111 protein-coding genes, 2 pseudogenes and 1 other annotated feature (2 of these 114 only partly in view) are annotated in these 112482 nt (G+C 59.1%); of the genes and pseudogenes, 54 read left to right on the plus strand and 59 right to left on the minus strand.

What is annotated here, in order from left to right; all coding sequences use genetic code 11:
* The 3 genes in view from oppC to oppF are tightly spaced (at most 11 nt apart) and all read left to right on the plus strand, a layout consistent with a single transcriptional unit that may run on beyond the window.
* Positions 1-278, plus strand: partial view of an oligopeptide ABC transporter permease OppC gene (gene oppC / locus ACUXAC_RS05700; protein ID WP_049199092.1) — the 3' portion only. Its footprint begins 631 nt before the window's first position; only the last 278 of its 909 coding nucleotides appear in the window; its start codon lies beyond the left edge, outside the window; it ends in the stop codon at positions 276-278.
* Between the two features lie 11 nt (positions 279-289).
* Entirely contained in the window at positions 290-1306 is a 1017-nt protein-coding gene (gene oppD / locus ACUXAC_RS05705) for an ABC transporter ATP-binding protein (protein ID WP_225528716.1), read from the plus strand.
* Positions 1303-2304 (plus strand): murein tripeptide/oligopeptide ABC transporter ATP binding protein OppF, encoded by a 1002-nt coding sequence (gene oppF / locus ACUXAC_RS05710; RefSeq protein ID WP_025303071.1) that lies wholly within the window; start codon positions 1303-1305, stop codon positions 2302-2304. The genes oppD and oppF overlap by 4 nt, the downstream gene beginning before the upstream one ends.
* A gap of 73 nt (positions 2305-2377) precedes the next feature.
* Here the strand turns inward: oppF and ACUXAC_RS05715 are convergent, their stop codons facing one another.
* Both ACUXAC_RS05715 and cls read right to left on the minus strand, forming a co-directional pair.
* Entirely contained in the window at positions 2378-2701 is a 324-nt protein-coding gene (locus tag ACUXAC_RS05715; RefSeq protein WP_004932139.1) for an HI1450 family dsDNA-mimic protein, read from the minus strand.
* 56 nt (positions 2702-2757) lie between these two features.
* Positions 2758-4218: a cardiolipin synthase gene (cls, locus tag ACUXAC_RS05720; RefSeq protein ID WP_038877257.1), complete on the minus strand. Its 1461-nt coding sequence runs from the start codon at positions 4216-4218 to the stop codon at positions 2758-2760.
* 242 nt (positions 4219-4460) lie between these two features.
* On the opposite strand from cls, the gene ACUXAC_RS05725 reads away from it, so the two are divergent.
* Positions 4461-4637, plus strand: a complete 177-nt coding sequence (locus ACUXAC_RS05725; RefSeq protein ID WP_025159792.1) for a YciY family protein — start codon at positions 4461-4463, stop codon at positions 4635-4637.
* Positions 4638-4682: 45 nt separating this feature from the next.
* On the opposite strand, the gene ACUXAC_RS05730 is transcribed toward ACUXAC_RS05725, so the two are convergent.
* Both ACUXAC_RS05730 and smfY read right to left on the minus strand, forming a co-directional pair.
* On the minus strand, positions 4683-5174 hold the full coding sequence (locus tag ACUXAC_RS05730; RefSeq protein WP_004932132.1) for a Dps family protein: 492 nt from the start codon (positions 5172-5174) through the stop codon (positions 4683-4685).
* A gap of 200 nt (positions 5175-5374) precedes the next feature.
* Entirely contained in the window at positions 5375-6847 is a 1473-nt protein-coding gene (gene smfY, locus ACUXAC_RS05735) for a multidrug efflux MFS transporter SmfY (RefSeq protein WP_193159170.1), read from the minus strand.
* 126 nt (positions 6848-6973) lie between these two features.
* Between smfY and ACUXAC_RS05740 the strand changes: the two genes are divergently transcribed.
* The gene (locus ACUXAC_RS05740; RefSeq protein WP_197811832.1) at positions 6974-7525 is read left to right on the plus strand and encodes a TetR/AcrR family transcriptional regulator; all 552 of its coding nucleotides are present in this window, start codon (positions 6974-6976) and stop codon (positions 7523-7525) included.
* A 47-nt stretch (positions 7526-7572) separates the two neighbouring features.
* On the opposite strand, the gene ACUXAC_RS05745 is transcribed toward ACUXAC_RS05740, so the two are convergent.
* The 6 genes from ACUXAC_RS05745 to ACUXAC_RS05770 all read right to left on the minus strand — a co-directional run bounded on the left by ACUXAC_RS05745 (position 7573) and on the right by ACUXAC_RS05770 (position 14264).
* On the minus strand, positions 7573-7836 hold the full coding sequence (locus tag ACUXAC_RS05745; protein WP_019452732.1) for a hypothetical protein: 264 nt from the start codon (positions 7834-7836) through the stop codon (positions 7573-7575).
* 274 nt (positions 7837-8110) lie between these two features.
* Positions 8111-9118, minus strand: a complete 1008-nt coding sequence (locus ACUXAC_RS05750; RefSeq protein WP_387441305.1) for a substrate-binding domain-containing protein — start codon at positions 9116-9118, stop codon at positions 8111-8113.
* A 33-nt stretch (positions 9119-9151) separates the two neighbouring features.
* Positions 9152-10129 carry an ABC transporter permease gene (locus ACUXAC_RS05755; RefSeq protein WP_387441897.1) on the minus strand — a complete coding sequence of 326 codons (978 nt, stop codon included), beginning with the start codon at positions 10127-10129 and terminating at the stop codon, positions 9152-9154.
* Between the two features lie 76 nt (positions 10130-10205).
* Entirely contained in the window at positions 10206-11711 is a 1506-nt protein-coding gene (locus tag ACUXAC_RS05760; protein WP_197795009.1) for an ATP-binding cassette domain-containing protein, read from the minus strand.
* On the minus strand, positions 11708-13225 hold the full coding sequence (gene xylB / locus ACUXAC_RS05765; protein ID WP_342121535.1) for a xylulokinase: 1518 nt from the start codon (positions 13223-13225) through the stop codon (positions 11708-11710). Before xylB ends, ACUXAC_RS05760 begins: the two co-directional genes overlap by 4 nt.
* 4 nt (positions 13226-13229) lie before the next feature.
* The gene (locus ACUXAC_RS05770; protein WP_089186057.1) at positions 13230-14264 is read right to left on the minus strand and encodes an NAD(P)-dependent alcohol dehydrogenase; all 1035 of its coding nucleotides are present in this window, start codon (positions 14262-14264) and stop codon (positions 13230-13232) included.
* A 229-nt stretch (positions 14265-14493) separates the two neighbouring features.
* Between ACUXAC_RS05770 and ACUXAC_RS05775 the strand changes: the two genes are divergently transcribed.
* Complete coding sequence (locus ACUXAC_RS05775) at positions 14494-15048, plus strand: D-lyxose/D-mannose family sugar isomerase (RefSeq protein ID WP_080432897.1); 555 nt, start codon at positions 14494-14496, stop codon at positions 15046-15048.
* 71 nt (positions 15049-15119) lie between these two features.
* The gene (locus tag ACUXAC_RS05780; RefSeq protein ID WP_060423786.1) at positions 15120-16121 is read left to right on the plus strand and encodes a LacI family DNA-binding transcriptional regulator; all 1002 of its coding nucleotides are present in this window, start codon (positions 15120-15122) and stop codon (positions 16119-16121) included.
* Between the two features lie 53 nt (positions 16122-16174).
* Here the strand turns inward: ACUXAC_RS05780 and ACUXAC_RS05785 are convergent, their stop codons facing one another.
* On the minus strand, positions 16175-17125 hold the full coding sequence (locus tag ACUXAC_RS05785) for an amidohydrolase family protein (protein WP_387441302.1): 951 nt from the start codon (positions 17123-17125) through the stop codon (positions 16175-16177).
* A gap of 373 nt (positions 17126-17498) precedes the next feature.
* On the opposite strand from ACUXAC_RS05785, the gene ACUXAC_RS05790 reads away from it, so the two are divergent.
* Positions 17499-18680 carry a tyrosine-type recombinase/integrase gene (locus ACUXAC_RS05790; protein WP_454266542.1) on the plus strand — a complete coding sequence of 394 codons (1182 nt, stop codon included), beginning with the start codon at positions 17499-17501 and terminating at the stop codon, positions 18678-18680.
* Between the two features lies 1 nt (position 18681).
* On the opposite strand, the gene ACUXAC_RS05795 is transcribed toward ACUXAC_RS05790, so the two are convergent.
* From ACUXAC_RS05795 to ACUXAC_RS05885, 19 genes are all read right to left on the minus strand, one after another.
* Complete coding sequence (locus ACUXAC_RS05795; RefSeq protein ID WP_046687211.1) at positions 18682-18885, minus strand: helix-turn-helix transcriptional regulator; 204 nt, start codon at positions 18883-18885, stop codon at positions 18682-18684.
* Complete coding sequence (locus ACUXAC_RS05800) at positions 18885-20279, minus strand: SNF2-related protein (protein ID WP_454266543.1); 1395 nt, start codon at positions 20277-20279, stop codon at positions 18885-18887. Before ACUXAC_RS05800 ends, ACUXAC_RS05795 begins: the two co-directional genes overlap by 1 nt.
* Positions 20276-20404, minus strand: a complete 129-nt coding sequence (locus ACUXAC_RS05805; protein ID WP_454266544.1) for a hypothetical protein — start codon at positions 20402-20404, stop codon at positions 20276-20278. Before ACUXAC_RS05805 ends, ACUXAC_RS05800 begins: the two co-directional genes overlap by 4 nt.
* Positions 20401-20670 carry a VRR-NUC domain-containing protein gene (locus ACUXAC_RS05810; RefSeq protein WP_454266545.1) on the minus strand — a complete coding sequence of 90 codons (270 nt, stop codon included), beginning with the start codon at positions 20668-20670 and terminating at the stop codon, positions 20401-20403. The genes ACUXAC_RS05805 and ACUXAC_RS05810 overlap by 4 nt, the downstream gene beginning before the upstream one ends.
* Positions 20667-22757 (minus strand): DNA cytosine methyltransferase, encoded by a 2091-nt coding sequence (locus ACUXAC_RS05815; RefSeq protein WP_454266546.1) that lies wholly within the window; start codon positions 22755-22757, stop codon positions 20667-20669. The genes ACUXAC_RS05810 and ACUXAC_RS05815 overlap by 4 nt, the downstream gene beginning before the upstream one ends.
* Positions 22754-23098: a hypothetical protein gene (locus ACUXAC_RS05820; protein WP_454266547.1), complete on the minus strand. Its 345-nt coding sequence runs from the start codon at positions 23096-23098 to the stop codon at positions 22754-22756. Before ACUXAC_RS05820 ends, ACUXAC_RS05815 begins: the two co-directional genes overlap by 4 nt.
* Positions 23099-23102: 4 nt before the next feature.
* Positions 23103-25208, minus strand: a complete 2106-nt coding sequence (locus ACUXAC_RS05825) for a DNA polymerase I (RefSeq protein ID WP_454266548.1) — start codon at positions 25206-25208, stop codon at positions 23103-23105.
* Positions 25193-25678, minus strand: a complete 486-nt coding sequence (locus tag ACUXAC_RS05830) for an NUMOD4 domain-containing protein (protein ID WP_454266549.1) — start codon at positions 25676-25678, stop codon at positions 25193-25195. The genes ACUXAC_RS05825 and ACUXAC_RS05830 overlap by 16 nt, the downstream gene beginning before the upstream one ends.
* Positions 25679-25758: 80 nt before the next feature.
* Positions 25759-26562, minus strand: coding sequence for an SPFH domain-containing protein (locus ACUXAC_RS05835; RefSeq protein WP_454266550.1), 804 nt, complete (start codon positions 26560-26562; stop codon positions 25759-25761).
* The gene (locus ACUXAC_RS05840; protein ID WP_319861142.1) at positions 26559-26759 is read right to left on the minus strand and encodes a hypothetical protein; all 201 of its coding nucleotides are present in this window, start codon (positions 26757-26759) and stop codon (positions 26559-26561) included. The genes ACUXAC_RS05835 and ACUXAC_RS05840 overlap by 4 nt, the downstream gene beginning before the upstream one ends.
* 44 nt (positions 26760-26803) lie before the next feature.
* On the minus strand, positions 26804-27352 hold the full coding sequence (locus ACUXAC_RS05845; RefSeq protein ID WP_346421123.1) for a DUF2815 family protein: 549 nt from the start codon (positions 27350-27352) through the stop codon (positions 26804-26806).
* Between the two features lie 12 nt (positions 27353-27364).
* Positions 27365-28678: a DUF2800 domain-containing protein gene (locus tag ACUXAC_RS05850; protein WP_454266551.1), complete on the minus strand. Its 1314-nt coding sequence runs from the start codon at positions 28676-28678 to the stop codon at positions 27365-27367.
* A gap of 3 nt (positions 28679-28681) precedes the next feature.
* Positions 28682-29590, minus strand: coding sequence for a hypothetical protein (locus tag ACUXAC_RS05855; protein ID WP_454266552.1), 909 nt, complete (start codon positions 29588-29590; stop codon positions 28682-28684).
* 3 nt (positions 29591-29593) lie between these two features.
* Entirely contained in the window at positions 29594-29728 is a 135-nt protein-coding gene (locus ACUXAC_RS05860) for a hypothetical protein (RefSeq protein ID WP_342184443.1), read from the minus strand.
* 68 nt (positions 29729-29796) lie between these two features.
* Entirely contained in the window at positions 29797-30165 is a 369-nt protein-coding gene (locus tag ACUXAC_RS05865) for a DUF2528 family protein (protein WP_454266553.1), read from the minus strand.
* Between the two features lie 84 nt (positions 30166-30249).
* A complete protein-coding gene (locus ACUXAC_RS05870; RefSeq protein WP_454266714.1) occupies positions 30250-30768 on the minus strand; it encodes a hypothetical protein in 519 nt (172 codons plus the stop codon).
* Positions 30769-30777: 9 nt separating this feature from the next.
* Positions 30778-30960 (minus strand): hypothetical protein, encoded by a 183-nt coding sequence (locus ACUXAC_RS05875; protein WP_049233412.1) that lies wholly within the window; start codon positions 30958-30960, stop codon positions 30778-30780.
* A gap of 44 nt (positions 30961-31004) precedes the next feature.
* Positions 31005-31184, minus strand: coding sequence for a hypothetical protein (locus ACUXAC_RS05880; protein WP_342123127.1), 180 nt, complete (start codon positions 31182-31184; stop codon positions 31005-31007).
* Positions 31185-31650: 466 nt separating this feature from the next.
* A complete protein-coding gene (locus ACUXAC_RS05885) occupies positions 31651-32319 on the minus strand; it encodes a S24 family peptidase (RefSeq protein WP_049233409.1) in 669 nt (222 codons plus the stop codon).
* Between the two features lie 134 nt (positions 32320-32453).
* On the opposite strand from ACUXAC_RS05885, the gene ACUXAC_RS05890 reads away from it, so the two are divergent.
* The 19 genes from ACUXAC_RS05890 to ACUXAC_RS05980 all read left to right on the plus strand — a co-directional run bounded on the left by ACUXAC_RS05890 (position 32454) and on the right by ACUXAC_RS05980 (position 52176).
* Complete coding sequence (locus ACUXAC_RS05890) at positions 32454-32654, plus strand: helix-turn-helix transcriptional regulator (RefSeq protein ID WP_049233407.1); 201 nt, start codon at positions 32454-32456, stop codon at positions 32652-32654.
* Between the two features lie 3 nt (positions 32655-32657).
* Positions 32658-34835, plus strand: a complete 2178-nt coding sequence (locus tag ACUXAC_RS05895) for a VapE domain-containing protein (RefSeq protein WP_454266554.1) — start codon at positions 32658-32660, stop codon at positions 34833-34835.
* 297 nt (positions 34836-35132) lie between these two features.
* The gene (locus tag ACUXAC_RS05900; protein WP_282389711.1) at positions 35133-35546 is read left to right on the plus strand and encodes an antiterminator Q family protein; all 414 of its coding nucleotides are present in this window, start codon (positions 35133-35135) and stop codon (positions 35544-35546) included.
* A gap of 552 nt (positions 35547-36098) precedes the next feature.
* The gene (locus ACUXAC_RS05905; RefSeq protein ID WP_013813177.1) at positions 36099-36443 is read left to right on the plus strand and encodes a phage holin, lambda family; all 345 of its coding nucleotides are present in this window, start codon (positions 36099-36101) and stop codon (positions 36441-36443) included.
* A gap of 5 nt (positions 36444-36448) precedes the next feature.
* Positions 36449-37060, plus strand: coding sequence for a glycoside hydrolase family 19 protein (locus ACUXAC_RS05910; RefSeq protein WP_454266555.1), 612 nt, complete (start codon positions 36449-36451; stop codon positions 37058-37060).
* The gene (locus ACUXAC_RS05915; protein WP_454266556.1) at positions 37057-37506 is read left to right on the plus strand and encodes a lysis protein; all 450 of its coding nucleotides are present in this window, start codon (positions 37057-37059) and stop codon (positions 37504-37506) included. Before ACUXAC_RS05910 ends, ACUXAC_RS05915 begins: the two co-directional genes overlap by 4 nt.
* Before the next feature lie 15 nt (positions 37507-37521).
* Positions 37522-38082 (plus strand): terminase small subunit, encoded by a 561-nt coding sequence (locus ACUXAC_RS05920; RefSeq protein ID WP_454266557.1) that lies wholly within the window; start codon positions 37522-37524, stop codon positions 38080-38082.
* Positions 38063-39568, plus strand: coding sequence for a terminase large subunit domain-containing protein (locus tag ACUXAC_RS05925; RefSeq protein WP_454266558.1), 1506 nt, complete (start codon positions 38063-38065; stop codon positions 39566-39568). The genes ACUXAC_RS05920 and ACUXAC_RS05925 overlap by 20 nt, the downstream gene beginning before the upstream one ends.
* 3 nt (positions 39569-39571) lie before the next feature.
* The gene (locus ACUXAC_RS05930) at positions 39572-41749 is read left to right on the plus strand and encodes a portal protein (RefSeq protein ID WP_454266559.1); all 2178 of its coding nucleotides are present in this window, start codon (positions 39572-39574) and stop codon (positions 41747-41749) included.
* A gap of 14 nt (positions 41750-41763) precedes the next feature.
* Complete coding sequence (locus ACUXAC_RS05935; RefSeq protein ID WP_454266560.1) at positions 41764-42675, plus strand: scaffolding protein; 912 nt, start codon at positions 41764-41766, stop codon at positions 42673-42675.
* The gene (locus tag ACUXAC_RS05940) at positions 42675-43964 is read left to right on the plus strand and encodes a P22 phage major capsid protein family protein (protein ID WP_454266561.1); all 1290 of its coding nucleotides are present in this window, start codon (positions 42675-42677) and stop codon (positions 43962-43964) included. Before ACUXAC_RS05935 ends, ACUXAC_RS05940 begins: the two co-directional genes overlap by 1 nt.
* 48 nt (positions 43965-44012) lie before the next feature.
* A complete protein-coding gene (locus ACUXAC_RS05945) occupies positions 44013-44300 on the plus strand; it encodes a hypothetical protein (RefSeq protein WP_454266562.1) in 288 nt (95 codons plus the stop codon).
* Between the two features lie 19 nt (positions 44301-44319).
* Entirely contained in the window at positions 44320-44823 is a 504-nt protein-coding gene (locus tag ACUXAC_RS05950; RefSeq protein ID WP_454266563.1) for a packaged DNA stabilization gp4 family protein, read from the plus strand.
* Positions 44801-46222 (plus strand): packaged DNA stabilization protein, encoded by a 1422-nt coding sequence (locus ACUXAC_RS05955; RefSeq protein WP_421115006.1) that lies wholly within the window; start codon positions 44801-44803, stop codon positions 46220-46222. The genes ACUXAC_RS05950 and ACUXAC_RS05955 overlap by 23 nt, the downstream gene beginning before the upstream one ends.
* On the plus strand, positions 46222-47028 hold the full coding sequence (locus tag ACUXAC_RS05960; RefSeq protein ID WP_421115007.1) for a phage tail protein: 807 nt from the start codon (positions 46222-46224) through the stop codon (positions 47026-47028). The genes ACUXAC_RS05955 and ACUXAC_RS05960 overlap by 1 nt, the downstream gene beginning before the upstream one ends.
* Positions 47028-47489 carry a DUF2824 family protein gene (locus ACUXAC_RS05965; RefSeq protein ID WP_049232926.1) on the plus strand — a complete coding sequence of 154 codons (462 nt, stop codon included), beginning with the start codon at positions 47028-47030 and terminating at the stop codon, positions 47487-47489. The genes ACUXAC_RS05960 and ACUXAC_RS05965 overlap by 1 nt, the downstream gene beginning before the upstream one ends.
* The gene (locus tag ACUXAC_RS05970) at positions 47483-48133 is read left to right on the plus strand and encodes a DNA transfer protein (protein ID WP_421115008.1); all 651 of its coding nucleotides are present in this window, start codon (positions 47483-47485) and stop codon (positions 48131-48133) included. Before ACUXAC_RS05965 ends, ACUXAC_RS05970 begins: the two co-directional genes overlap by 7 nt.
* A gap of 9 nt (positions 48134-48142) precedes the next feature.
* Positions 48143-49492 (plus strand): phage DNA ejection protein, encoded by a 1350-nt coding sequence (locus ACUXAC_RS05975; RefSeq protein ID WP_421115009.1) that lies wholly within the window; start codon positions 48143-48145, stop codon positions 49490-49492.
* Positions 49492-52176, plus strand: a complete 2685-nt coding sequence (locus ACUXAC_RS05980; RefSeq protein WP_454266564.1) for a lytic transglycosylase domain-containing protein — start codon at positions 49492-49494, stop codon at positions 52174-52176. The genes ACUXAC_RS05975 and ACUXAC_RS05980 overlap by 1 nt, the downstream gene beginning before the upstream one ends.
* 17 nt (positions 52177-52193) lie before the next feature.
* On the opposite strand, the gene ACUXAC_RS05985 is transcribed toward ACUXAC_RS05980, so the two are convergent.
* Both ACUXAC_RS05985 and ACUXAC_RS05990 read right to left on the minus strand, forming a co-directional pair.
* Positions 52194-52667 (minus strand): hypothetical protein, encoded by a 474-nt coding sequence (locus ACUXAC_RS05985; protein WP_374930241.1) that lies wholly within the window; start codon positions 52665-52667, stop codon positions 52194-52196.
* A 17-nt stretch (positions 52668-52684) separates the two neighbouring features.
* Positions 52685-52936: an Arc family DNA-binding protein gene (locus ACUXAC_RS05990; RefSeq protein WP_454266565.1), complete on the minus strand. Its 252-nt coding sequence runs from the start codon at positions 52934-52936 to the stop codon at positions 52685-52687.
* A gap of 142 nt (positions 52937-53078) precedes the next feature.
* On the opposite strand from ACUXAC_RS05990, the gene ACUXAC_RS05995 reads away from it, so the two are divergent.
* Positions 53079-55283 (plus strand): phage head-binding domain-containing protein, encoded by a 2205-nt coding sequence (locus tag ACUXAC_RS05995; protein ID WP_454266566.1) that lies wholly within the window; start codon positions 53079-53081, stop codon positions 55281-55283.
* 123 nt (positions 55284-55406) lie between these two features.
* Complete coding sequence (locus ACUXAC_RS06000; RefSeq protein WP_261126568.1) at positions 55407-55799, plus strand: HumD family translesion DNA polymerase; 393 nt, start codon at positions 55407-55409, stop codon at positions 55797-55799.
* 103 nt (positions 55800-55902) lie between these two features.
* Here the strand turns inward: ACUXAC_RS06000 and ACUXAC_RS06005 are convergent, their stop codons facing one another.
* Positions 55903-56199, minus strand: coding sequence for a YciI family protein (locus tag ACUXAC_RS06005; protein WP_033634770.1), 297 nt, complete (start codon positions 56197-56199; stop codon positions 55903-55905).
* A 175-nt stretch (positions 56200-56374) separates the two neighbouring features.
* Here ACUXAC_RS06005 and ACUXAC_RS06010 point away from each other — a divergent pair, with 175 nt between their 5' ends.
* Together ACUXAC_RS06010 and tonB are read left to right on the plus strand one after the other, a co-directional pair.
* The gene (locus ACUXAC_RS06010) at positions 56375-57028 is read left to right on the plus strand and encodes an epoxyqueuosine reductase QueH (protein WP_025303057.1); all 654 of its coding nucleotides are present in this window, start codon (positions 56375-56377) and stop codon (positions 57026-57028) included.
* Between the two features lie 236 nt (positions 57029-57264).
* Positions 57265-58008 (plus strand): TonB system transport protein TonB, encoded by a 744-nt coding sequence (tonB, locus tag ACUXAC_RS06015; RefSeq protein WP_049271333.1) that lies wholly within the window; start codon positions 57265-57267, stop codon positions 58006-58008.
* A gap of 70 nt (positions 58009-58078) precedes the next feature.
* Here tonB and yciA read toward each other — a convergent pair whose 3' ends face one another.
* Together yciA and ACUXAC_RS06025 are read right to left on the minus strand one after the other, a co-directional pair.
* Positions 58079-58507, minus strand: a complete 429-nt coding sequence (gene yciA / locus ACUXAC_RS06020) for an acyl-CoA thioester hydrolase YciA (protein WP_004932085.1) — start codon at positions 58505-58507, stop codon at positions 58079-58081.
* Between the two features lie 76 nt (positions 58508-58583).
* Positions 58584-59123 (minus strand): septation protein A, encoded by a 540-nt coding sequence (locus tag ACUXAC_RS06025; RefSeq protein ID WP_004932082.1) that lies wholly within the window; start codon positions 59121-59123, stop codon positions 58584-58586.
* 221 nt (positions 59124-59344) lie between these two features.
* Between ACUXAC_RS06025 and ACUXAC_RS06030 the strand changes: the two genes are divergently transcribed.
* On the plus strand, positions 59345-61048 hold the full coding sequence (locus tag ACUXAC_RS06030) for a SulP family inorganic anion transporter (RefSeq protein ID WP_387441297.1): 1704 nt from the start codon (positions 59345-59347) through the stop codon (positions 61046-61048).
* A 51-nt stretch (positions 61049-61099) separates the two neighbouring features.
* Here the strand turns inward: ACUXAC_RS06030 and ACUXAC_RS06035 are convergent, their stop codons facing one another.
* A complete protein-coding gene (locus ACUXAC_RS06035; protein ID WP_049232944.1) occupies positions 61100-61852 on the minus strand; it encodes a YciC family protein in 753 nt (250 codons plus the stop codon).
* A 34-nt stretch (positions 61853-61886) separates the two neighbouring features.
* The gene (locus ACUXAC_RS06040; protein WP_197657937.1) at positions 61887-62327 is read right to left on the minus strand and encodes a YkgJ family cysteine cluster protein; all 441 of its coding nucleotides are present in this window, start codon (positions 62325-62327) and stop codon (positions 61887-61889) included.
* A 286-nt stretch (positions 62328-62613) separates the two neighbouring features.
* Here ACUXAC_RS06040 and ompW point away from each other — a divergent pair, with 286 nt between their 5' ends.
* Positions 62614-63246 carry an outer membrane protein OmpW gene (gene ompW / locus ACUXAC_RS06045; RefSeq protein ID WP_019452715.1) on the plus strand — a complete coding sequence of 211 codons (633 nt, stop codon included), beginning with the start codon at positions 62614-62616 and terminating at the stop codon, positions 63244-63246.
* Between the two features lie 44 nt (positions 63247-63290).
* Here the strand turns inward: ompW and ACUXAC_RS06050 are convergent, their stop codons facing one another.
* The 6 genes and pseudogenes from ACUXAC_RS06050 to ACUXAC_RS06075 all read right to left on the minus strand — a co-directional run bounded on the left by ACUXAC_RS06050 (position 63291) and on the right by ACUXAC_RS06075 (position 70384).
* Entirely contained in the window at positions 63291-63605 is a 315-nt protein-coding gene (locus ACUXAC_RS06050; protein WP_016927515.1) for a BON domain-containing protein, read from the minus strand.
* A 217-nt stretch (positions 63606-63822) separates the two neighbouring features.
* Positions 63823-64629, minus strand: coding sequence for a tryptophan synthase subunit alpha (gene trpA / locus ACUXAC_RS06055; protein WP_197756993.1), 807 nt, complete (start codon positions 64627-64629; stop codon positions 63823-63825).
* The gene (gene trpB / locus ACUXAC_RS06060) at positions 64629-65819 is read right to left on the minus strand and encodes a tryptophan synthase subunit beta (protein ID WP_033634762.1); all 1191 of its coding nucleotides are present in this window, start codon (positions 65817-65819) and stop codon (positions 64629-64631) included. Before trpB ends, trpA begins: the two co-directional genes overlap by 1 nt.
* A 41-nt stretch (positions 65820-65860) precedes the next feature.
* Entirely contained in the window at positions 65861-67222 is a 1362-nt protein-coding gene (gene trpCF, locus ACUXAC_RS06065; protein ID WP_141960671.1) for a bifunctional indole-3-glycerol-phosphate synthase TrpC/phosphoribosylanthranilate isomerase TrpF, read from the minus strand.
* A 3-nt stretch (positions 67223-67225) separates the two neighbouring features.
* Positions 67226-68822, minus strand: a pseudogene (gene trpD, locus ACUXAC_RS06070) (bifunctional anthranilate synthase glutamate amidotransferase component TrpG/anthranilate phosphoribosyltransferase TrpD).
* Entirely contained in the window at positions 68822-70384 is a 1563-nt protein-coding gene (locus ACUXAC_RS06075) for an anthranilate synthase component 1 (RefSeq protein ID WP_387441291.1), read from the minus strand. Before ACUXAC_RS06075 ends, trpD begins: the two are co-directional and overlap by 1 nt.
* Positions 70385-70408: 24 nt before the next feature.
* Positions 70409-70512: a sequence feature (Trp leader region), on the minus strand.
* Positions 70513-70764: 252 nt separating this feature from the next.
* On the opposite strand from ACUXAC_RS06075, the gene rnm reads away from it, so the two are divergent.
* From rnm to rluB, 5 genes are all read left to right on the plus strand, one after another.
* A complete protein-coding gene (gene rnm, locus ACUXAC_RS06080; RefSeq protein WP_049232948.1) occupies positions 70765-71646 on the plus strand; it encodes an RNase RNM in 882 nt (293 codons plus the stop codon).
* A 47-nt stretch (positions 71647-71693) separates the two neighbouring features.
* A complete protein-coding gene (locus ACUXAC_RS06085; protein ID WP_049232951.1) occupies positions 71694-72314 on the plus strand; it encodes an L-threonylcarbamoyladenylate synthase in 621 nt (206 codons plus the stop codon).
* A 115-nt stretch (positions 72315-72429) separates the two neighbouring features.
* Complete coding sequence (locus ACUXAC_RS06090) at positions 72430-72789, plus strand: Rap1a/Tai family immunity protein (RefSeq protein WP_016927523.1); 360 nt, start codon at positions 72430-72432, stop codon at positions 72787-72789.
* Between the two features lie 148 nt (positions 72790-72937).
* Entirely contained in the window at positions 72938-73735 is a 798-nt protein-coding gene (locus ACUXAC_RS06095; RefSeq protein ID WP_387441287.1) for an alpha/beta hydrolase, read from the plus strand.
* A 162-nt stretch (positions 73736-73897) separates the two neighbouring features.
* The gene (rluB, locus tag ACUXAC_RS06100; protein ID WP_025303042.1) at positions 73898-74803 is read left to right on the plus strand and encodes a 23S rRNA pseudouridine(2605) synthase RluB; all 906 of its coding nucleotides are present in this window, start codon (positions 73898-73900) and stop codon (positions 74801-74803) included.
* Positions 74804-74841: 38 nt separating this feature from the next.
* Here rluB and cobO read toward each other — a convergent pair whose 3' ends face one another.
* Positions 74842-75432, minus strand: coding sequence for a cob(I)yrinic acid a,c-diamide adenosyltransferase (gene cobO, locus ACUXAC_RS06105; protein ID WP_049200634.1), 591 nt, complete (start codon positions 75430-75432; stop codon positions 74842-74844).
* Between the two features lie 13 nt (positions 75433-75445).
* Entirely contained in the window at positions 75446-76207 is a 762-nt protein-coding gene (locus ACUXAC_RS06110) for a YciK family oxidoreductase (RefSeq protein ID WP_060439818.1), read from the minus strand.
* A gap of 359 nt (positions 76208-76566) precedes the next feature.
* Between ACUXAC_RS06110 and sohB the strand changes: the two genes are divergently transcribed.
* The gene (sohB, locus tag ACUXAC_RS06115; protein ID WP_060423759.1) at positions 76567-77613 is read left to right on the plus strand and encodes a protease SohB; all 1047 of its coding nucleotides are present in this window, start codon (positions 76567-76569) and stop codon (positions 77611-77613) included.
* 51 nt (positions 77614-77664) lie between these two features.
* Here sohB and ACUXAC_RS06120 read toward each other — a convergent pair whose 3' ends face one another.
* Positions 77665-77916: a YciN family protein gene (locus ACUXAC_RS06120; protein WP_004930700.1), complete on the minus strand. Its 252-nt coding sequence runs from the start codon at positions 77914-77916 to the stop codon at positions 77665-77667.
* 427 nt (positions 77917-78343) lie between these two features.
* Here ACUXAC_RS06120 and topA point away from each other — a divergent pair, with 427 nt between their 5' ends.
* The 4 genes from topA to acnA all read left to right on the plus strand — a co-directional run bounded on the left by topA (position 78344) and on the right by acnA (position 85510).
* Entirely contained in the window at positions 78344-80941 is a 2598-nt protein-coding gene (gene topA, locus ACUXAC_RS06125; protein ID WP_038881773.1) for a type I DNA topoisomerase, read from the plus strand.
* Positions 80942-81302: 361 nt separating this feature from the next.
* Entirely contained in the window at positions 81303-82277 is a 975-nt protein-coding gene (gene cysB, locus ACUXAC_RS06130) for an HTH-type transcriptional regulator CysB (protein WP_004930690.1), read from the plus strand.
* A 100-nt stretch (positions 82278-82377) separates the two neighbouring features.
* On the plus strand, positions 82378-82614 hold the full coding sequence (locus ACUXAC_RS06135) for a hypothetical protein (protein WP_308342560.1): 237 nt from the start codon (positions 82378-82380) through the stop codon (positions 82612-82614).
* A 223-nt stretch (positions 82615-82837) separates the two neighbouring features.
* Positions 82838-85510, plus strand: a complete 2673-nt coding sequence (gene acnA / locus ACUXAC_RS06140; RefSeq protein WP_197756973.1) for an aconitate hydratase AcnA — start codon at positions 82838-82840, stop codon at positions 85508-85510.
* Positions 85511-85566: 56 nt separating this feature from the next.
* Here acnA and ribA read toward each other — a convergent pair whose 3' ends face one another.
* Entirely contained in the window at positions 85567-86160 is a 594-nt protein-coding gene (ribA, locus tag ACUXAC_RS06145) for a GTP cyclohydrolase II (RefSeq protein WP_019452695.1), read from the minus strand.
* A gap of 279 nt (positions 86161-86439) precedes the next feature.
* Between ribA and pgpB the strand changes: the two genes are divergently transcribed.
* The 3 genes from pgpB to lapB all read left to right on the plus strand — a co-directional run bounded on the left by pgpB (position 86440) and on the right by lapB (position 88983).
* A complete protein-coding gene (gene pgpB, locus ACUXAC_RS06150; protein WP_038874446.1) occupies positions 86440-87204 on the plus strand; it encodes a phosphatidylglycerophosphatase B in 765 nt (254 codons plus the stop codon).
* A gap of 297 nt (positions 87205-87501) precedes the next feature.
* Entirely contained in the window at positions 87502-87804 is a 303-nt protein-coding gene (locus ACUXAC_RS06155; protein ID WP_004930650.1) for a LapA family protein, read from the plus strand.
* 6 nt (positions 87805-87810) lie between these two features.
* Positions 87811-88983: a lipopolysaccharide assembly protein LapB gene (gene lapB / locus ACUXAC_RS06160; protein ID WP_025303023.1), complete on the plus strand. Its 1173-nt coding sequence runs from the start codon at positions 87811-87813 to the stop codon at positions 88981-88983.
* 69 nt (positions 88984-89052) lie between these two features.
* Here lapB and ACUXAC_RS06165 read toward each other — a convergent pair whose 3' ends face one another.
* Both ACUXAC_RS06165 and bhsA read right to left on the minus strand, forming a co-directional pair.
* A complete protein-coding gene (locus ACUXAC_RS06165; RefSeq protein WP_038876228.1) occupies positions 89053-89352 on the minus strand; it encodes an Arc family DNA-binding protein in 300 nt (99 codons plus the stop codon).
* Between the two features lie 172 nt (positions 89353-89524).
* Positions 89525-89785 (minus strand): multiple stress resistance protein BhsA, encoded by a 261-nt coding sequence (gene bhsA, locus ACUXAC_RS06170; RefSeq protein ID WP_149572564.1) that lies wholly within the window; start codon positions 89783-89785, stop codon positions 89525-89527.
* Positions 89786-90114: 329 nt separating this feature from the next.
* Here bhsA and pyrF point away from each other — a divergent pair, with 329 nt between their 5' ends.
* Complete coding sequence (gene pyrF / locus ACUXAC_RS06175; RefSeq protein ID WP_308342562.1) at positions 90115-90843, plus strand: orotidine-5'-phosphate decarboxylase; 729 nt, start codon at positions 90115-90117, stop codon at positions 90841-90843.
* Between the two features lie 10 nt (positions 90844-90853).
* Positions 90854-91180, plus strand: a complete 327-nt coding sequence (gene yciH / locus ACUXAC_RS06180; RefSeq protein ID WP_038876234.1) for a stress response translation initiation inhibitor YciH — start codon at positions 90854-90856, stop codon at positions 91178-91180.
* A gap of 190 nt (positions 91181-91370) precedes the next feature.
* Here yciH and osmB read toward each other — a convergent pair whose 3' ends face one another.
* The 4 genes and pseudogenes from osmB to ACUXAC_RS06200 form a co-directional block, all read right to left on the minus strand.
* A complete protein-coding gene (gene osmB, locus ACUXAC_RS06185; RefSeq protein ID WP_004945176.1) occupies positions 91371-91589 on the minus strand; it encodes an osmotically-inducible lipoprotein OsmB in 219 nt (72 codons plus the stop codon).
* Positions 91590-91869: 280 nt separating this feature from the next.
* The gene (locus ACUXAC_RS06190; protein ID WP_038876236.1) at positions 91870-92616 is read right to left on the minus strand and encodes a DeoR/GlpR family DNA-binding transcription regulator; all 747 of its coding nucleotides are present in this window, start codon (positions 92614-92616) and stop codon (positions 91870-91872) included.
* A 50-nt stretch (positions 92617-92666) separates the two neighbouring features.
* Positions 92667-95101, minus strand: a pseudogene (locus ACUXAC_RS06195) (formate C-acetyltransferase/glycerol dehydratase family glycyl radical enzyme).
* A 4-nt stretch (positions 95102-95105) separates the two neighbouring features.
* Positions 95106-96005 (minus strand): glycyl-radical enzyme activating protein, encoded by a 900-nt coding sequence (locus ACUXAC_RS06200; protein ID WP_387441268.1) that lies wholly within the window; start codon positions 96003-96005, stop codon positions 95106-95108.
* 149 nt (positions 96006-96154) lie between these two features.
* On the opposite strand from ACUXAC_RS06200, the gene fsa reads away from it, so the two are divergent.
* Positions 96155-96820 (plus strand): fructose-6-phosphate aldolase, encoded by a 666-nt coding sequence (gene fsa / locus ACUXAC_RS06205; protein WP_016927538.1) that lies wholly within the window; start codon positions 96155-96157, stop codon positions 96818-96820.
* A 53-nt stretch (positions 96821-96873) separates the two neighbouring features.
* On the opposite strand, the gene ACUXAC_RS06210 is transcribed toward fsa, so the two are convergent.
* Entirely contained in the window at positions 96874-98940 is a 2067-nt protein-coding gene (locus tag ACUXAC_RS06210) for a carbon starvation CstA family protein (RefSeq protein WP_047730578.1), read from the minus strand.
* A gap of 385 nt (positions 98941-99325) precedes the next feature.
* Here ACUXAC_RS06210 and ACUXAC_RS06215 point away from each other — a divergent pair, with 385 nt between their 5' ends.
* A complete protein-coding gene (locus ACUXAC_RS06215) occupies positions 99326-100489 on the plus strand; it encodes a M20 aminoacylase family protein (RefSeq protein WP_387441267.1) in 1164 nt (387 codons plus the stop codon).
* A 41-nt stretch (positions 100490-100530) separates the two neighbouring features.
* Complete coding sequence (locus ACUXAC_RS06220; protein ID WP_387441895.1) at positions 100531-101829, plus strand: MFS transporter; 1299 nt, start codon at positions 100531-100533, stop codon at positions 101827-101829.
* Positions 101830-101895: 66 nt separating this feature from the next.
* On the opposite strand, the gene ACUXAC_RS06225 is transcribed toward ACUXAC_RS06220, so the two are convergent.
* Both ACUXAC_RS06225 and gloA read right to left on the minus strand, forming a co-directional pair.
* Positions 101896-103830, minus strand: a complete 1935-nt coding sequence (locus ACUXAC_RS06225; protein ID WP_387441265.1) for an exoribonuclease II — start codon at positions 103828-103830, stop codon at positions 101896-101898.
* 187 nt (positions 103831-104017) lie between these two features.
* Positions 104018-104545 carry a lactoylglutathione lyase gene (gloA, locus tag ACUXAC_RS06230; protein ID WP_015378023.1) on the minus strand — a complete coding sequence of 176 codons (528 nt, stop codon included), beginning with the start codon at positions 104543-104545 and terminating at the stop codon, positions 104018-104020.
* 99 nt (positions 104546-104644) lie between these two features.
* On the opposite strand from gloA, the gene ACUXAC_RS06235 reads away from it, so the two are divergent.
* Entirely contained in the window at positions 104645-105499 is an 855-nt protein-coding gene (locus ACUXAC_RS06235) for a LysR family transcriptional regulator (RefSeq protein ID WP_060439833.1), read from the plus strand.
* Between the two features lie 15 nt (positions 105500-105514).
* Here the strand turns inward: ACUXAC_RS06235 and ACUXAC_RS06240 are convergent, their stop codons facing one another.
* Positions 105515-107821 (minus strand): FdhF/YdeP family oxidoreductase, encoded by a 2307-nt coding sequence (locus ACUXAC_RS06240; protein WP_060439834.1) that lies wholly within the window; start codon positions 107819-107821, stop codon positions 105515-105517.
* Between the two features lie 282 nt (positions 107822-108103).
* Between ACUXAC_RS06240 and dacD the strand changes: the two genes are divergently transcribed.
* Together dacD and ACUXAC_RS06250 are read left to right on the plus strand one after the other, a co-directional pair.
* Positions 108104-109273: a serine-type D-Ala-D-Ala carboxypeptidase DacD gene (gene dacD / locus ACUXAC_RS06245; RefSeq protein WP_060430144.1), complete on the plus strand. Its 1170-nt coding sequence runs from the start codon at positions 108104-108106 to the stop codon at positions 109271-109273.
* A 64-nt stretch (positions 109274-109337) separates the two neighbouring features.
* Positions 109338-110243: a LysR family transcriptional regulator gene (locus tag ACUXAC_RS06250; protein ID WP_025303008.1), complete on the plus strand. Its 906-nt coding sequence runs from the start codon at positions 109338-109340 to the stop codon at positions 110241-110243.
* Between the two features lie 43 nt (positions 110244-110286).
* Here the strand turns inward: ACUXAC_RS06250 and ACUXAC_RS06255 are convergent, their stop codons facing one another.
* A complete protein-coding gene (locus ACUXAC_RS06255) occupies positions 110287-111471 on the minus strand; it encodes a CMD domain-containing protein (protein ID WP_141959368.1) in 1185 nt (394 codons plus the stop codon).
* 421 nt (positions 111472-111892) lie between these two features.
* Positions 111893-112482, minus strand: the 3' portion of a protein-coding gene (sapF, locus tag ACUXAC_RS06260; RefSeq protein ID WP_033648455.1) for a putrescine export ABC transporter ATP-binding protein SapF. 223 nt of this gene lie beyond the right edge of the window; 590 of the gene's 813 nt are visible here — the last part of the coding sequence; its start codon lies off the right edge, out of view; its stop codon occupies positions 111893-111895.

Here is a 112482-nt window from a genome sequence, read left to right on the forward strand (position 1 = left end):
TGCGCCATATCGTGCCGAACGTGCTCGGCGTGGTGGTGGTGTATGCGTCGCTGCTGGTGCCGAGCATGATCCTGTTCGAATCCTTCCTCAGTTTCCTGGGGCTGGGCACGCAGGAGCCGCTCAGCAGTTGGGGCGCATTGCTCAGCGACGGCGCCAACTCAATGGAAGTTTCACCGTGGTTGCTGCTGTTCCCGGCGGGTTTCCTGGTTGTCACTCTGTTCTGTTTCAACTTTATCGGCGATGGCCTGCGTGACGCCCTCGACCCGAAAGATCGTTAAGGAGTGCAATCATGAGCACCATTGAACATCCTCAACTGCAAACCGGCGTCGGGGTCAAAACGTCGCCGCTGCTGGACGTGAAAGACCTGCGCGTCACGTTCTCCACTCCGGACGGCGACGTGACGGCGGTGAACGATCTGAACTTCGACCTGCGCGCCGGGGAAACGCTGGGCATCGTCGGTGAGTCCGGCTCCGGTAAATCGCAGACAGCGTTCGCTCTGATGGGCCTGCTGGCCAGCAATGGCCGCATCGGCGGTTCGGCCAAATTCAACGGCCGTGAAATCCTCAACCTGCCGGAAAATCAGCTCAACAAGCTGCGGGCAGAAGAGATCTCGATGATCTTCCAGGACCCGATGACCTCGCTCAACCCTTATATGCGCGTTGGCGAACAGCTGATGGAAGTGCTGATGCTGCATAAGAAAATGAGCAAAAGCGAAGCCTTTGAAGAGTCGGTACGCATGCTCGACGCGGTGAAAATGCCGGAAGCGCGCAAGCGCATGCGCATGTATCCGCATGAGTTTTCCGGCGGCATGCGCCAGCGCGTGATGATCGCCATGGCGCTGCTGTGTCGGCCAAAGCTGCTGATTGCCGACGAACCGACTACCGCGCTGGACGTGACCGTTCAGGCGCAGATCATGACGCTGCTCAACGAGCTGAAGCGCGAGTTCAACACCGCCATCATCATGATCACCCACGACCTGGGCGTGGTGGCCGGCATCTGCAACAAGGTGCTGGTGATGTACGCCGGCCGCACCATGGAATACGGCAGCGCGCGCGAGGTGTTCTACCAGCCGAGCCACCCGTACTCTATCGGTCTGTTGAATGCGGTGCCGCGTCTCGACGCCGAAGGCGAAGCGTTGCTGACCATTCCCGGCAACCCGCCAAACCTGCTGCGGTTGCCGAAAGGCTGCCCGTTCCAGCCGCGCTGTCCGTACGCCATGGAGCAGTGTGCGAGCGCTCCGCCGTTGGAGCAATTTGGGGAAGGGCGCCTGCGCGCCTGCTTTAAACCGGTGGAGGCGTTGGTATGACAGCGGTAACCGACAAGAAAGTGCTGCTCGAAGTGGCCGATCTGAAAGTGCACTTCGACATTCATGACGACAAACAGTGGTTCTGGCAGCCGCCGAAAACCCTGAAAGCGGTCGATGGCGTCACGCTGCGGCTGTTCGAGGGGGAAACCCTGGGCGTGGTCGGCGAATCCGGCTGCGGCAAATCCACCTTCGCGCGCGCCATCATCGGCCTGGTGAAAGCCACCAGCGGGCGCGTCGCCTGGCTGGGGAAAGATCTGCTGGGCATGAGCGACGCCGACTGGCGCAAAACCCGCAGCGATATCCAGATGATCTTCCAGGATCCGCTGGCGTCGCTCAACCCGCGCATGACCATCGGCGAGATCATCGCCGAGCCGCTGCGCACCTACTACCCGAAAATGCCGCGTCAGGAAGTGAAGGACAAGGTCAAGGCAATGATGCTGAAGGTCGGTCTGCTGCCTAACCTGATCAACCGCTACCCGCACGAGTTTTCCGGCGGCCAGTGCCAGCGTATCGGCATCGCACGCGCGCTGATCCTCGAGCCGAAGCTGGTGATCTGCGACGAGCCGGTCTCCGCGCTGGACGTATCGATTCAGGCGCAGGTGGTGAACCTGTTGCAGCAGCTGCAGCGCGAAATGGGCCTGTCACTGATCTTTATCGCCCACGACTTGGCGGTGGTGAAGCACATTTCCGATCGCGTGCTGGTGATGTATCTGGGCCATGCGGTGGAGCTGGGCACCTATGACGAGGTGTACCACAACCCGCAGCACCCTTACACCAAAGCGCTGATGTCTGCGGTGCCGATCCCGGATCCGGACAAGGAGAAGGAGAAGCAGATCCAGCTGTTGGAAGGGGAGCTGCCTTCGCCGATCAACCCGCCGACCGGCTGCGTGTTCCGCACCCGCTGCCCGATCGCCGGGCCGGAGTGCGCCAAGACGCGTCCGCTGCTGGAGGGCAGTTTCCGCCACGCGGTGTCCTGCCTGAAGGTCGATCCGCTGTAATGTGCCGCTAGTCGGCAACAAAAAGCCCCGCTGAATGAGCGGGGCTTTTTTTATCCGATGCGCTAACGGCGAATCACTCTTTCCACAGAATGTGGCACAGCTTGTGGTCTTTCTCACGGCAGATCAGCACGCGGGCGAACACGTCGTTGATCGGCTCGCCGTCGCTGTCCGCCAGACCGATCACCACCTCGGCGAAGAAGTCCGGGTTCAGGTCGTAATCCACGTGCTCGCTCCAGTCTTCGGAGGGATCGTACAGTTCGGCGCCGCCGCGCTCTTCAAACTGCAGGTTGAACAGCAGAATATCCGCCGGATCCAGATTGTCGCCGGCCAATTCGAGGAAGATGTCGTAGGCCTGTTCCAGCGTTTCGTCTTCGGTAAGGCGGTTATTCAAATCCATAAAAAAATCCTGATAACAAATGATTTGGCGCTATTAAAGCACGCTCGCCGCGGCTTTTACAGCAGCGGGCTGAAAAAGTAGAACAGGCGCTCGACCAGGCGATGCCAGAACGGCCGCTTCAGCCACTCTTTGGCGTTCAGCAGCTGGGAACGGGCGATGTAATCTTCCTGCACGCAGGCCAAATCGCTGCCGAAGCCGTCATCGTCGATCACCAGCGTGATTTCGAAATTCAGCCACAGGCTGCGCATGTCCAGATTGACGGTGCCGACCAGGCTGAGCTGGCCGTCCACCAGCACGCTCTTGGTATGCAGCAGGCCGCCTTCGAACTGATAGATCTTAACCCCGGCCTCCAGCAGCTCGGAGAAGAACGCGCGGCTGGCCCAGCGCACCATCATCGAATCGTTGTCGCGCGGCACGATGATGCTGACCTCGACGCCGCGCAGGGCGGCGGTGCAAATGGCGTGCAGCAGATCGTCACTTGGCACGAAGTACGGCGTGGTCATGATCAGCTGCTCGCGGGCGGAATAGACCGCGGTCAGCAACGCCTGGTGGATCATCTCCTCGGGGAAGCCGGGGCCGGAGGCGATCACCTGAATGGTATGGCCGCTTTCCTGCTCGAACGGCATGATGTTGACGTCCGGCGGTGGCGGCAGAATGCGCTTGCCGGTTTCAATCTCCCAGTCGCAGGCATAGACGATGCCCATGGTGGTGGCCACCGGGCCTTCCATGCGCGCCATCAGATCGATCCATTGGCCGACGCCCGCATCCTGCTTGAAGTAGCGCGGATCGACCATGTTCATGCTGCCGGTATAGGCGATGTAGTTGTCGATCAGCACCACCTTGCGGTGCTGGCGCAGGTCCATGCGGCGTAGAAATACGCGCAGCAGGTTGACTTTCAGCGCCTCGACCACTTCGATGCCGGCGTTGCGCATCATCGCCGGGTAGGGGCTGCGGAAAAATTGCAGGCTGCCGGCGGAGTCGAGCATCAGGCGGCAGTGTACGCCGCGTCGGGCGGCGGCCATCAGCGATTCGGCCACCTGATCGACCAGGCCGCCGGGCTGCCAGATATAGAACACCATTTCGATGTTGTGCCGCGCCAGTTCGATGTCGCGGATCAGCGCTTTCAGCGTGTCGTCGGTGGTGGTGAGCAGCTGCAGCTGGTTGCCCTTGACGCCGTCGATGCCCTGGCGGCGGTTGCACAGCTGGAACAGCGGTTCGGCGACCTCGCTGTACTCGGTGGCGAAGATGCGGCGACTCTCTTTCAGCTCCTTCAGCCAGCGGGCGGTTGACGGCCACATGGCCTTGGCGCGCTCGGCCCGGCGCTTGCCCAGATGCAGCTCGCCGAACGATAAATAGGCCACGATGCCGAACAGCGGCAGTATGTAGATAACCAGCAGCCAGGCCATGGCAGAGGGAACCGCACGGCGTTTCATCAAAATGCGCATCGTCACGCCGGCGATCAGCAGCCAGTAGCCGAACACCATGAGCCAACTGATTACGGTATAAAATGTTGTCATAAAGGCGAAAAATCCCGTTCGCAAACCACCAATGATGAGTGTACGCACAGATCGGTCAAGGCGAAACCTTTTATCGGCGCTTATGTTACATAAATATGATGAAGTTAAGGCACTTGCTGAAAATGAAAGGGCGGCTTTTACCCGCGTGGCGCCCGCTGTGCCGCCGATAACTGCGGCTTGGATCACGGGCGGAAAGGGCTATAATGCCCGCGGTTGGCATTAGACGAACGAGTGACGGAATTATGAGACGCAGTAGAAATGAAGTGGGCCGCTGGCGCATGTTGCGGCAGAGCCAACGCCGCCGGCATCGCTGGCTGGAACGCCAGTCGTGCAGCAATCGCCATATTATCCGGGTGCGGCGCCGCCTGGACGATCAGCATCGGCGCGCGCTGCTGTTTGCGGTATCCTGCGAGTGGTAAAACGAAAACAGTCCCGTGAGGGACTGTTTTGTTATGGCGCCTGGGTTATTTGCCCAGATAGGCGTTGAGCATCCAGACCTGTTTTTCCTGCTCTTTGATGTAATCGCTCATCAGCGACGCGGTGCCTTCGTCACCGGCGTCTGCCGCTACCGTCAGCAGTTCACGCTGCTGCTGCAGCAAGATTGAATACCCTTCCAACAGGCCGCGCAGCGTGCCTTTATCATCGGTCACGTTGGTGTGTTCCTTGATGTCGGCGGTTTTCAGATAGTCGCTGAAAGCGTGACGCGGCTGCGAGCCCAGCGTCAGAATACGTTCCGCCAGCTCATCCACCTTGGTCAGCAGATCGTTATATGTCTCTTCGAATTTCGCGTGCAGCTCAAAGAACTGCGGGCCGGTAATATTCCAGTGATAGCCGCGCACGTTCATATACAGCACCTGATAGTTCGCCAACAGCGCGTTCAGCGCCTCGGCGAGTTTTGCCGATTGTTTACTGTCGAGGCCGATATGGGTTTTCGCTGCTTTCTTTGCCGTTGCCATAATAATCTTCTCCTGATTATTTGTTCCGATAGTAGACAGAATCAATTTCCATAGCTGTTACAGTAACCGGATTTATCGCAGGGTTAAACACGATAACAGGCATTATTGCCATCGCTAAAACCGATGACGATAAATCCGTCGAGCAAATTGCCGAATCAGTTTACGCAGGATCCGCAGGCGAAAAAAGCCGCTTTTATCGGTTACTTGCGCAGCGCCAGTTTCACCGCGCCGGCGCCCAGCGCCATTAGCAATGCGGCGGCGATCAGCACCGTAATAAACGCGCGATCAAAGGCCAGACGCGCCAGCTGCGTCAGCTGCTGCGCGCGATCGGCCGCCAGCCCGGCCGCCAGCCGCAGGGCTTCGTCGATGCTGTCGTAGGCCAAATCGCTGACCGGCAGCTCCGCCGGCAGTGCCAGGCTGTGGCTGTAAACCGCCGTCATCAACCCGCCGAGCAGCGTCACGCCCAGCACGCCACCCAGTTCGTAGGAGACGTCTTCGATGGACGCCGCCATGCCGGACTTTTCCTCCGGCGCGTTCAGCATGATGGCGGTAGAAGCGGCGGTGATCACGCCGCCGAGGCCAAAGCCCACCAGCGCCAGGCTGACCAATTGCGGCGCCATGCCGCTCTGGTACCACACGGCAAGACCGGCGATGCCGAGGGTAGTCAGGACAAAGCCGCCGAGGATGATGCTGCGTTCGCCGTAGCGCGGCAACAGCAGGCCGGCTACGGGCCCCGCCAGCGCCGAGGCCAACGGGATCGGCAAAATAAACAGCGCCGCCTGCAGCGGGCTGAGGCCGAGCACCAGCTGTAGGCGTTGGCTGAGCACCAGCTCGACGCCGATCAGCGCCACCATCGACAGCAGGGCCACGCCGATGCCGCCTGCGAACAGCCGGTTGCGGAACAGGGAGAAATCGATCATCGGGTGGGCGCTGCGCTGCTGACGACGCACGAACAGCACCAGGAACAACACGCCGATCAGGGCTGCCACAAGCAAGGCGCTCACATCAGGCGTCGGCTTGCTCAGCTCCTTCAGCGCATAGATGGCGCCGACCAGACCTATCATGATCTGCACCGAACCGACGATGTCCGAAGGGCGCGGGTTATCGCCACCGCAGCGCGGGATCAGTTTCCACGCCAGCGGCCAGACCAGCAGCACGACCGGCACATTGATCAGGAACACCGACCCCCACCAGAAATACTCCAGCAGCAGGCCGCCGACCACCGGGCCGATGGCCGCGCCGCCGGAAGCCACCGAGGCCCAGATGCCGATCGCCAGCGCGCGTTCGCGTTCATCGGTAAAGACGTGGCGCACGATGGACAGCGTGGCGGGCATCATCATTGCCGCGCCAACGGCGAGGAACACGCGGGCGGCGATCAGCCACTCGGCGGTGGGCGAGAACGCGGCGCACAGCGACGCGACGGCAAACACCGGCAGCCCGGCGAGAAACAGCCGCTTATGGCCGATGCGGTCGCTCAGCATGCCGGCGCCGGGCAGCAGGCCGGCCACCACCAGCGGGTAGGCGTTGACGATCCAGAGTTTTTGCGAGGCGCTGGCGTCCAGCGCCTGGGTTAAGCGCGGCAGGGCGGTATATAACACCGTCATATCGATGACGATCAGGAAAAGGGCGCTGGCGACCATCGTCAGGATCAACCAGCGGTTCTTGGCGTACATAATTCATATCCAGTTAACGTGGGCGGCGCGGAGGCGCCGCCATTGGGGTAACCCACCGGCGATGCCGGGTGGTATACTGATGATAATATATATCCATACGTTCGTATTGAAAAGAAGGGTTTCTTAATGGGACGTCAACGCAGCATCGATCGCGACAAGGTTTTGGACACCGCCGAAGAGATCGTCGCCACCCAGGGCGCCGCCGGCTTGACCATCGACGCCGTCGCCAAAGCGATGGGGATCTCCAAGGGCGGGGTGCAGTATTGTTTCGGCAGCAAAGACGCCCTTATCGATGCCATGTTCGATCGCTGGGGCAGTGCCTATGAGACGCTGTTCACGGCGATTGCCGGCGACGAGCCTTCGCCGCCGACCGCCGTGCGGGCGCATATGCTGGCCACCCACAGTTCGGATCAGGCCTCCAGCGCCAAGGCCGCCGGGCTGATGGCAACGTTAATTCAAACGCCGGAGCATCTGGCGAGCACGCGCGAATGGTATCGCAGCCGCATCGCCGGTTTGGATTTGACGACCGAAGAAGGCAAGCGCGCGCGCCTGGCGTTTCTCGCCACCGAAGGCGCCTTTATGCTGCGTTACTTTGGTTTGATGGATATCGACCAGGCGGAATGGGAAACGATGTTCGCCGATATGCAGGCATTGATATTGACGGGCGGCGACAAGTAAACGCAGGGACAAGCGGCAGGAAGCAGCCTGCCGCGGGCTAAGCCTGATTATTTATAGGCTATCGCATTGATGGTTTCGAAGGTGGTTTTCCCCTCGCGACCGATAATGACGTAATACTTACCGCCTTTTTCATCTACCGCTTTCGACAGACGCGCATGGTCGATCCCCACGGTGTCGTCGCCGTCTTGTGAAATGGTCACCGGACCGATCTCGGTATGTTTCGCCGCCTCTTCCCGAGTGATTTCAATTGCCGCCAGGGAAGAGAATGAGGTGAACGCCAGCAGTGCCAAGAGATATTTAGTTGCTTTCATAATTATTCCTTTTGGAAGATAAAAACGACCCGTAACTGCATCTTGACTACGGCTCAAGTGTAGGTCAGCGGCGGCGCTTTACCATGCAACGGCAAAAAATAGTCTCAGACGGCGGCGCCTATCACACTGATAGTTAGTCAAGGGGGCGGCGAAAGGCGTATGTTTATCGAACAAGATATTCCCTCGAAGAACCTTTAAGCCAGCCACTCCGTGCTGGCTTTTTTTTTGCAGACAAGTGCCATAGCAGGGCCCCCTGGAACCAGGGGGCGGGGGATTATTTGCGTGCGTCCAACAGCGCTTTGGCGTTCTCTGCGGTAACGACGGTCCACGGAATGTAGTAATGCTTCTGCGTGCCGCCCTCCCATTTCAGATCCTTGGCGTACTGCTTCCAGATATCCGACTGAGGTTGATAGCTTTCACCTTTCACGGCGCGCAGCGCGACGTCGATGGACCCCTGCATCTGGCCTTTGGCATCTTGCAGGATAGAGACCATTTCACCGGCCTGCACCGCATGAATCGCGTCGGAAACGCCGTCAACGCCGGCAATCGCGAAGTCTTTCACATTCAGGCCGGCGCCTTTGATCGCCTCGATAGCACCCAGCGCCATCTCGTCGTTTTGGCCGATCACGCCGTTGATTTTACCCCGGTGTTTCTGCAGCCAGTTTTCCATCAGCGGCTGCGCTTCCGCGCGTGACCAGTTGGCCGTTTTGCGCTCAAGTACCGTGACCTGGCCGGCGCCGCACTCGGCAATCGCTTTATCGTTGCCCTTACCGCGCTGGATCTCGCCGCTGCCGCCTTTCGGGCCTTCGATAATCACCACGTTCACCTTGTGGTTCTTGCAGTCGAGTTTGTCCAGGACGGCTTTGGCTTCCAGATACCCCCCCAACTCGTCATTAGACACCACTTCAGACGTCATCGCGTCCGTGTTCAGGCGCGCGTTGGTGACCACCACCGGGATTTTGGCTTCGTTGGCATTAGTGACGATATCGATATTGGCCTCAAAATCCATAGGGTTGACGATAATGGCATCGGCGCGCGTCTGGATAGCGGTGGCGGCCTGATCGTTTTGCACCGATGCATCATAACGCCCATCGTAGAAGGTCAGCACGGCTTCGCCGCTTTTCACCGCCGGGTGTTCCTTGCCGAACCTTTCCATCAATTGCACGAACTCGGCTTTGTTGCCGTACATCAATACCGCGATTTTAACCGGGGCGGCCTGAGCTGCCGACAGGCTACCCAGCATCATGGCTGAGGCAAACAACGCTATCTTGGTCTTATTCATGGTTTTCTCCTGGTAGAGTTGGGTCTGATGTTATTAATCGCGCTGTTGCTTACGCGAGGGGTCGAGCAAGACGGCAAGAACGATCAATGCGCCTTTGATAATCTGTTGGTAATACGATTGCACGCCGAGCAGATCGAGGCCGTTATTCATCACCCCGATAATCAGCACGCCGAAGAAGGTGCCGACCAGCGTACCGACGCCGCCGGCCATGCTGGTGCCGCCGATCACCACCGCCGCGATGGCGTCCAGCTCATACCCAGCACCGGCGTTGGTCTGCGCCGAGCCGGTGCGCGCCGTGAGGATCAGGCCGGCGATGCCGGCCAGCGCGCCGCACAGCGTATACACCAGTATTTTGATGCGGGTGACGTTAATCCCCGAGGTGCGCGCGCTTTTCGGGTTGCCGCCGACGGCGTAGATGTAGCGCCCGAAGAGGGTTTTATTCAGCACGAGCCAGGCGAGGGCGAACAGCACGATGAAGATGATGACGGGCACCGGAACGCCGCTGACATAGCCATTGCCCAACCAGCGGAAATCGCTGTTCAATTGCGATACCGGATTGCCGTTGGTGGTCAACATGGTTAAACCGCGCGCCGCGGAGAGCATGCCCATGGTGACGATAAACGGCTGCAGGCGGTAGCGGGCTAACACGGTGCCGTTCACCAGGCCGCAAACGATGCCGATACCGAGCGCCACAATCAGCGGTGCCATGACGGCGGTCGCGGTATCGCCGATAGCCAATCCGCTGTTGTTGGTAGCGAAGCGGGCGGCGACGATCCCGCTTAGCGCCAGCACCGATCCCACGGAGAGATCAACCCCGGCCGTGATAATGACGAAGGTCATGCCGATGGCCAGAATGCCGTTGATCGAGACCTGGCGCAGGACGATCAGGGTGTTTTCATTGCTGAGAAAATAGTTGCTGCTCCAGGCCCCCTGAGCGACCTGATATTCGCCAATCAGCGCCACGGTCAGGCACAGGGCGAAAAAGGCGATGATAATGCCGTATTTGTGCATGCGGCGCTTATTGCGGGTGAAAAATGAAATTCCTGGTGATAAGGAGTGGGCGCTGCTCATTTTTTTTCTCTCTCTGTTAAACCGCAAGTTTCATCAGTGCTGCCTGGGTCGCATCGGCTGCCGAAAGCTCGCCGGTCAACTGCCCGTCACGAAACACCAATATGCGATCGCTCATGCCGATAATTTCCGAAAGCTCGGAGGAAACCATGATGATCCCTTTGTTTTGCAAGGCGAACTCCGACATAAATCGATAGATCTCTTTCTTGGCCCCGACGTCGATACCGCGCGTCGGCTCGTCGAGCAGCAAAACCTCCGGATCCAGCAGCGCCCAGCGGCCCAGCACGACCTTTTGCTGGTTGCCGCCGCTCAGGTTGCCCACCGGCTGTTCGCCGTCATGGGTTTTAACGTTGAAGCGCTGGATCATGTCGCGGGTCCGCGCCTGCTCCCGTTTCTCGCTGACAAACCCCATCCGGCTGATGGCGGCAAAAGAGGCGATATTGATGTTTTCACTGACGGAGCGGCACAGCACCAGACCGGTTTCCTTGCGATCTTCCGTCACGTAGGCAATACCGCTGTCGATGGCCTTGCGCGGAGAATGGCGGTTCAGCGTCTTGTCACCCAAGCGGATCGTGCCGCTGTCGGCATGCTGAATGCCGAAGATAAGATCGAGAAACTCGCTGCGCCCCGAGCCCACCAGCCCATAGATGCCCAGGATCTCACCGTGCTTAAGCTGCAGGCTGATATCTTTTATCTTGCTGCGCCAACACAGGTTGTTGACCTCCAGCAAGACCTCTTCGCCGGGCTGATTGAATTTGGCGAACTCGCTGTCGTACTCGCCGCCAATAATGTGTTCGATCAGCTGTTCACGGGTGATGTCGGCGATATAGCCTTCATGGATGTAGGCGCCGTCGCGGAAGATGGTGTAGCTGTCCGCGATTTGGAATATCTCTGACAAACGGTGAGAGACGTAGATAATGCCTTTACCTTTCGCCGCCAGCTGCTGAAGCGTCTGAAAGATTTTTTGCGCATCCTCTTCGCCAATCGCCGAGGTGGGTTCATCCATGATGATGATGTCGGCATTGGCATGCGACAGCGCCTTGGCGATCTCGACCAGCTGTTGCTCGGCGACGCTCAGGTTGCGCATTTTTTCTCGGGCGTCGATCTTGAAATCGAGTTCTTTGAGCAGGCGGGTCGTGCGCTGGTTGAGCGTTGCGAAGTCGACGAACCCCAAGCGTCTCGGCTCGCGGCCCAGCCAAATGTTTTCGGCCACCGTCAGATCCGGGATCGCGCTCAGTTCTTGCTGCACGATGGCGATGCCGGCGTTGAGGGCTTCCCGAGGGTGATGAAATTCACAGCGTTGGCCATTGATAAAAATGTCACCGCCATCGGGTTGAATAAAGCCCATCAGAATGCTGAGAAAGGTGGACTTACCCGCGCCGTTGCCGCCGCACAGGGCATGGATGGATCCGCGCCGCAGGCAAAACTCTGCATTCTTGAGCGCCACGACCGGGCCAAAGGCTTTTTTGACGCCGCTGACCTCCAGCAGGTAGGCGGGCGCTGGCGTATGGGGATCTTGCGTCACAGTTGCACCTCCGGGTAGGTCTGCTGCAAGCGTTGCAGGTACCGTTGATAAAGCGTCTCGTATTGCGCCTGTCTGCCGGCGTTTGGCCGTGTGCGCGTGGCCTCATCCAGCGCAACGAAGCGTTGGCACAGTTCGGCCAGCAACGCGCCGGCGTTCCGGCGCGGATCGTCAGCCAACATCGTCGCCCACATCGCCTGAATGGCGCCGCCCAGCGCGGCGGTCTCTTTGGCTTTCAGACAGACCACCGGGCACCCCATCACGTCCGCGACGATTTGTCGCCAGGCGGCGCTGCGGGCGCCGCCGCCGGTGAGGCGGATTTCGCGCGCTTCGATGCCCTGACGGCGAAACAGCTCGATGCCATAGCGCAACCCATACGTGGCGCTTTCGACTACCGCCAGGCAGAGATTGGCGCGGGTAAAGTTGTCGCTATCGAGGTTATGCAGGCTGGCGCGCGCGTGGGGCAGCGGCGGAACGCGTTCGCCATTGAAGAACGGCAGCATCTCGACACCGCCTGCGCCGGGCGAGGCCTGCGCCAACAACGCGTTAAAGCCGGCAAGGTCTTCGTCCAGCAGCGTTTGCACGGCGGTGGTGGCCGAGGTGACATTCATGGTGCAAATCAAGGGCAGCCACCCGTTGGTGCTGGAGCAGAAGCCGGCAATCATGTCCGATTCCGCCGCGACGGGGGCGGCAGACCAGGCGAACAGCGTGCCGGAGGTGCCCAGGCTCAGGGTGAGGGTGCCGGCCTCAATGTTGCCGGAACCGATGGCCGCCATCATGTTGTCGCCGCCGCCGGTCGATACCCGCACCGTTGGGCCGAGGCCGAGTTTTTCCGCCGCGGCGGGGCGCACCGTGCCGATGCAGCACTCCGCGCTTTTGAGCGACGGCAAAGCTTGCCACAGGCGGCCGCTGTCATCGATGAGCTCGACGGCGGTTTTGCTCCAGCTACGGGTGCGCACATCGAACAACCCGCTGCCGGAGGCGTCGCCATATTCCGCTACGCGCTCCCCGGTCAGCCAGAAGTTCAAGTAGTCATGGGGCAGCAGCACGGTGTGCAGTTTTGCCCACAGCGCCGGATGGTGCGTCTTGAACCAAAGGATTTTTGACGCGGTATAGCCGGTGGCGAGCCGCAAACCGAGTGTTTCCAGCGAGCCGTTGGCGCCGCCGAGCTGTTGCAGGAGCCGTGCGTTTTCTTCCGCGGTTTCGGTATCGCACCACAGCTTGACGCTGTGCAGCACGTTGCCGTCTGCGTCCAGCGGCACAAACCCATGTTGTTGGCCCGATACCCCCAGAGCATGAATCTCCCGCGCATCAACGCCGGCGTTAGTCACGGCTTGGCGAAAAGCGATGACTAACGCCTCAATCCACCAGTCGGCCTCCTGTTCGCGCCGGCCATTGGCTTGGCTGATGAGACGGTGAGGGGCATTGCCCTCACCGAGGATCGCGCCCTGTGTGCTGTCGACAATCACGACTTTCGTGCCTTGCGTACCGCAGTCTATGCCAGCATAGAGCGTCATAGGATTACTCCATCTCCAGCATGATTTTGATGTCCGAGGCATGTCCCGCCGCCGCGCGCTCGAAGGCGGCCACGCTGTCGGAGAACTTGTAGGTTTGGCTTATCAACGGCTGGACGCGCAACTTGCCGCTGCTCAACAGCCGCAGCGTGCGCGGGTACATGTTGGCGTAGCGGAAAATGGTCTTGAAGGTGATTTCCTTGGCCTGCGCGGCGACGATATCCAGTGGCGCGGCATCGATCGGCATGCCGACCAGCACCGCGGTCGCCCCTGGCGCCGCATGTTCGGCCAGCGTTGCGATAGCCGGTTTGGCGCCGCTGCATTCAAACACGACATCGGCGCCATTGCCGCTGGTGAGCGCGGCCACTTTCCCCGCCAGGTCGCCGGTTTTGATATTGACGGCGTGCAGCCCCTCGTAACTGGCCGCCACGGCGAGTTTCTCGTCAAACAGGTCGCAAATAATGACGTCCGAGCAGCCGCCCGCCAGCGCCGCGAGGGCGGTGACCACGCCGATCGGCCCGGCGCCGATCACCAGGGCGATATCGCCGGGTTTGATCCCGGCTTTGGTGGCCGCTTGCATGCCGATGGCTAAGGGTTCCACCATGGCGCCTTCAGCGAAACTGACGTTGTCCGGCAATTTGAACGTGAAGGCGGCAGGGTGGATGACGGTTTCGCGCAGGCAGCCGTGCACCGGCGGCGTCGCCCAGAAGCGAACGGCCGGGTCAAGGTTGTAAATACCGGCGCGCGTCTGGGCAGAGTTGAGATCGGGAATGCCGGGCTCCATGCAAACGCGATCGCCGACGCTGAGGTGAGTGACGTTTTTACCTGTCGCGAGCACCACCCCGGAGGCTTCATGGCCGAGCACCATCGGAGCATTAACCACGAACGGGCCAATGCGGCCATGCTGGTAATAGTGCACATCACTGCCGCAGATGCCTACGGAATGAATTTTTATCTGTACATCATCGGGCCCCAACGCCTCGGCAAGCTGGACGTCCTCGATAGCGATTTCTCCCGCCTTCGCCAACACTAATGCTTTCATATGGCCTCCTGGTGAATCATTTTTATGGTAACGGTATCATTTTAGTGAGGCGATATTGGGCCAAAGCGAGTGGTTAAACTGTGATCAATGTTGGAATTACTCGACGGGGGTTAATTTTGCTGGTGGGTTGTTATTCAATATGGGGATAGCGATCACAAAATCGGCGGGGCAATGACGGTTTTAATATCAGCGCGTTGATATCGATACCGTTACTTTGCAGGGGGAAATGATGAAGATACACCAAAGCGCCAGAGCCGCAACGCTGGGATATTTGCGCCAGGCGGACATTGTCCTGACCGATGAAGAGCAGCAACGTATTGAAATTGCAACATTTGGCCTGGCCGACTATCCCGTGTCAGGGCTGCAGCTGCTGACCTACGTCAACTCACCTCGGTATTGTGCGAAAGAGCTGGTGCTGTTTCCGGGGCAAACCTGCCCGGAACATTTGCATCCTCCTTTCGCCGGCACGCCCGGCAAGCAAGAGACTTTCCGCTGCCGTTGGGGCGCGGTGTTCCTGTTTGTCGATGATGAAAACCTGACGCTTAATGACGCCGGCGGCGAACCGGTATGCCGGGTACCCGAGGGCGCGGAGCCGTGGTATACCTGCAATCGCTATATCCTTTTGCGGCCCGGCGAGCAATATACCATCGCGCCCAATACCCGGCACTGGTTCCAGGCTGGCGAGCAGGGCGCCGTGGTGTCCGAGTTTTCTTCCGAGAGCCGTGATGAGCTGGATATTTTTACCGATCCCCGGATTAATCGTCTTGCCGGCGTAAACCATTAGCGCCATGAACCAAGTTCTGTCATGATGCTAAAAATGATACAAAATGATACATTAAGGCTAAGGAGCTGCATTTGGCAGGGGATCGAGGACGGAAAGCGACGCTGGCTAGCGTCGCCGCACAGGCAAACGTCAGTAAAATCACCGCGTCGCGGGCATTTTCACAGCCGGACAAGGTTCATCCGGAAACGCTGCGCCGCATTCGGGAGACCGCTGCCGAGCTCGGCTATGTGGTCAATGCCGCGGCGCGCAACCTGCGGGCAAAAAGCAGCAGAACCATCGGCATCGTCAACCCTGATATGGCCAACCCGTTCTTTGGCGGCCTGACGCGGCTGATGACGCTTGAAGCGCAAAAAATGGGATACGACACCCTGGTGTTCGACTCCTATGAGTCTCAGGAGAGCGAAGACAGAATCATTGACAAACTGATTGGCTACAACGTCGATGCGATCATTCTCTCGGTCATTTCCAACGATCATCTGTACCAGCCTTCCTACCTAAAACGGTTGGAAACATTGAATATTCCGGTGGTGCTGATCGACCGGGAGCTGGACAATCGCCACTGCAGCGGGGTGTATATCGATAACCTGGACTGCGGCCTCCAGGCGGGGCGCTGGCTGCTGGAACAGAAGGCGCAGCGGGTGGTGGTGGTCTCCGGGCCGGAAAACTCCAACGTGGCGCGTGACAGGGTCACTGGCTTGCAAGCGGCATTACAAGGCAAGGTAGCGTCGCTTGAAGTGCTGTATGCCGATTTCTTTATGGATGTCGCCTGGCAAGAGACGAGCCGTTGGCTGGCCAATAACCGCGCGCCGGACTTTTTCGTTGGCTGCAATAACCAGATCTCCCTGGGTATTATCAAGGCCTGTATCGAACATCGGCTGCCGTTGATGCAGGACGTGTCGCTGTTCAGCATCGATGAGGTTTCACATGCCGAGATCTACGGTTTTCATTTCCCCTGCGTGTCACACGATTTGCAAGAGATCGCCTGGCAAGCGTTGAATCTGGCGATCCGCCGCATTGCCGACCCCGAGATCAAGCCGGGCAAGGTGGTGGTGCGGGGAAAACTGGTCATATAACGCGGCGCACGACACCTGATGGGCGGCACAGGGGCTCACTGAGCCTTGACGTGTCAGTTTGTACCCAGCCCAAACAGCGCTGCCGCATTGCGATCCAAAATGGCGTTCACCTCTTCCTCCGGCAAACCCGCTCGCCGGATGTAGTTCACCGTGGTTTGAAACAGGTCGCCCGGTTGGAACGGAAAATCGGTGCCGAACAGCAACCGCTGTGCGCCGAACGTCGCTGCCGCCGCTTGCAGTGCGGGCACCTGATCGTGGCCTACCGTGTCGTACCACATGCGCAGGGCGGCGCGGCTTGGGGGTTCCGGCGTATTCGGCGCCTCCCACGCGACGGTCTGGTCGAGGCGTTCCAGCGTCATCGGCAGCAGGCCGCCCAGATGCGGCACAATGATTTTCATCTCCGGAAAGCGTTGAGGAATGCCGTTGAGGATAAAGTGCATGGCGGCGACCGTGTCTTCGATCGGCGCGCCGATCGACCAGGTCAAGGCGTAGTCGGCGATGAGCGGCGAGTGCGCGCCGCGGCCGGCGGGATGAATGGCCAACACGCTGCGGCGACGATTGAGTTCCTGATAGAGCGGCTCGAACAGCGGGTTGGCAATAGACAGCCCGAGCACTGAGGTGGTGATGCAGGCGCCCAGCATATTGAGCTGGGTAAAGGCCCTTTCAAGCTCGCGTAACGCAGCGTCGATATGCGGCAGCGGCAAGGAAGCGATAGCCCGGAAGCGGGTGGGATAACGCGCTACCAGCTCCGCATATTCATCATTGATCCGGCGCGCGGCATCAACGGCCGCCTGCTCGTCTTCCAGATGCGGCGACAGCGGCGTCGCCGACAGGATTTGCATGTCGATGCCGGCCTTATCCAGCAGGGCGAAACGCGCGTCGAGCTCGCGCTCGGTGCGGCCGGCGCCCAGGTGCCGATAGGCGGCAACTTCATGCACGCCATGCGCTTGCAAAAGATCCAGATACTCTGTGCTCCACAGGTGGGCGTGTACGTCGAGTCGCATCGGTCGATCTCCTGAGTTCGCGGCGATGCCGCGGGTTCAGAAGAGTATAGGCAGGCGACGCGACAGCCCCTGGAGGGAGGGCATTTTTTCTACCGACGGGTTAGGGTGAGAGCACGCATTGATCCGGGAACGGCGCGCGAACGGGCGTTCCCGGTATTGGGAGGGCTGGAGATCAGAACACCTGCTTGAAAAGCATTTTGGCAGGTTTACCCCTCAGTACCCACCTTTCACATCTTTACCTTTTAAGCCCCGTTTTATCTGGCTTGATAGGACAAATCATTACCTTTCATCTCTAAGTTTTTACCCTCGATTTATCTGCAAGGCTTTAATTTTGTGTACACTAATGCGTACATAAAAACACGAGCCAACCCCTATGTTGACAGACACGAAGCTGAAAAAATCGCTGGGTAAAAAACGCGATGCGATAGAGATCATTTCAGATAGCCACGGACTGAACGCCCGGATCAGCAAAGCCGGCAAAATTACGTTCTTCTACCGCTACCGGTGGGTGAAAGAGCCTGTGCAGCTATCGATCGGCGAATACCCTGCGATGACTATCTCACAGGCCCGCGAACGGCGCCAGGTGCTGCGCGGTTGGTTGACGGAGGGTTTCGATCCTCGCGAAAAAATTCGGTTAGAGCGCCTTTCCCGCAATGCGTCGCCGACGGTGGACGAGGCCTTCAACTACTGGATCGACAAATACTGCCGGCCGAATGGTTCGGTTAAGATCGACTATTACCTGCAGGTGTACCGCAAGCACATCAAACCCAAGCTGGGCGAACTGCGGATGGAATCAACCGCCCGGATGCACTGGCTTGAGGTGCTGGACGCTATCGAGAGCAGCGTCATGGCCAACTATATGACATCGCTGTGTAAACGCGCGTTCAAGTTTTGCGTTAATCGGGGGTATATCGCGGCGAATCCGCTGGAAGGGCTGGGCCCGCGTGACGTGGGCACAGCGCCGACGCGCAAAAAACGCTATCTCGCAGATCGAGAGATCCGGCAAACCTGGCAATGGTTGGATGACCACCAGACCGACGAGGCGCGCCTGATTATCCGTTTTATGCTGCTGACAGGGTGCCGCACCGCGGAGATCCGCCGGGCGTGCTGGGACTGGTTTGATTTTGAGGATGACACCTGGACAGTGCCGAAAGAGGAGTATAAGACCGGAGTGGCGGTGCGCCGCGCGCTGCCGCCGCTGGCAAAAGCGTTGCTGTTGGCCCATCGCGAAAAGGTGAATACCCGCCATGTGGTTACCTCACAGCGGGTCATGCCTGGGAAAGAATTTGATAGGCCTGTTCAGCCGCAGGTTGCCGCAAACTACACGCGGCGCGTGTTCGAAGGCACCGGAATGAAGCCGTGGTCGATGCATGATCTGCGAAGAACGCTGGCGACAAAGTTGTCGGAACAGGGCGCGCCGCCGCACGTAATCGAGAAGATTCTCGGCCACCTGATGACAGGGACGATGGCGCATTACAATCTGCACGACTACATGGACGATCAGCGGCATTGGTTGGGAGTGTGGGGGGATTATGTGAAAGGGGTTACAGGGTAACTTACTTTGCGCTGTTGGCGTCTTCCCAGGTCAGCACATCGGAAAGGCGCCAGCGGTTTGGACTGCCGGGGATCGTCGGCGCCGGAAAGGGCAACTTAAACCCCTTTGGGCATTGGTCTTTGTCTCGCCATTTCCACAGCGTCTTTTCTGAAATTTGATAGCGGGACAGAATATCCCGTGTGAATACGATCGGATTCTCGCCCATCACATGCCTCTCTTTTTCATGGCTTCCAGCAGGATGTCCTGCACTTCACGTTTAGAATTGCGCCGTTCCATCACCATCTCGTCGGTGGTGTCGGCGGCGATGATGTGGTGTATCCACACCGGCCGGCGGTGGCCGGCTTGCGCCTGGCGCGTCGGCCCGATGCGCTCGATGATTTGCTGGTACTGCTCCAGATCCCACCAGTGCGAGAAGAACACCAGAATGTTGCCGCCATCCTGCAGGTTCAGGCCGTGGCCGGCGCTGGCCGGGTGCGCGAACAGCACCGGTATCTTGCCGGCGTTCCAGTCGCGGATCGTCTGCGGGTCTGCGTCGAGCTGGCGGCCTTTGGGAAACGCCTTTAGCAGCCGCTCTAGGTCGTGTTTCCAGTGGTAGGCAACCAGCACCGGCATGCCACCGGCTTCGGCCACGATGCTGTCCAGCGCTTGCAGCTTGCCGTCGTGCACTTCGGCCCAGCTGCCTGCGTCGTCTGTGTAGATGGCGCCGCTGGCGATCTGCAAACACTTCACCGTTTTGGCCGCGGCATTCAGCGCTTCGATGTCGGTGCCGTTCAGCTCGAGGAACATTTCTTTTTCCATATCCTGGTATTGCTGGCGCGCCCTTGGCGGCAGTTCAACGCGGATCACGTTGTGAATGGGTGCGTCGATGTCGAACCAGTCAGCGGCATCAAGGGAAATCGTCACGTCGGCGAGCGCTGCCTGCATCTGCTCCTGCGCGTATGGCCACGGTTCCAGTTTCGACCACTGCTGCCCCGGAAACTGAATGCTGTTGAACCAGCGCGAGGTAAACGCGCCGAAGGTGCGTCCCAGTCGCTCGCCGCGGTCAACGAACCATGCCTGGCCCCATAGGTCGATCAGGCCGTTCGGCGCCGGCGTGCCGGTTAGATTTACCCAGCGGTGCACGTGCTTGTGCGCCACTTTAGCCAGCGCCGCGGCGCGCTTACCGCCTTGCCGCAGGCGAAACGACTTCAGCCGGGTGCTTTCGTCGGCGATCACCGTGCCGAATGGCCAGCGGCCGCCGAGCTGCTCAACCAGCCACACCAGGTTGTCGTAGTTGGTGGTGAACACGCTGGCGTTGCTGTTGAGCAGCGCCGCGGCACGCTCTTTGGCAGTGCCGACGATCGGCTGCATTTCTATGTTGCGCAGGTGACCCCATTTTGCGACCTCGTCCGGCCATGTGCTGGCCGCCACGCGCAGCGGCGCCAGAACGAGTGTGGGCTGCGTCTCTTCACCGGAGCAGTAGAGCGCCTCCAGGCTGCTGAGCGTGCCTATAGTTTTGCCCATACCCATACCCGCCCAGACGTTCGATCGGGGCACCTGGAGCGCATGGTCGATAATGAGGTTTTGGTAGGGGCGAGGGGTGAATACGCGGCCGCTCATTGCGCCCACTCAGCAATAGCGATCAGCACCAAGCCGAACACGCCAAGCCAGAAGCTGACGCAGAATGCAAAAACGGCGCACCAGGTGGCGCGCCGTGTCCAGTTGAGAATGTTCGAACCTTTCACAATATACCCTCAAGATTTTTACTGTCCAAAACCACGACCTTGAAGCCGAGTTTGCGTAATTTCTCATGCTCGCGCACCTGATCGGGCCGCGGCTGTTCGCCAGGCGCTTTGCACTCGACGAACACAGCCCGACCGCCAGGGAGTAACACCAGACGATCGGGCACACTGCGGCGCCCGGGTGAGGTAAATTTATAGGCGGTACCGCCGGCGGCTTTAACCTGTGCTACCAGGTGCCGCTCGATCGTTGATTCGCGGATATAGGTCATGCAGCCGCCTCCTGACCAGCGACAGTTGCGCATAGCTCCGGCTGGTTTGCCCGCACAAGGGCTTCGGCGAACGGCGGAGGTACTGCATTGCCACAACGCGCTACCTGCTTATCTTTCGCATATTTTACGCCGCGGTAGTCTTGGTCGATGATGTACCAACCCGGAAAACCCTGCGCAGCGTAGAGTTCATGGGGCTGGAGCATGCGCATACCAATATCGACGATCTGATAATCGACGCCGGCAACCGTCACCAAACCAAACCGGCCACGGCTTGTCACGGTGTGAAGCGGGTCTTCGATGTTCAGTCCCTCTCTCTCGTTTCCGTAATACTTCAGTAGAAATGCACGCACTTCGCCGATATGCAGGCCACCGGCCGTAATTGTCGGCATCGGTTCCGTCACAGCCTGGCCGTCCTTGCATGTTCCGCGCAGCTTTACAAGGTGCGAAGATACAAGCGCGTGGTGATTACCAGTTGTAACTGTATGCGCGGGGGCGTCGGCGGCTCCGCCTGGATGCCCCGTGTTGTTAACCAAAAGGTGTGCGGCGACAATGGCATGATGGTCTGTAGTCGTTACGGTGTGTGCCGGCTCATCTAGTCCCGCACCGGGGCCGGTATAATTACCACCGTAGTGCTTCGCCAAAAACGCTGATACCAGTTGGCTTTTACCGCCACCGCCAGCGGTGACTGTGCCGCTCGGTTCGTCAGCGCCATGACCAACGCTGGCGCCAAATTGACGGGCGATAACCGGCGCCACCAGCAAGTGTTCCGCTTTGCTTGTGACAGTAGTCAGCGGATCCTTCGCACCATACGACATGCGATCGCCGCCAAATCCAGTCTGCCCGATACGCGCGATGTATGGCGTAACCAAGGCCGCATGTGATTCTTTGAGAACCGTGTGCAGCGGCTGATCCGCAACGCGAGGTTTACCCTGATATTCTGAGCCTCCAGCACCGGCGATGAATGGCGTCAGCGTTGCCTCAACCATTCCCAGCGCATGACCATTACCACCAGGACGATCGGAGCTACCAGCCGTAATGGTAGAGATCGGTTCATCGCACTCCTGCCCAGTGGCACCGGTGCGGAATTTGGTGATATGGGGCGCCACCAAGGCATAACCGTGAGTTTTTGTTATGGTCTGAAGCGGTTCAGCCAGCGATTGACCTCGGAAACAATCGTAAATTGTCTTCGTGCTGGTGTGGTTGCACTTCACAATGAACGGTGCCGGAGAGTCCAGAACGAAGCGCTGTAGACCTCGCGCGATGCGGCGCAGTGTGTTTTCGGCCAGCGGGCGCTTGCGCTCAAAAATGCTCGGGCATGGGATAGACCAGTCAATGCACTCTGCGGCCGTGCGCCAGGGCTTCAACTTACCGCTTTGCACTTCCAGCGATTCCGGATCGCCATGTGTTGGCTCTGGCCACACGACAGGTTTACTATCGCAGCGCATCACCATGAAAAAACGCTTGCGGATAGTTGGTGCGCCGTAATCGCATGCCCGCAGCTCTCGAAAATCCACGGCATAGCCCAGCCCATGAATCAGGCGCTGATGGTCATCGCTACCTATCTCAATACCCAGGGTTTCGCAGCATTCAGACAGCGCCGGGTGATTTGCCCTGATGCCATTCGAAAGCATCGCGACGAATGCCTGAAACGTCTCCCCTGACCGCGCTGAGCACGGCCGTTCATTGCCGTCAGCATCGGCAACCAGTGGCCCCCAGGTCTTGAACTCTTCAACATTTTCGAGATAACCGCAGCGGAACCGGGTGCGCAGTGCCCAGCGAATGACTATCCAAGCCAGTCCGCGGATCTCTTTTTTAACCGGCGCGCTGCCCTTGGCTTTACTGAAATGCCGGCAATCGGGGCTGAACCACGCCAAACCTACCGGTCGGCCGGCGGTCGCGGTCACCGGGTCGATATCGAACACTGATTCGCAGTAATGCAGCGTTTCTGGGTGATTGGTGGTGTGCATCGCGATCGCGTTAACGTCATGGTTAATCGCGATGTCGACGCTGCGACCTGTCGCAAGCTCAATACCTGTGCTCGCACCGCCACCACCGGCGAAATTATCGATCATTAGTTCTCGGGTCATGAAACTGCCCTCATCGCTGCAGTTAACGTTTTTGCCGTCTGGATGATTGCCTGTTCCGGCGAACCTTCCAGCTTCAAGCGGTTTATATGGTGACGCAGTTTGTGCTGCAGATGATTTGGCAGTAGTTCAGCGTCACACTGGGAGAACAAAAACTCGACTTCAGCTGGCCACACTGTGCTTGCAGTTGGGATGGCACTGTCGGGGAGAAGTTGAGAAATAATCGCTGCTACATCAGAGGGAAGCTGTACTTTGGACGCTAACTCTCCCAAGCGAAAAACCAGCGCAGATTCTTCAATAGCTCCATCGGTAACGCGCAGGATTATGGCGAAACTTTCAGTCATCGAATTAGTCCTTCCGATAGTGATAGGCCTCAAACCCGCCGGCGTTAAGCGGCAGGTCTGGCGCCCATTCGGGATTAGTGGCGAGCAGCCGGCTTAGCTGGTCGTGGGAGTAGAAATCCCTGTCCGGCGCCTCGGTGATCACTTCATCGTGCACCGTCAGCACGATCTCATAGCCTCTAGCCTCGATCGCCGGCATGTTGCCGGCCAGTACATCACGCGCCCCGGCCTGGGTGACGTTTTCCACCAGTTTCCCACCGTAGGTTTTAAGGCGCTGCCATTTGCGCGAATAGGGGTTCACGCCCATGTAGGTAATATCGCCTTTGACGATCGCCGCGCCGGGGTAGCAGACTACGCGGCCGGAGGGGAGCGCGATGCGAAGCCATGAGCCGTCTTTGCGCACCTTCAACCGCCGGCAGTTGAACTGCTTACCAGGCTGCGCTATGGCACGGCGCACGGCGTTCTCGAGTTCTGACCACAGGCTGACCGTTTCAGGGTGTGCGTTGCGCCACAGGCGCTTCAGTGAGTCGCAGGTTATGAACACGCGCTCAGACAGACCGTAGGTTTTTTTCTGCTTAACCGACGCCTGCCACCAACTTTGCGCCTCTCGCTGGATGGCGATCGGGATGTTCGGCAGCGCGGCATCGGCCAGGTCTTCGAGGTCAAGCCCGTAGACCAGCGCGAACGTCACGAATGCCGCCACGCCGCCGCCGAATCCTAGCCCCAGTTCCATCACCTTGCCGATCTGACGCATTGCCTTATCGACGTCCTCGGGTGTCATATTGAACGCGCGGGCGTAGGCTAGTTTGTAGAGGTCGTGGCCGGCGCGTATTGGCTCGCCGTTCTCGTCGGTGCCGATAACGTTGTCGTAATCGCGGAACGCCTGCAGCTTCCATTCCTCACCGGCCAGCCAGGCCAGGAACCGGCCCTCGATGTTCGACAGGTCGCTGACGACCAGCTTTTTACCCGGCGGCGCCATGATGCAGCCGCGCAACGCTGAGCTGGTCAGTTCCATGATGTTGTCGAACACCAGATCGGCAACACCGAGTTTCAGTGCTTCGATGCCCTGATCGATTTGTTCCTGCTTCATCGTCGGGCGCGGGAGGTTGTCCGGCTGAAAAAGCCGACCGGCCCAGCGCCCGGTCCGGCTGGCGCCACAGAACTGTTTCGTGCCACGTAGACGACCGTCGCTGCTGACGGATTTGAGCAGGGCTTTATATTTGCTGGTGCTGGACGTGCATGATGCCAGACGAACCGCGAGCAACTCGCGCAGCGCCACGGGCAGATCGGGGTCGTTAATACGGCGTTCGAGCGTGCTTTTCTGCATATCCGGTAGAAATATGCCGAACGCCTCTGCAATATGGCGCAGCATGGCGTCGCGCTGCGTGGCCGCCTGTACTTCGCCGTCGGTCATTTCCTGCGTCAGCTCAGCCAAACGCATCTGCTCAGCGTCCACTGCCGCCAGTGCGTTTTCAGCCAGCACCATATCCATGCACATACCGCGGCGGTTGATGCGCTGATCCAGGCGCCATAGCGCAGTTTCAAAGGCGTTGAGATTCCAGCGCGGCATTTGTTTGTAAAGTAAGCGCATTGCGGCAATATCTGAACCGGCGTACTCGACAAAGCGCTGCCACTCTGCCGGGTGCGTATCTCGCGTTGCGCGCCTGAGCTTGCTGTTCTTCGGGCGCTCCTTGCAGAAGAGCTGAATCAACTGTTTACCGGCTTTATCTTTGGACTGGTCGGTCGGCACGTTGAATATTTCGCACAGTTGGCCGAGCGAACCGGGGAGCCCGTGCGCCAGCGCCTGCACCAACGTATCGTGCTGACGCTCCAGCGGGATGTCGACCCCCATAGCATGTTGCAGCACAACGGTGTCGAACATGCCGCCGTTGTGCCATACCGTCATGACTCGAGGGTCGTCCAACGCTTCGCGAAGGGCAGCCGGCATAAGGGCACCGGTGGTCAGGTCCCACACGTTGATCGGGCCATCGCCGATCGCCCAGGCGAATAGCATGACCTCGGCGTTTTCGGCGTAGCGATGCGTGCCACAGTTGATCGGCGTCGGGCTGAAGGTTTCCAAGTCCGCGAACAGCGGTTCTAAAGTCGTTTCCATGTTGCCGCCGTCCTATGGTTTACGCCACTGGCTTTCGCCGCTTGGCTAATTGATGGGTAAATCTCACCTGTGACTGGGTGTAATACCTGTATCGCCTGTCGGTTCAATCCTGTAGCGACAGCATGCTGATGATTTTCCTGATAGGTGGCCCATTCCAGGTTTATCAAACGGTTATCCAGCTTATTCCCGTTAATGTGGTTAACTGTTTCGCTGGCACCTTTCAGAAAGGCTTTCGCCACAAGACTGTGCACTGTTTTGGCTTCGCGGTGCCCGTTCAGATGCAGATGGACCAGTGCATAGCCGCTGTTGGTGGTCTGCTGCGCTATGATTTTTGGCTTTGTTTGGCGAAAAGCTTCAACGCCAGTGCGGAGTAAATAGCGTTGCATGAAAGCTATGCTGCGTACTCGGCCAAGATCGCTAACCTCGTAGCGCTCTTCGTAACCCTTAACGGGCTTCCAAATCTCGCTCATAATTTTCCCCTGTACGATGCTTTGGGCAGCAGGCGATCGCCCGCTCTCCAAAACACCCGGCGCGGGGCCGGGTTGGGGGCTTATTTAACCTGGATGAATGGCGCGCTGGCGCCGCTGGTCATGTACTGCGGCAGTTCGCCGTTCCACTTGCCGATTGCTTCCAGCTGCAGCACTTCAGGGTTTTTGCGAAGCGCCTCGGCGCGCAACACGTTGGATTCCGCTTCACCGCGCGCCGCCTCAATGGTTTTCTGCGCTTCGGCTTTGGTCTGGGCGATCTCGTTCTCGCGCAGCAGCGTTTTCTGTGTGGCCTCGATCTTGGCGTTGATGGAGTCGGTAACCTGCTGCGGATACTTCAGATCGTCGGTCCAGCTCAGCTTCACGATGATGATGCCGATCGGGTCGAGCTTGGCCTTAACGGCCTTGGTCACGTTATCCAGCAGCTGCGTGCGGCCTTCGCCTGCCAGGGTGCCGATGTCCATCGTGCCGGAGTCTTTGATCAGCGCGTCGGCGATGTTCTGCCGGATGTTAACGCTGGTGATCTCCTCAACCCCCTTGCGGTAGGTCTGGAACACCTTCGAGACCTTGCTCTGGTCAACGTAGTACTCGACGCCGACTTTTGCCGACACGCTCATCGAGTCTTTGGTCTGGAAGTTGAACGGCTGATCGTAGACATGCAGCTGGTTGAAGGTCGGGAACTGGTAAATTTCCTCGTTCCAGGTCAGCCAGTATTTACCGACGCCCACTTCCTGCTGCTGTACGCCTTTGGTGTCGCCGTACAGGTCCACTTTCACGCCGACATAGCCGGCCGGCACAGTGGCGCGCTCGCAGCCAGTGAGAGCCAGGGCGGACAGTGCCAGCGCAGCAGCCATAATGATTTTCTTCATCGCTTAAATTTCCTTGTGATGGGGAGGTACAAAAGCCGGTAGGCCACAAAGGCGACCACAGCGGGGAACAGGGCGCCGATCGCGAAACCGAGCAGCACCGCAAAAGAGAAACGCGCCGAAATCAGCGACGGCACGACGAAGCCGTAGACGGCCGCGGCCATTGCCACGATCAGCAATACCGATAGATAAATTCGCATTCGGGAGAACTCCGCCCCCGGCGCGCGGCCGGGGGAGTGAAGGGTTAAACGAACTCGCCCGCGTCGGTGCCTTCCTCGATGTTGTCGAAGTCGTCTTCGCCGGCTACACCTCCGCCCGCGAAGGCGTCGCCGTCACGCAGGAACTGCACACCGCCCAAGGAGGCGTTGATGCGTTTGCCGAAGTTGTTGTCCTGCGCCCAGATGTCGATCACTGCGTTGACATAGCAGCCGGCGTAAGGGCGGCCGTCGGCCTGCACCAGGATGGAGTTGTCGCGGTCTACCACGCGCGGCCGCGCTTTGTTGGAGGCTGAGACGAACTTGTTGCCCGGATAGCCTTCGTATTCGGCTTTTTCGTCTCCGTCGTGCAGGCAGACTTTCAGGGTAGAGCGCAACGTTTTCAGCACGCCGTCGGCCTTAGCACCCCATTTTTCCTTCGCCACGGCTTCGATTGCCTTCTCGATCTCGGCCACCGCAGGGTGTTTAGGGTCGAAGATGAATGCGGCGGAGAAGCGCGGTTCACCTTCACCATTAACGGCTTTTGGTTCGAACAGAGCAGGGAAGGCCAGGCGGACGTTGTTCAATTTCACTTTCATAGGGTGATCTCCTCAGATAAATTCCGCGGCTGCCTCTACGGCGTCCACGTTTTCAAAGTCGTTTTCGTGATTAATGACCAGCGCAGGGCGCGGATCGGATTCGGGGGCGACGGCGGGCTTGCCATCGGCGCGGGTGATCAGGGCTTCAACTTTCGTCCAGCGGCGTGGCTTCTCCTTCTTGATCAGCTTCTCGGCCTTGGTTGGGCTGATCAGCTTGAAGTCGAACACTTCCTCGTTCTTGTAGCGGAAGGTGTCTTTCAGCAATGCGCGTGCGGCCTCTTCATCACTCCAGGCGCGGTTACCTTGCTTGCCTTCCACCAATTTGAACCCCGGCACCGCGCGCCCGGCGGCAAGTTCGCTGTTGACGCGCCCGCGCAGACCTTTGCAGAAGCCTTCGATCGCGTCCACGTTTTGGTAGAGCGCGGCCAGTTCTTCTGGTGTCAGCACCGCGACGCGCTGCCCGGCGGTAGCCAGCTGCGGCGCCAGCGGCTGCGTGAGGTCTACGAAGTCGCCCGCCATCGTGTCGAGATGATGCTGCGCTTCGGCTTTGCACCGGCCGCCGGCCGCTTTGCACCAGCGGCATTGTTTTTCGCCCGGGTTGAATACGTCGGCCGGCAACGTGTCGATGCCTTCGCACTCGGCAATGTTCGCCGTGACGATGGCAGCGGCGGCGGCCTCGCGCGCCTGTTCGCCAAACGCGCGCAGTTCCTCGACGCTGATCGCCCATTCTGATTCGTTTCCGATCCGCGGCTGGTGAATGAACATGCGGACGGTTTCAAAGTCCTGCAGCATTCCGAACTGCTCCAGCGCGCCGAGAGCGTATAGCTGCAGCTGCTTGTTGTTCACCGCATCCACCTTCACGCCGCGGCCGAACTTCAGATCGTGCACCTGCAGCTCGGTAGGGGTGATAATGACGGCATCGGCGGTCCCGAATTGCTCCGGTACGCCGACCACCTCGGAGAAATCGACGCGCTGCTCAACCAGCAGACTATTGCCGTCGGCCAGTGCCCATACCGTATCGACATACCGCTGTACGAACTCGGCCATGTCGTCAGTGACCTGCGGCCCGGCGCTGCCTTCACCTTTTGCGAGCGGATAGGTACCGATGTAGTCGGTGGCGTTCTGGCCGCCCTGCAGCTCAATGCCTACCAGCGTCGGGTCCAGCCGGTTGCGCAGGACGATCTCCGCCAGCGCGTGCGCCGCGGTGCCCTCCAGCGCGAACTCGGAACCCTCGTCAACCAGCCCGGCTTCCATCGCCAGGCTGCCGGCGCAGTTCATCCATTTTTCAGCCCCTGAGGGGCTGAGTCGTGCATGTTGCTCAGGCATGGATCACGCCTCCAGGGATTCGGCCAGCTGCTCCAGCGCCGCAACAACGTCTGGCAGTTTTTCTTCCGGGCAGTCGGTGAGTTTCTTCAAGCCGAACAGATCCAGCGTTTTGCGCAGGTCCGCCGGTGCCTTCGGTGCAATTTTCTGGATGATTAGCTGTTTGCCTTTATCCAGCAGCGCGGCAGCGTCCGGCGCTTCGCCCCCGGCGGTAGCGGTTACCGTACCGGTGTTTTTGCCTTTGGCCGATGCCTTCGGCTTGGCAGGCTTCACGTCGGCGCGCTTCTCTTTCGGGGTATCCAGCAGCAGGTCGGCGTAGGCGCGGCGCTCGGTGATGCCCGGCAGCGCGTCCCAATGCTCAACCATCTGCAGGGCGAGGTCGAACACGCCGGCGCCGTGCAGTTTGGTCGCGCGGTCAACGCCTTTCAGCGCCATCGTCAGCGCGTCGATCTGCGCGTCACGTTCGTCGCCGTTGGTGGTTTCGGTGATGTTGATGGCATGGGCCATCATTTCAGGTGTCAGCGAAACGGCGGGTTTAGCGCCATAGATAACGGCCAGCGCCACAGCGACCGGCAGCGGCTGATCTTCCAGGGTAACCGGCTTGACCTGTGTTTTTTCGGCTTCTTCCTTCAGCTGCTGGAACTGCGCTTTGCCGATTTCGACATAACCATCGGAGAGCATGCTGTCGCGTGCCGACTCGGTGCCGACCTGATTCAACGCGCCGTCGGCGGTGCGTCGCAGGTAGAACGGCCCTGCGCTGTCTTTCTTATCGACAGGCGTTTCGGCTTTTGGCTGGTGCGGCGTATCCGCGGTGAAGGTTTTGCCGCCGGCCAGCGCCGCCAGCAGTTTGGTTAGCAGGCCGTTCTGTTCGGCGACCAGCTTGTTGTTTAACTCGAGATTTGATTCCAGGCTCATGGGTTACCTCGCTACAAGGAGAAGGAAAGTTGTCATTAAGAGCAGCGCCGCCAGAAAGCGCAGGCCGCCTGTTTTCGGGGTGTGAAAATCCGCACCAGTCACACGGTGACGGTGTTGCATCTGTTTCAAGGAATTCATGGGGTAGGCTCCTTTTGCTATCAGGGAACCGACCGGCGACGATCGGCTTTCAGATAGAAAAAAAGCCGCTATTTAGCGGCTGTTATGGTCATGTCGTCGGTATCGAATAAGTCGATTTGGCAGTCGATGATCTTGATACCTTCGGAGCCGTCCATAGGGGGCCAGCCTTCTTGCCCCTCGCCGTTCTCCCATGAGAATGCGCTGACCACGCCGTAGGTGTTGTAGTCGTTGCTGATTTGGATCAGGAATGCCGTTTGGGCGAGCATGGCCAGCACTGCGTTTAAAACGCTGCCCTGCTTCGTGATTCGGTAGGCGTTGTTGGACCAAAAGCCGTTAATTTCATGCAGTTTTTCGTCCGTCATTACATCGTGGTTGATTTCAACGATCAGAGAGCCTTTCCAGTCGTATTCGACTTCATAGCGCTTAAGGTTCGGCATGGTGCCTCCAGTTGGGGTCTGAAAAGAAAAAAGCCCCGGCGCGCGCGGGGCAAATGCTTCTCACAGCAATGGATGATTCAGGGGTTACACCCGGGCGGGCATTAACATTAGGTAGGCGCTTTCGCTATACGTGATGCGCGTTGCGCCTGTTACACCTTGGAATTCAAATTTGCAGGCTTTATGCGTGTTGAACAGTTTCGCAAGGGTAAGCGCGTCTTTGACATAATCTGCGTTAAAGCCGACAGAGTCGATTTTCGCGGTCTTGAATCCCTCCGCGACGCGTCGCCAATCAGGGTAGCGCCCGTCGACGATATTGCAGGGCAATAAGCCAACAATGTCGCCTTTGAGGTAACAAAGGGTGTGTCCGGCATCCGTATCGATCTCCGCGAAATCAAATCGAGCAGGGGGCTTGCCTTTGAACGACACGATCACGCTGTCCTTTACCCCGGAGTGCTCGCCAACAAACATTCGGTGGCCATCTGTTGCGACCAGTTTTTTATCTTTCGCATCGAAGAACATGCCATTCAGGTAATAGCGAACATCCTTTACTGCCATTGTTTTGAATGCCGCTAAAAAATGGGCAGCTTTAATCGTTATTTGCATCGTATAACCTCACGATCGGATTGTTTTCGGCAGCAGGCCAGCTTTTGCCAGCTCGGCCATGATCTTCTTGCGCAGGCCATCTTTGGCGGCCGACAGGTGGAAACCGGCGCCGGCGTAGCGCACAAATACGGTGGCGCCAGACACTTCGGCGCAGCCGCTGACGCCTGAATGGATGAAATGTAGGGATTTCATGGTGTGGTGGTCCTGTTGGTGCGCCCCGTAGGGCGCGGTGGGTGTTAGCTGGAAAATCCAGTCACTTCGATGCGGCAAATCGGATACGTGTACAGCTTGTTATCCGAGATAATTTTCTGCGCCGCCTCGAAGCTTTCGGCGCTGTTGCAATACTTGATGTTCTCGCAGTAGCGGCCATCGTCGTCATCTGGCTTTCCAGCCAAAACTGTGAATTCAAGCGTCATCGTGTAACCCTCTGCTGTAGTGGTTTTATGCCTACCGCCCCACACTGGCAGCGGCAGGGTAAATCCACTCGTCGTTTTAAGCTGCTTGTGCGTTCGCCGGGCGCTAACCGGTTACTTAGTGATGCTTTACGCCTCCTTTCCCTCACTGCGTCGCCGTGGGAACCCGACCTGTAACACCGTCGTCGCGTGGCTGACCTGTAGGCCATGAACCGATTTACTGCTTCATTGGCTTGATCTCCTTTGTTGATAAGTTCACTTTGCCCCGCATTGCCGGCTCCTTGCCCCGCCGCGGTTCCGACGCATGGTTTAAAGTCGCGCCGTTCGACTATCTGGTAAACGCTATGTTTATGCGTTTACGTATTTATATACATTAACGGATGACCTTGCAATCCGTTTTTGTATTTATTTGCAAATAAAAAAGCCGCCATAGAGGCGGCTTGCTATACGGTATTGATTTGGAGAGGTTTTATTCTTGGCACCACAGAGCAGATTTTGCGACACCTGCAACATAGTGAATTTTAGCAATTTTAGGCACTTCAAGTTTTATCGGGGGATGTGCTTCATTGATCGAGGACAGGTGCACGTAGCCATCTCTGGTATAAAGGAACGTTTTTACCATTGCCTCCTCTTGGTCTGTCACCAACAACACTTCATCCCCCGGGCTGTAGCTATGGTTAGGCTCGACTACTACGAACTCGCCTTCTTTTATGCGGGGGGTCATTGAGTCGCCGGCGCAGCGCAATGCATAGGCGTTCGGGTCCTTGGTAGGCCAGCGTAGAAAACCATCTCCCTGGCCTACAGGGTATTGTAGGTCGGCCCACACAACACCTTCACCTAGCTGTGCACCCCCTACGACAGGTACCTTTGCGAACGCTAATTCTATGGTGCCAGTGGTGGAGTATTCGCCCCCTGCTGGCATATCGGTTTCGACCAGGTCCTTTACCTCGATCTTAAAGAAATCAGCTATCTGTTTTAGGACTCCGTATTTCGGGTCTTTAACTTCACCTGACAGCAGTCTATGCAGGGTCGGCTGGTTCATCCGCAAACGTCTAGACAATTCGGTGGTGTTGGATATCCCCGCCTTATCCATTAAGTGCTTGATGTTCCTTTCTAAAATATCAGTTTCGTTATTCATTGGTATCGCGCCTTATGTATAAAATTCGCGCCAACTATACGCTAACGGATATTTTAACAGATCCAATTTAACGATTTCGTATTGCTTTATTTATACGGTTTCGTATAGTTAAGCAATCAAAGAGGAGCCTCAACATGGCACATAAAACACCCCAAGAAATCGTGAAATCCCTGGTCGACGCAGGTTTCACCCAAATGCAGATTCAAGAACATACTGGCGTGCGGCAAAGTATCCTGTCCCGTTTGCTATCCGGTAAGCATAAAGACCCGAGAATGTCTACTATTCGGGCACTTGAAGATTTTCACGCGAAACAAGTAGATAACGATAAGGCGTAACCCATGCCAAAACAACAAATATGGGGCGCCGCGCCGGATGATTGGTTCCACTTTTCGTTCGTGCTGGGGCTGACCCCCGATCTGCTGCCGGTTGTGTCGCGCCCTGATGCGCCGATCTCGCCGACCAGCAAGCTCAAGACCACCGGCAAGACGCCGAGCCATTACAACGGGCAGGGCATGGTTGCCGGCCTGAAGGACTGGACCGCGCGCACCAGCACCGATGACGACGTCGGCCGCTGGGCGAAGCAACCCGATTACGGCATCCTGCTGCAGACACGCACCGTCCGCGCGCTGGATGTGGACGTGTCCGACCCGGTTGTTGCCGACGCCATTCTCAGCGCGGTCACCACCATGATCGGCCCGCTGCCCAAACGCATGCGCGCCAACAGCCCGAAATTCTTGCTGGCGTTCCAGCTCGAAGGCCAGATGTCGAAACGCATCCTGCGCACCGAAGCCGGCAATGTCGAGTTCCTGGCCACCGGCCAGCAGTTCGTTGCGCTGGGCACGCACCCGAGCGGCGCCCGCTACGAGTGGGACGGCGGCCTGCCAGACGAGGTCCCCGTGCTGGGCGCCGACGACTTCGAAGCCGTGTGGTGCATGCTGGAGACCGTGTTCGGCGTTGGTGAGACCGTCGTCGAGAAAGAAGGGCGGCTGCGCGACCGCAGCGCGCGCGACGCTGGCGCCACGGACGAGACGGCCGACTACCTCGATGCGAACGACTGGACACTCGACTGGGGCGCCGGCGGTGAGCGTTATATTCGCTGCCCATTCGAGGACGGCCACAGCACCGAGAGCGCCGACAACACCGCTACCGCGTATTTCCCTGCGGGCACCGGCGGGTTTGAGCAGGGGCATTTCCGCTGCCTGCACGCCAGCTGTGCGCACCGCAACGACGGAGACTTCCTCAACGCGATCGGCATCCGCGACAACGATTTCGACGTGATACCCGTCGCGCCGACGGAAAAGCCGCCGCTGCCGGCGTTCATTCGCAACGAGAAGACGGGGCAGATCAAGGCCACCATCGACAACGTCGCCAAGGCGGTGATGCGCCCGGACTTCTGCGGCGTGCAGATCCGCTTTGACCAGTTCCGCGACGAAATCATGTTCGCGCCCGAGAACAGCGACCAGTGGCAGCCATTCGCCGACGCCGACTATTCGCGCCTACGCATCACCCTGGAGCGCCGCAGCTTCGAGGCGGTGGGCAAGGAGCTGATCCGCGACGTTGTCATGCTGGCGGCCGACGAACAGCCGTTCGACAGCGCCATGACCTGGCTCGAGTCGCTCAAATGGGACGGCGTGCCGCGCATCGACAGTTTCTTCCAGCACTATTTTGGCGTTGAGCCATCGGCATACTGCCGAGCGGTGTCGCTCTATACGTGGACGGCGCTCGCCGGCCGTGTACTGGCGCCCGGCTGCAAGGCAGACATGGTGCCGATCCTCGTCGGTCCGCAGGGCTGCGGGAAGTCCACCGGCGTGGCGGCGCTGTCGCCGGATCCGTCGTTCTTCACTGAAATATCTTTTGCCGAAAAAGACGACGACCTGGCGCGCAAGATGCGCGGGCGTCTGGTGGCGGAGATTGGCGAGCTGCGAGGCCTGCACACCAAAGAGCTGGAATCCATCAAGGCCTTTATCACCCGCACGCACGAGAACTGGATCCCCAAATACCGGGAGTTCGCCACGCAGTTCCCGCGCCGGCTGGTGTTCATCGGCACCACAAACCAGGACGAGTTCCTCGCGGACGACACCGGTAACCGCCGGTGGCTGCCGCTGCGCGTCGGCAGGGTGCTGGTCGAGCAGCTTAAAACAGACGTCCTGCAGCTTTGGGCAGAGGCGCGGGAGACGTTTAAACGCCTCGGCGGTGTCCAGTTCCACGAGGCCGAGGTGCTGGCGGCAGGGGAACATGAGCAGCACACGATTAAGGACGCGTGGCTCGAAATCGTCGAGAACTGGCTCGATGCTCCCGACAGCCTGACCGACGAAGTACCACGAACACGCGATTTTTTACGCGCTGCTGACGTTTTGCGGGACGCCATCGGGCTGGACCCGCGCAGCATTGGGAAACGTGAAGAAATGCGAATAAGTAATGTTTTGCAAAATTGCGGCTACAAACGTGCGGTACGGCGAGTGGAAGGCAAAAACTGCAAGCTATGGGTGAGGGCGGAACCACCTGCTACCGCCTGATTTTGTAGGTGGTAGCACACGTAACATTATGTTTTTAAAAGAGCGCTACCACCGCTACCACCGCTACCACCTTTCTACTAGAAACCCCATTTATATATATAAGGCGTTTTCAGGATAAGGATCAAAAAGAGCGGTAGCGGCGGTAGCAGGTGGTAGCAGGGGAGAATTTGTAATTTTTCGCAAGTTACAACGAACAAATAGCGGTTCGCGGCGCGTGCCACAACAACCGGCACAGCGCGGCGGGCGAAGTTGCAAAAAAGATTAAGTTTGATGAGGTCACAACGAATGCGCAGAAATATGCAAGAAGTTCTAGAGCGGTGGGGCCGCTGGGCAATCAGCGAGGAAAAATGCACGTCGGTGGACTGGCCGTCGATGTCCGTCACGCCAGCGCGCCTTCCGATGGCAGGGGGCGGCAAATCGTGCAGCGATGACGACGGACTGATGATCGACGGCTGCATCGCCAAGTTGAAGACCGTGCGCCAGGAGGATGAGATTTTGATGCTCGGCCTGCGCTACATAGCCCGCATGCCGCAGCGCGACATTGCCGACGCTACTGGCGCATCCCGGTTGTTCGTGCGGCAGCGCCTGCAGGCCGCAGAGGACTTTGTAGAAGGGTGCCTGGCGATGCTCGACCTGCCGCTGGATATGGATCCGGAAGTGGTTGAAACAAAAATACTTGCGGGCGCCCAGAATCCTATGCTATACAGATAACGTGCAAGAGTTGTATATGCACACCGACCTCGTGAAACACGGCCTCGCTTCGGCGGGGCCTTGTCGTTTCTGGCGCCCAAAACCAGAAAACCTCTCAAAATAGCCGTTTCAGCCATAAAGTCGGCTATGCAAAATGCACCCTGTTTTATGCACGATTTATGCAGTCCGTTTTCCGCCGTATTGCCCGGAAGATTGCACAAAACACGCAGCTCGCCACGAACGCGCGGTGAGTGCTGTTACGGCGGTGCGCGTAAGGTTCATTATGTTAAATAGGCCCCGAAATCGATAATTTTCAATGCCGAGCGCCATCCGAATAACTTCGTGTCCCGAAGCAACGTAGGGGTTGGTGTCGGCGCCTTGGTGGATGGCGCTCCGCATTGAAAATATTGGCAGGTTCACAAGGCGTGGCGTGTGCAAATTGGGGCTCACGCTTGACGGTTCGATTCCGTTACTTGCCGCCAACCCATTCACAGCCCTGGCTACCCGCCGGGGCTTTTTCGTTTCTGGAACCCGCCGAGCTGGCCGCGCGCCGGCAGGGGGAGGGGCATGAAAATGAACAACCCTCACAGCTGGCCCGACTGGATCGAGCTGCTGCAGTCCTGGTGGCGCGGAGAAACGCCTATCGGGGGTGTGCTTATGTCGATCACGATCACCATTCTGCGCGTTGCCTATACTGGCGGCGGCTGGCGCCAGATGCTGCTTGAAGGCGCGCTCTGCGGCGCGCTGACTTTGACAGCGGCGTCATGCATGGGGCTTATCGGCTTACCTCCGGCGGCGACTATCGCCCTGGGCGGCGCCATTGGCTTCATCGGCGTTGAGAAGGTGCGCGGCGTTCTGATCCGCGTGCTGAACCAGCGCTTCGGCGTCAGCGACGACAACAGCAAACCGCAGGCGTAATCACCATGACACAAGACCAATTCCAACAGGCGGCTGGTATTAGCGCCGAACTGGCAGCGCGCTGGTTCAAGCCGATCACCGCCGCTATGGCTGAGTTCGGCATCACAACACCGGTGCAGCAGGCGATGTTCATTGCCCAGACCGGTCACGAGTCGCAGGGCTTCACCCGTCTGGCCGAGTCGTTCAACTACACGCCGGCGGCGCTGCTGACAACGTTCGGTAACCGCATCAGCCATGACCAGGCCGCGATGCTCGGCCGTACAGCAGATCACCCGGCGCGGCAGGAGGCGATCGCCAACCTGGTTTACCAGGGGCGCTACGGCAACAAGCTACCGGGAGACGGCTGGAAATTCCGCGGCCACGGCCTGATCCAGGTCACCTTCCTTGACAACCACAAAGCATGCGGCAAAGCGCTGGGCCTTGACTTGGTCGCCAATCCCGATCTGCTGACGGTCGATGTGAACGCCGCTCGCTCGGCGGGCTGGTATTGGCAATCGCGCAATATCAACCAGGTGGCGGCCGATGTCCGCGAAGCCACCCGGCGCATCAACCCAGCGCTGCATGCTCTCGACCAGCGCACAGCGCGCTACAACCGCGCTATTGCGGTGCTCGCATGAAATGGCCGCTACCGCATTGGCAGGCCGCTATCGTGGCCGTGGTGCTCAGCCTGCTGGCGTATTTCGCGTATAGCAATCAGGCGCTGCGCCACGAGCGCGACAAATTGCAAACGGCCAACAGCCAGCTGGCCAGTCAGCTCGACTGGCAGAACGGCACACAGCGCGCAGTGGCTGCCATCGACGAACACCGCACCCAGGAACTGAACGATGCCAAGAATCAAATCGATGCTCTGCGGCGCGCTGTTGACGCTGGCGCTCGCAAGCTGCAGCTCGCCGCCACGTGCCCAACCACCGGCGCCGCCGGCGTGGCTAATGCAACCGGCCCCCGACTTACTGACGCCGCTGAGCGGGATTATTTCCGCCTCCGAGAGCGAATCGAAACCGCCCGCAGCCAAATAGCAGGCCTGCAGGACTACATCCGCAACGTGTGCCTGGCGGACCCCTAACCATAGGAAGGAATCATGGCAAAAAGACTCAACCCAAAAAAAGAGCTTTTTTGCCGCGAATACATCATCGATCTGAAAGCAGCACCGGCGGCTGAGCGGGCAGGGTATAGCGCCCGTTCGGCCTGCAATATCGGTCCGCGCCTGCTGAAAGAGCCAGAAGTCCTCGCACGCATCGACGAGCTGAAGCGCGAACGCATTTCGCAGCTGGGCATCGATGCCAATTACGTGCTGCTGCGCCTGGTGGAGATCGACCAGATGGACGCGGCGGACATCTTCAACAACGACGGCAGCATCAAGCCGATCGTGGACTGGCCGGCAGCCTGGCGCCGCTATCTCAGCGGCTTCGACCTGGCCGAAATGTTCGAGGGCCGCGGTGAAGACCGTGAAATGGTAGGTTTACTGAAGAAAATCAAGTGGCCTGACAAAGTGCGCAACCTTGAGCTGATCGGCAAACATATCAGCGTGCAGGCCTTCAAAGACAAGATCGAGACTGAGGACGTTACCCCGCCGGCTAATCGCGAGGTACGCCAGTCCCGCATTAAGGAGTTGCTAAGCCGTGGTAGACGCAGCGATTGACATCGACGACCTGACCGACGAGGAGCAGGCCGAACTGCTCGCATTGTTGGAAGAGGAAGACGAGTATCGCCGCACGCATCTGCTCTACGAGTACAGCCCATACACTAAGCAGCGCGAGTTTCTGGACGCTGGCGGCGACTACACCGAGCGCTGTTTCATGGCCGGCAACCAGTTGGGCAAATCCTTCACCGGTGGCGCCGAGGTGTCGTTCCATCTCACCGGACGATATCCGGGTAGTACGGGCTACCCCAAGGACGGCGCCTATGCCGGCAGCTGGCAAGGCCGCCGGTTCAACGAGCCGGTGGTGTTCTGGGTAGGTGGCGAGACCAACGAAACCGTCACCAAAACCACCCAGCGCATTCTCTGCGGCCGAATTGAAGAGAACGACGAGCCAGGCTATGGCCTGCTCCCGAAAGAAGACATCATCAGCTGGAAAAAATCGCCGTTCTACCCGAACCTGGTCGATCACCTGCTGGTACGCCACCACGCGCCGAACGGCGTCGAAGATGGCATGTCCATCTGCTACTTCAAACCGTACTCGCAAGGGCGCCAGCGCTGGCAAGGTGACACGGTGCACGGCGTCTGGTTCGACGAAGAACCGCCGTATGCGATTTATTCCGAAGGCCTGACCCGTACCAACAAATACGGGCAGTTCTCGCTGCTGACATTCACCCCGCTGATGGGTATGTCGCAGGTTGTTGAGAAATTCATCAAGAACCCGAGCAAGGCGCAGAAAGTGGTCACCATGACCATTCACGATGCCGAGCACTACACCGACGCCGAGCGCGAGCGGATCATCGAATCGTACCCGGAGCACGAGCGTGAAGCGCGAGCCAAGGGCATCCCGACGATGGGTAGCGGGCGAATATTCCAGATCCCTGAAGAAACCATCAAGTGCCAGCCGTTTGAATGCCCAGGGCACTTCTACGTCATCAACGGGCAGGACTTTGGTTGGGATCACCCGCAGGCGCATGTGCAGCTCTGGTGGGACAAAGACGAAGATGTCTTCTATCTGGCACGCGTGTGGAAGAAAAGCGAGAAGACGGCGACGGAAGCCTGGAGCGCCGTTAAATCGTGGTCAGCACGCATTCCTGTGGCGTGGCCGCACGACGGGCATCAGCACGAAAAAGGCGGCGGGGCACAGCTTAAAACGCAGTATGCCGACGCAGGTTTCCTGATGCTGAAGGAGCACGCAACCTTTGCCGAGGGCGGTAACTCTGTCGAATCCGGCCTTACTGAACTTCGAGATCTCATGCTGGAAGGCCGCTTCCGGGTATTCAACACCTGCGAGCCTTTCTTCGAAGAGTTCCGGCTCTACCACAGGGACGAGAACGGCAAGATCTCGAAGACAAACGACGACGTCATTGATGCTGTGCGTTACGCCTACATGATGCGCCGATTCGCGCGGATGATGCGCGATATCAGAACACCTAAAGAGAAAAAAATCCCAGCGCCAATTCGGCCGATCCAACGTCCCACGAGGTAGATGATGGCTGACAACGACAAGCAGCAGGACAGGCTGCAAACCATCCTGACGATCTTCGATCGGGATTGGATGTCAAGCGACGAAGCCAGAACCGAAGCGACCAACGACCTGTATTTTTCGCGAGTGTCGCAGTGGGATGACTGGCTGAGCCAATACACAACGCTGCAATACCGCGGGCAATTCGACGTTGTCCGCCCGGTAGTGCGCAAGCTGGTTGCAGAAATGCGCCAGAACCCGATCGATGTGCTTTACCGCCCTAAAGACAGCGCCGACCCGAACGCGGCCGACGTGCTGATGGGCATGTATCGCACCGACATGCGCCATAACACGGCAAAAATTGCCGTTAACGTGGCCGTGCGCGAACAGATCGAGGCGGGCGTCGGCGCCTGGCGCCTGGTCACCGATTACGAAGATCAGGACCCGACCAGCAATAACCAGATTATCCGCCGGCTGCCGATCCACGAGGCGTCCTCACACGTCATCTGGGACAGCAACGCCAAGCAGATGGATAAGAGCGACGCCAAGCACGTGACGGTTATCAACGCTATGAGCATGGACGGCTGGAAGAGCTACGCCGAGGAGAACGGTTTCGACCCCGACGATATTCCCGACTTCCAGAATCCTGACCAGACATGGCTTTTCCCGTGGCTGACTAAGGATGTGGTTTACGTCGGCGAGTATTACGAGGTCGAGGAAAAGAAGGAAACTGCGTTCATCTATCAGGATCCGCTGACAGGCGAACCGGTGAGCTACTTCAAGCGCGACATCGCGAATGTGATCGACGACCTCGCCGAGCGCGGCCTGCGGAAGATTGCAGAACGCAAGGTGAAGCGTCGCCGCGTATATAAAACCGTGATCACCTCCTCATGCATTTTGAAGGACCGCGAGCTGATCGCCGGTGAACATCTGCCGATCATCCCTGTTTACGGGGAGTGGGGGTTTGCGGGCGACAAAGAGGTTTACGAGGGCGTCGTCCGGCTGACAAAAGACGGTCAGCGCCTGCGCAACATGATCATGTCGTTCAACGCGGACATTGTCGCGCGGACTCCAAAGAAAAAACCATTCTTCTGGCCGGAGCAGATCGCCGGGTACGAGTACATGTACAGCGGGCAGGATGATTTCCCTTACTACCTGTTGAACCGAACCGATGAAAACGGCGGCGACATCCCGCCGCAGCCTCTCGGCTACATGGACAACCCGGAGGTGCCGCAGGCCAACGCGTATATGCTCGAGGCTGCGACCAACGCTGTGAAAGAGGTCGCGACGCTCGGCGTCGACACTGAGGCTGCCGGCGGTAACGTGGCCTTTGACACGGTCAACCAGTTGAACATGCGCGCTGATCTGGAAACCTACGTGTTCCAGGACAACCTCGCGACGGCGATGCGCCGCGATGGTGAGGTTTACGCCGCGATGGTCAATGACCTCTACGACGTGCCGCGCACGGTGCTGATGACGCTCCCTGACGGCAGCGAAAAGGACGTGCAGCTGCTGACGCAGGTTGTGGACTATCAGACCGGTGAGGTGGTCACGCTTAACGACATTCGCGGCCGGTATGAAACCTACACCGACACTGGGCCGTCGTTCCAGAGCATGAAGTCGCAGAACCGGGCGGAGATCCTCGACCTGCTCGGCAAAGTGCCGCAGGGCACGCCTGAGTTCCAGATGCTGCTCCTGCAGTACTTCACGTTGCTGGATGGCAAGGGCGTCGAGATCATGCGCGAGTATGCAAATAAGCAGCTGGTGCTGATGGGCCTTAAACAGCCAGAGACGGAAGAAGAACAGCAGGCGGTGATGCAGGCTCAACAGCAACAAGGCCAGCCGGACGCCGCAATGGTGCAGGCGCAGGGTGTGCTGCTGCAGGGGCAGGCAGACCTGCAGAGAGCGCAGAACGACCAGGCTAAAATCCAGGTCGATGCGTTCAAAGCGCAGACCGAGGCGCAGGTCTCGGCCGCTCGTGTGGTTGAGATCCTGGCTTCCGCCGACAGCACCAAGAAAAACGATGTGATCGCCGCGCTGAAACTGCTCGGCGATTTCCAGACGAAGCAGGGCGACAGTGCCCGCGCTGACGCTGAGCTTGTCCTCAAAGGGCAAGGCCAACTCCATTCCCGCCGCATGGATTTAACCAATCTGCTGCGGCAAGCAAATCAACCCTCCGGCGGAGCAGCCGAGATTCCTCAATAGCGAGAGATTAAATCATGACCGACACCACCGAAATTCAGGCAACTGAAGGCCAAACCCTGTCCAGCACTCAGCAGGCGGCACCTGTTGAAGGCCAGCTGATCGATAATGCCAACGGCAGCGAAGGCCAGGAGAGCGGCTTCGATATTGTCCTGAACGACGATGAGACCAAACCTAAGCAGGATCCAGCGACAAACGCCCATTTCGCCGCCAAACGCATCGAGCGCAAGCGTCAACGCGAGCTTGAGCAGCAGATGGAAGCGGTGAGCCGTGGCGAACTGCCGGATAACCTGCGCGTGGCGCCTGAGCTGCCGGCGCAGCCGGATATCAACCAATATCTGTCCGACGACGGCCTTGCCAAATACGATTACGACCAGAGCCGAGCGCTTGCCGCCTTCAACGCCGCTAATACCGAGTGGCTGATGAAAGCGCAGGACGCCCGCAGTAATGCAGTAGCCGAACAGGGCAAGAAAACTCAGGCGTTCACGCAGCAGTCAGCCGTTTATGTGGATGCAGCCCGTAAACATTACGACGCGGCCGAAAAACTCAACCTGCCGGATTATCAGGCGAAAGAGGACGCTTTCCGCTCGATGCTCGCTCCGGGCATCGATGCGGAGATCATGGCGTTGTTCCCCGAAAAATCCGCAGCGATTTTCTACCACCTGGGCGCAAACCCAGAGAAGGCGCGCGACATCCTGAGCCTGCCGCAAACGCAGGCCATCATCGAGCTGACTCGCCTGTCAGATCGTTTAACTCTCAAACCACGCGGTAAGCAAATCTCCGGCGCGCCGGCGGTTGACGAGCCTGTGCAGGGCCAGGCCGCTGCTGCTAACCGAGATTCGCTCCAGAAACAAATGGAAGCTGCCGCCAACAAAGGCGACACCGCGACTTACCGCATGCTCAAACAAAAGCTTAAGGAACTCAAATAATGGCTCTTAACGAAGGTCAAATGATCACCTATGCGGTAGACGAGATTGTCGAAACCGTAGAAAACCTGACGCCAATGGCGCAAAAGACCAACAAATACGCCCCTGCGGCGCCATCTATGCAGCGCTCCGGCAACACCTTCTGGCTGCCAGTTGAGCAGGAAGCACCGACCCAAAGCGGTTGGGACCTGACCGACAAAGCCACTGGCGTACTGGAATTGTCCGTGAAGTGCAACATGGGCGACCCGGACAACGACTTTTTCCAACTGCGTGCCGACGATCTGCGTGATGAACGCTCTTATCGCCGCCGCATCCAGGCATCAGCCAAAAAGCTGGCGAACAACGTCGAAAAGGCGATTGCGCAGCAGGCAGTTGATATGGGCTCGCTGGTTGTCACCAACCCGCAACCGATCGGCACTGCAACCGGTAGTGGCTGGGATTTCGTCGCGGATGCAGAAGAGATCATGTTTGCTCGTGAACTCAATCGCGATGCGGGTCTGTCCTACTTCTTCAACCCCGGCGACTACAAGCGTGCAGGTCATGACCTGATCAACCGCGATATTTTCGGCCGCATCCCTGAAGATGCCTATAAAAATGGCAGCATTCAGCGGCAAGTAGCTGGTTTCGATGACGTGTTGCGCTCTCCTAAACTGCCAACCCTGGCGGCATCTACGGCGACCGGGTTGACCGTATCCGGAGCGCAGAAGTTCAAACCAGAAGCGTGGCGCCTGGATGCCGACGGCAACAAGGAAAACGTCGATAACCGCGTAGCTACCGTCACTTTGAGCGCAGGCACTGGCTTGAAGCGCGGTGACAAGATCAGCTTTGCTGGCGTTAAGTATTTGTCGCAGATGGCGAAAAACGTGCTTACTCACGACGCCACTTTCACAGTGGTTGCGGTGAACGGCGCCAACGTGACAATTGCGCCTAAGCCAATTGCGCTGGACGATACCGCGTTGACCCCTGAAGAACGCGCCTATGCGAATGTCAACACCTCGCTGGCCAATACTATGGCGGTGAACATCCTGAACGTGAAAACCGCGGAAACGAACGTGTTCTGGGCAGATGATTCCATTCGCCTGGTATCACAACCGATCCCGGCTAACCACGAACTGTTCGCGGGCATGAAAACCCAGTCGTTCGCCATCCCTGGCGTCGGCCTGAACGGGATCTTCGCGACGCAGGGTGATATTTCGACCTTAACCGGCAAGTGCCGTATCGCGCTGTGGTATGCCGCGTGCGCGGTACGACCGGAAGCGATCGGCGTCGGCCTGGCCAACCAGACCGCTTAACCAACTGAAAAGGGGCTTCGGCCCCTTTTTCTTTGTTGAGGATTGACCATGTCCCAGATGATCTACAAACGCGGCGGTGACACGCTGGTGTGGGGTTTAAAAGCCCACGTAAAAGTGATCGAGGCCGACGAACTGGAAGCCCACCTGGCGGAAGGCTGGCTGGATCACCCGTCAAAACTTTTTGAGCCAGAGCCAGAGCCAGAGCCAGAGCCAGAGCCAGAGCCAGAGCCAGAGCCAGAGCCAGAGCCAGAGCCAGAGCCAGAGCCAGAGCCAGAGCCGGCTAAGAAGCAGCGTAAAGGTAAAAACCCGTCTGAAGACGCAGACGAATTCGTTTAATCACTGGTAGGCGGTGACCATGAACCTGACCACAAAAGGCGATCTGGTGCTCGCCGCGCTGCGAAAAATCGGCATCGCCTCCAACGCCACGCTGACCGACGTCGAACCGCAATCTGTTGAAGATGGCGTGAACGACCTCGAAATGATGATGGCCGAGTGGCGCGAGGATCCGGCGGTGGGTATTGATATCGGCTATCAGTTTGCTGCCGACGGCGAACCGGCGATGGATGGCGACGATCATGGACTGAAAACCGCGCATCTCAGCGCGGTGTATCACAACCTGGCGCTGCGCATCGCGCCCGATTATGAGATCGAGCCACTGGCGAAAGTAGTGACAACCGCGCGCTACGGCAAAGAGCTACTTGTCAAGTCCTCTGCGCTGAAGCGTGCGAAAAAAGTCTATCGCGAAGCCGGCTACCCCAACCGAATGCCTATCGGCTCCGGTAACCGGATCCCGACCTACAACGGCCACCACTATTTCCATCGCAAAGGAGACGACGATGCCGACTCTTCCACTGGCTAAAGGTCTCGGTAAGGACTACCACAACGCCGATTATGTTGACCTGCTGCCGGTAAATATGCTGGCGACGCCGAAAGAAGTGCTGAATGCCGCCGGTTATCTTCGCTCATTCCCTGGAGTGGCGAAAAAAGCAGACGTGGCGGGCATCTCACGCGGGGTGCAGTTCAATAAGGCTGAAAATATCGTGTATCGCGTTGCGGGCGGCAAGCTGTACAAAGGCGCTGGTGAGCGCGGCGAGGTTCCTGGCAATGCGCGCGTCAGCATGGCCCACAGCGCGACCAGCCAAGCGGTGGCCGCTAACGGAACGATGACGCTGTATCGCTACGACGGAACGAACAAGACCCTGCAAAATTGGCCCGCGCAAATCGGCGACGTAACTTACGCCCAATATGATATCGGCAGCGTACGCGATATTTGCCGCGCACGCGGTCGCTACGTTTGGGTGAAAGACGGGACGCAGACTTTCGGAGTTACCGATCTCGAGGACGAATCGCACCCCGACCGGTTCCGTCCGTTCTACAGCGCCGAGAGTCAACCCGACGGCATTCTCGGCTGCGGTATCTGGCGCGATTTCGTCGTAATGTTCGGTAGCAGCACCATTGAATATTTCTCGCTTACGGGCGCCACTGACACTGCGTCTGCAATCTACGTTGCGCAGCCATCACTGATGGTGCAGAAGGGGATCGCCGGCACGCACTGCAAGACCGAATTTGCGGATTCTTTCGCGTTTATCAGCCACCAGTCAACGGGGGCGCCGTCGATTTATCTTATCAACAGCGGGCAGCCTACGACGATCGCGACAGCCACTGTGGAGAAAGTGCTGCGCAGCTATACGGCTGAAGAACTGGCAACCGGCGTGCTTGAAACTGTTCGCTTTGACGGCCACGAGCTGCTTATCGTCCATCTACCGCGGCACGTGTTGTGCTACGACGTGACCGCCAGCCAGAACGGCGCGCAGTGGTGCATCCTCAAAACAGGACTGTTCGACGATGTGCATCGCGCGATCGACTACGTGTTCGAGGGCAACCAGATCACCACCGGAGACAAGCTGGAGCCGGTTGTCGGCGCTCTGCAGTTCGATTCTTCGGCGCAGTACGACAAACAGACCGAACACCTACTGTTCACCCCCATGTTCAAAGCCAACAACGCCCGCGTATTCGACTTCGAACTCGAAGCGGCGACAGGCGTTTCGCAATACGCAGAGCGGTTGTTTATTTCCTCAACCGCCGACGGCTCTAACTACGGCCGGGAACAGATGATCGGTGCCAATGCGCCGTTTGCCTATGACAAACGCGTACTGTGGCGCCGAATGGGACGGGTGCGAAAGAACATAGGCTTTAAAGTGCGCGTGATCACCCGCTCACCGGTAACCCTGAGCGACTGCTCGGTGAGGATTGAATAGTGGCTGATGACAATCTCACAAAACCCGTCACGGTACAGATGACGCGAATCGATGCAACGCTGCTACCACCTATCTTCTCGCAGCCTTATCGGCTGTATGTCGTTCAGCAAGGCACCGATCTGGGCAACGTCGCCGGGAAAGCGAACGAAGCCGGGCAGGGCGCATGGGACGCACAGATCAAAAACGACGAGCAGGATCTGGTGCTGGCGAATCATGAGACGCGCATCACTGCGGCCGAAGTAAAACTCGTTGACCACGAAATACGGTTGAATGCGGCCGAAGCCAAACTTGTCAACCACGAGGAGCGCATCACTTCAGCCGAAGCGGCTCTCGTGAACCACGAAGGGCGGATAACGACTCTCGAGGGGGATGTCGATTATCTGCTGGACGAAGTGGCTGCCCAAGGTAGCCGGCTGGATACCGCTGAAAGCAACATCAATACTCTGGAAACCAACTCGGTATCGAAGGCTGTTTCAACGAGCCAGTCGGTGCAGGCTACCGGCGGTTCGTTCCTCGTGGGCAACGTCGCAACACCTACCACGGATAAATTGCAGGTTGGCGGCAACGTTAACATCAGCGGGTCGTTCAAAGTGGCGGGGTTGCCAGTACTTGGCGCGCGCCAAACCGGCTGGACTGCCGCAACCGGTACGGCGAACAGAGGGGCGTTTAATGCTGACCAGTCGTTTACCGTCGGCGCCACTTATTCGCAAGCTGAAGTTCAGGCCTTGGCCGACGCGTTTAAAGCTGCGTGCCAGCGTATTAAAGCGCTGGAGGATATGGCGCGCACTCACGGGATGATTAACTGATGGAAATTAAATTAATCGATAACCCGGTGCGGTTGCAGGCGTTTCTGAACGACCAGGCGAACACCGGCAACATTGTCGACGATGGCGATCACTACTTCATCAAGCCCGATGCGGTCTACCTCGGCATTTATGAGGGGGTGATGCTGGTCGGGGTGCACGAGGTGCGCACGTTCTGGCAAAGCGTTGTCGAGTGCCACGCCATCTACGACCCAGGTTTTCGCGGTAAGTATGCGCTGGACGGCCACCGGCTTTTCTGCCGCTGGCTCCTGGCAAATTCGCCATTCACGAACAGCATCACAATGGTGCCGGACTCAACAAAATACGGTCGAGCGATCATCCGCCTGCTGGGTGCCACACGCGTGGGGCACCTGAAAGACGCCTATTTCAGTGAAGGGCGGCCAGTTGGCGTCACGCTGTATCAGCTCACTCGTTCGCAGTATGAGGACATGCAAAAATGCTAATTTTCCAGCTCATGAACAAAGTCCGTGATCGCGCAGTGTACTGCAAAGGCGGCGATAACGGCGCCGGCGCGGCGGCCGATGCTAATCGGGAGGCTACTGCGCTGCAGCGCGAAATGTGGCAAACGAACATGCAGAACCTCGCGCCATTCACGCCGCTGGCGCAGCAGTATGTCGGCCAACTGCAAAATCTCTCATCGCTGGGCGGCCAGCAGCAAGCGCTGAACGAATACTACAACTCCGGCCAGTTCAAAGACCTGTCGAATCAGGCCCGCTACCAGCAATTGGCGTCCGCTGAAGCAACAGGTGGCTTGGGTTCCACTGCCACTGGAAACGGGCTGGCTTCGATTGCCCCTATGCTGGGGCAGAACTGGCTCACAGGCCAGATGAACAACTACCAGAACCTTGCCAATATCGGCCTCGGAGCGCTACAGGGGCAGGCCAACGCAGGCCAATCCTACGCGAACAACACCGGGCAGCTGCTCCAGCAGCAAGCGGCGCTGTCGGCTGCCAATGCTAACCGGCCGTCAGGCTTCCAGAACGCCCTCGGTGGCGGCTTGGCCGGCGCGTCGGCGGGCATGGCAATTGGTGGACCGTGGGGCGCTGCGATCGGCGGCGGTATAGGCGCATTGGGTTCACTGTTTTAAGGGGCGATCATGGCAACGTGGCAACAAGGTAATGCCGGCGGCTTGCTGGCCGGTATCGGAACAAATAATGCTAACGCACCGCAGGCCAGCGATGCAAACACCGCGCTGAGTCTGATCCGCGATAACAACGACCGTGAGCGAGCTGGGGAGAACAATCTCGGCGTGCAATTGGCGGGCGCCGCTGGCTCTTTGGCTAACACCTGGAAGCAGACAGACCTGCAACAGCGCCAGAAGGCGTTCCAGCAGGATTATGCCAATGCGTATGCGTCTGGGGATCGTGGCGCGATGCGTGGGCTGGTCGCAAAATACCCCGAACAGTTCGAGGCCGTTCGCAACGGTATGGGCTTCGTCGATGAAGATCAGCGTAATACCGTCGGCAGTCTGGCGGCGTCAGCGCGGCTGGCGTCGCAAAGCCCCGAAGCAATGGGGCAGTGGCTGCAGAAAAACGCCAGTGATCTGACGCGCGTCGGCGTTAACCCTTCCGATGTGGCGCAGATGTACCAACAAAACCCGGCGGCATTCGGACAGTTTGTGGACCATTTGGGGATCGCTTCGCTCGGCCCGGATAAATATTATGATGTTCAGGCGAACAATGCCAAATTGCAGCAGACAGGCCAGATCGCACAGGCAAACCTGAATCTGGGGCAGCAGCGCCTGCAGCAGCAGGCCGCCTATCAGCAGGGGCAGCTAAACCAAGGCCAACAGCAGTTGAACCTTACCGCCCAGAAGAACCAGGCGGATAATGCCAACAAGCAGCTGGAACTGAGTCTGAAAGCGGGCGAGAACAGCGCGAAATCCCAGGCTACACAGCAGGCGGCCGTGCAGAAAATGCAGGACTACGTCGGCGCACATCAAAGCAACGCTAACAACGTGGCCAGCATGTACGACACGGTCAACCAAGTGAAAAGCATAAAGCCCGAGGTGTTCGACCGTGTGTTCGGATTCGGCGGCACAGTCAACTCGCGGATCCCCGGCACGGAGTCAGCCGACGCGTGGTCTAAAATCGAGCAGATGCAGGGGCAGGCGCGTTTGATGGGTGTTATTGGGATGAAAGGCACCGGCCCGGTTTCGGACTCCGAAGGCCAGGCGGCCGCCCGGGCATTTCTGGCCATCAATCAAAACATGTCGCCTAATGCGGCGCGCGGCGCGATCGATAACTGGCAAAAGGTGCTCCAGCGCCAGACAGCATATCTGCAGAAGCAGCAGCCAATGATCGACACGTACCAGCAGAAAATCGATACGTTCAACGCTGGGCAGACTGGTAGCACCGCTGCGGCGCCGCGCGCGGGGCAGACTGAGGGCGGTTATACGTTCATCGGCGGTGACCCGAGTAATCCTAACAGCTGGAGAAAGAACTAATGGCAGGCCCTTGGGAGAAATATCAAAGCACGCCGGCGGACACTTCGCCTTCTGAAGGGCCGTGGACCAAATACCAGCAACCGCAGGCCGAACAGTCGCCACCGCAAACCGGTGGCGATATTGTTTCTGCAGCTGAGCAGCGTTTCGGGCTCCCTGCAGGACTGCTCAGTGCAGTGATCAGCAAGGAGAGCAGCGGCAACTCGAAGGCTATCAGTCCGAAAGGTGCCATCGGCTTGGGGCAGGTGATGCCTGATACGGCGCGCGGTATGGGCTACGACCCTGAAGAGCTAAAACGCAACCCGGCGCTGCAGGTTGAGGCCGCCGGCCGGTATCTGAAACAAATGCTTGATGCGCACGGCAACGTCACCGACGCTCTGGCCGCCTATAACTGGGGCCCCGGCAATGTACAGAAATTTATGCGTGGTGAGAAAACGCAAATTCCAGCAGAGACGGTTAACTACGTCACAGATCCCCGTTTCGCGCAGTGGACGCAGCCAGCCGCGCAGCCGGGCGGTGAAGGGGAGCTGGCCCAGCTATCACAGCAGGCGGCGCAACCGTGGGTACAGGCGGCGCCAGAGCCGACTTTTGCAGAGAACCTTGAGCAGGCCGGACGAGGCTTGGCGCAAAGCGCTGTGAACGTCGCCAATATCCCTGGACAGGTGGTTAACACTGCACTCGGCGCCGCAGGCGTACCGGCAGAAGACCAGGTTATGCAGTTGCGACTGCCGGAAAGCATGCGGCCGACAGACCCTTACGCGCAGTTGGGGGCGGAGATCGGCCCGTATCTGATCCCTGGCCTTGGCGCTGAACGTACTGCTGCGGCGCTGGCTTCTACGGCTAGCGCTGGACGTGCAGAACGGGTAGCGACGCAAGCGGCGAACATGCTGGCGGAAAACCTCCCTGGTGCGATTGCGCAGTCCGCGCAGAATAACGACCTGTCGGGCAACCTCGCTACCGGACTGGCTGGCAGCGTGATCGGGCGCGGATTGTTGGCCGCCGGTGGGCGCGCTGCGGGTGCTATTCGCAACGCTGCGCAGCGTGAAGGTGCTGCGGGGGTAACCGCCACGGCAACGCCAGAACAGGCCGTATCTGCGCCCCCAGGAGCACAGGCATCCGTAATGCCAACCGAGCAAGGTGTGCAGGATGTGGCCGCGCGTGTTGGCGCTGCCACGGATAGAGAGACTGCGCCGCGGATGGCAGACGCTGCGCGCGATGTCGCTCCGCGGCAAGATGTTATCGACGCCGCCAAGCAGTTAGGGCTGAGCGAGGACGATTTGCTGCTGTCGCACGTATCCGGCAATCAGGCCTATCGCGATTTCGAACAGGCGCTGAAGTCCGTTCCTGGTTCGCAGTTGGCGGCGCAGGAAAACCTGGCGCTCACCAAGATCGCTAAACAGGCCACGGATCTTACGGACGCCGCCGGCGCGCTGCCGGATAAAGCTGCGATGAATGATAAGTTTTTGTCTTCGTTCCAGCGCGGCATTGCCACTGTTCAGAACAAATCTGACCAGCTCTATAACCAGATCTCCGCCGCTATCCCCAAGGGGCAGACCGTCGAAGCCAACAACATCATTCGCTATCTTGACGGCAAAGCGGACGAATTGGGCGGTGCTGAGCATCTATCAACGATGGAAAAGCGGGTCTATAACTCCGTTGCTCCTGTTGGCACCGAAGCTACTGCGCCGACTTATGCGCGGTTGGACAACATCCGCAAGCAGATTGGACAGGCGATCGGTAAGAACTCGGGACCATTCCGCGACGAAGAGACGGGGGCGCTGAAACAGCTTTACGCGAACCTGACAGCGGATCAGGAACAGGCGGTCGTCGCTGCAGGCATGGGTGACAAATGGCAGGCTGCCAAGAAGCTGATCGGGGTTCGCACCACGATGGAAGACGCGCTAACCGGACTGCTCGGCAAAGAACTGCGCGGCGATATCGGCACAAAAGCAGCGTTGGCGATCCGAAATCTGTCAAAGGGTGACGCGAAAGGCTTTCGGGCGCTACAGCAGGATATTCCTTCGCCACGTATCCGGCGGGAGGTTGTGGCCACATCGTTACGTGATGCTTTCAGCCAGGGCAGCCGCAAGGAGAACGAGTTCCATCTGCCGGGGTTTGTTGACTGGTATCAGGGGATGAAGTCTTCCGGCACGCTGCCGATGGTGGAGCGCGAACTTGGAGCGCGAACTGCCAATCAACTACGGAATCTTTTCACCGTATCGCAGGCAGTGCGCCAGGCTCGAGAGAGCAGTATCCAAACCGGGCGCCTGAACGCTTTCATCAAGCAATTTGATGCGGAAGGCGGCACGCTGGACAAAATTTACCGCCACGGCAAAGGCGCGTTAGCCACTACGGTGCTGGGCCACATTCCTGTTGTCGGTCCGACGCTGAGCTACGGCGCCGTAGCCGGTATGGCGGCCAAGGAGGCCGCTCGCCCGGCGCGTAGCGTTGCTGCGGATCGTCTGTTGGCATCGCCTGAATTTAGGTCGGTTGTGAAACAGGCAAAGGGCGCCAAGCTGCCAGAAAAAGGACAGCAGGTAATCAACCGTAAAATGGAAGCGCGCATCGCTAAATCTCCGGCGTGGAAATCGTTCTACCGAACGCTGACGCGTGAGGAGAAACAGGCGATCGCGAGAGTGGGTATTATCGGCTGGCTTTCAGGAGAGGCCGACGGCAAAGAATATTAACCACCGGCCAGGGACGGCTAATAACTCTGACAGTTTGTTTGATTGCCATAGGTTCGGCAATTGGTAGTCACACTGTTATTTTTGAGCTGAACTGGGGGAATATACGCAGGCTGCCTGGCTTTTTGCTCGATAGCCTGCATGGTATTAACTGCCTGGTAATTAAGTAGTGCCTGCTGAAATGCCTGACTTTGAGCTATCTGCTGAGCGCGTTCGCTATTTTGCATCTGAATATAGAGACTTTGCAGCTGTACTCTTGCTTGCGCATCACTGATTTGACCTTGGTCTACCCCCTGGCCAAGCATTTTAGCCGCCAATACGTATAGCTTCGGGGTCGGCTCAGACACCATTCTTGAATCGCTTTTTATACTTGAATCAAGGCAGTTCGCCATATCGGTGAGCTTCGGGTATCGCTGTTCGCAACTGGCTTGGTAGTCACTAACTTTTGCACAGCCGACAAGTAAAATTGGCAGAAAAACCAAGAGTTTTTTCATCCCAGAGTCCTTACATTTTATTTTTTGTCAGAATACATCGCGGTTAACGTTTCGACCACAACCTTTTTGAACTGCTCGGCGTGTTCGTGCGCCAGGCGTTCGGCGTCGTCGCGAAAGCCGGTTATTTTCGGTGGTTGCGCCAGCGCTTCTTCGATTATCAGCGTGATCTCTGCGTTGAGCGACCGGCCGTTCATTTTGGCGCGCTGCTTAATTTTGCCGTGGGTTTCTTTTGGCAACCGTAAATGAAACTGCGTCTCTAACTCTTCCATAGTCGTGCCTCACCGGTGGGCGGATCGGCATGATATGGCGAACTATATAGATCAACAATAGTACCAGAATGGTACTTAAACAAACCACAACACTACCGCAAGCCGCGCCTTGTGGGGATTTCGCACGCCTGGAGAAAAATAAATGGCTGACACCATTACCCCGAATGTCGTTGTTTCGATGCCGTCACAACTTTTTACGCTCGCGCGCTCATTCAAGGCGGCGGCGAACGGCCGGATCTACATCGGTAAAATCGACACCGATCCGACAATTCCTGAGAACCAGATCCAGGTCTATCTCGAAAACGAGGATGGCTCGTTAGTTCCGATGGTGCAGCCAATCATCATCAACACTGGCGGATATCCGGTTTATAGCGGCCAGATCGCCAAGTTTGTGACTGTCCAGGGCCATTCAATGGCCGTCTATGACGCATTCGGCGCGCAGCAGTTCTATTTCTCCAATGTGCTGAAATACGATCCAGACCAGTTCGCTATCCGGCTTAAAGAACCGTATGGTGCTGGCTATATTAGCAACGTATACAATCACTACGACACCACATCAGAGATAAAATCCATTCAGGTCTCTGCTCTGACTAATGCAATTCACACACGCAAATACCAGGCATCATCTACAGCGCTGAGTGAAAACGTATTGCTGCGAGACGCGGCAGAGGATAGCGTAGCCAAAGCGGGGACTGACTGGAAAACAAACGGCGTGATTAACGGAAAGGCTCTGGTGTTTGATAACAAAGGCAAGGCTTTTCGGTTAATGCCGACATATGGTTATGTGACGATTGAAGGACTTGGCGGCGGAGAGGGTACAGACGATGCATTCTTGATGGACATCGCGCAGCAGGTTTCCTCAGCCCCTGTGCGCGTCGTACCTAATAAAACCTACATGTTCAGCCGACCTGTTAAACACTCTGCCGGGTGCGGTTGGATCGGGAGAAATACGACGTTTATCGGCCCCTCTACCGGTAACAGAGTTCCTTTCATATCGTCAATTAAGACTTCAACCGGTGCGAATAACGACACTGTAAACGGCACATCAGGAGTTAACAATGTCAGGGTCGAGGGGATCATAATTGATACTAATTACCTTGATGCCACAGGTGCCCTAGGATTTAGCTTCGCAGAAAATACCCTGGACAACTGGACTGATTGCATTTTTGAGAATGTTACTTTCAAAAACAGCAAATTCGATAACCTTGCGCTACAGAATAACTGCGCTCGCGTTTACTTCCATCGATGCATCTTTGAGCATGCGGGTGAAGACGCAGTCACGCTGAGAAAAACGTGTGAAAACATTGGATTCTTTGAGTCAGTTGTCAGCAACACGGCTCAAGTTGCTAAAAGCGGCGTTTCATTCGGTGACGGCATTGTTGTTAAAGCTAAATTTGTAATCATCGATGGGTGCCGATTTATTAATGTTGGCAATCATATTAAGGGCGCTGGCATTGCAAACAATGCTGAAGATGTAGACAACGTATTCCAGGCAAGCTATGGAACATTCGTTAATAACAGGTTTGAGCGGTGTTATGGTGGTGTCGGTATCGGAACCATGAACCAAGATTTTATCAATGCTGGGCAGCTGATTGAAGGGATTACGTTAGACAATAATACCTATGTAGGTACTGATGCCAATGCTGTCGGTATTCGCTATGTTAGAGATTTAAACCACGGGAAATGTAAAATTATTGGCCAGAATTTGGCAGGTTACTACGCAGTAGAATTAATTAACGTTATCAACCTGAACGGAGAATTTGACGTAAGGACGGCCAGCGGGGGTGCCGCACTTATAAATAACTGCAATGGGCGGGCGACTATTACTGCATTTGATGTGAGCAAAGGGGAAAACTTAAATTCTCTGACAATTACAACATGCGACAAACTTCGTGTTGACGCGAAAATTGACACTTCTGCACGAAATGGCCTTGCAGTAACTACGTTCTCAAACGGCAGAATTGATTTTTCTGCAAACAATATTTTGCTTCAGGGGGCATCGTTTACCGGGTTGTCTCGTTCGCGTGTTAAATGCGAGGTAACACAGTGCGGGAATAATGGTGTAACTGTGGTATCTGCAAACGACTGTCCCGAAATCGACCTGGGGACGTACGATTGCGGTACAGCCACGAACGACACCTATGCGTCTCTGCGCTTGATGGCGGGCAGTCGAAACAGGGTCCGCCTGGTATCCTCTTCCGGGCAAACCAATAAGCCGAAATACGATCTTATCGTTGAGGGTAGCGTTGCAGGCACTTCGCTCTACTACATCGTGAGCGCTGGCGTAACTGCTAAAACACTCATCTCACCGAGTGCATCAGTGACTAAGATTGAAGCAATTGAGTAGCTTTCTTTCCAGTACGATCAGAATCATAGCGCCGGTAGATAGATCGGCGCTTCCCTCTATCTCCAACCCATGATTATACTGTATATGTATACAGTAATTGTTGTGAGATAGAACACCATGGGAATGATGCCAAAATTTGCCAGCCCGGCAGCAGACTACGTTGAGCGCCGCTTGAGCCTTGACGAGATCTGCATCTCAAAACCGAGCGCTACATATCTGCTGCGTGCCGCCGGTCAGGCGCTGGCGGTCGGTATTCATGCCGACGCTTTGCTCGTTGTCGATTCGTCCGCGACGCCTGTGCACGGTAGCATTATCGTAGTCGCCGAGGAGGGTGTGCATGTTCTGCGCCGCCTGCGCCTCTATCCGTACCGCGCGCTTGAATTTCTCGATGGGTCTGGCCGTGAAACTGAACTCGGCAACGAGGATTCGGAAGAAGGAGTTCAGGTTTTCGGCGTGGTGATGTACTGCGTGAACGACATGCGGTCGTGTGAATGGGACGATCTACCTGTTATTTAAGGTAAAACACGCTTTTATAAAGTGTACATAAAAGCGTGTTAATTTTTAATTTTCAATGGCAATTTGGTTTTATATTATTGTTTTTGTTGTATTTAATTAAACTCTAAAATACCTGCTTGAACGGCTTCACCGTCACGTCGGCATAGACGCCGGCGGCGATATAGGGATCCTGCTGCGCCCAGGCCTGGGCTTGCGCCAGCGACTCGAATTCGGCGATCACCGTCGAACCGGTAAAGCCGGCGGCGCCGGGATCGTTGCTGTCGATGGCCGGGTTAGGGCCGGCGACCACCAGGCGGCCGGCGTCGCGCAGCGCCTGCAGGCGCGCCAGGTGTGCCGGGCGCACCGCCAGACGGTTTTCCAGCGAGTTGGGGACGTCTTGCGCGTAGATCAGATAAAGCATGTTTCACCTTTAAAATCATGGCTATAAAACGGTGCTACCAAGGTAGCGCAAAAGGCGCGGCAGGGGAACGGTGCGCGGCGAATTTCCCGGCGGATTGGCGCTTATACCTTGAAGCCGCTACTTTTTATTCGTATAGTGCGGCGCGCTTAAACTGATATGCCATTGAGGTGAGGATATGACGGAACTGGTAAGGGAAAAACTCGATTTGCCGGCGGGCAAAAGTAAACTGCTGCTGCACTCTTGCTGCGCGCCCTGTTCCGGCGAGGTGATGGAAGCGATCCAGGCGTCCGGGATCGAGTACGCCATTTTCTTCTATAACCCTAACATTCACCCGCAAAAAGAGTATCTGCTGCGCAAGGAAGAGAACATCCGTTTCGCCGAGCAGCACGGGGTGCCGATCATCGATGCCGATTACGACACCGACAACTGGTTCGCCCGCGCCAAGGGGATGGAGAATGAGCCGGAGCGCGGGATTCGTTGCACCATGTGTTTTGACATGCGTTTCGAGCGCACGGCGCTGTATGCGCATGAGCACGGTTACGACACCATCTCCAGCTCGTTGGGCATTTCGCGCTGGAAGAACATGCAGCAGATCACCGACTGCGGCATCCGGGCAGCGGAAAAATATCCCGATTTGGTGTACTGGGATTACAACTGGCGCAAGAAGGGCGGTTCGTCGCGCATGATAGAGATCAGCAAGCGCGAACGCTTCTATCAGCAGGAATACTGCGGCTGCGTCTATTCGCTGCGCGACACCAACCTGCACCGCAAGGCGCAAGGGCGGCCGCTGATTAAGCTGGGCGTGCTTTACTATGGTGATGAAGAATAACGCTTAATCACCGCAATCAACCCGCTACGGCGGGTTTTTTATTTTTTGACGCCCGGCCAAACGTTAATGAAGCGTGTTGTTCCGGCGATAAAAAAGCAACGGTGAGGTTAATATCCTTATGAGTTTGCTGGTTTTAGCCGCGCAGACTGACGATTAAAGCGATAGTTTGCCTTTCGTTATTGAATATGATTGCTATTTGCATTTAAACTTGGCGAACCAGAGGAAACAGAATCATTATGCCGCTAAAAAAGATGTTCCTTAATCGCCGTATATCCGTGCCTTTCGTCTTGTCCGTAGGCCTGCACAGCGCCCTGGTGGCGGGATTGCTTTACGCTTCGGTAAAAGAAGTGGTGGAGCTGCCGAAGCCAGAGGACGCGCCGATCAGCGTCATGATGGTCAACACCGCCGCGATGGCCGAGCCGCCGCCACCGGCGCCGGCCGAGCCGGAGCCACCGCAGGTCGAACCTGAGCCGGAGCCAGAACCGGAACCTATCGTGGAGCCGCCGCCGAAGGCGATCGTGAAACCCGAGCCGGTCAAGCCGAAACCGAAGCCTAAGCCGAAGCCGAAGGTCGAAAAACAGGTTAAACCGGAGCCGAAGAAGGTCGAACCGCGCGAGCCGTCGCCGTTCAACAACGATTCACCGGCCAAACCGATCGATAAAGCGCCGGTGAAACAGGCGCCTGCCGCGCCGGTGCAGGGCAACTCGCGCGAGGTCGGGCCAAGACCGATCAGCCGCGCCAATCCGCTCTATCCGCCGCGGGCCCAGGCTTTGCAGATCGAAGGCAACGTGCGGGTACAGTTCGATATCGACAGCGACGGGCGCGTCAGCAACGTGCGCATCTTGTCGGCCGAGCCGCGCAATATGTTCGAGCGTGAAGTGAAGCAGGCGATGCGTAAATGGCGCTATGAGGCCAAAGAAGCGAAAGATCGCACCGTCACTATCCGCTTCAAGCTGAACGGCACGACCGAAGTGAACTGAGTCCGGTAACCACCCAAAAAGAAAGGGTCGCCTCGGCGACCCTTTTTGTATTTGCGGTACAGCCGCCGGCTTATTCTTCGAAGCCAACGCGGAAATTCATTTTGCCCTCAGGCAGCGCGCGCGAGTTGCCTTCCGCATCGACCGCCACATAGGTGAACACCGCTTCGGTCGCCCGGTAGCGCTGGCCGATCGGCGCGGAAGAGACTTTCTTGACCCACACTTCGATATTGATGGTGATCGAGCTGCGCCCGGTGCGGATGCAGTGCGCATAGCAGCAAACCACGTCGCCGACCGCCACTGGTTTCAGGAAGGTCATGCCGTCCACGCGCACGGTCACCACGCGCCCTTCGGCGATCTCTTTTGCCTGGATGGCGCCGCCGATGTCCATTTGCGACATCAGCCAGCCGCCGAAGATATCACCGTTGGCATTGGTATCGGCCGGCATGGCCAGCGTGCGCAGCACCAGCTCGCCGCTGGGTAAAGGTCGTTGTTGTGTCATAGCAGTCTGCTTTTAAAAGGAGGGAATAACATCATACTGCCCGCGGCAAGCGCCGCAGGCATTAACAATTTTGTAACTATTTTTTCTGTTCTTCCGGCATGTGCCGGTAAATATAGATACCGCTGAGGAGGGTGAAGACCAGCGTCAGCACCGTCAGGCCAAAGACTTTGAAATTGACCCAGACGCTTTGCGGCAGCCAGAAGGCGACATAGATGTTCGCCAGGCCGCAGGCCAGGAAGAAGACTGCCCAGGCCAGGTTGAGGTTGCTCCACACTTTGTCCGGCAGCGTCAGCTCTTTGCCCAGCATGCGTTGAACCAGCGGTTTTTTGAGCACCCATTGGCTGATCAGCAGCGCCAGCGCGAACAGCGCGTAAATCACCGTGACCTTCCATTTGATGAACAAATCGTTGTGGAACACCAGCGTCAGGGTGCCGAACACCAGCACCATCAGGAAGGTGATCAGCGTCATCTTCTCGACCTTGCGGTATTTCACCCAGGTGAACACCAGCGCCAGCGCGGTGGCGACAATTAGCGCGCCGGAAGCGACGTAAATGTCGTACAGCTTGTAAAAAGCGAAAAAGACAATTAGCGGGAGGAAATCAAGAAACTGCTTCATAAATCAATCCATCATCTGTTCATCGGCCGACTATACCGGATTCGGCGAGCTCTGTGTACCGCCGGGCGTTGCCGATTATCGGCGTTTGGCCGGCGGATTTCTGCCGCGAAAGCAGGAATTTGCATAAACTTACGCAAGAAAGCGCGGGCACATTGCCAGTGCGGGTCGCAGGCCGCATAGTAAGTGTCATAATAACCAGATAATTTACCGCGGAAAACAGCATGCAGTGGAAATCTCTCCAGGCCTTGACGCCGGGTTTGACGCATTTATTGGGGTATCAACGCAGCTGGCTCAAGCCGGATATTCGCGCCGGCCTTTCCGTCGCCGCCGTCGCCTTGCCGGTGGCCATCGCCTATGCCGAGCTGGCCGGGGTCAGCCCGGTGGTGGGGCTCTATTCCTGTATCTTGCCGATGGTTGCCTATGCGCTGTTCGGCTCGTCGCGCCAGCTGATCGTCGGGCCCGACGCCGCCACCTGTGCGGTGATCGCCGCGGTGGTGACGCCGCTGGCGGCGGGTAATATGGAGCGCCATTGGCAACTGACCATCATGATGACAGCGATGATGGGCGGCTGGTGCCTGCTGGCCAGCCGGTTCAAGCTGGGGGCGCTGGCGGATCTGCTGTCGCGGCCGATCCTCAGCGGGCTGCTGAACGGGGTGGCGCTCACCATCATCGTCGATCAGATCGGCAAGGTGTTGGGATTCACGGTGCGCCCGGCGCAGCTGATCGAGCGCATCTACGCGCTGCCCGGCAACCTGCTGCACAGCGACTGGTTGACGATGGCGGTGTCGTTGTTGACGCTGGTGACGCTGCTCGGATTTAAAAAATGGCGGCCTAACTGGCCGGCGCCGCTGTTTGCCATCGTGCTGGCGGCGTTCGTCACCTGGGGGGGGGGCCTGCAGCAGCATGGCGTGGTGACGGTGGGCGGTTTCAGCGGCGTGTTGCCGATCGTCCAGTGGCCGGACTTCCAGCCCGGCTTGCTGCGCGACATGGTGATCCCGGCGCTTAACCTGGCGGTGGTGAGTTTTGTCAGTATGATGCTCACCGCCCGCAGCTTTGCCGCCAAGAACGGTTATGAGGTGAACGCCGACGCCGAGTTTCGTGCGCTGGGGCTGGTGAATATCGTCTCCGCGCTGTCGCAGGGTTTCGCCATCAGCGGTGCGGACTCGCGCACCGCTGTGAATGACGCCAACGGCGGCAAGAGCCAGCTGGTATCGGTCATCGCCGCTGCGGTCATCGCCTTCGTCTTGCTGTTCCTGATGGCGCCGCTGCAGTTTATTCCGGTGGCAGGATTGGGCGTGGTGCTGATGTATGCGGCCTGGTCGCTGCTGGACATTCGCGGCATCTGGGTTTTGCGCCGCCGCAACGCGCAGGCGTTTCGCCTGGCGCTGTTTACCTTCCTCAGCGTGCTGCTGGTGGGGGTGATCAGCGGCATCGGGCTGGCGGTGTTGCTGGGGCTAATGCAGTTTCTGCGCACCGTCTTCCGGCCGACGGAGCAGCTGCTGGGCGTCAACGACGAAGGCATGATCCATTCCATGGGCAACAACAATGGGGTGAAGGCGGTACCTGGCGTCATGATGTATCGCTTCAATTCGCCGCTGACCTATTTCAACGTGGCGTACTTCAAACGCCGTATTCTCAATTTGGTCGACGGCACGCCGTTCCAGCCGCGCTGGGTGGTGGTGGATGCGGTAGCCAGTTTTACCCATGCCGATATCAGCGTGCTGGCGGCCATCGACGAGCTGAAACGCGACCTGTTACAGCGTAATGTTAAGCTGGTGCTGGCGGGGCGCCGCACCGAGCTGACGCGCTGGTTCCGTATCAACCGCTTAGGGCGCGACAAAGAGCTGATTTTGGTGCCGGACCTGTATTTGGCGCTGAAGCTGATTCAGAGTAAGGAGCAGGCGGAAGCCACCACGGTAGGGTAAATAAAAAGGGGCGCGCCGAAGCGTGCCCCTTGGGTTTTGGTTGCGTCGGCGTTAGCCGCGCAGCAGCATGTACAGGCGGAACAGGTAGATCAGCAGCAGGGCAGACACCAGGTTGCTCAACGCGGTCAACACCACGCTGGCGACGTTCGGCGTCAGCACTGACAGATGGCTCACCAAAAACAGCACCAGCAGCTTGGCCGCCAGCCACAGCATCATCGCCGGCACGATCACGCGCGCATTGGCGAAGGCCAACTTGCTGCTCAGCTTGAGCGAAGCGAACACGCCTTTTTTATCGACGGAGGCGATCACCGGCGCCAGCGCGAAGGCGATCGCCATGAGCACGCCCGGCACCACAAACAGCGTCAGGCCGAGCTGGATCAGCAGGGTGCAGATAAACAGCAGCAGCAGCAGACGCGGCAGATCGGGCGCCGAGGCACCGAGCGCGCGCAGGGCGCTGGTGCGTTCCCCTTGCGACACCAGACGGATCAGCGTCAGCATCCCGCCGACCAGCAGCACGTTGCCGACCAGCGCGGAGAAGGTGGCGGCCGCCGACACTTTCAGCAACACCATCTGCTGTTCCGGCGTCATCTGCTGGATCACTTCCTGAATGCCCATACCGGTAGACGAAGCGAAATCGCTGGTGGTGGCAGCGAGCGTCGCCAACTGTTCGGCATCGGGGCTGAAGGCCTGATTCAGCAGCACGGAGATAAACGCCGTCAACAGCGCCAGCATCAGGATGCTGGCCAGTTGGTTGCGTAAAAAGTTAAAACTGTCACGGTACAAAGCGTTGGCCGTGATAGGCATGCAGACTCCTTGGCGTCGGGAAAACAGAGATAAATCAGTGGGTGATTGTACCCTGTTCCACGCCGCTGTGGCACCCCGCGAATTGCACTACGCCTATTTCTTCAGCGATCGTCGTCTCAGGCAGCGAGAGCGGCAGGGGCACCGGCAGGGGCGGCAGCCCGTAGCGTTCCCGGGCGCGATCGCAGGCTTCGTTGCGCAGGCCGTTTTCACCGGACTGATCGAACTCTCTGCACGGACTGGGCCGATTGAGGTAGATCGAGCAGGACACGGCTTTGCCTATCTCGCCGTCCAGCGCGTTGCAGCGGGGGGACTTGCTGTTGGTCCCCTGCATGCAGCGCAGGAACGGGGTCAAAGGCTCCGTTAAGGAAAGGGGAACGGTGCCGCCGCCGTCTTCGGCTTCGGCCCAATAGAATGACACTCGAAAATAACCGCAGCATGCGCCGCAGCTGACACAGGGATTAAGGATTTCGCTCATCTTGATTGCCCACCGACTCCTTACGGCACCAACCAAAACCAACACGGAAAATGAAATTACCTCAGCCGCATTTTTCTCCGCAACCGAAATTTGAACATGTAGATAATTTGCAACAAAATCGATTTTTTGATGCAGATCAATCCTTGATTTATTAAGCGGTTAGGTAACCTTGTTTTTAGTGGGATTTTAAATTTTTACACATAAGATGTGATCTCGATGGGATCACAAATACCCGAAAGTAGGTATATTCCCCCTCGAGCGATTAACCACACAAATGGAATGGATAATGAAAAAGACAACTCTGGTGGTATTGGCGACGATGATGGCGCCTATGTTGGCAAGTGCGCATCAGGCCGGTGATTTCCTGTTCCGCGCGGGCACCGCGACGGTGCGTCCAAATGCGGGTTCGGACAACGTATTGGGGTTGGGTTCGCTGGATGCGAAAAACAACACCCAGCTCGGTCTGACCTTCGGTTACATGGTGACGGACAACATCGGCGTTGAGTTGTTGGCCGCAACGCCATTCCGCCACAAGGTTACGCTGGGCGGCACCGATCTGGCGACCGTTCACCAATTGCCGCCTACGCTGATGGCGCAATACTACTTCGGCGACAAGCAGGACAAACTGCGGCCTTACCTGGGCGTCGGCGTTAACTACACCACCTTCTTCGACGAGAAGTTCAACGACTACGGCAAAAGCGCCGGGTTGAGCAACCTCGACCTGAAAGACTCCTGGGGTGTGGCGGCGCAGGCCGGCCTGGATTACAACCTGGATGAGCACTGGATGCTGAACATGTCGGTGTGGTGGATGAACATCGAAACCAAAACTCGCTTCAACGATGCGAATGGCGGGCACCACAGCTTCGATACGCGTCTGGATCCGTGGGTGTTTATGTTCGGGGCGGGTTATCGCTTCTGATGATGGCCACAAACAGGGAGGCGTTGCGCCTCCCTGTGTCGGTATTATTTAACCTGCATCACGTTTTCAACCGATTTCACGCCGGCCACGCCACGAGTGACCTGCACCGCACGGTTGGCGTCGTCGCTGGACGTCACGAAGCCGCTCAGCTGAACGCGTCCTTTAAAGGTTTCCACGCTGATCTCGCGCGACTTGATGTTTTTATCCGCCAGCAACGCCGATTTCACTTTGGTGGTGACTACGGTGTCATCGATATAACCGCCTGTTCCCTCTGATTTTGCCGTCGGCGCGCAAGCGCTCACCGCGACCGCCACAACGGCTGCCATGCACAAGGCTGAAAGGGTTTTAAACAGCTTCATAAATTACTCTCCATGCAATGTTATGGTTGAAATTCGCTACGGTTTTTCGCCGCAGCGAGCGCATTCCCCAAATCAAACGAAGAAATGCATAGCGAACAAAGTTCATTGTGAGACAAGACCTGGGTTTGTTCAAATTTTTGCTGTAAAAAAATGGAACAAACTTTGAGGGGAAACAAGCTGTTAAAGCGAGCGCCGGCGGGGCGCTCGCTGGAGAGAATCACGCCCGGGTGGCGCGCTTCATACTGCTGACGAAGGCCGCCAGCTTGGTCAGCATCTCCGCCGGGTTGGCATGGTGCTGTTCGATGATTTTGACGATTGCCGAGCCGGAGATCGCGCCGGCGGCCCCGGCCTGCAGCGCGGCCTTCACCTGCTCGGGTTCGGAGATGCCGAAGCCCTGCAGCGGCGGCGCGGCGTGATACTCGCGCAGCTTGTTCACCAGGTGATGCAGCGGCAGCTGAGCCCGGCTTTCGGTGCCGGTCACCCCGGCGCGCGACAGCAGGTAGGTGTAGCCGCGGCCGTGCGAGGCGATTTCACGCAGCAGATCGTCATCGGCGTTCGGCGGGCAGATGAAGATCGGTGCGATACCGTGGCGCGCGGCGGCCGCGCGGAACGGCGCAGACTCTTCAAACGGCACGTCGGCGACCAGCACTGAATCCACACCCACTTCGGCACAGCGCTGGTAAAACGCATCGATGCCTTTATGGAACACCAGGTTGGCGTACATCAGCAGGCCGATGGGAATGGTCGGGTACTTCTGGCGGATGGCCGCCAACATCTCGAAGCACTGGGTCGGCGTGACGCCGGCGGCGAAGGCGCGCAGCGTCGCGCTTTGGATGGTCGGGCCATCCGCCAGCGGATCGGAGAAGGGGATGCCCAGCTCCAGCGCGTCCGCGCCGGCTTCGATCAGGGTGTCGATAATCTGCAGCGACAGCGCCGGGTTAGGATCGCCCAGCGTCACGAACGGGACGAAGGCGCCTTCCTTGCTGCTTTCCAGACGCGTGAACAGTTGCTGATAACGTTCCATCAGATTTCTCCCCGTGCTTTCAAAATGTCGTGAACGGTAAATATGTCTTTGTCGCCGCGGCCGGACAGGTTGACCACCAGGATCTGCTCTTTCTGCGGCGTTTCACGGATCATTTTCAGCGCGTGTGCCAGGGCATGTGAGGATTCCAGCGCCGGGATGATGCCTTCATGGCGCGACAGTGCCTTGAACGCTTCCAGCGCTTCGTCGTCGGTGATCGACACGTATTCGGCGCGGCCGGTGCTGTTCAGGTAGGCATGCTGCGGCCCGACGGACGGGAAGTCCAGCCCGGCGGAAATCGAATAGGACTCTTCAATCTGGCCTTCGGCGGTCTGCATCATCGGCGCCTTCATGCCGAAGTAGATGCCGACGTGACCGTGCTTTAGCGGTGCGCCGTGCTGGCCGGTTTCGATGCCCAGACCGGCGGGTTCCACCCCGATCAGCCCAACGTCGGCGTCATCGATAAAGTCGGCGAACATGCCGATGGCGTTGGAGCCGCCGCCGACGCAGGCGATAACCGCATCCGGCAGGCGGCCTTCGCGCTCCAGCACCTGCGCTTTGGTTTCTTCGCCGATCATGCGCTGGAATTCACGCACGATGGTGGGGTACGGGTGCGGGCCGGCGGCGGTGCCGAGCATATAGTGCGCGGTTTCATAGCTGCCGGACCAGTCGCGCAGCGCTTCGTTGCAGGCGTCTTTCAGGGTGGCGGAGCCGCTGTGCACCGGGATCACTTCCGCGCCCATCAGCCGCATGCGGAACACGTTCGGCGACTGGCGCTCAACGTCTTTGGCGCCCATATAGATGCGGCACTTCAGGCCGAGCAGCGCGCAGGCCAGCGCCGACGCGACGCCGTGCTGGCCGGCGCCGGTTTCCGCGATGATCTCGGTTTTGCCCATGCGCTTGGCCAGCAACGCCTGGCCCAGCACCTGGTTGGTCTTGTGCGCGCCGCCGTGCAGCAGGTCTTCACGCTTCAGATAAAGCTTGGTGTTGCTGCCGGCGGTGAGGTTTTTGCACAGCGTCAGCGCCGTCGGGCGGCCCGCGTAGTTCTTCAGCAGATCGATAAATTCTGCCTGAAATGCCGGATCGCGCTGGGCGCTGACAAAGGCTTCTTCCAGTTGTTTCAGGGCCGGCATCAGAATTTGCGGCACGTATTGGCCACCAAATTCGCCGAAGTAGGGGTTAAGCAGCGTCATGAGAGTTCCCGTTATTATCCGTTATTAATATAGAGCCGTATTCAGTAGGCGCGCAGGGTCTGGAAGACCGAGGCCAGGCGCGCGGGATCTTTGATGCCCGGTTCGCTTTCTACGCCGGAGTTGAAGTCCAGCCCGGCGCAGCCGAGCTTGGCCGCTTCGACGCAGTTGTCGGCGCGCAGACCGCCCGCCAGCATCACGTTAGTCAGATCTTCGCCTTGCAATACCGACCAGTCGAAGCGTTGGCCGGTGCCGCCGGCACCGTTGTCGAGCAGATAACGGTCGACATGCTGCAGATCGCGTGCCGGCACCCGATCTTTCACGCTCAGCGCCTTCCAGATGCGGCAGTCGGCCGGCAAGCGGGCGCGCAGGGCGCTGATATAGGCCTGGTCTTCCGCGCCGTGCAATTGCACCGCATGCAGCCCGAGGCGCTCAACGGTCAACGCCACGGTATCGACCTGGGCGTCGCAGAACACGCCGACGTACTTCAGCGGCGCGCCGGAGATCACTTCGCGGGCGCGGGTGATGTCCACATAGCGCGGTGAACGCCCAACGAAAATCAGCCCGCCGTAGATGGCGCCGGCCTGATAGGCGGCGGCGGCGTCCTGCGGACGGGTCAGGCCGCACACTTTGTTGTCGCCCAGGATCACGCGGCGCACGGCGGCGCGCAGATCGGCTTCCGACATCAGCGCGCTGCCGATCAGGAAACCGTTGGCGTAATGGCTCAGCTCGCGGATCTGCCCGTAGTTGTTGATGCCCGACTCGCTGATCACCGTCACGCCATGCGGCACGCGCGGCGCCAGTTGACGGGTGCGGTTCAGATCGATGCTCAGATCGCGCAGATCGCGGTTGTTGATGCCGACCACGCGCGCTTCCAGCGCGATCGCGCGCTGCAGCTCTTCTTCACTGATCACTTCGGTCAGCACGCCCATGTTCAGGCTATGAGCCACCGCCGCCAGTTGGCGGTACTGCTCGTCGGTCAATACCGATAGCATCAGCAGGATGGCGTCGGCCTGATAGTAGCGTGCCAGGTAAATCTGATACGGGTCGATGATAAAGTCTTTGCACAACACCGGTTGGCTGACGGTTTTACTGACCAGCGGCAGGAAATCGAAGCTGCCCTGGAAGTATTTCTCGTCGGTCAGCACCGAGATTGCCGAGGCGAAGTCTTTATAGACCGTGGCGATCTCCACCGGATCAAAGTTCTCGCGAATCAGACCCTTGGAAGGCGAGGCCTTCTTGCATTCAAGAATGAAAGCCGTCCGGGTGCCCTGCAGCGCGTGGTAGAAGCTGCGTTCGCTCGGTACGATGTCATTCTGAAAGCCGGCTAGGGGCTGTTGCTGTTGTCGCGCCGCGATCCATTGCGCTTTGTCGCGGACAATCTTGTGTAGCACGGTTTCCTGCATCATTTATCCTCTTGCCGCCAGTGCGATGACACGCTCATAGGCCTGCCCGCTGTTGATCATATCCAGTGCCTGCCGCGCATTTTGGCGCAGGTTTTCATGTCCGAATAACTTCAGAAGCAACGCGACGTTGGCCGCGACCGCCGCGGCGTGCGCCGGCTCGCCTTTACCTTGTAACAGCCGCGCCAAAATGTCACGGTTTTCTTCCGGCGTGCCGCCCAGCAAGGCTTCCAGCGGATAGGTTTCCAATCCGAAGGACTGCGGCGTGAGCTGGTAGCTGCTGATTTCGCCGTTGTTCAATTCCGCCACGTGCGTCGTGGCGTGGATCGCCACCTCGTCCATGCCGCCGCCGTGAACCACCGCCGCACGCTGATAGCCCAGCACGCGCAGGGTTTCGGCAATCGGCAGCACCAGTTCCGGGCTGTATACGCCGATCAGCGCCAGCGGCGGACGCGCCGGGTTGATCAGTGGGCCCAGCACGTTGAACAGCGTGCGGGTCTTCAGCTGCTGGCGCACCGGCATGGCGTGGCGAAAACCGGTGTGGTACTGCGGCGCGAACAGGAAACACACGCCGAGATCGTCCAGCGCCTTGCGCGCTTCTTCCGCCGGCAGATCCAGGCGGATGCCGAACGCCGCGAGCAGATCCGAGGAGCCGGAGCGGCTGGAGACGCTGCGGTTGCCGTGCTTGGCGATCTTCGCGCCGCACGCCGCCGCCACGAAGGCGCTGGCGGTGGAAATATTGATGCTGTTGGTGCCGTCGCCGCCGGTGCCGACGATATCGGCGAACGGGTAGTCAGGGCGAGGGAACGGCTGAGCGTCGTCCAGCAGCGCTTTGGCGGCGCCGGCGATCTCTTCCGGGCGCTCGCCGCGGACTTTCATGCTGATCAACGCCGCCGCCAGTTGGCTCGGCTCCAGTTCGCCGCGCACGATGGCGCTGAACAGCTGTTGGCTTTCCTGCTGGCTCATCGACTCGGCGCGGTACAGTTTCTCAAGAATAGGTTGCATCGTCGTGTTCCTTATATTACTTCGCCAGCGCCCAGGCCAGGGTCTGCTCAAGCAGGCGCGCGCCGTGGGTGGTCAGAATCGATTCCGGGTGGAACTGGAAGCCGCACACGCGGCGACGGTCGTCGCGCACCGCCATCACCATCTCGCCGAAACGGGCGTTGACGGTAAGATCGGCCGGGATATTGCTGCCGACCAGCGAGTGGTAGCGCGCCACCGGCAGGGGGTTAGCCATGCCGGCGAACATGCCTGCGCCATCGTGAACGATTGCCGAGGCTTTGCCGTGCAGGATCTCGCCCGCCTGGCCGACCTGGCCGCCGTAGGCTTCGACGATCGCCTGGTGACCGAGGCAGATGCCGATGATCGGCAGCCGGCCGCGCAGGCGCTGCAGCAGTTCCGGCATGCAGCCCGCTTCGGACGGCGTGCCGGGGCCGGGCGACAGCATCAGCACCGGCTGGGTCATGTGTTCCAGGCGTTCGATGATCACCTCGGCGGCGATCTGGTTACGGTAAATCACCACCTGGTGGCCGCTGGCGCGCAGCTGATCGACCAGGTTGTAGGTAAAGGAGTCGACGTTGTCGAGCAACAGGATATCGGCCATCAGAACACCTCCTTGGCATGGTGCGCAGTGGCGATGGCGCGCAGCACGGCACGGGCTTTATTACGGGTTTCGTCGGCTTCTGCCTGCGGGATGGAATCCAGCACCACGCCGGCGCCGGCCTGCACGGTGGCGATGCCGTCTTCAACGTAGGCGGAACGGATGACGATGCAGGTATCCAGATCGCCGGTGGCGGTGAAGTAGCCCACCGCGCCGCCGTAGCTGCCGCGGCGTGTGCCTTCGGAGGCGGCGATCAGCTGCATCGCCCGCACTTTCGGCGCGCCGCTCAGGGTGCCCATGTTCATGCAGGCCTGGTAGGCGTGCAGCACGTCGAGATCGGCGCGCAGAGTGCCCACCACCCGGGAAACCAGATGCATGACGAACGAATAGCGGTCCACCTTGGTCAGGTCGGCCACGTAGCGGCTGCCGGCCTGGCAGATGCGCGCCAGATCGTTGCGCGCCAGATCGACCAGCATCAGGTGCTCGGCCAGCTCTTTGTGGTCGGTGCGCATTTCCAGCTCGATGCGGCTGTCGAAATCCAGATCCAGCGAACCGTCCTTACTCCGGCCGCGCGGGCGAGTGCCGGCGATCGGGTAGATTTCGATTTGGCGATTGCCCGCGTCGTATTTCAACGCGCTCTCCGGTGAAGCGCCGAACAGGGTGAAGTCATCATCCTGCATGAAGAACATGTACGGGCTGGGGTTGTTGTCTTTCAAGGTCTGGTAGGCCGCCAGCGGCGCCGGGCACGGCAGGGAGAAGCGGCGCGACGGCACCACCTGGAAAATCTCGCCCTGACGGATAGCCTCTTGCAGCCCGCTGACCACCGCGCCGTACTCTTCATCGCTCTGGTTGCAGCTCAGCTGCATGTTCTCCAGCGTTTGGTGCGGGATCGGCTGCGGGGTTTGTTGCAATTCGGCCTGCAGCTGTTCCAGACGTTGCTGCAAACGCTGCGCTTCACTCGCCTGCTCGCTGAAGACGCTGGCCTGCAGACGGGCCGTACCGCGTTGGTGATCCAGCACCAGCAGGGTTTCCGCCAGATAGAAGCAGAAGTCCGGGCAGCGCTGATCCTGGCGCAGCGCCGGCAGGTCTTCGAAACCGGCGACCAAATCGTAGGCAAACAGGCCGCCCAGCATCACGGCTTCGCGCTCGTCCGCCGGGGAGTCCACCAGGGTCAGCAGCGTGCGCAGCGCATCGAACACCGATAGTGAGCGCAGGCGGGCGTCTTCGTCCTGCACCGCGTCGATCGCCGGGAAGGTCAGTTCGCGGCCGTTGGGGCGCGCCTGATTGCGCACCTCGGGCGGTAGCGCTTCGTCCAGCAGCGGCAGCAGCGCTGCGCCGTTGGCGGTCAGCGCCTGCACGCTGACGGTATGACCCAGTGCGGTAATGCGCAGCGCGCTGTCAATCACCAGCAGGCTCTGCAGATTCTGTTTGCTGTTGATTTCCGCCGATTCCAGCAGCAGGGTGGCCGGACGGGCACCGCACAGCTGGTGGAAAATGGTGGTGGGGTCGCCCCGGTAGCTGGCTTGCGCCTTCAGCAATGTCAGTTGTGGTTTGGTGTTCATCATCGGTGGTTCCAGTGAATTCTGTCCATAAAAAAGCCCGCATCAGGTGCGGGCTCAGGAAATCTGCATTGTCAGATGACAGCTATGCGCGATTACACCGCCCGCAAGAGGGAGGTACGCCACCAACCGTGAAGAGAAATATATTTGTTCATTTGCCGACTCTCTCTGTTAACGCTCATCTGACACGGCCGTTGCCGTGAACTTGCGTACTAGTTAACTGGTTCGCGGCGGCAAAGTCAACCCTCTTTTTGCACAATGTTTTAGCGGTCAGCGTGAATTCTATTCATCATCCGCCTGGCGCCTGCGGCCAGGGCAGAATAGATTTCCGTCCGGCCGCCGATCGCGGGTATGATAGAAATCCAAGCCATTGCAGGATAACCGTTTTGACAGACAGTAACCCCCAATCCACCGCTTTTACTCTGTACGACCTCCACAGCCACACGACCGCCTCCGACGGCTACCTGACGCCGACGCAGCTGGTGCAGCGGGCGGTCGAGATGCGCGTGGGCGTGCTGGCGATCACCGATCACGATACCACCGCCGGGTTGGCCGAGGCCGCCGCCGCCATTGCGGAGCAGGCGTTGCCGCTGCGGTTGGTCAACGGGGTGGAAATCTCGACGCTGTGGGAAAATCATGAGATCCATATCGTTGGATTGGGCATGGACGTCGCGCACCCGGCGCTGGTGGCGCTATTGGCGGAACAAACCGAACGCCGCAATCGCCGTGCGCAGGAGATCGGCGTGCGTCTGGGCAAGGCGCGCATTCCCGACGCCTATGCCGGCGCCCAGCGGTTGGCGGGGGCCGGTGCGGTGACCCGCGGCCATTTCGCCCGTTACCTGGTGGAGATAGGCGTGGCGGACAACATGGCGCAGGTGTTCAAGAAATACCTGGCCAAGGGCAAAACCGGCTACGTGCCGCCGCAGTGGTGTACAATAGAACAAGCCATTGATGCGATTCATCAATCGGGCGGTCAGGCGGTGATGGCGCATCCCGGCCGTTACGATCTGACCGCGAAGTGGTTGAAACGTTTGCTGGCGTATTTCGCCGAACACGGCGGCGACGCCATGGAAGTGGCGCAGTGTCAGCAGGCGCCGCATGAGCGCTCGCAATTGGCGAAATACGCCCAGGACTACCGCCTGTTGGCCTCGCAAGGCTCTGATTTTCATCAGCCTTGTTCGTGGATCGAACTGGGCCGCAAACTGTGGCTGCCGGGCGGCGTCGAGCCGGTGTGGCGCGATTGGCCGCAGCCGGGCGAGGCGGTCTGATTTTACGCGCGTGGCAACGCGCGCGGGCATCATTTTAGGAGCAAGTCATGAGTCAGCTTTTTTATATTCACCCGGACAACCCGCAGCCGCGTTTGATTAACCAGGCGGTTGACGTGCTGCGCAAGGGCGGGGTGATCGTTTATCCCACCGATTCCGGCTATGCGCTGGGTTGCATGCTGGAAGAGAAGGCGGCGATGGAGCGCATTTGCCGCATCCGTCAGCTGGACGGCAACCACAACTTTACCCTGATGTGCCGCGATCTGTCCGAGCTGTCGACCTATGCGCACGTCGATAATACGGCGTTCCGCCTGATCAAAAACAATACGCCGGGCAACTACACCTTCATTCTGAAAGCGACCAAGGAAGTGCCGCGCCGTCTGATGAATGACAAGCGCAAAACCATCGGCCTGCGCGTGCCGTCGAACCCGATCGCATTGGCGCTGCTGGAGGCGTTGAACGAACCGATGATGTCCACCACGCTGATGCTGCCGGGCAATGACTTTGCCGAGTCCGATCCGGAAGAGATCAGCGATCACCTGGGCAAGGTGGTCGATCTGGTGATCCACGGCGGCTTCCTCGGCCAACAGCCGACGACGGTTATCGATCTGACCGAATCCTCACCGGAAGTGGTGCGTGAAGGGGCGGGTGACGCGGCGCCCTTCCGTTGATGTCAATTGTTGCCACCTTGCCCATTGTCTGAAAATCGGCTGAAGCGACGCTATTTCGCATGAAAGCCGCTATTCTTGAATACTTCAGAATTGATAATGGGCAGGATGCGCAGCAATGATTAAACAGGTTTCTTTTTTAGCGGCCTTATTATTTTCCTCAATGGCAAATGCGGGGTTTTATTCGGGCAGCGGTTTGCTGGCGGAATCCGGCGGTTACGTAAAAAATAAAAGCGGTGAAGCCACCGTGGCCGAAGCGCTGAATGGCGGCATGTTCATGGGATACGTCGCCGGCGTATTCGATACCTATTCCATGCAGGGCAATCGCAATATTTGCCCCGAAGCCGGGATGAGCATCGGCGTAGCCGCCGACGCGGTGATGCAATATTTGAACGAGCATCCTGAGCAGCTGCATTATTCCGCGCCGTCGGTGATCATGCTGGCGTTAAGCGCCGCCTATCCCTGTGTGCGTCATTAAGTTCCTATTCCAATTCGTGCGCATTTTTTCATAAGGTGCGCTCGGACTCTTTCCGCACGAACTTCAATAGATCAATGCCTGCTGCACTGTCACCTTATCCCCGTCGGCATTTCCCGAACGGGTCGGGGAGAGACGCGCAGGAGGTAATATGACCGCATTTCACAGCGCCAACATGGCGCTCGACTATCAGGATATCGGCTCAGGGCCGCTCACGTTGGTGTTGCTGCCCGGCTGGTGCGAGCCGAAAACCGTATTTGAGCCGTTCATCGCTCTGGCCGCCGAACGCTATCGGGTGATCAGCATCGACTGGCGCGGCCACGGCCTGTCGTCAAAAGCGGCGGGGATGTCGCTGGCGGCGGACGATTTGCTGGAAGATGTGCGTCAGCTGCTGGCGGCGCTGCGTTTGGACAACGTGATCACCCTGTCGGTGGCGCATGCCAGCTGGCTGGCGGTGGCGTTGGCCGAAGCGTTGCCGCAGCGGATACGGGGCATGGTGTTTCTCGACTGGATCATGACGCAGCCGGAACCGGCGTTCTTTACGGCGGTGAGCCGTATGCAGCAGCCGCAGCAGTGGCTGGCGGCGCGCGACGCCTTGTCCGACTTCTGGCAGGGCGGCATCCGCCACGATCGGGTCAAACGCCATCTGGAGGTCGAGATGGCACAGGAAGATTGCCGGCTCTGGCGTGCCGCCGGCGTGGCCATCGAACAGGCCTACCGGCAATTCGGCTCGCCGCTGCAACGCCTGGCGGGAATGAGCGCGCCGCCGCCGTGCCGGCATATTTACTCGTTGGATCGCCGCGACGACTATCTGCGGGAGCAGCAGGCATTTGCCGCCGAGCAGCCGTTTTTCTCCGTGGTACGGTTAGGGGAGGCTCGTACTCACCTCGGCATTCTGGAACGGCCTGAGGCGGTGCTGTGGGCGGTGGAGGATTTTTTGGCGCCGTGAACGCAGCCTGAGGGCCGCAGCGCCGATAAAGTGGGTTTCAACACCTTAGAAAGCCTGTATAATGCGCGGTTCGATCCTGATAAACGTATTATTACCGTGGTGGCGCTTGGCCGCGGCGGTTATCCCCCCGACGCCTGTGAAGGCGACATTAGAGGTTGCTCAATGAGCGAAAAGTTACAGAAAGTTTTAGCGCGCGCCGGGCATGGCTCGCGTCGTGAAATCGAAACCATGATTGAAGCCGGGCGCGTCAGCGTCGACGGCAAGGTCGCCAAGCTGGGCGATCGCGTTGAAGTGACGCCGGCGATGAAAATTCGTCTGGACGGTCATGTCCTGTCGATCAAAGAATCCGAAGAGGTGGTTTGCCGGGTGCTGGCTTACTACAAACCGGAAGGCGAGCTGTGTACCCGCAGCGATCCTGAAGGCCGCCCGACGGTGTTCGATCGCTTGCCGAAGCTGCGCGGTTCACGCTGGGTGGCGGTAGGGCGACTGGACGTCAACACCTCCGGTCTGCTGCTGTTCACCACCGATGGCGAACTGGCCAACCGTCTGATGCACCCGAGCCGTGAAGTGGAGCGCGAGTACGCGGTACGCGTGTTCGGCCAGGTTGACGATGCGAAAGTGAAGCAGCTGAGCAAGGGTGTGCAGCTGGAAGACGGCCCGGCCGCCTTCCGCACCATCAGCTTCCAGGGCGGCGAAGGCCTCAACCAGTGGTACAACGTGACCCTGACCGAAGGCCGTAACCGTGAAGTGCGTCGCCTGTGGGAAGCGGTGGGTGTGCAGGTGAGCCGCCTGATCCGCGTGCGCTACGGCGACATCGATCTGCCGAAAGGCCTGCCGCGCGGCGGCTGGGCCGAGCTGGATCTGCCGGCGATCAACTACCTGCGCGAGCTGGTGGAATTGAAGCCGGAAACGGTCAGTAAAATGCCGGTGGAGCGTGAACGCCGCCGCGTGAAGGCCAACCAGATCCGCCGTGCGGTCAAGCGCCACTCCCAGGTGGCCGGCAGCGGCCGCCGCAGTGCGCCAGGCAGCAAGCCGGGTAAACCGGGCAAGCCAAGCAAACGCAGCTAATCCCTCATTCTGGCCCCGTTCGGGGCCAGAACTTTTTGTTACCAATCGATCCCCTGTTGCGCCTTCACGCCTGCATCGAACGCGTGTTTCACCGGCCGCATCTCCGTGACCGTATCCGCCAGTTCCAGCAGATCGCGATGGCAACCGCGCCCGGTCAAGATCACCGTTTGGTGCGCAGGGCGCCCCAGCAACGCTGCCTTCAGCTCTTCCAGTTCCAGATAGCCGTAGGTCAGCATGTAGGTCACTTCGTCCAGCAGCACCAGATCCAGGCTGCTGTCGGCCAGCATGCGTTTGCCGTGCTGCCACACCGCCTGACAGGCGGCGGTATCGCCGGCTTTATTCTGCGTCTCCCAGGTAAAACCGGTGGCCATCACCTGGAATTCAACGCCGTGTTGCTGCAGCAGGTTTTTTTCGCCATTGGGCCACTCGCCCTTGATGAACTGGATCACCCCGGCGCGCATGCCGTGGCCAACCGCCCGGGTGACGGTGCCGAAGGCGGCCGTGGTTTTACCCTTGCCGTTGCCGGTAAACACCAGCAGCAGGCCGCGCGTGTCCTGTGCGGCGGCGATGCGGGCATCGACCTGTTCTTTCAGGCGCTGCTGGCGCTGTTGATGACGATCTTCCGCCATGAAACGCTCCTTATTACTCGGCCGCGCCGGGTTTACGGTTCGGCTGCGCGTCGAAGCTCATGCCGGTTTTGCGGCGGCTGTCTTCGCCCATCAGATACAGATACAGCGGCATGATATCGGCCGGGGTTTTCAGCTTGTTCTTGTCTTCGTGCGGGAAGGCAGATGCGCGCATTTTGGTGCGGGTGCCGCCCGGATTGATGCAGTTCACCCGCAAATTGCGGTTTTTATACTCGTCTGCCAACACCTGCATCATGCCCTCGGTGGCGAACTTCGACACCGCATAGGCACCCCAGTCTGCGCGGCCGGTGCGCCCGACGCTGGAACTGGTGAACACCAGCGAACCGGCGTGGGATTTCAGCAGCAGCGGCAGCAGCGCCTGAGTCAGCATAAAGGTGGCGTTGACGTTAACCTGCATCACCTCTTGCCACATGGTCATCGACAGGTCGGCCATCGGCGCGATGTCGCCGAGCAGGCCGGCGTTGTGCAGAACGCCGTCAAGGCGGGGGATCTGGCTCGCCAGATCGTCGGCTATCTGCCGGCATTGCTCCGGAGTGGCGTGCAGCAAGTCCAGTGTCACCACTAAGGCCGGGGCGCCGCCCTGGGCCGCGATCTCTTGTTGTACCGCCAGCAGTTTGCTCTCAGTGCGCCCCAGCAGCACCAGCTGAGCGCCGAAGCGCGCGTAGGTCAGCGCCGCTTCGCGGCCGATGCCGTCGCCGGCGCCGGTGACCAAAATGATACGTTGTTCGAGCAGATCTTGTTTGGGTTGGTAATGCACGATAAATCCTCGCCTGGGTGGCTGTTCTCCCGCGAATATCGGGGAGCAAGGGTGAAACGCGCGGCCGGGGCGGGAGCGAAGGCTCGACCGTCTGTGGGCCGCGCAGCGAATCCGTCTCATCGTATTGATGAATAATGGGTGTTATATGCCTTAATCCGTGGGCATTTTCAATGCGTAGCAGGCTGAAATGGCATTCTTTTGTAACAAAAGCACGGCGGCGGCGCCTTGGTTCGGCCTTGAATCGTCCCCATAGTGATGATCCGTGCGCAATGAATTTTCATTTAGCCGCGACAGCAGCCGCTGCGGTTGGCTAAAATGGAAAGAAGCATACTAACAACCTGTAAATAAAGGCGGAATCTGTGGAGTTTATATCTGTTTATGGCCTGTTTCTGGCCAAGGTCGCCACGGTGGTGCTCGCCATCGCCGCGTTGGCCATCCTGGCGGTCAGTTTGGGGCAACGCAAGAACCGCCAGAAAGGGGAGCTGCAGCTGACCGATCTCGGTGAACAGTATCGCGAGATGCAGCGTGATATGCGCCTGGCGCGTATGGATACCGCCGAGCAGAAGGTCTGGCTGAAACAGTTCAAGAAGCAGACCAAGGCCGACGACAAGCTGAAGAAGCAGCGCGCCAAGTCCGGCGCGGTGGAAGTGACTAAGCCGTGCCTGTATGTGCTGGACTTCAAGGGCAGCATGGACGCGCACGAGGTGACCTCGCTGCGCGAAGAGATCTCGGCGGTGCTGGCGGTAGCGTCGGCGCAGGATGAAGTTCTGTTGCGCCTGGAAAGCCCGGGCGGGGTGGTGCACGGCTACGGCCTGGCGGCCTCGCAGCTGGAGCGCCTGCGCAAAGGCGGCATTCGCCTGACGGTAGCGGTGGATAAAGTGGCGGCCAGCGGCGGCTACATGATGGCCTGCGTCGCGGATCGCATCGTGGCGGCGCCGTTCGCCATCATCGGCTCCATCGGCGTGGTGGCGCAGATCCCGAACTTCCACCGCCTGCTGAAGAAGAACGACATCGACGTGGAGTTGCACACCGCCGGGCAGTTCAAACGCACGCTGACGCTGTTTGGCGAAAACACCGAACAGGGGCGCGAGAAGTTCCGCGAAGATCTGAACGAAACCCACGAGCTGTTCAAGCGCTTCGTGCATGAGCAGCGCCCGTCGCTGGACATCGACAGCGTCGCCACCGGTGAGCACTGGTTCGGTTCACAGGCGAAAGAGAAGGGGCTGATCGACGCCATCGGCACCAGCGATGACTTGCTGATCGCCGAGCTGGACAACCACGAAGTGATCGCCGTGCGCTATACGCGCCGCAAACGCCTGATGGATCGCTTCACCGGCAGCGCGGTGGAAAGCGTCGATCGCTTGCTGTTGCGCTGGTGGCAGCGTGGTGAAAAGCCGCTGCTGTAACGGCGGCGATAGCGTGAATCAACGGGGGCCAACTGCCCCCGTTTTCTTTTCTCAATCGACCAGGTGGTATTTTTCCGAAAGCAGATGGGCCAAGTGTTTAAACATATTAAATACCGCGGTGGTTTTGGCGGTGGGCAATCCATCGGCATCCAAAAAGTATTCGCCGCGGAAAACTAAAACGCCGCTTTTTTGTTCAACGTCGGTGGCGATCATGCCGTGCAGATAATCTTCGTGTTGGCGGATGATGTTATTTGCTTCCGCCAGCAGGGCCTCGCGGCCGATAGGGGCAGTATTTGTGCGCATTTATTAGACTCCAAACTAAAAACTCTGCGCATATTCTAACGCCGGTTCGCTTTTATCCGCAAACCGACTAAGGTTTATTTGCCGTCTGGATGGCCATGGGCGGCCGCCGGTTGGCGAAATCGGTCTTTCCGTGCTAATTAGGTTGCGTGACGCTTTTTATCAGGTACAGTGTGGGATTTTGCGGCGTCGGGTGGAAGGTTTTGTTTACGCCATGAATAAAACTCACACAGCCATACTTCTGGGGCATGGGTGAATAGCAGGCAGGATCAACAACTTGCGTTCAGGTTGAGCAGTTGGGCAACCAAAAGAAAAAAATCTGTTGATCTCTTGCCAGACTGCCGCAATATAAAAAAAGAGACACGAATTGCCGCGGCACGGCGAGATAAAAGACTTCTTTTTAGAAGAAATAAATTAGGTAAAGGTAAATATGGGTAAAGCTCTCGTAATAGTTGAGTCCCCGGCAAAAGCCAAAACTATTAATAAATATTTAGGAAGTGACTACGTGGTGAAGTCCAGCGTCGGTCATATCCGTGATTTGCCGACCAGTGGCTCAGCCAGCAAAAAGAGCGCTGACTCAACCGAAGACAAAGCCAAGAAAAAAGTTAAAAAAGATGAGAAGGCGGCGCTGGTAAATCGCATGGGCGTCGACCCTTACCACGGCTGGAAAGCGCATTATGAAATCCTGCCGGGTAAAGAAAAAGTGGTCGCCGAGTTAAAATCGTTGGCGGAAAACGCCGACCACATTTATCTCGCAACCGACCTTGACCGCGAAGGGGAAGCCATCGCCTGGCACCTGCGGGAAGTGATCGGTGGGGATGACAAACGCTTTAGCCGCGTGGTGTTTAACGAAATCACCAAAAACGCGATCCAGCAGGCGTTCAAACAGCCGGGCGAGCTGAACATTGACCGCGTCAACGCGCAGCAGGCGCGCCGATTCATGGACCGCGTGGTGGGCTATATGGTCTCGCCGCTGCTGTGGAAGAAAATCGCCCGCGGCCTGTCCGCCGGCCGCGTGCAGTCGGTGGCGGTGCGCCTGGTGGTCGAGCGCGAACGCGACATCAAGGCCTTCGTGCCGGAAGAGTACTGGGAGCTGCATGCCGATCTGCTGGCGAAGGGTGAAACCGCGCTGCAGATGGAAGTGACCCATGCGCACGACAAACCGTTCAAGCCGGTCAACCGCGAGCAGACTCACGCCGCGGTCAAACTGCTTGAAAAAGCCCGTTACACGGTGCTGGATCGCGAAGACAAACCGACCAGCAGCAAACCGGGCGCGCCTTTCATTACCTCCACGCTGCAACAGGCCGCCAGCACCCGCCTGAGCTTCGGCGTGAAGAAAACCATGATGATGGCGCAACGGCTGTATGAAGCCGGCCACATCACCTATATGCGTACCGATTCCACCAACCTGAGCCAGGATGCGCTCAACATGGTGCGTGGCTACATCGGCGACAACTTCGGCGATAAATACCTGCCGAAGGCGCCGAATCAGTACAGCAGCAAAGAGAATTCGCAGGAAGCGCACGAAGCGATCCGACCTTCGGACGTGAACGTGCTCGCCGAGCAGTTGAAAGACATGGAGGCGGACGCGCAGAAGCTGTATCAGCTGATCTGGCGCCAGTTCGTCGCTTGCCAGATGACGCCGGCGCAATACGATTCCACCACGCTGACGGTGAAGGCCGGCGATTATCAGCTGCGCGCCAAGGGTCGTACGCTGCGCTTTGACGGCTGGACCAAGGTGATGCCGGCGCTGCGCAAGGGCGATGAAGATCGCACCCTGCCATACGTCGAAATCGGCAGCGAGCTGGATCTGCAGAAACTGATCCCGAGCCAGCACTTCACCAAGCCGCCGGCGCGTTACAGCGAAGCCTCGCTGGTGAAAGAGCTGGAAAAACGCGGTATCGGCCGTCCGTCCACCTACGCCTCCATCATCTCGACCATTCAGGATCGCGGTTATGTGCGGGTGGAAAGCCGCCGCTTCTATGCCGAGAAAATGGGCGAGATCGTCACCGATCGCCTGGAAGAAAACTTCCGCGAGCTGATGAACTATGACTTCACCGCGCGCATGGAAGACGGTCTCGATGAGGTTGCCAACAACCAGGCCGAGTGGAAAGCGGTGCTGGACGAGTTCTTCGTCGACTTCAGCGAGCAGCTGGAAACGGCGGAGAAAGATCCGGAAGAAGGCGGCATGCGGCCTAACCAGATGGTGATGACCAGCATCGACTGCCCGACCTGCGGCCGCAAGATGGGTATCCGTACTGCCAGCACCGGCGTGTTCCTTGGCTGTTCCGGCTACGCGCTGCCGCCGAAGGAGCGCTGCAAAACCACCATCAATCTGGTGCCTGAAGCGGAAGTGCTCAACATCCTCGAAGGCGACGACGCGGAAACCAACGCGCTGCGCGCCCGCCGTCGCTGCAAGAAATGCGGTACGGCAATGGACAGCTACCTGATCGACAACCAGCGCAAGCTGCACGTTTGCGGTAACAACCCGGCGTGTGACGGCTATGAAATCGAAGAGGGCGAGTTCCGTCTGAAAGGCTACGATGGCCCGGTGGTGGAGTGCGACAAGTGCGGCTCGGAAATGCACCTGAAAATGGGGCGTTTCGGCAAGTACATGGGCTGTACTAACGAGAACTGTAAAAACACCCGCAAGATCCTGCGTAACGGCGATGTCGCGCCGCCGAAGGAAGATCCGGTGCCGTTGCCGGAGCTGCCGTGCGAGAAGTCTGACGCCTATTTCGTGCTGCGTGACGGCGCTGCCGGCGTGTTCCTGGCGGCCAACACCTTCCCTAAATCGCGCGAGACCCGTGCGCCGCTGGTGGAAGAGCTGGCTCGCTTCAAGGATCGCCTGCCGGAGAAGCTGCGCTATCTGGCCGATGCGCCGGTGGCGGATGCCGAAGGCAATAAAACGCTGGTGCGTTTCAGCCGTAAAACCAAACAGCAGTACGTCTCTTCTGAAAAAGATGGCAAGGCGACCGGTTGGTCCGCGTTCTACGTGGACGGCAAGTGGGTCGAAGGCAAGAAGTAAGGCCGCTGTCCTGCCAGTAAGATGAAAAACCAGCCCCGGCGGCTGGTTTTTTTATTGGTGAAAAGGGACAAACGGATCTATCCTTTGCTGTTTTTATCCCTCCGCCACCGCCGTTTCACGTTGATACCAATGCAAAATAATCGTTATCATAGTGTGACGCGGATCTATACTTGAAGCTGCAACGTGGTATAGTGGTTATATAAAAAGTTTTTTTATTATTAAAGCTTATTAACAACGGCGTTTTCTTCACCATCAGGGTAAAACACGGTGTTTATGGCTTGTGACTTTCAGCATACCGGGGCGACACCGATATACCTGGCTGCGGGTAAGCCGCAGTGTTTAACCTAGGATGGTATAAGATATGAAATTGCAGCAGCTTCGTTACATTGTGGAAGTGGTTAACCACAACCTGAATGTCTCCTCGACGGCAGAAGGGCTCTATACCTCGCAACCCGGCATCAGTAAACAGGTGCGCATGCTCGAAGATGAGCTGGGCATCCAGATTTTCGCCCGCAGCGGCAAACACCTGACCCAGGTCACCCCGGCCGGCCAGGAAATCATTCGCATCGCACGTGAAGTGCTGTCCAAGGTCGACGCCATTAAAGCCGTCGCCGGTGAACACACCTACCCGGACAAAGGCTCGCTGTACGTCGCCACCACGCATACCCAGGCCCGCTACGCCTTGCCCAACGTAATTAAAGGCTTCATCGAGCGTTACCCGCGCGTCTCGCTGCACATGCATCAGGGTTCGCCGACGCAGATCGCCGAAGCGGTCTCCAAAGGGACCGCCGATTTCGCCATCGCCACCGAAGCGCTGCACCTGTACGACGATCTCATCATGCTGCCGTGCTACCACTGGAACCGTGCGGTAGTCGTGAAGCCCGATCATCCTTTGGCGGGCAAAAGCAGCATCAGCATTGAAGAGCTGGCGGCTTACCCGATCGTCACTTACACCTTCGGCTTTACCGGGCGTTCGGAGTTGGATACCGCCTTCAACCGCGCCGGCCTGACGCCGCGCATTGTCTTTACCGCCACCGACGCCGACGTGATCAAAACCTACGTGCGTCTGGGATTGGGGGTGGGGGTGATCGCCAGCATGGCGGTGGATCCGGTGCAGGATCCGGATCTGGTGACGGTGGATGCGCGTGATATCTTCACCTACAGCACCACCAAGATCGGTTTCCGCCGCAGCACCTTCCTGCGCAGCTACATGTACGACTTCATTCAGCGCTTCGCGCCGCACCTGACGCGCGATGTGGTAGACAGCGCGGTGGCGCTGCGCTCCAACGAAGAGATCGAAGCGATGTTCAAGGACATCAAACTGCCGATTAAGTAACCATCGACGATATCAAATCAATCCCGGTTAGGCGCCTGCCTAACCGGGTTTTTTTTAGCCCGGAAATCCGTACTGATTACCGTAAATGCGTGGTATCACGATGAAAAAAAGTCTCTGGATTGTTCTGTTCTTGTTGCTCACCCTTTTGTTGCTGCGCTACCTACCAGACGGAATTTTCGACAGCTTCGTTTCCAACAACATAGAAATTAGCGGTGATGGTGAAACAGGGATGAATAATTTCGACTCGGTTGTCATTGCCATTAAATTGGGTGTCTCTGCCATCATTGCGGCGGTTGTCCTAATAGTCTGTCGCCGCCTGGTGCGTAAACCCCGCTAAAGCCGCGAAATCTTCCCAGCCAAAACGCCGCCTCGTCGCGGCGTTTTTGTTGGCGCATTGCCTAACCCCTTGGCGGCGCTCGCACTTCCTTCCCGCTGATTGTTCCCGCCTATCGTTGTGATCAAATCGTGTTGTTATCAAAACGTTAACTTATCTTTGTGGTATCTTTAAACAAGACCTCACTGATTACCCTGTTTTAGTCACAATAAGAAATGGAGGAGCTATGTCGTCCGATCTTCGTGAAACAAGTCTGGATAAGCTGGTTGCGCTGAATAGCGAGTATTACTACTACAGCCTGCCGCTGGCGGCGAAGCAGCTGGGTGATATCGACCGGTTGCCGAAATCAATGAAAGTGCTGTTGGAGAACCTGCTGCGCCATGTGGATGGCGACACCGTGCAGGTTGACGACCTCAAGGCCATCGTTGCCTGGCTGCAAACCGGCCATGCTGACCGTGAGATCGCCTACCGTCCGGCGCGCGTGCTGATGCAGGATTTTACCGGCGTACCGGCGGTGGTGGATCTGGCGGCGATGCGCGAAGCGGTACGGCGGCTGGGCGGCAACGTCGACCAAGTGAACCCGCTGTCGCCGGTGGATCTGGTGATTGACCACTCGGTTACCGTCGATGAATTTGGCGATGACAACGCCTTTGAAGACAACGTGCGTATCGAAATGCAGCGCAACCACGAGCGCTACACCTTTTTGCGCTGGGGGCAGAAAGCCTTCAACCGCTTCCGCGTAGTGCCGCCGGGCACCGGCATCTGTCACCAGGTTAACCTTGAATACCTTGGCCAAACGGTCTGGCACAGCGACGAAAGCGGCCGCCGCGTGGCTTATCCCGATACGCTGGTGGGCACCGATTCCCACACCACCATGATCAACGGCCTCGGCATCCTCGGCTGGGGCGTCGGCGGCATCGAAGCGGAAGCGGCGATGCTGGGCCAGCCGGTGTCGATGCTGATCCCGGACGTGGTCGGCTTCAAGCTGACGGGCAAGCTCCGCGAGGGCATTACCGCCACCGACCTGGTGCTGACCGTGACCCAAATGCTGCGCAAGCACGGCGTTGTCGGCAAGTTCGTCGAGTTTTACGGCGACGGGCTGGCCGATCTGCCGCTGGCGGACCGGGCAACCATCGCCAACATGTCGCCGGAGTTCGGCGCCACCTGCGGTTTCTTCCCGGTGGATGACGTTACGCTCGGCTATATGAAGCTCAGCGGCCGCAGCGCCGAACAAATCGCACTGGTGGAAGCCTACGCCAAAGCGCAGGGCATGTGGCGTAACCCGGGTGATGAACCGGTCTTCACCAGCTCGCTGGCGCTGGACATGTCAACCGTGGAAGCCAGCCTCGCCGGGCCGAAACGCCCGCAGGATCGCGTTGCGCTGCCGAATGTGCCGCAGGCGTTCAAGGCCGCTACCGAGCTGGATATCGGGGGGCACAAAGCCAATACCGACAGCAAAACCTTTACGCTGGACGGGCAGCAGCACGAACTGCGCGACGGCGCGGTGGTGATCGCGGCGATCACCTCCTGCACCAACACCTCCAACCCGAGCGTGATGATGGCGGCCGGCCTGCTGGCGAAAAATGCCGTCAAGAAAGGGCTGCGCAGCAAACCCTGGGTAAAAACCTCGCTGGCGCCGGGATCCAAAGTGGTAACCGACTACTTCGACAGCGCCAAACTCACCGCCTATCTGGAAGAGCTGGGGTTCAACCTGGTGGGGTATGGCTGCACCACCTGTATCGGTAACTCCGGCCCGCTGCCGGATCCGATCGAGCAGGCGATCAAAGAGGGCGATCTGACCGTGGGCGCGGTGCTGTCGGGCAACCGCAACTTCGAAGGGCGTATTCACCCGCTGGTGAAAACCAACTGGCTGGCCTCGCCGCCGCTGGTGGTGGCTTATGCGCTGGCGGGCAGTATGAAGATTGACCTGACCAAAGAGCCGCTGGGCGAGGGCAACGACGGTCAACCGGTCTACCTGAAGGATATCTGGCCGAGCAGCCAGGACATCGCTCAGGCGGTGGAAGAAGTGCGCACCGAGATGTTCCACAAGGAATACGGCGAAGTGTTCGACGGCGACGCCAACTGGCAGGCGATCCAGGTGGCCGGTTCGGCAACCTATCAGTGGCAGGAGGATTCTACCTATATCCGCCATCCGCCGTTCTTCAGCACCATGAAGGTGAAACCGGATCCGGTGCAGGACATCAAAGACGCGCGCATTCTGGCGATTCTGGCTGATTCGGTGACCACCGACCACATCTCGCCGGCGGGCAACATCAAGCGCGACAGCCCGGCGGGGCGCTACCTGAGCGAGCACGGCGTGGCGCCGCAGGATTTCAACTCCTACGGCTCGCGCCGCGGCAACCACGAAGTGATGATGCGCGGCACCTTTGCCAACATCCGCATCCGCAACGAAATGGTGCCGGGCGTGGAAGGCGGTTATACCCGCCATATTCCGTCGCAGCAGCAGCTGTCTATCTACGATGCCGCCATGCAGTATCAGCAGGAGAAGGTGCCGCTGGCGGTGATCGCCGGTAAAGAGTACGGTTCCGGCTCCAGCCGCGACTGGGCGGCGAAAGGGCCGCGCTTGCTGGGCGTGCGGGTGGTGATTGCCGAGTCCTTCGAGCGTATCCACCGCTCCAACCTGATTGGCATGGGGATTTTGCCGCTGGAGTTCCCGCAAGGGGTGACGCGCAAAACCCTGGGGCTGACCGGGGATGAGCAGATCAGCGTCGGCGGCCTGCAGCAGCTGCAGCCGGGCCAGACGGTGCCGGTGCACATCACCTATGTCGACGGGCGCAAGGAAGTGATCGACACCCGTTGTCGCATCGATACCGGCAATGAGCTGACCTACTACGAAAACGACGGCATTCTGCACTATGTGATCAGGAAAATGCTGTAATTAAGCAATAAAAAGGGCGCCGCAAGGCGCCCTGATTGTTTCCGCCGCGGCGGCGATCACTTCTGGTCGAGCAAATGGCCCATTTTGGCGGCCTTGGTCGCCAGATAGTGTTCGTTCTTCGGGTTGCGGCCGACGATCAGCGGCACGCGCTCGCTGATGTTGATACCGGCTTCGGTCAGGATCTCGACCTTTTTCGGGTTATTGGTCAGCAAACGCACCGCGTCGACGCCCAGCAGTTTGAACATGTCGGCGCACAGGGTGAAGTCGCGCTCGTCGGCGGCGAAGCCGAGCTGGTGGTTGGCTTCCACGGTGTCTGCGCCCTTATCCTGCAGGGCATAGGCGCGGATCTTGTTCAACAGGCCGATATTGCGGCCCTCCTGGCGATGATAAAGCAGGATGCCGCGGCCTTCTTCGGCGATCTGCTCCAGCGCGGCTTCCAGTTGAAAACCGCAGTCGCAGCGCAGGCTGAACAGAGCATCGCCGGTCAGACATTCGGAATGCACGCGCGCGAGCACCGGCGCTTCGCCGGAAATATCACCGAATACCAGCGCCAGATGGTCATGCCCGGTCGCCAGTTCTTCGAATCCTACCATCAGGAAATCGCCCCAAGGTGTCGGCAGTTTAGCCTCTGCCACCCGTTTAAGCTGCATGTCACTCTCCACAAAAGCGTACGATTCAATCATTGTCGCGCATCCTAAGTCCGGTTCGGTAAATTGACCAAGACTAAAACGTGCTACGCCGATCTCTATTTCGTTAATTATCGGCTATTTTGCCACAACTTCTTGCCGGGCGGTGCTCAGCAAACCAGCAGATGGCGTTTTCTGGCCACCTATTATTGCGATAGGTTGCCTATCTGTTTAATTTTTCGCGTGTTATCAATATTGCACTCTTGTTACACTGCTGCCTGATTCACGCAGAGGAAGAATAGAATGTATGAGATAGCAAAACGCACGGCGGGCGGCGCACTGCTGCTGCTGTTGATGCCGCTGGCGGTCTGGGTATCCGGTTGGCACTGGCAACCCGGCGGCAATGAGCCGCTGCTCAAAGCGCTGTACTGGGTGACCGAAACCGTGACCTCGCCATGGGGCATTCTGACCAGCGCTATCCTCTGCGGCTGGTTTTTGTGGTGCCTGCGCTTTCGCCTGAAGGCGGCTATCGGTCTGGCGCTCCTGCTTTTCGCCGCGCTGGTGATCGGGCAGGGGGTGAAGTCGTTAATCAAGGATCGGGTGCAGGAACCGCGGCCGTTCGTGGTATGGCTGGAGCAAACCCACGGCGTGGACGGCAAATACTTCTATTCGCTGCATCGCAAAGAGCGCAGCGCGCTGGTGCGCGAGCAATTGCAGGATCAGACGCTGGTGCCGAACTGGCTGCGCAAGCACTGGCAGTTTGAAACCGGCTTCGCTTTCCCGTCGGGGCACACCATGTTCGCCGCCACCTGGGCGCTGTTGGGCGTAGGGCTGCTGTGGCCGCGCCGCCATTATAAAACCGTCGCGCTGCTGATGGTGTGGGCGACCGGCGTGATGGGCAGCCGTCTGCTGTTGGGCATGCACTGGCCGCGCGATCTGGCGATGGCCACGCTGATCAGCTGGCTGCTGGTGGTGGTTACCTGCTGGTTGGCGCAGCGCTGGTTCGGCCCGCTGACGCCGCCGCCGCAAGAGCAGCAGGAAATCGCGGCGCGCAAGCCGGAGATATGATCGTTATGTGACCATGTCACAAAAAGGCGGCGTCGGATCGGCGCCGCATTAACCGCTTACATTTTCCCGCCATTGCAATCCGCCCGGCCGCCCCCATATCCTTATAAATTCGACGTTTTGAGAAGCTTTCTCATCAATTTGTTCGCTAAGGCCGTTTACTGCCGAATATGCCAGCAGATATGTGGTTTTATCGTGCCGCAGGGTTTCCCTGCCGCAACGGGAAATGCTAACTTAAGGGTTAGGGACGCCACGTTTTGGCATCGTTCATCCGATTCACTCGGCATCGCGGGAAAGAATGTGAAATATTTGCTGATTTTTTTGTTGGTTCTGGTGATCTTCGTGATTTCCGTCACCTTGGGTGCGCATAACGATCAGGTGGTCAATTTTAACTATCTGGTTGCGCAGGGCGATTATCGCGTATCGACCCTGTTGGCCACGCTGTTTGGCGCCGGTTTCGTTCTTGGCTGGATCATTTGCGGTCTGTTCTACCTACGCACGCGCATTGCGCTGGGCCGCGCCGAGCGCAAGATCAAAAGGCTGGAGCTGCAGCTTGAGCAGCCCGCTGAACCGGCGGCTCAGCCCGTTGTCAGCAAGGAATAATCCTCTATGTTAGAACTGCTGTTTCTGTTGCTGCCCGTGGCTGCCGCGTACGGTTGGTACATGGGGCGCAGAAGCGCTCAGCAGGATAAACAGCAAGAAGCCAACCGCCTGTCGCGTGAATACGTGGCAGGGGTGAACTTTCTGCTTTCCAACCAGCAGGACAAGGCGGTCGATCTGTTCCTCGACATGTTGAAAGAGGACAGCAACACCGTTGAAGCCCACCTGACGCTGGGTAACCTGTTCCGTTCGCGTGGCGAAGTCGACCGCGCCATCCGCATCCATCAGGCCTTGATGGAAAGCGCCTCCCTGACCTTCGAACAGCGTCTGCTGGCGGTACAGCAGCTGGGCCGCGACTATATGGCGGCCGGGCTGTACGATCGTGCGGAAGACATGTTCAGCCAGTTGACTGACGAAGCGGATTTTCGCGTATCGGCGCTGCAGCAACTGCTGGTGATCCACCAGGCTACCAGCGATTGGCAAAAAGCCATCGACGTGGCGGAAAAGCTGGTCAAGCTGGGTAAAGAGAAACAACGCGTCGAGATCGCACACTTCTATTGTGAACTGGCGCTGCAGGCGATGGGCAGCGACGATCTCGATCGAGCGATGAGCCTGCTCAAGCGTGCGGACGCAGCCGATAAACAGTGTGCGCGCGTGTCCATCATGTTCGGCCGCATCTATATGGCGCAAAACGACTACGCCAAAGCCGCCGAGTCGCTGCAACGCGTACTGAGCCAGGATAAAGAGTTGGTCAGCGAAACGCTGCCGATGCTGCAGGAGTGCTACACTCATCTGCCGGAACAACAGCACAACTGGGCTGAATTCCTGAAGCGCTGCGTAGAAGAGAACACCGGTGCCACCGCCGATCTGATGCTGGCCGAGATCATCGAGCAGCACGAAGGGCGCGACGTGGTGCAGGTCTATATCAACCGCCAGCTGCAACGCCATCCGACCATGCGGGTATTTTACCGGCTGATGGATTATCACCTGGCGGACGCCGAAGACGGCCGGGCGAAAGAGAGCCTGCTGCTGTTGCGCGATATGGTCGGCGAGCAAATTCGCACCAAACCGCGTTACCGCTGCCACAAATGCGGCTTCACCGCGCACTCGCTCTATTGGCATTGCCCGTCGTGCCGCGCCTGGTCATCGGTTAAACCGATCCGCGGCCTGGATGGGCAATAACGCCGCGGCTCGACAAAATAAAACGGGGCGATTTATCGCCCCGTTTTTTTATGTTTGTCTGTTCGTCGTTTACTTTTTCTTGCCGCCTTTGGCGCCGGTTTTCAACAGCTGGCGGAGTTTCTTCAGCTCTTTCTGGCTCAGAGGCTGTTCAATTTCTTCTTCGGTGCTTTGGTTGTCTATCTCGCCGTGGTGCAGCTCATCCGCCTTTTTGGCCGGTTTTTCTGCCTTGGCGGCGGGCGCGCTGAAGCTGCTTTCCAGGCGCTGGCATACTTCCACGCTCAGCGAAAATTCGTTTTCAGCGGCGGCGGCGCGGATTTTTTCCTTGAGTTCCAGAGGAATTTTAATGGTAAGTGTCGATATCTCGCTCATTTTGAAAGCCTTTCTGCAGGAAGATGCCTTCAAGCTAAGCCACTGGCGATCGGGTGTCTAGTGTGTAATAAAAATTTAATATTTATGTAACAAATGAGGGCGGGGCAAACGCGGGTTTTTTAGGCGAGAAACAGAGGCAGGGCCCGAGTGAGCGGGCCCTGTACCGGAAACATTATTTGTAGATGATCGCGGTGCCGCTCAGCATGTTGTTACCACCGGCGGAGATGATGCGGTAGCTGCTGGCGCCCTGGGCATCCGCTTTAGCGGCCAGCTTTTTCTCCAGGCTGCTGAGGGTGGTCGCGTGACCTGCGGAAACGACGCCGGTGGCAGTCAGGCTATCGGCCTGCTGGCTGCTGATCGGTTCAGCCGCGAAGGTGGCGAAAGAGGTCAGTGCGATAGCGGCAGCGGCCGCAAAATTTTTGATGGTTTTCATAGGTGACTCCAGTCTGTTTATTAAGGAAGGAAGCCGTTCGCTTCCGATGTGGTGAATAATAAAGCATCTGTGCCAATTGAAAATCTGATAATGCTGAGTAAGTGATTCAAAATATCTGATTAACAATTTACGCATCTTTACGGCGTTTTACGCTGCGTGGTTTATTGCTGACGCGCTTTCGTTGACGCGCCATGACAAAGGTGAGAAGTAACATGACAGAGCGCCGGTGCGCGCTGCGGCTGGGATTTCTGGCCCTCGGCATGTAGAATGCGGCGGTCAGTTTCGCGGGTGAGTCCCTGATTATGTCTATTTTAGAGAAGGTAGAAGAAATGAAGTCTGAAAATAACGCTAATAACAATGACTTAAAATCATCTCCAATCGTTGTGGCGTTAGATTACGCCGATAAGAACGCTGCGCTGGCGTTCGCCGACCGTATCGATCCGCAAGACTGCCGGCTGAAAGTGGGCAAAGAAATGTTCACGCTGTTTGGGCCGCAGCTGGTGCGCGATCTGCATGGGCGTGGCTTCGACGTGTTTCTCGACCTGAAATTCCACGATATTCCCAATACCACCGCGCATGCGGTCGCGGCGGCGGCCGAGCTGGGCGTTTGGATGGTCAACGTCCACGCCAGCGGCGGCGCGCGCATGATGACCGCCGCTAAAGAAGCGCTGGCGTCATTCGGGGCGGATGCGCCGCTGCTGATCGCCGTGACGGTGCTCACCAGCATGGAAGTGGAAGACCTGCGCGGCATCGGTATTGAGGCCAGCCCGGCGGAACACGCCGAGCGCCTGGCGCGTCTGACCCGCGACTGTGGGCTGGACGGCGTGGTGTGTTCGGCACACGAAGCGCAGCGGCTGAAGGCGGCCTGCGGGCAGGCATTCCAGCTGGTTACGCCGGGGATCCGCCCTGAAGGCAGCGCAGCGGGCGATCAGCGCCGTATCATGACGCCGGTGCAGGCACAGGCCGCCGGCGTGGACTACATGGTGATTGGGCGTCCGATCACCCAATCTGCCGATCCGGCCGCGACGCTGCGCGCGATCCGCGCCTCTTTGGCCTGAGGAACCGCCAATGAATGACGATAACAGCCGCCTGGTGTATTCCACGGACACCGGCCGTATCAAGCAGGAAGAGGTTAAACCGCAACGCGCCAAGGGTGACGGCATCGTGCGCATCCAGCGTCAAACCAGCGGCCGCAAGGGGAAGGGCGTGTGCCTGATCGCCGGTATCGATCTGGATGACGCTGCGCTCGACAAACTGGCGGCCGAGCTGAAGAAGAAATGTGGCTGCGGCGGTTCGGTGAAAGACGGGATCATCGAAATCCAGGGCGATAAACGCGATCTGCTCAAGCAGCTGCTGGAAGCCAAAGGCATGAAGGTCAAGCTGGCGGGCGGTTGAGCTGAATCGCCATGCCGCGGTGCAATGCCGCGGCATGGCTTGAGGTTGTTGCTGCCGGGGGTTAGCCCGTTAACGGCAAAAGACCCATAGACTTAAAGTAAAACAGACCTGAAATCATCGTTATTCTGGATAATACGTCAAAGCGCCGAGGCGCTTTTGCCAGCCTGTCGGCCGAGGGCGCTCGGTCAGGTTATTTGCCAACCTGGTGACCGATAATGCCCCCCACCGCAGCCCCACCCAGCGTGCCCAACGCGCTGCCGTCTGTCAGCACTGCGCCGCCGACTGCGCCGGCACCGGCACCGATAGCGGTGTTGCGATCGCGTTTGGACATGTTGGAACAGGCGCTGAGTGAAAACGCCAGAGTCAGTGCCAGAGCGGCGGTGGCGAAACGTTTATTGATAATCATCATAATGACTTCTCCTTAGCATTGGCTATATGGAAGTGCCCTATAAGTATAGGCGCTAACCATAAATCAGGCCTGCCGTTGGTTCCCATACAGTATCGATATAAAAAATGGCATTTTTTGTTAAAAGCCGAATAATTAGCAAGTTACGGCCCAAAAGTTGCCGAAACTGAGTATAGGTTTCTCGGGAAGGATAAACAGGTAAATAGTCTTAAAATCCCGCTGCGCAGGGGGAAAGGCGCGCGGCGTGGCCCGCGCGGCGCGCTTGGTACGATGGCGGCCCGCGTTAGTCGTTGACCAACTCCACCTGTATGCCCTGGCGTTTCAGCTGATGCTGATACTCGAGCGCCAAACGCGAATCGGTGATCACCCGGCTGATCTGGCCCGGCTGCGCCAGCGGGTTGGGCTGGATCTGGCCGAATTTGCTGGAGTCCGTTAGCACGATATTCTCCACGCCCTTGGCCAGCACTGCGCTGACCACGTCGGCGCGCATCATGTCGCGGCCGGTAAAGCCGGTTTCGGCCTGAAAGCCGTCAATGCCGATAAACGCCTTGTTGAAATGCACCTGCTGAATGCACAGCCGCGTGAGTGGGCCGACCACGGTCTCGCTTTTCTTCTGGTACATGCCGCCCAGCACAATCACGTCGCAGTCGGTTTCTTTCAGCAGGTTGGCGATGTAATGGCTGACGGTGATCAGCGTAATGCGCTTGCGTTCGGCGATGTAGCGCGCCAGCAGGGCGTTGGCGCTGCCGCTCTCGATGAAGATCGTCTCGCCGTCGTTGACCTGCGCGGCGGCGTACTGCGCCAGCCGCTGCTTGAGAGTGAAGTTGGACATCATGCGGGCGTCGACGTCGTCGCTCTCCAGCGCCACGGCGGAGCCATGTACTCGCTTCAGATAACTGCGCTTTTCCAGCAGGTTGAGATCTTGCCGGATGGTGACTTCCGAGACGCCCGAGGCGCGCGCCAGCTCATTGACGCTGATCCGCCGGCGATCGTTAACCAACTGCAATATGGTCTGTTGTCGTAAATTCATATCGGCCTGATGATGCGGCCGCCAAGGTGCGGCCGCTAAGAGTCAAAGGTTTAAAGAGTATGTTCTGTGCGCGCAATAATATCATCCTGCGCCTCAGGGGATAATGCGGTAAAGAAGGCGGAATAGCCAGCTACGCGAACCACTAAATCACGATATTGGTCAGGGTGTTGCTTCGCTGCCAGCAGCGTTTCGCGCGACACGATGTTGTACTGCACATGCCAGCCGCGATAGCTCTCGAAGAAGGTGCGCAACATCAGCATCAGCTTTTCCCGATCGCGTGGGTTGTCCAGCGTCGTCGGGTTCAGCTTTTGGTTGAGCAACACGCCGCCGAGGATCGCTTCGGTCGGTAGCTTGGCGAGCGAATTGAACACCGCCGTCGGCCCCAGGTGGTCGGTGCCGGACGCCGGGCTGGCGCCTTCCGCCAGCGGCTGGTGCGCTTTACGGCCATCCGGGGTCGCCAGGGTGGCTGCGCCGAAGGGCACGTTGGCTGAGATAGACGACGTACCGGCGTAGTAGCCGCCGCCGATCGGCCCGCGGCCGAAGCGGGTGTTGCGATACTGCTTCAGTTCCTCGATGTAGGTTTGGTAGGCGCGCACCAGCAGCCGATCGACGTCGTCCACGTCGTTGCCGTATTTGGGCGCGGCGTTGAGCAGCCGCTGGCGCAGCTGTTCGCCATCCAGCCCGGCGAAGTCGTCGGCCAGCGCCGCCGCCAGCTGCTGCTGGCCGATTGTCCCTTGCTCGAACACCAGTTTGCGCACCGCCGCCAGGCTGTTGCCGAGGTTGGCGATGCCGACCTGCAGGCCAGAAACCCAGTCGTACTTGGCGCCGCCTTGCTTGATGCTTTTGCCGCGTTCGATGCAGTCGTCCACCAGCGCGGAACAGAGGATATCGTGGGCGTTCTCCTCCAACACGCTGTCCACCACGCATTCGATCTCAATTGATTTGCGCGTGTAGTAACGGATTTGCCGATTCCACGCTGCCATCACCTGCTCGAAATCGGCGAAGTTCCCTTTGGACAGCGCCTGCTCCTGCGGCAGGAAAATCTGCCCGGAGGTGGCGTCGCGGCCCTGTTCCAGCGCCGCCAGCAGCACGCGGGCGAAGTTGATGAAGCTCATGCCGGTGCAGCGATAGCCCCATTTGCCGCCGACGGCGGTCTCGATGCAGCCGATGGCGGCATAGTCGTAGGCATCCTGCGGCTCAACCCCCAGTTTGATGAACTCGGGAATGACGATTTCGTCGTTGTTGAACGCCGGCATGCCAAAGCCGCAGCGGATCACCTGCACGCAGGCGTCGAGGAAATCGGCGCTCATTCCGGCGTGGTAACGCACGCTGAGGTTGGGTTGGGTGGAGCGCAGGCGGCCGCAGGATTCGAGAATGGCGTAGGACAGCGGGTTGACCGCGTCGCACGGCCGGCCGTCGATCAGTTTTTGGCCGCCGATGGTGACGTTCTGGTACAGCGGGCTGCCGGCGGAGGCCTTGGAGTGCGAGCCGGAGCGGATCTTGTTGACCTCCAGCAGCTTCAGCCAGCAGCTGTGCAGCAGCTCGATGGCGTCTTCCCGCGCCAGGTTTTGCTCCAGCTCGACGTCGCGCCGATACCAGGGATAGAGATATTGGTCGAGGCGACCAAAGGAAACCGAATGGCCGTTGGATTCGATCTGCAACGTCAGCTGGATGAAATAGCACAGCTGCAGCGCCTGCCAGAAGGTGTGCGGCGGGCGATGGGCGATCAGGTCGCGCAGTTGTCTGCGATAGCCAGCAGCTCGGTGCGGCGCCAGTCGCGGGTTTCGCGTTGCGCCATGTCGCGCGCCAGGCGAGCGAAGCGCAGGATGTGTTCGCTCAGCGCCGCCAGCACGATGTCGATGGCGTTGAGAAACTGCGCTTTGTGCAGGTCTTCCCACTCGGTCAGGTGCAGGCGGCTGCGGCGCGCGTTCACCTTTTCACGCAGGCCGTCGAGGCCTAGCGCCAGCAGCAGCGGGAAGTTGACCGCCAGGTGGGCGTCGCCGGAGGTCATGTTGCCCTCGGCCTTGATGATGCCGGTGGCCAGCAGCGCCTTCTGTTCGTCGGTAAACATGCCGTAGCAGCGATCCTGCACCGTTTGGCCGCGCCACCAGGGGCAAAGACGGTGCAAAATCGCCTTGTTCTCTTCGCTGACCGAGAAGCCGGCGCCCGGCCGGTCGGCCAACTGGTCGATCTCGTTTTCTATCCAGCCGACGGTGTATTCGGGGAAGATCGGCGCGGCGCGCAGCTCACTGGCCTGGTTGCCGATGATCAGCTCGTCGTTGGCGATCCAGATACTGCGCTTCGCCAGGTGGTTGGCCAGCGCCAGCGCACGGCGCACCGGCAGCGGCCGATCCTGATGCTGTTGATAGGCTTCGGTATAGTGCTGCGCGCGTTCGGTGCACACCGGCGGTTTGACGATGTGGATCAGCGCGTTCTTATGCGCCTGAATACGGGCGCTGAGGGTGGTCAAATCCAATGTGGTCATGGCGTTATCCTCGCAAAATGGCGGTCAGGCCTTTGGCGCCGGCGTACGCTTCGGCGAAGGCCAGCAGATCGGGCGCGTCCAGCGGCGTGCGGGCGGCGCGGTAGGGCTCGCCGAGCAGGTGATACTTGTTGATGCCCAGCGTGTGGTACGGCAGAAAATGGATCTCCGATACGCCGATCTCGTCGGCGGCGAAGTCGACAATCGCGCGGACAGAGTGGCGATCGGCGTTGAAATCGGGGATCAGCGGCACGCGCACGGTCATTGGCACGCCGTGCGCCGCCAGACGACGAAAATTGTTCATCACCCGACGGGCGGAGCCGCCGGTCCAGGTTTTAAAACGCGCTTCATCGGTGTGTTTGAGATCGGCCAACAGCAGATCCAGCCAGGGCAACGAAGGGGCGATGTAGCGCCAGGGAACGTGCAGACAGGATTCGACGGCGGTGTGGATGCCGGCTTCCCGGCCGCGCCGCAGCAGCTCCGCCGCGATTTCCGGCTGCATAAAGGGTTCGCCGCCGGACAGCGTTAAACCGCCGCCGCTGCGCAGGTAGAAAGGCTTATCCCGCATCACCTCGGCCATGATATCGTCGGGGTTGACCACGCTGCCGCACAGGCTGAGCGCGCCGGTCGGGCAGGCGGCGGCCAGCGCCGCATAGTCGTCTTTGCTGATGACGTCGCGCCGCAGCGTCAATGCTCCCTCGTCACGCCGCAGGCCTTGCGGGCAGCGCTCGGTGCACAGCGTACAGCCGCTCAGGCACAGGCGCTCGTCAAACAGCAGATCCGCGTGGCGCGAGCGGCTTTCCGGGTTCTGACACCAGTGGCAGCTCAGCGGGCACCCTTTTAAAAAGACCACGCTGCGGATGCCGGGGCCATCATGGGTCGAGTAGCGCTGCAGATTGAAGAACATGAGTCACCCGTTTGGCGTTGCTGAATCTTTCGCCATTAAAGATGTTTCGAATGAAAGTTGAATTGATTTTGGTCAAAAGTTGACAGGGTTTTTGCCCTATGATGATCAGAGTTTGAATCCGCCCACAGAACATGACACAGGAGTCCGTGATGGAGCTTTATCTCGATACCGCCGATGTGACTGCGGTAAAACGCCTGGCGCGCATTCTACCGCTGCACGGCGTCACCACCAACCCGAGCATCGTGGCGAAGGAAGGCAAGCCGATCTGGGAAGTGCTGCCCGCGCTGCGCGACGCCCTCGGCGGCACCGGCAAGCTGTTCGCGCAGGTGATGGCGGCCGATGCCGAGCGCATGGTGGCGGAGGCGGCGCTGCTCAGCCAGCGCGTACCGGGGCTGGTGGTGAAGATCCCGGCAACCGCCGAGGGGCTGGCTGCGATCAAGAAGCTTAAAACGATGTCCATTCCGACGCTGGGCACGGCGGTATACGGCGCCGGGCAGGGGCTGCTGGCGGCCTTGGCCGGGGCGGAATATGTGGCGCCTTACGTCAATCGGGTAGATGCGCAGGGCGGCGACGGTATCGAAATGGTGCACGAGCTGCAGCAGCTGCTGAGCCTGCACGCGCCGTCGGCGCAGGTGCTGGCCGCCAGCTTTAAAACGCCGCGCCAGGCGCTGGAATGCCTGCTGGCGGGCTGCCAGGCCATCACGCTGCCGGTGGATGTGGCGGAGCAGTTCCTCAGCGCGCCAGCGGTGCAGGCCGCGGTCGAGAAGTTCGAGCAGGATTGGCAGGGGGCTTTCGGCTCCACGCTGCTGGGTTAAAGCCTGGCAAGTAAAAAGGGCGCCGCGGCGCCCTTGCTGGATGACTGAAACGCTTAGCTGCGGCCGGTTTCTTCCCTAAGCGCGGCGCTCACCTCATGCGCCGTCGGCTGTTCGGCACGCAGCGCCCGGCGGATCGCGAAGAAGGCGGCGATCAGCATGGTTACCGCCACCAGCATAAAGAACCCGCACAGCGCGGCGTTGATTTGGTTGCTGAACACGATGGTCTCCATGTCTTTCAGCGATTTGGCCGGCGCAATGATCGTGCCTTGCTCAATGCCGGTGGAGAATTTCTTCGCCTGCGCCAGGAAACCGATGCTCGGTTTCTCGTGGAAGATTTTCTGCCAGCCGGCGGTCATGGAGGTCACGAACAGCCAGGCGGTCGGCAGGATGGTAACCCAGGCGTAACGCTGTTTTTTCATCTTGAACAGCACCACGGTGCCGAGGATCAGCGCCATCGATGCCAGCATCTGGTTGCCGATGCCGAACAGCGGCCACAGGGTATTGATGCCGCCGAGCGGATCGACCACGCCTTGATACACGAAGAAGCCCCAGCCGGCTACCGCCACCGTGGTGCCCGCCAGATTGCCGAACCAGGAACGGTTGTTGGCCAGCTGCGGCACCGCCACGCCCACCAGATCCTGCACCATAAAGCGGCAGGCGCGGGTACCGGCGTCGACGGCGGTCAGGATGAACAGCGCTTCGAACAGAATGGCGAAGTGGTACCAGAAGGCCATCATCGCCCGGCTGTTGAACACCTCGCTGATGATGTGCGCCATGCCCACGGCGAAGGTTGGGGCACCGCCGGCGCGCGACAGGATGGAGTTCTCACCTACCTCTTTGGCGATCAGCGCCAGCGTTTCCGGCGTGACGATAAAGCCCCAGCTGTTAATGACCTGCGAAGCATTTTCCACCGTGGTGCCGATCAGCGCCGCCGGTGAGTTCATGGCGAAGTAAACGCCCGGATCCAGCACCGAGGCGCAGATCAACGCCATGATGGCGACGAAAGACTCCATCAGCATGGCGCCGTAACCGATAAAGCGAATGTGGCTTTCGCGTTCCACCAGCTTGGGCGTGGTGCCGCTGGAGACCAGCGCGTGGAAGCCGGAAATGGCGCCGCAGGCGATGGTGATGAACAGGAACGGGAACAGGGCGCCGGCGAACACCGGGCCGCTGCCGTCGATGAAGCGCGAGACCGCCGGCATTTTCATCTCCGGCATGGCGAAGACGATGCCGATGGCCAGGCCGATGATGACGCCGATTTTCATAAAGGTGGAAAGGTAGTCGCGCGGTGCCAGCAGCAGCCACACCGGCAGCACCGAAGCGACGAAGCCGTAGATCACCAGCACCCAGGTCAGGGTGGTGCCGTGCAGCGTGAAGAACGGCCCCCAGTAAGGATCTTGCGCCACGTTGCCGCCGTAAATAATCGCCAGCAGCATCAGCACGAAGCCGATCACCGAGATTTCAGCGATCTTGCCCGGCCGGATAAAGCGCATGTAGATGCCCATGAACAGGGCGATCGGGATGGTGGCGGCGATGGTGAACAGCCCCCACGGGCTGTCGGCCAAGGCTTTTACCACCACCAGCGCCAGCGCCGACAGGATGATGATCATCACCCCCAGCGCGCCGAGCATGGTGATCACCCCGGCGAATGCGCCCAGCTCTTGCTTGGCCATTTCCCCCAGCGAACGTCCGTCGCGGCGTGTGGAGATGAACAGCACCAGGAAATCCTGCACCGCGCCGGCCAGCATAACGCCGACCAGGATCCAGATGGTTCCCGGCAGGAAGCCCATCTGCGCGGCCAGAATCGGCCCCACCAGCGGCCCGGCGCCGGCGATGGCGGCGAAGTGGTGGCCGAACAGCACCCATTTGTTGGTGGGCACGTAGTCCAGGCCGTCGTTGTGGCGTTCTGCCGGGGTCAGACGGCGGTCGTCCAGTTCAAAGACCTTATCGGCAATGAACCGGCTGTAGAAGCGGTAGGCGATGCTGTAGCAGGCGACGGCGGCGACCACCAGCCAGACGGCGTTGACGTGTTCGCCGCGGCTGAGCGCCAGCATGGCGAAGGCGAAGGCGCCGACCAACGCCACCAGCAGCCAGATAAGTCCTGACCTGATGTTTTTCATGAAACAACTCCTTGGCGTACAGAGGTAAAAATCGACGTTGTTATTAGGAATGACGTTTTAACAGTAGAAGTTTTGCCGCCGAACCGCGGCAGGTCGGATGAGAAATGTGAAGCAGGTGGTGTTTTAGTGTAAAAACAACGTGATGAAACCGCGTTGGCGCAGGCTGCCGCCCACGCAATCCTCGGCAGTTATTCATTCTGCATTTTCACGGCGCGTACAGCGAATCATCGTCGTTTTTTATTCGGGCACGGCGTCTGGCGAATTATTATTTTATCTGTCGAGGCGTGCCGAAATAAAATCATCCGTGCCGTGTTATACCTTTATTTCAACCCGCAGGTTTAATCATTCATAAAATAAATAATAAAGTCACGAAAGGAATTTAATTATGATAAATAAAATCATCGAAGGGTATTTACCGCAGCTCACGGCCATTCGGCACGATATTCATCAACACCCTGAACTGGGTTTCGAAGAGTTTCGCACCAGCGATCTGGTGGCGGATTATCTGAATTCGTGGGGCTATGAGGTGCACCGCGGATTGGCGGGCACCGGCGTGGTGGGCACGCTGCGGGTGGGCGACGGCGTTAAACGCCTAGGATTGCGTGCCGATATGGACGCCTTGCCGATCGAGGAGAACAACGGCAAGCCCTGGAGCAGCAGCGTGGCCAACCGCATGCACGCCTGTGGCCATGACGGCCACACCACCATGCTGCTCGGTGCCGCTCGTTACCTGGCGCAAACGCGCAACTTCAACGGCACGCTGCACCTGATTTTCCAACCGGCGGAAGAGATGCTGAACGGCGGCGCGCGCATGGTCGAACAGGGGCTGTTCGAGCGCTTCCCCTGCGACGCCATCTTCGCCATGCACAACATGCCGGGGATGCCGCTCGGCGAGTTCTTCTTCCAGCACGGCCCGTTTATGGCCTCGATGGATCAGTTCAACGTGCGGGTGCAGGGGCACGGCGGCCACGGTGCCATTCCGCAGCTGACGGTCGATCCGGTGCTGGTGGCTTCGCATATCACCGTCGCGCTGCAGAGCATCGTTTCGCGCAATATCGATCCGCTGGAGGCGGCGGTGATCACCGTCGGCAGCATCAAGGCCGGTGAGGCGGCCAACGTGATCCCGGACAGCGCGGAGATGAAGCTCAGCGTGCGCTCGCTGGATCGCCAGGCGCGTGCCACCTTGCTGGCGCGCATTCCGGCGCTGATCGAGGCGCAGGCGGCAAGCTTCGGCGCTCACGCGGTGGTGGAACACGTTAACGGCACACCGGTACTGGTCAACGACGAAGCGATGACCCGTTTCGCCCACCGCGTGGCGCAGCAGCAGTTCGGCGATGACCGCGCACACTACGGCGCCCGGCCGCTGATGGGCAGTGAAGATTTCGCCTTCATGCTCGATGCGCATCCGCAGGGCTGCTACCTGATCATCGGCAACGGCGATGGCGAAGGCAGCTGTATGGTGCATAACCCGGGATATGACTTTAACGACGGCTGCCTGGCGGCCGGCAGCCAGTATTGGGGAGCGTTGGTGGAAGCGTATTTAAAATAAACTCGAAAATAATAACAGGGAAGGTAATGATGAGTGAAAATATGGCTGAAACCCAGGCGGCAATAATATCGGCCCCGAAGGCCGGCGGCAAAAAAGTCATATTCGCCGCCTCCTTCGGCAATGCGCTGGAGTTTTTCGATTTCGGTATTTATAACTTCTTCGTTATTTACATCAGCGTATTGTTCTTTCCGCCGTCCAGCGATCCGCATCTGGCGTTGCTGTTGGCGTTTGCCACGTTCGGCGTCAGCTTCTTCATGCGGCCGCTGGGCGGCATTCTGATTGGCGCCTATGCCGATCGCCATGGCCGCAAGCCGGCGATGATCCTGACGATTTCCTTGATGAGCCTGGGCACGGCGATGATCGGCTTTGCGCCGACCTACGCCAGCGCCGGCTATTGGGGAACCGTCACGCTGGTGGCGGCGCGCCTGATCCAGGGCGTGGCGGCGGGCGGCGAGGTGGGGGCATCGATGTCGTTGCTGGTGGAGTCGGCGCCGCCCAACCGGCGCGGCTTCTATTCCAGCTGGTCGCTGGCGACGCAGGGCATCGCTACCGTGGTCGGCGGCGTCACCGCGCTGGCGCTCAGCGCGGCCTTGCCGATGCTTTCCGGCGAGCCGAACGCCATGGCCGAGTGGGGATGGCGTATTCCTTTCTTTATCGGCGTGGCGCTGGCGCCGCTCGGTTGCTGGCTGCGCCTCGGGTTGGAGAGCGATCGGCCGTCGGTGTCGCGGGCTCACGAGCCGCCTGCGCAGTTGCGAAAGTACTCGCGGGCGGTGGTGCTCGGCGTGATGTTGACCATCGGCGCCACCGTCGCCACTTACATCTCGATGTATTATCTCGGCACCTACGCGGTGAAATACCTGGGGATGGCGCAGGCTTACGGCTATGCCGCGATGCTGCTGGCAGGGCTCGTCACCTTCGGCGGCAGTCTGCTGGTCGGGCACTGGTGCGATCGTTACGGCCGTCTGCCGCTGATCCGCGGGTCGCGGATCGCGATTCTGATCGTGGCCCTGCCGGCATTTTGGTGGCTGAGCGCGGTACCGCATCCGGCGGTGCTGCTGCTGATTGTCGCGGTGCTGGTCGGGTTGACCACGCTCGGTTCGGTGCCGACCATGCTGATGATTTCGGAGCTGTTCCCGCAGCGCATTCGGGCGCTGGGGTTTGCTTTGGTCTACAGCCTTGGGGTGGCGATCTTCGGCGGCTTCGCCCAGTACATCGCTTCGCAGTCGATCGCGCTGAGCGGTTCGCTGCTGGCGCCCGCCGTCTATCTGATGCTGGCGACGCTGGCTTCGCTGGCGGTGCTGCCGCTGCTGCGTGAAACCGGCGGTGAGCCGCTGCACTAGTCGAAAAAAAAACGCCGGCGGTTTTCACCGTCGGCGCTGTGCGTTGCGGCCGTTTCAGGCGGGCGTTCAGGCCGCCGGACGGGCGATCACGCTGCGGGTTTCCATGCGCACTTCGGCGATGGTGACCTGCAAGGTGTCGCTCTGGCGGTAAACCACTTCACCCTTGATCTGCACGGTGCCGGTTTCCTGGCTGCACTGCATCTCGTCGCGCACCGCGTGAATAAACGGTGCCGGGATGAAGGCAACCGCACCGTTGTCCAGCAGGCGCACGCGCAGGCCGCCGCGGGTCACGTCGATGATCTCGGCGTTGAAGCGGGTATCGGTACCGGCCTTGTCCTGCAGGAAGCGGGCGTACAGCCAGTCGCCGACGTCGCGCTCCGCCATGCGGTTCAGGCGGCGGCGTTCCGCCAGCTGCACCGTCACGTCATCCTGCGGTTTTTCTGCCGGCTGCTGGTTGATGATCGCCTTCAGCAAGCGATGGTTGACCATATCGCCGTATTTACGGATCGGCGATGTCCAGGTGGCGTAAGCCTCCAGACCCAGACCGAAGTGTGGCCCCGGCGTGGTGCTGATCTCGGCGAAGGTCTGGAAGCGGCGGATGCGGCTGTCGAGGAACTGGGTCGGCTGCGCATCCAGGTGGCGGCGCAGTTCGCAGAAACCGTCGAGGGTCAGCAGCTTCTCGGCCTCGGCTTCCACGCCGTTGGCCTGCAATACGGTGACCGCTTGCTCGACCAGAGCAGGATCGAAACCGGTGTGCACGTTGTACACGCCGAAGCCCAGGCGATCGCGCAGCACGATGGCGGCGCAGACGTTGGCGGCGATCATGCACTCTTCAACGATGCGGTTGGCGCTGCGGCGTTGCTCGGTAACGATCTCGAGCACGTCGCCTTTTTCACCCAGCACGAAGCGGTAGTCCGGGCGGTCTTTGAACACCAGCGCATGCTGATGGCGCCAGGCGTTGCGCGCGTCGCAAACGCGCTTCAGCAGGGTGATTTGTTGCGCGATGGCGTCGCTCGGCGGCTGCCAGCCGGCAATGCCTTCCAACCAGTCGGAGACTTCGTCGTATACCAGCTTGGCTTTGGATTCGATCTCGGCGGCGAAGAACTGAATATCCTCGCCCAGCGCGCCGTCGGCGGCGATGGTTACGCGGCAAGCCAGCACCTGGCGGCGCGCGTTAGGGCGCAGCGAGCACAGGTTGTCCGACAGATCGCGCGGCAGCATCGGGATGTTGAAGCCCGGCAGGTAGTTGGTGAAGGCGCGCACGCGGGCGATATCGTCCAGCTTGCTGCCTTGTTCGACGTAGGCGGTCGGATCGGCGATGGCGATGGTCAACTGCAGCGAACCGTCGCCGTTGTCGGTCACATACAGCGCATCGTCCATGTCTTCGGTGCTGGCGCTGTCGATGGTGACGAATTCGAGCGCGGTCAGGTCTTCACGCACCAGCGCAGCGGCCGGCTCGCTGAGAGCCTGCATCTCCGGCGCTTCTTTCTCCAGGTTGTGACGCGCCAGCGTCACCCACCACGGGGCGAAATGGTCTTCACCTTCGGTGATAAAGTGGGTCAGATCGGCGTTGAAGCCGCGATCGCCTTTCAGCGGGTGACGGCGCATTTCCGCCACCGCCCAGTCGCCGGCCTGGAAGTTGTGGGTCAATTCACGCACCGGGCGGCACGGAATCGCATCTTTCAGCAACGGATGATCGGGCACGATGGACAGACGGTCGTCGCGCTTTTGCACGCGGCCGACAAAGCGCGACAGGAACGGCTCGACCAGGGTTTCCGGCTCGGCGATTTCGCGCTCTTTCTCGGTGTGCAGGGTGGCGATAATGCGATCCCCGTGCATGACTTTCTTCATGTACGGCGGCGGAATGAAGTAACTTTTTTGACCGTCTACTTCAAGAAAGCCAAAGCCTTTCTCAGTCCCTTTCACTACGCCTTCAACGCGCGGGGTCTGAGAGTGAAGTTGCTGTTTAAGCTGCGCCAGCAGCGGGTTATCTTGAAACATATCGTCCAGTGAATGGGTTGTGAGTGGCAAGATTTGCGGCTGACAGTTTTACGCGAATCACCCGCTGCGAGCAAGCCTAACGTCACGGAACCCCGCGTTGCCACGCGATTTTGCGCAAGAATGGTCAATCGGAGTGCTATCGATGGAAAACCCCGGCGCGAAGGCCGGGGTGAAGGGCGGGTGGCGATCAGTCCCGCAGCGGCGTCGGCTGCAGGATTTCAATCCAGTAATCGTCCGGATCGCGAATGAACGCCACGTAGTTCATACGGCCTTCATGCAGGCGCTTTTGGAAGGTGACGCCGAGGCGCTCAAACCGCTCGCAGGCGGCGCGCACGTCCGGCACCGTGACGCACAGGTGGCCAAAGCCGCGCGGCTCACCGTTGCCGTTGTGGTAATGGAAATCGGCCTGATTTTCGGTGCCGTGGTTATGGGTCAGCTCGAGAATGCCCGGCTGGCTCAGCGCCCAGCGTTTGCGCTCATCGTCGTCCTGCGGGATCTGTTCACGCGGGCTGCGCGTCAGATAGCAGATGGTAAAAGCGGCTTCTTCGAACGTTTCCAGATAGACCGGGGTAAAGCCCAGCACGCGGGTGTAGAAATCCAGCGCTTTGGTCAGATCCTTCACGCGGATCATGGTGTGGTTGAACACGTAACCGTCGGTTACCGCGTCCGGTTGGGCCGCCACGCCGGGCAGCGTCAGTAGATCATTCAGTGGCATCAGAGATCCTCCTCAGGGTGTCGGCAGACTGTAGGTGAAATCGATGCTAATCTAAAGTGATTGTTTTTAACTAAAACACTAACTAAAAGTGAATGATAGATGAAGCTGAGCCAGCTGAAGTTTTTCTGTACCGTAGTGGAGCACAAAACCATCGCCGCGGCCGCGCGCGAGCTGCACTGCGTGCCTTCCAACGTCACGCTGCGGCTGCGCGAACTGGAGGAGTCGCTGGGCGGCGAACTGTTTTTCCGCGACAAGAATCGGCTGTACGTCAATCCCAAAGGGCGGCTGTTCTATCAGCAGGCGCGCGACATTGTGGCGCAGGCGGAGCGCAGCAAGCAGCTGTTCGCCGGCGAGCATCAGCGTGGGCTGCTGAACCTCGGGGCGCTGGATTTCTCGCTGGTCAGCCATTTGCCGGCGCGCATTGCCCGGCTGCGCCGTTTACAGCCTCATCTGCACATCAACGTGCTGAGCCGCGACTCGCTGGTGCTGGAACGCATGCTGATCGACAGCGATCTCGACCTGGCGATCACCGACGGCCCGATTGAACATCCGCTGCTCGCCAGCCAAAAGGCATTCGATGAACGGCTGGTATTGTTGATGCCGGCCGATGCCGGGGAACCCGACGCCGCCACGCTGGCGCCGCTGGAGTTTTACACGTTCAGCCGCGAATGTTCGTTTCGTCTGAAGGTGGATCACTGGCTGGCCTCGCGTGGGCTGAAACCGCGCATGACGCTGGAAATGGAGTCTTATGCCGCGATGGCGGCCTGCGTACAGGCCGGTTGTGGTGTCGCCTGCGTCCCCGGTTCGTTGCTGCCGCTGATCTTGCCGGCGCCGGGGCTGAAGGTGGTGGAAATGGGCGAAGAGGGGCTGAGCGACCTGTATTTCGTCTGGCGACGGCATCAGCTGTCGGACGAGTTGCAGACCATCCTGGGGATATTGGCGCACCCGGCGTGAACCGGGCGCGCATTTTCAGGCGATGCGCAGCGAAGGTTGCTGTTCGCTGCGGCGGATCACCACCGGAATCGACTTCGAGGTCGGGGTACCGGTGCCGTCGCCGAAGCTGGCCAGCGGCACCAGCGGGTTGGTTTCCGGGTAGTAGGCCGCCAGGTTACCACGCGGAATGTCGTAACTCACCAGCTTGAACCCGTCCACTTTGCGCACCACGCCGTCGTTCCACAGGGTTTCTATCTCTACCCGTTCGCCGTCCTGCAGGCCCAGCGCCGCCAGATCCTCCGGATGGATGAACAGCACTTCACGCTGACCGTAAACGCCGCGGTAGCGGTCATCCAGACCATAGATGGTGGTGTTGTACTGATCGTGCGAGCGCAGCGTTTGCAGGGTGAACGGCGCTTTCTCGCTGCCCAGCTGTGGGAACAGGGTGGTCGGCAGCGCGGCGGCGCTGAACTCTGCCTTGCCGCTCGGCGTGGCGAAGCGCAGTTCGGCGGCGGCATTGCCGAGGTAGAAACCGCCGGGCTGGTCGCAGCGCCGGTTGAAATCTTCGAAGCCGGGAATGGTGGCGGCGATGTGATCGCGGATCAGCGAATAGTCGTCGGCCAATTCCAGCCAGTCCAGCTGCTGGGTGCCCAGCACCGCGTCGGCGATGCCGCAGACGATCGCCGTCTCCGAACGTTGGGTCTCCGCCAGCGGCTTGCCGATGCCTTCCGAGGCGTGGACCATGCTGAACGAATCCTCGACCGTAATGTACTGCGAGCCGCTGGCCTGCATGTCCAGCTCGGTGCGGCCGAGCGTCGGCAGGATCAGCGCGTCTTTGCCGGTCACCAGGTGGCTGCGGTTAAGCTTGGTGCTGATATGCACCGTCAAATCGCAGTTGCGCAGGGCGCGGGCGGTGCGTTCGGTGTCCGGCGCCGCGGCGGCCAGGTTGCCACCCAGCGCGATCAGCACTTTCACTTCGCCGCGCAGCATCGCTTCGATCGCTTCCACCGTGTTGTGGCCCAGCGCGCGATTGGCGGTGAAGTTAAAGTGGCGCTCCAGGCTGTCGAGCAGCGCCTTCGGCGACTTCTCGTCGATTCCCATAGTGCGGTTACCCTGGACGTTGCTGTGGCCGCGTACCGGGCACAGGCCGGCGCCCGGTTTGCCCAACTGCCCGAACAGCAGCTGCAGGTTGGTGATTTCACGCACCGTCGCAATAGAGTGTTTATGCTGAGTCACGCCCATCGCCCAGGTGCAGATCACCCGTTCGGCGCCCTGATAGGTGGCCGCCGCCTGGCGCAGCTGCGCCTCGCTCAGGCCCGACTGCGCGGTAATGGTCTGCCACTCGGTGGCGTCTACCTGCGCCAGGTAAGCCTCCACGCCGACGCTGTGCCGTTCGATAAACGCCAGGTCGAACAGGGCGGGCTCGCCGGAGGCTAAACGCTGACGGTGGGTTTCCAGCAGGGCTTTCACCATGCCGCGCACCGCCGCCATATCGCCGCCCAGATTCGGCTGGTAGTAGGAAGAGCTGATCGGCGAGGATTTTGGCGTCAGCATCTGTACCGGATCCTGCGGATCGGCGAACCTTTCCAGCCCGCGCTCGCGCAGGGTGTTGAAGCTGACGATACGCGCGCCGCGTCGGGCGGCGTTCTTCAGGCTGTGCAGCATGCGCGGGTGGTTGGTGCCGGGGTTTTGGCCAAACACGAAGATGGCGTCGGCCTTTTCGAAGTCATCGATGCGGATGGTGCCTTTGCCGACGCCGATGCTCTGCTTCAGCCCGACGCCGCTCGCCTCGTGGCACATATTGGAGCAGTCGGGGAAGTTGCTGGTGCCGAGCATGCGGCCGAACAGCTGATAAAGGTACGACGCTTCGTTGCTGGCACGGCCCGAGGTATACAGCTCGATCTGGTTCGGGTTGTCCATGCCGTTGATGTGTTTGGCGATCAGCGCCAGCGCGTCCGGCCAATGGATAGGTTCATAGTGGTCGGTTTCGGCGTTGTAGCGCATCGGATGGGTGAGGCGACCCTGATACTCAAGGAAATAGTCGCTCTGCTGCTGCAGCGTGCTGACGCTGTGGGCGGCGAAGAACTCAGGCTCCACGGCGCTGCGCGTCGCTTCCCAACTGACCGCTTTGGCGCCGTTTTCGCAGAAGCTGAAGGTGCTGTGGTTGTCGTCGCCCCAGGCGCAACCGGGGCAGTCGAAGCCGCGAGCTTTGTTGACGCGCATCAGGTTGCGCATGTTTTTTAGCGTTTGTTTACTGTCGAGGACAAAGCGGGTGGTGGCTTCAAGCGAACCCCAGCCGCCCGCCGGGCCGGTATAAGGCTTGATTGACGGTTTGAATTTCATGGTGACACTTCGCAGGTGGTTGTAGCTAAAAAGTAAACGCTTTTTTATGCGTCTTGCGTATTTATGTCACAAGTTTAGGGGCGCTGCGGGGTGGCGTCTAATCGAATGGGGCAATGGCGGCATAGAGCGCATCTATCGCCGGCGGGCGGTGCCGTAAACAAATGGTTGCATAAAGACACCCGCTGCAAAAGAGTAATGGTTTCGTCTGAAAGTGAATTCATGCAGTCTATCTCGCGGATTATATTGGCATTTTATTCAGCCTGCGGGCCTGAGGAACACAGCGTGAAGCGTTCAGTATCAGTGGTAATCGGCGGCATATTGCTGCCTTTAGCGGCGCAGGCGGCGGAAACGACGCCCAATTTTCCTACCATGACCCCGCCGGCGATAGACGCCGCCTCTTACGTTTTGATGGATTACACCACCGGCCAGGTGTTGGCCGCCGGCAATGCCGACGAACGGCGCAACCCGGCCAGCCTGACCAAACTCATGACCGGGTTGGTGATCGACCACGCGCTCGATCAGCACAAGATTGGCCTCGACGATGTCGTCACCGTGGGGAAAGACGCCTGGGCGCAGGGCAACCCGGTGTTCAAAGGATCTTCGTTGATGTTCCTGAAGCCAGGTGACAGGGTCACGGTGCGCGATCTCAGCCGCGGTATCATCATCGATTCCGGCAACGACGCCTGCGTAGCGATGGCGGATTATGTGGCGGGCAGCCAGGCCAACTTCGTCAAGCTGATGAACGAGAAGAGCGCGCAGCTGGGCCTGCAGAACACCCATTTCGAAACGGTACACGGGCTGGATGCGCCGGGGCAGTTCACCACCGCCGGCGATCTGGCGGTGATTGCGCGCGCCATCATTATGAGTGAACCGGCGGAATACCATATGTACAGCGAGAAGTCGCTGACCTGGAATGGCATCACGCAGCAGAACCGCAATGGCCTGCTGTGGGATAAGACGCTGCACGTCGATGGGCTGAAAACCGGGCACACCGCCTCGGCCGGCTTCAACATCATCGCCTCCGCCACCGAAGGGGATCGCCGCCTGATCGCCGTGGTGATGGGCGGCAAAAGCGCTAAAGGGCGTGAGGAGCAGGCGCGTAAGCTGTTGACTTGGGGGCTGCGCGACTTTGCCACCGTACACCTGTTCAGCGCCGGCCAGAGTCTGGGGGAAGAGCCGGTCTGGTACGGCGAGAATCACCGGTTACCGGTCGGTAGCGCGCAAGAGCAGTCGCTCAGCCTGCCGAAAAGCGAGGCGGACAAGCTGAAGGCGCAGTACGTGATCAATGCCGCACGGCTGGAAGCGCCGATTGGCAAAGGGCAGACCGTTGGCGAGATCCGCATCAGCGACAATGGCCAGGTGGTGAAAACCTTGCCGCTGGTGGCGCTGCAGGCGGTGCCGCAGGGCGGCGTGTTCTCGCGCCTGGTGGATTACGTGAAGCTGAAGCTCTGACTCGCCGGGCGGACGACGGTGCCCGGTGGTATACTGGTGCGAATGCCGATCATTGAGCCGCGCTATGGATATTAAACAACTGATTTATTTGTGTAATTTAGAACGAGAACGTCACTTCGGCCGGGCGGCGGAGGCCAGCTTCGTTAGCCAGCCAACGCTATCCATGCGATTGAAAAATCTGGAAAAAGAGCTGGGTGTTTCGCTGATTAACCGCGGCAATCATTTCGGCGGTTTTACCGCCGAAGGCGAGCGGGTGCTGGCGTGGGCGCGTGAGATCGTCTCGGTTTACCAGGGGCTGAAGCTGGAGGTGGAGTCGCTCAAGCACGGCTTGCACGGCACGCTGCGCCTTGGCGTGGTGCCGCAGTGCAGTATCTCGGTATCGGAAATGCTCAAGGCGGTCAGCGAGCGTTACCCGCATCTCGATTACCGGCTGGCGGTGCTGAGCGCCGATCAGCTGCTGGAGGCGCTGACGGCGCATACCGTCGACATCGGCATCGGCTTTTTCGAGCTGTCGACCTTAAAGGAGCTGCACTTCCAATCGCAACCGCTGGTGGAAACCGGCGTCGAGCTGGTATTCCATCCGCAACACTTTCCGAAGCTGGTGGGCGATACGCCGTTGCCGCTGGAGGCGGTGGCCGCTTTGCCGCTGTGCCTAGCCGAGCCGACGCGTTATTTCCGCCGCTATCTCGATCAACACTTCCGCGACGCCGGGTTGACGCTGCACACGCGGCTTGAAACCGCCTCGATCTTCCAACTGCTGGAGGGGATTTTCGTCGGCCTGGGCTGCGGGCTGTTTCCGCGCGGCCAGCTGCAATCGCCGCTGATGCCGGCGTTGCAGCGCCGTCCGGTGGCCATCGGTGCCATGCCGCGTCATGCGGCGGTGGTGGTCGATATGGCAGAGCGCGCCACGCCGTTGGCGCAAAAATTCTTCGACGCCGCCAGCGAGTGGCTGCGTCAGCAGAATGTCTAAAACGCGGCGTATCACGGCCGGTAATCAGGCCGCGTAGCGGTCTTCAGTCGGCGGCGATGAAAGGCTCCGCATCGCCCAGCGTTTGGCGCAGGCGATTTTCCCAGGCGTAGAGCGCGGCGGTGAGGATCACTTCCAGCGCCTGTGCCTGATTCAGACCGCTGTTGAACAACGGTTGCACGCTCTGCGGGGTGAATTTCTCCGGTGCGCGCGTCAGCTCGGCGGCGGTGTGGATCACCGCGCGTTTGACCGTGTCCTCGGTAAACGCCAATCCCTGAGGCAGCCCGGCGAACAGCGCCTGAGTCAGTCCGTCATCCTGCAATTCGTGCGCCACCGTGGCCGCGCAGTAGCGGCTGCCGTTGATGCGCGAGACCGCCAGCGTCGCCAGCGCTTTCAATCGGCTCGACAACCCATATCCTTCGGCATTGATGCCGTTAAACACGCCGTTGCGCTCACGCAGTGCGGCGGCATCGTGCGCCAGCAGCAGGTAATAAGATTCGGCGCGCGCCTGCGGGTGGCTCTGATCCAGCACGTCAAGCTGTTCGGCGGCGGCGGCTTCCGTGTCGATTGGCGGCAGGCGCGCAGTCCAGCTTAACTCTTCGGTGCTGAAAGCGACGCCATCGGCGTCTTCGACGTTTGGGAAACCGGGCACTACCACCGCCGGTCGGCCGGCCAACGCCGCTACGCCCGCCACCACGCGCGCTTGGTAGCTGACAAAACCGATGATTTGCGAAAAGGTGACGATATCCGCCGGGCTCAGCCCGACGTCGCCAAGCTGCTGCAGCGCTCTGCGGCAAATCAGCGTGGGCTGGCTGGCGAGCTGGCGGGCGTATTGGGTGATCTGGGCGAGGCGGATATTGCTTTCCCGGGAGGCGTCCGGGCTGTGCAGCGGGGAGAGGCGGGCGGCGTAGTGGCTACAGAGCGATTGCACGCCGGTCACCTGAGCGACGGTCAGCGCGGTGCTGAGGCGATCATAGGGTGACAATGTCACGTACCGTGATAGCGACACCTGGTCGGGAAACAGGGCGTGGTAACCGGCCAGCGAGGCGTTGAATACCCCGGCGCGGGCGCCGAGCGCAGCGTTTAACGCTTCATCGGCGAAGGCGCCCAACCCCAGCAGAAAACGATCGCGCAGGGTAGCCGCCTGTGGCTCCAGCGGCGCATCGCCCCGCACGCTGCTTTGGGTTTCGTGATACCACTGGGCATTATGTTGTCGACGGAGTCGTTCCATAGGGTCAATCCTTAATCATGAGCAACAGCCACCGGTGCGTGCGGCAGCGGCGGCTGGACAAAGAGTCAACATGCCCGCAGGCGGGGCGAAAGGTAGATTTAGCGCAGCTCATCGCAGCACAGCGCGTGGCCGTAAACAGAGAAACCGGCGGCCAGCGTGAGCAGAAACTGCGTGAGGCGGCGATGGCGAAGGCTGTTCATCAGTGCGATATCCTGTCGTATGAGAGGCTCAACGTAGGGGATATCCTCACCGATCGCCCTGGCGAGATAAAATAATGTTACGGACTAATCAATAACTGAAAGGAATAAAATATAAGGATATATAACAAGAATGTAATTTGTATGTGCGTTTTCTCGCTAAGCGGCAGGCACGCGCGGCAATAAAAAACCCGCCGCAGCGGGTTTGCATGTACAGCCGTGGCTCAGAAACGCCCGCCGTCGCGTCGCCAGGCGTCGGCGGTCAGCGCCTCGCCGAAGTGGCTGGCGATAAGTCGCTTGGTCAATTCGTGCAGCGGCGCCGCCAATACCTCGGCGGTGCTGCCGCGCTCGACGATTTCCCCTTCGTGCATCACCAGCACCTGGTCGCTGATATGCTTCATCATGCCGAGGTGCTGGGTGACATAGATATAGGAAATACCGTGTTTTTCCTGCAGCTCCAGCATCAGGTTGATGATTTGCGAGCGCATCGACATGTCCAGCGAGGCCAGCGCCTCATCGGCGACGATCACTTTCGGCTGCAGGATCAGCGCACGCGCCAGCGCGACGCGCTGTTTCTGCCCGGAAGCCAGCATGTGCGGATAGTAGTAGGCGTGATCCGGCAGCATGCCGACCTGGCGTAATGTCTGGTTGATGCGCTGCTCGCGCTCGGCGGGTTCCAGACTGGTGTTCAGCCGCAGCGGCGCGTCCAGCAGCTGGCCGATGCGCTGGCGCGGATTGAGCGAGGTGCTCGGATCCTGAAAAATCATGCGAATGCGCTGGCTGCGATAGCGATAATCGCCGAATTCCAGCGGAT

The sequence above is a fragment of the Serratia sp. 121840015-1 genome (genome assembly GCF_053627655.1).

Excerpts from the sequence above, each read along its gene's own strand:
- oppD (WP_225528716.1), top strand. The coding sequence starts at position 290 with ATGAGCACCATTGAACATCCTCAACTGCAAACCGGCGTCGGGGTCAAA.
- oppF (WP_025303071.1), top strand. The coding sequence starts at position 1,303 with ATGACAGCGGTAACCGACAAGAAAGTGCTGCTCGAAGTGGCCGATCTG.
- ACUXAC_RS05715 (WP_004932139.1), bottom strand. The coding sequence starts at position 2,701 with ATGGATTTGAATAACCGCCTTACCGAAGACGAAACGCTGGAACAGGCC.
- cls (WP_038877257.1), bottom strand. The coding sequence starts at position 4,218 with ATGACAACATTTTATACCGTAATCAGTTGGCTCATGGTGTTCGGCTAC.
- ACUXAC_RS05725 (WP_025159792.1), top strand. The coding sequence starts at position 4,461 with ATGAGACGCAGTAGAAATGAAGTGGGCCGCTGGCGCATGTTGCGGCAG.
- ACUXAC_RS05730 (WP_004932132.1), bottom strand. The coding sequence starts at position 5,174 with ATGGCAACGGCAAAGAAAGCAGCGAAAACCCATATCGGCCTCGACAGT.
- smfY (WP_193159170.1), bottom strand. The coding sequence starts at position 6,847 with ATGTACGCCAAGAACCGCTGGTTGATCCTGACGATGGTCGCCAGCGCC.
- ACUXAC_RS05740 (WP_197811832.1), top strand. The coding sequence starts at position 6,974 with ATGGGACGTCAACGCAGCATCGATCGCGACAAGGTTTTGGACACCGCC.
- ACUXAC_RS05745 (WP_019452732.1), bottom strand. The coding sequence starts at position 7,836 with ATGAAAGCAACTAAATATCTCTTGGCACTGCTGGCGTTCACCTCATTC.
- ACUXAC_RS05750 (WP_387441305.1), bottom strand. The coding sequence starts at position 9,118 with ATGAATAAGACCAAGATAGCGTTGTTTGCCTCAGCCATGATGCTGGGT.
- ACUXAC_RS05755 (WP_387441897.1), bottom strand. The coding sequence starts at position 10,129 with ATGCACAAATACGGCATTATCATCGCCTTTTTCGCCCTGTGCCTGACC.
- xylB (WP_342121535.1), bottom strand. The coding sequence starts at position 13,225 with ATGACGCTCTATGCTGGCATAGACTGCGGTACGCAAGGCACGAAAGTC.
- ACUXAC_RS05770 (WP_089186057.1), bottom strand. The coding sequence starts at position 14,264 with ATGAAAGCATTAGTGTTGGCGAAGGCGGGAGAAATCGCTATCGAGGAC.
- ACUXAC_RS05775 (WP_080432897.1), top strand. The coding sequence starts at position 14,494 with ATGAAGATACACCAAAGCGCCAGAGCCGCAACGCTGGGATATTTGCGC.
- ACUXAC_RS05785 (WP_387441302.1), bottom strand. The coding sequence starts at position 17,125 with ATGCGACTCGACGTACACGCCCACCTGTGGAGCACAGAGTATCTGGAT.
- ACUXAC_RS05790 (WP_454266542.1), top strand. The coding sequence starts at position 17,499 with ATGTTGACAGACACGAAGCTGAAAAAATCGCTGGGTAAAAAACGCGAT.
- ACUXAC_RS05795 (WP_046687211.1), bottom strand. The coding sequence starts at position 18,885 with ATGGGCGAGAATCCGATCGTATTCACACGGGATATTCTGTCCCGCTAT.
- ACUXAC_RS05800 (WP_454266543.1), bottom strand. The coding sequence starts at position 20,279 with ATGAGCGGCCGCGTATTCACCCCTCGCCCCTACCAAAACCTCATTATC.
- ACUXAC_RS05810 (WP_454266545.1), bottom strand. The coding sequence starts at position 20,670 with ATGACCTATATCCGCGAATCAACGATCGAGCGGCACCTGGTAGCACAG.
- ACUXAC_RS05815 (WP_454266546.1), bottom strand. The coding sequence starts at position 22,757 with ATGACCCGAGAACTAATGATCGATAATTTCGCCGGTGGTGGCGGTGCG.
- ACUXAC_RS05820 (WP_454266547.1), bottom strand. The coding sequence starts at position 23,098 with ATGACTGAAAGTTTCGCCATAATCCTGCGCGTTACCGATGGAGCTATT.
- ACUXAC_RS05825 (WP_454266548.1), bottom strand. The coding sequence starts at position 25,208 with ATGGAAACGACTTTAGAACCGCTGTTCGCGGACTTGGAAACCTTCAGC.
- ACUXAC_RS05830 (WP_454266549.1), bottom strand. The coding sequence starts at position 25,678 with ATGAGCGAGATTTGGAAGCCCGTTAAGGGTTACGAAGAGCGCTACGAG.
- ACUXAC_RS05835 (WP_454266550.1), bottom strand. The coding sequence starts at position 26,562 with ATGAAGAAAATCATTATGGCTGCTGCGCTGGCACTGTCCGCCCTGGCT.
- ACUXAC_RS05840 (WP_319861142.1), bottom strand. The coding sequence starts at position 26,759 with ATGCGAATTTATCTATCGGTATTGCTGATCGTGGCAATGGCCGCGGCC.
- ACUXAC_RS05845 (WP_346421123.1), bottom strand. The coding sequence starts at position 27,352 with ATGAAAGTGAAATTGAACAACGTCCGCCTGGCCTTCCCTGCTCTGTTC.
- ACUXAC_RS05850 (WP_454266551.1), bottom strand. The coding sequence starts at position 28,678 with ATGCCTGAGCAACATGCACGACTCAGCCCCTCAGGGGCTGAAAAATGG.
- ACUXAC_RS05855 (WP_454266552.1), bottom strand. The coding sequence starts at position 29,590 with ATGAGCCTGGAATCAAATCTCGAGTTAAACAACAAGCTGGTCGCCGAA.
- ACUXAC_RS05860 (WP_342184443.1), bottom strand. The coding sequence starts at position 29,728 with ATGAATTCCTTGAAACAGATGCAACACCGTCACCGTGTGACTGGTGCG.
- ACUXAC_RS05865 (WP_454266553.1), bottom strand. The coding sequence starts at position 30,165 with ATGCCGAACCTTAAGCGCTATGAAGTCGAATACGACTGGAAAGGCTCT.
- ACUXAC_RS05870 (WP_454266714.1), bottom strand. The coding sequence starts at position 30,768 with ATGCAAATAACGATTAAAGCTGCCCATTTTTTAGCGGCATTCAAAACA.
- ACUXAC_RS05875 (WP_049233412.1), bottom strand. The coding sequence starts at position 30,960 with ATGAAATCCCTACATTTCATCCATTCAGGCGTCAGCGGCTGCGCCGAA.
- ACUXAC_RS05880 (WP_342123127.1), bottom strand. The coding sequence starts at position 31,184 with ATGACGCTTGAATTCACAGTTTTGGCTGGAAAGCCAGATGACGACGAT.
- ACUXAC_RS05885 (WP_049233409.1), bottom strand. The coding sequence starts at position 32,319 with ATGAATAACGAAACTGATATTTTAGAAAGGAACATCAAGCACTTAATG.
- ACUXAC_RS05890 (WP_049233407.1), top strand. The coding sequence starts at position 32,454 with ATGGCACATAAAACACCCCAAGAAATCGTGAAATCCCTGGTCGACGCA.
- ACUXAC_RS05895 (WP_454266554.1), top strand. The coding sequence starts at position 32,658 with ATGCCAAAACAACAAATATGGGGCGCCGCGCCGGATGATTGGTTCCAC.
- ACUXAC_RS05900 (WP_282389711.1), top strand. The coding sequence starts at position 35,133 with ATGCAAGAAGTTCTAGAGCGGTGGGGCCGCTGGGCAATCAGCGAGGAA.
- ACUXAC_RS05905 (WP_013813177.1), top strand. The coding sequence starts at position 36,099 with ATGAACAACCCTCACAGCTGGCCCGACTGGATCGAGCTGCTGCAGTCC.
- ACUXAC_RS05910 (WP_454266555.1), top strand. The coding sequence starts at position 36,449 with ATGACACAAGACCAATTCCAACAGGCGGCTGGTATTAGCGCCGAACTG.
- ACUXAC_RS05915 (WP_454266556.1), top strand. The coding sequence starts at position 37,057 with ATGAAATGGCCGCTACCGCATTGGCAGGCCGCTATCGTGGCCGTGGTG.
- ACUXAC_RS05920 (WP_454266557.1), top strand. The coding sequence starts at position 37,522 with ATGGCAAAAAGACTCAACCCAAAAAAAGAGCTTTTTTGCCGCGAATAC.
- ACUXAC_RS05930 (WP_454266559.1), top strand. The coding sequence starts at position 39,572 with ATGGCTGACAACGACAAGCAGCAGGACAGGCTGCAAACCATCCTGACG.
- ACUXAC_RS05935 (WP_454266560.1), top strand. The coding sequence starts at position 41,764 with ATGACCGACACCACCGAAATTCAGGCAACTGAAGGCCAAACCCTGTCC.
- ACUXAC_RS05940 (WP_454266561.1), top strand. The coding sequence starts at position 42,675 with ATGGCTCTTAACGAAGGTCAAATGATCACCTATGCGGTAGACGAGATT.
- ACUXAC_RS05945 (WP_454266562.1), top strand. The coding sequence starts at position 44,013 with ATGTCCCAGATGATCTACAAACGCGGCGGTGACACGCTGGTGTGGGGT.
- ACUXAC_RS05950 (WP_454266563.1), top strand. The coding sequence starts at position 44,320 with ATGAACCTGACCACAAAAGGCGATCTGGTGCTCGCCGCGCTGCGAAAA.
- ACUXAC_RS05955 (WP_421115006.1), top strand. The coding sequence starts at position 44,801 with ATGCCGACTCTTCCACTGGCTAAAGGTCTCGGTAAGGACTACCACAAC.
- ACUXAC_RS05965 (WP_049232926.1), top strand. The coding sequence starts at position 47,028 with ATGGAAATTAAATTAATCGATAACCCGGTGCGGTTGCAGGCGTTTCTG.
- ACUXAC_RS05970 (WP_421115008.1), top strand. The coding sequence starts at position 47,483 with ATGCTAATTTTCCAGCTCATGAACAAAGTCCGTGATCGCGCAGTGTAC.
- ACUXAC_RS05975 (WP_421115009.1), top strand. The coding sequence starts at position 48,143 with ATGGCAACGTGGCAACAAGGTAATGCCGGCGGCTTGCTGGCCGGTATC.
- ACUXAC_RS05980 (WP_454266564.1), top strand. The coding sequence starts at position 49,492 with ATGGCAGGCCCTTGGGAGAAATATCAAAGCACGCCGGCGGACACTTCG.
- ACUXAC_RS05985 (WP_374930241.1), bottom strand. The coding sequence starts at position 52,667 with ATGAAAAAACTCTTGGTTTTTCTGCCAATTTTACTTGTCGGCTGTGCA.
- ACUXAC_RS05990 (WP_454266565.1), bottom strand. The coding sequence starts at position 52,936 with ATGGAAGAGTTAGAGACGCAGTTTCATTTACGGTTGCCAAAAGAAACC.
- ACUXAC_RS05995 (WP_454266566.1), top strand. The coding sequence starts at position 53,079 with ATGGCTGACACCATTACCCCGAATGTCGTTGTTTCGATGCCGTCACAA.
- ACUXAC_RS06000 (WP_261126568.1), top strand. The coding sequence starts at position 55,407 with ATGATGCCAAAATTTGCCAGCCCGGCAGCAGACTACGTTGAGCGCCGC.
- ACUXAC_RS06005 (WP_033634770.1), bottom strand. The coding sequence starts at position 56,199 with ATGCTTTATCTGATCTACGCGCAAGACGTCCCCAACTCGCTGGAAAAC.
- ACUXAC_RS06010 (WP_025303057.1), top strand. The coding sequence starts at position 56,375 with ATGACGGAACTGGTAAGGGAAAAACTCGATTTGCCGGCGGGCAAAAGT.
- tonB (WP_049271333.1), top strand. The coding sequence starts at position 57,265 with ATGCCGCTAAAAAAGATGTTCCTTAATCGCCGTATATCCGTGCCTTTC.
- yciA (WP_004932085.1), bottom strand. The coding sequence starts at position 58,507 with ATGACACAACAACGACCTTTACCCAGCGGCGAGCTGGTGCTGCGCACG.
- ACUXAC_RS06025 (WP_004932082.1), bottom strand. The coding sequence starts at position 59,123 with ATGAAGCAGTTTCTTGATTTCCTCCCGCTAATTGTCTTTTTCGCTTTT.
- ACUXAC_RS06030 (WP_387441297.1), top strand. The coding sequence starts at position 59,345 with ATGCAGTGGAAATCTCTCCAGGCCTTGACGCCGGGTTTGACGCATTTA.
- ACUXAC_RS06035 (WP_049232944.1), bottom strand. The coding sequence starts at position 61,852 with ATGCCTATCACGGCCAACGCTTTGTACCGTGACAGTTTTAACTTTTTA.
- ACUXAC_RS06040 (WP_197657937.1), bottom strand. The coding sequence starts at position 62,327 with ATGAGCGAAATCCTTAATCCCTGTGTCAGCTGCGGCGCATGCTGCGGT.
- ompW (WP_019452715.1), top strand. The coding sequence starts at position 62,614 with ATGAAAAAGACAACTCTGGTGGTATTGGCGACGATGATGGCGCCTATG.
- ACUXAC_RS06050 (WP_016927515.1), bottom strand. The coding sequence starts at position 63,605 with ATGAAGCTGTTTAAAACCCTTTCAGCCTTGTGCATGGCAGCCGTTGTG.
- trpA (WP_197756993.1), bottom strand. The coding sequence starts at position 64,629 with ATGGAACGTTATCAGCAACTGTTCACGCGTCTGGAAAGCAGCAAGGAA.
- trpB (WP_033634762.1), bottom strand. The coding sequence starts at position 65,819 with ATGACGCTGCTTAACCCCTACTTCGGCGAATTTGGTGGCCAATACGTG.
- trpCF (WP_141960671.1), bottom strand. The coding sequence starts at position 67,222 with ATGCAGGAAACCGTGCTACACAAGATTGTCCGCGACAAAGCGCAATGG.
- ACUXAC_RS06075 (WP_387441291.1), bottom strand. The coding sequence starts at position 70,384 with ATGATGAACACCAAACCACAACTGACATTGCTGAAGGCGCAAGCCAGC.
- ACUXAC_RS06085 (WP_049232951.1), top strand. The coding sequence starts at position 71,694 with ATGAGTCAGCTTTTTTATATTCACCCGGACAACCCGCAGCCGCGTTTG.
- ACUXAC_RS06090 (WP_016927523.1), top strand. The coding sequence starts at position 72,430 with ATGATTAAACAGGTTTCTTTTTTAGCGGCCTTATTATTTTCCTCAATG.
- ACUXAC_RS06095 (WP_387441287.1), top strand. The coding sequence starts at position 72,938 with ATGACCGCATTTCACAGCGCCAACATGGCGCTCGACTATCAGGATATC.
- rluB (WP_025303042.1), top strand. The coding sequence starts at position 73,898 with ATGAGCGAAAAGTTACAGAAAGTTTTAGCGCGCGCCGGGCATGGCTCG.
- cobO (WP_049200634.1), bottom strand. The coding sequence starts at position 75,432 with ATGGCGGAAGATCGTCATCAACAGCGCCAGCAGCGCCTGAAAGAACAG.
- ACUXAC_RS06120 (WP_004930700.1), bottom strand. The coding sequence starts at position 77,916 with ATGCGCACAAATACTGCCCCTATCGGCCGCGAGGCCCTGCTGGCGGAA.
- topA (WP_038881773.1), top strand. The coding sequence starts at position 78,344 with ATGGGTAAAGCTCTCGTAATAGTTGAGTCCCCGGCAAAAGCCAAAACT.
- cysB (WP_004930690.1), top strand. The coding sequence starts at position 81,303 with ATGAAATTGCAGCAGCTTCGTTACATTGTGGAAGTGGTTAACCACAAC.
- ACUXAC_RS06135 (WP_308342560.1), top strand. The coding sequence starts at position 82,378 with ATGAAAAAAAGTCTCTGGATTGTTCTGTTCTTGTTGCTCACCCTTTTG.
- acnA (WP_197756973.1), top strand. The coding sequence starts at position 82,838 with ATGTCGTCCGATCTTCGTGAAACAAGTCTGGATAAGCTGGTTGCGCTG.
- ribA (WP_019452695.1), bottom strand. The coding sequence starts at position 86,160 with ATGCAGCTTAAACGGGTGGCAGAGGCTAAACTGCCGACACCTTGGGGC.
- pgpB (WP_038874446.1), top strand. The coding sequence starts at position 86,440 with ATGTATGAGATAGCAAAACGCACGGCGGGCGGCGCACTGCTGCTGCTG.
- lapB (WP_025303023.1), top strand. The coding sequence starts at position 87,811 with ATGTTAGAACTGCTGTTTCTGTTGCTGCCCGTGGCTGCCGCGTACGGT.
- ACUXAC_RS06165 (WP_038876228.1), bottom strand. The coding sequence starts at position 89,352 with ATGAGCGAGATATCGACACTTACCATTAAAATTCCTCTGGAACTCAAG.
- bhsA (WP_149572564.1), bottom strand. The coding sequence starts at position 89,785 with ATGAAAACCATCAAAAATTTTGCGGCCGCTGCCGCTATCGCACTGACC.
- pyrF (WP_308342562.1), top strand. The coding sequence starts at position 90,115 with ATGAAGTCTGAAAATAACGCTAATAACAATGACTTAAAATCATCTCCA.
- yciH (WP_038876234.1), top strand. The coding sequence starts at position 90,854 with ATGAATGACGATAACAGCCGCCTGGTGTATTCCACGGACACCGGCCGT.
- osmB (WP_004945176.1), bottom strand. The coding sequence starts at position 91,589 with ATGATGATTATCAATAAACGTTTCGCCACCGCCGCTCTGGCACTGACT.
- ACUXAC_RS06190 (WP_038876236.1), bottom strand. The coding sequence starts at position 92,616 with ATGAATTTACGACAACAGACCATATTGCAGTTGGTTAACGATCGCCGG.
- ACUXAC_RS06200 (WP_387441268.1), bottom strand. The coding sequence starts at position 96,005 with ATGTTCTTCAATCTGCAGCGCTACTCGACCCATGATGGCCCCGGCATC.
- fsa (WP_016927538.1), top strand. The coding sequence starts at position 96,155 with ATGGAGCTTTATCTCGATACCGCCGATGTGACTGCGGTAAAACGCCTG.
- ACUXAC_RS06210 (WP_047730578.1), bottom strand. The coding sequence starts at position 98,940 with ATGAAAAACATCAGGTCAGGACTTATCTGGCTGCTGGTGGCGTTGGTC.
- ACUXAC_RS06215 (WP_387441267.1), top strand. The coding sequence starts at position 99,326 with ATGATAAATAAAATCATCGAAGGGTATTTACCGCAGCTCACGGCCATT.
- ACUXAC_RS06220 (WP_387441895.1), top strand. The coding sequence starts at position 100,531 with ATGGCTGAAACCCAGGCGGCAATAATATCGGCCCCGAAGGCCGGCGGC.
- ACUXAC_RS06225 (WP_387441265.1), bottom strand. The coding sequence starts at position 103,830 with ATGTTTCAAGATAACCCGCTGCTGGCGCAGCTTAAACAGCAACTTCAC.
- gloA (WP_015378023.1), bottom strand. The coding sequence starts at position 104,545 with ATGCCACTGAATGATCTACTGACGCTGCCCGGCGTGGCGGCCCAACCG.
- ACUXAC_RS06235 (WP_060439833.1), top strand. The coding sequence starts at position 104,645 with ATGAAGCTGAGCCAGCTGAAGTTTTTCTGTACCGTAGTGGAGCACAAA.
- ACUXAC_RS06240 (WP_060439834.1), bottom strand. The coding sequence starts at position 107,821 with ATGAAATTCAAACCGTCAATCAAGCCTTATACCGGCCCGGCGGGCGGC.
- ACUXAC_RS06250 (WP_025303008.1), top strand. The coding sequence starts at position 109,338 with ATGGATATTAAACAACTGATTTATTTGTGTAATTTAGAACGAGAACGT.
- ACUXAC_RS06255 (WP_141959368.1), bottom strand. The coding sequence starts at position 111,471 with ATGGAACGACTCCGTCGACAACATAATGCCCAGTGGTATCACGAAACC.